This is a genomic window from Lentzea sp. NPDC003310 (assembly GCF_040610935.1).
Taxonomy (GTDB): domain Bacteria; phylum Actinomycetota; class Actinomycetes; order Mycobacteriales; family Pseudonocardiaceae; genus Lentzea.
In genome coordinates this window covers 173,015-284,464 of the sequence record NZ_JBEXNC010000002.1, presented here as the reverse complement: position 1 = coordinate 284,464, position 111,450 = coordinate 173,015, and the positions used below count along the sequence as shown (strand labels likewise).

The following is a 111,450-nucleotide window of genomic DNA, read 5'->3' as shown; positions in this document are numbered from 1 at the left end:
CCACCCCCCGCCCTTCTAGCGCCCGCACTTGTACGGGTGGCGCCGGGCGCGCTGGCGCGAGCAGGTCGGCATCTCGCTGCTCACCCGCGGCGCGCGGTCGGCCCACGCCGGCCGCGCGAGTCCCAGCACGCCTGGTGCCAGTGGCGGCGCTCCTCCACCGAGCCCGTCTCCTCCGCGGGCCACGCCACGACGTGCGCCACGCCGGGGCGGATCTCGTGGTCGCACCCGGGACAGCGGTAGGTCTTCTGCGCCTGCGCACCCGAGATGGCGCGCACCAGCCAGTCGCCGTCCGGACCCGACTCGGCACGCGCCCAGCCGACACCCCCGCCGAGCGGCCGGGGTTCTTCTGGCTTGGGGCTGTTACGACGAGGCACGGCCACACGGTAACCGCTCGTAGAATCAGGGCGTGCCGACCTACGAGTTCCGTTGCCGAACCTGCGACGACACCTTCGACGTGCAGCGCCCGATGAGCGAGTCGTCCGCTCCGGCGAGCTGTCCCGAGGGCCACCCCGACACGGTGAAGCTGCTGTCCATGGCCGGGATCGGCGGGACGCAGCAGGCCGCGCCCGGTGGCGGTGGCGGTGGCGGTGGGTGCTGCGGTGGCGGGTGCTGCGGTTAGGCAGCTTCGCGCTCGATCATCAGCTCGGCGATCTTGCGACCCTGGTCGCAGACGCCGCCGAACTTGCCCGTCGAGTCGATGACGATGATGCCGAGCCCGCCGCCGTTGTAAGGCAACGTGAGCACGCACGACGGCTCGACCTCCGGTTCGCCGGAGCGGTCGAGGTAGGACACCTTGTGCTCCTTGATGTCCCACTCGCCGGTGGTGCGCTCGATCTTGATCTGCTTGCCGTCGCGCACGCGCAGGGAGACGCCGACCTCGACGTCGTCGACCTTTGTCGTCCAGCGGCACGACTCCTCGAACGTGGAGTCGTAGTTGATCTGCGTGGGCGGCGTCTCGGCCTTGGCGCCGGGGTAGGGCAGGTCCGTCCACTTGAGCTTGGCGCAGGTGGGCGTGATCTCCCCGTCGACCGGCGCGGTCTCCGGGTCCTCGGACTCGGTGGGCTCGGTGCTCGGGTCCGACGACGAGCCGTCCTGGTCGAACGGCGAGGTCACGTCGAGCGGCGCCTGCGCGACGGGACTGCCCTCGACGATCGCACGCGCACAACCGGACGCGAGCACGAGGACAGCCAACAGGAGCACCAGTCGCCGCATGGCCACCACCATGCCAGACGCGACATGGTGCCCCTGTGAACGGCTCACGAGTAGTCGCGGAACCCCTTGCCCGTCTTGCGACCGAGACGACCGGCCGTGACCAGGTGTTCCAGCAGCGGCGCCGGCGCGAACCCGGGCTCGCGGAACTCGTTGTAGAGCGTGCGCTGGATCGCCAGCGAGACGTCCAGCCCCACGACGTCGAGCAGCGCGAACGGTCCCATCGGCAGGCCGCAGCCGACCTTCATGGCGTTGTCGATGTCGTCGGCCTCGGCGTAGTGCGCCTCCAGCATCTTCACCGCGTCGTTCAGGTACGGGAAGAGCAGCGCGTTGACGATGAAGCCGGCCACATCACCGCAGTGCACCGGGTGCTTGCCGAGGTCGAGGCAGATCTTGCGGGCCGTCGCGACCACGTCGGCGCCCGTGGAGATGGTCTCCACGACCTCGACCAGCTTCATGACCTGCGCGGGGTTGAAGAAGTGCAGCCCCACGACGTCCGCGGGCCTGCTCGTGGCCGCCGCGACCTCGATGACGGGCAGTGAGGACGTGGTCGTCGCGAGCACCGCACCGGGCTTGCACACCTCGTCGAGCGCCGCGAAGACCTCCTTCTTGATCCCGATCTCCTCGGCCACCGCCTCGACGACCAGGTCGCAGTCGGCCAGTTCCACGAACTCCACCGCGGGCGAGATCCGCTGCAGCGTCGCGTCGCGGTCCTGCTCGGACAGCTTGCCCTTGCTGACCGCCCGCTCCAGCGACTTGCGCACCGCGCCGATCGCCTTCTCCGCCTTGTCGAGGCTGCGCGCCCGGAGCACGACGTCGTACCCGCGCTTGGCGAACACCTCGACGATGCCGGTCGCCATCGTGCCCGTGCCGATGACCCCGACCCGCTGGACGTCGCGCGCCTGCGTGGCACTGTCCACTTCGGACGGCGTGAGCGCGTCCCGGACGACCGTCGGCGAGTCGGGCCCGTCGTAGGTGTAGAAACCGCGCCCGGTCTTCCGCCCGAGCAGCCCGGCCGTGATCATCTGCTTGAGCAGCGGAGCCGGCGAGTGCAGCCGGTTGCGCGACTGGTGGTACATCGTGTCGAGGATCTCGTAGGCGGTGTCGAGACCGATGAGGTCCAGCAACGCCAACGGTCCCATCGGATAACCGCACCCGTACCGCATGGCGGCGTCGAGGTCCTCGCGCGTGGCGTACTTGGACTCCAACATCTTCACGGCGTGGTTGAGGTACGGGAACAACAACGCGTTGGCGATGAAGCCGGCCCGGTCCCCGATGACGACCGGCGACTTGCCGAGCCGCTCCGTGAACGCGACCACGTCCGTGATCACGTCCGGCTCCGTGACCACCGTGCGCACGACCTCGACCAGCTTGAGGACCTGCGTGGGGTTGAAGAAGTGCAGCCCCACGACCTTGCCGGGCCGCTTGGTCGCGACGCCGATCTCGGTGATCGACAGCGACGACGTGTTGGACGCGATGATCGCCTCGGGCTCGAGGATCTCGTCGAGCGCCTTGAAGATCTCGGCCTTCAGCCCGATGCTCTCCGGCACCGCCTCGACGACGAGGTCGCAGTCGGCCAGCGTGTGCAGGTCGAGGCTCGTGCTGACCCTGTCGTGGAGCGCGGCCGCCTCGTCCGCGGTCAGCTTCTCCCGCGACACCGCGCGCTTCGTCGAGTGCTCGAGGTGCCCGAGGCCGCGCTCGACACCCGCCGCGTCGACCTCCACCACCTTGACGGTGAGCCCGGTGCGCGCGAGTACCTCCACGATGCCCGCGCCCATGGTTCCGAAGCCGACGACTCCGACGGTGTTGATTTCGCGCGCCACTGCAGACCTCCCTGCGGGGTAAAGCGTGGGCTACCAAGGAGTAACTTGCGGGCGACTATGCCACTGTCGGCGGTGGTGGGCGTCGTGAGCTTCGCCATCAGGATCGAAACAGTTATCGGTCTAGGGGTGGGGGTGGTGCGGTGTTTTAGCTGATGAACCCGTGTGGGGGAACGCTGGGTTGCGCCATCTGAGGTCGAGGCGGGGTGGGGGGTCGGCGGGGTGGGGTGGGTTTGAGAGGCGAGCGGCCGGGGGTCGAGCGACGGCCGGGCCGTAGCGGGTGGAGCAGCGGTGGGGCTGCGCCGGGTGGGGTGGGCTCGCGGCGGGTGGGCGTGGTGGAGGCGAGCGGCGGCGGAATTGCGCCGGGTGGGGTGGGCTCGCGGCGGGTGGGCCGCAGCGGCGGGCTGCGCCGGGGGGCGGTGGCAGCGGCGAGGCACGGCTGCGCGGCCGACGCGGGTGAAGCAGCGGCCGGACTGAGGTCGGCGGAGAGGCAGCGAGGCTGCGCGGCCGGGAACACGCAGCGCGAAACGCAAGGCACGTGGGTGGCGTTGGCGAGGCCAAAGCGAAGTGGCCTGTGCGGCGACAGCAGCATGGCGGCAGCGCGCCACCCTGCCCGCAAGCCGTCTGCCCGCAAGTCACCCACCCGCGTCAGTAGGCAGCGCACCGCCTGACCGCGCGCCGCCTCCGCCCAGGTCGTCTTGCGGCGGTCAGTCGTCGAAGCCCCTTTCTGCCAGTTCCTCGATGCGGCGCACCGCCTCGCCCGCGTCCCTGCCCGTGGCCACGACGGTGATCGACTTGCCGCCGGGCGCGCTCAGGCCCATCAGGGCCAGGACGCTGGCCGCGTTCGCCTCCTCGGTGCCGTAGCGGACCAGCACGTCGGCGTCGAGCTCGGCCACCGTGCGGGACAGCAGGGCTGCTGGTCGCGCGTGCAGGCCCACCTCGTTGGTCAGCAGGATCTCTGCTGTCACGGCGTCTGGCACCAGATGCAGTGACGGCCTGCTCGGTGCTGTTGCCGGGGTCTCGCCTGAGGCTCCCTCTGCTGCGGCTGCCACGTCGGCCAGCGGCGAGACTCCTTGTGCCGCAACGGCTGCGGCTACCGCGCCTTCCACCAGTGGTGCGTCCACCACCGCGTAGCGGGACGGGTCGTCTGCCGACTCCACGGCCATCTCCGCCGTCATCTTGGCGCTGCCCAGGTCGTAGAGGACCACTACACCCGCGCCCGAGTCGGCGTCTGCCAGGGCTTCGACCACGGCTCCGTAGTCGGTGCCCAGGCCGCCCTCCTCGGTGCCGCCCACCGGGATCACCGCGACGTCCGGGGCCATCTGGGCGGCCAGTTCCGCCACTCCGTTGGCCAGCATGTCGCTGTGCGAGACGACGACCAGGCCCACTCGGCTGGGCGTTGCGGCCGTCACGACTTGGCCGCCGCGTCGGCGAAGGCGCGCAGGAGCAGCGCCGTGGAGCGGGAGCCCGGGTCCATGTGGTTCGCGCTGCGCTCGCCCAGGTAGGAGGCCCTGCCCTTGCGGGCCACCATGGGCACCGTCGAGGAGGCGCCCTCCTCGGCCGCGTCGGCTGCCGCGGACAGGGTGGCGGCGACGGTGCCTTCGGCGCACTCCGCCGCGGCCACGGCCGGGGTGAGGGCGTCGACCATCGTCTTGTCGCCCACCGCGGCCTTGCCTCGGGCGATCACGCCGTCGAGCGCGGCCCGCAGGGCTCGGGCCACCACGGCCTGGTCCAACTCGGTCGCGTCGCCCACCGCGGCCGAGGCGCGCAGGAACGCCGTGCCGTACAACGGGCCCGCCGCGCCGCCCACCGTGGAGATCAGGGTGGTGGCCACCAGCTTCAGGACCTTGGCCGGCGTGTCCGGCGGCTCGGCGTCCAAACGGGACACCACGGCGGTGAAGCCGCGCTTCATGTTCTCGCCGTGGTCGGCGTCGCCGATCGCCTGGTCCAGGCGGACCAGCTCGTCGCGGTGGTCCGCTATGACGGCCGCGGCGGCTCGGACGGCCGCCACGACGTCCTCAGCCGTGCACCCCACCTCAGACTCCCCACCGCAGCGCGGGCGTGTGGACCGGCGCGTCCCACAGCTCGACCATCTCGTCGTCGAGGCGCAGCAGCGTGAGGCTCATGCCCTGCATCTCCAGGCTCGTGATGTACGGGCCCACCAACCTGCGTTCCACCGTGATCCCCCGATCCGCCAGCAGTTGTTCCGCGATGCCGTGCGCCAGGTACAGCTCGATGAGCGGCGTGCCGCCCATCCCGTTCGTGAACAGCAGGACCCTGTCCCCCGACGCGAACGGCAGGTCCTCCAGGATCGGCTCCAGCAACGCCGACACCATCTCGGACGCGGTGCCGACCGCGACCGTCTGCCGGCCCGGTTCGCCGTGGATGCCGACGCCGAGCTCCATCTCGCCGTCAGCCAGCTCGAACGACGGCGAGCCGACGTGCGGCACCGTGCACGCGGTGAGCGCGAGCCCCATCGACCGCACCGACGAGATCACCCGCTGCGCCAGCGCCTCGCACGCCGCCAGGTCGTCGCCCCGCTCGGCCGCCGCGCCCACGATCTTCTCCAGCAGCACCGTGCCGCCGACGCCGCGGCGCCCCGCCGTGTACAGCGAGTCCTTCACCGCCACGTCGTCGTCGATCACGACCGAACGGACCTCGGTCTCCGCCAGCTCGGCGGCCATCTCGAAGTTCAGCACGTCGCCCGTGTAGTTCTTCACGATCAGCAGCGCCCCCGCGCCGCCGTCCGTGCGCGCGACCGCGTCGACCACCTGGTCCGACGTGGGCGACGTGAACACCGGGCCGGGACAGGCCGCGTCGAGCATGCCGCGCCCCACGAACCCGCCGTGCAGCGGTTCGTGCCCCGACCCGCCACCCGAGATCAGCGCGACCTTGCCCTGCCGCGGCCCACCGGCCCGCACCACGACCGCCGGGTCCTGGTGCACCTCCAGCAGATCGGGATGGGCGGCCTGCATTCCGCGCAGCGCGTCCTGCACCACGGTTTCCGGATCATTGATGATCTTCTTCATCGAACAGCCCTCCCGATCGGCGGTGACCGTGTTCCTTCTTACTCCGGGGGTCTGACACTCGGAACGGGCAAAGGACCCCGCTACCGTTAGCCTGCCCTAAGAAATGCAGGTCAACATCACGTTCCGTAGTGGAGGAACAACGTCGTGTCCAAGAGAGCAGCGCTGCTCCTCGCAGCCGCCCTGACCCTGACCGCCTGCTCCAGCACGCCGGAACCGCCGTCTGTCGCCCAAGGTGGCGACGACTTCGGCAAGGCGACCGAGCTGAGCAACGGGTTCGGCACGACGCAGAAGCCCGGCGAGTTCCCCCGCACGATCAAGCACGCGATGGGTGAGACCAAGCTCGAGAAGAAACCCGAACGGGTGGTCGTGCTCGACACGGGCGAGCTCGACAACGTCGTGGCGCTCGGCATCAAGCCCGTGGGCATCGCCTACACCGACGGCTCCCCCACCATGCCGACCTACATCGGCGACAAGGGCGGAAAGCCGGAGAACGTCGGCACCACCAACAACCTCAACCTCGAGGCGATCACCAAGCTCGACCCGGACCTCATCCTGGGCTCGCAGCTGCGCGCCGAGGCCCTCTACCCGAAGCTCTCGGCGATCGCCCCCACGGTGTTCAGCGTGCGCCCCGGCTACGTGTGGAAGGAGAACTTCCTCCTCAACGCCGCCGCCCTCGACCGCCAGGCCGACGCCGCGAAGATGCTCGAGGACTACACGAACAAGGCCGTCGAGACCGGCAACGCCATCGAGAAGAAGTTGGGCGTCCGCCCCACGGTGACGGCGCTGCGCTTCATGCCCGGCCGCATCCGCCTGTACGCCAAGAAGTCGTTCATCGGCACGATCCTGATCGACGCCAAGATCGGCCAGCCGACCCCGTCCCAGGTGGACGACCTCGCCGCGGAGGTCAGCGCGGAGGAGATCGGCAAGGCCGACGGCGACTTCATCCTCTACTCGACCTACGGCGACCCGGCCAAGACCGCGCAGGCGTCCGTCCTCGGCGGTCCGCTGTGGACCGGCCTGAACGCCGTCAAGGGGGGCAAGGCCAAGCCGGTCCTCGACGAGACCTACTTCCTCGGCCTCGGCGTGCTCGCCGCGAACGTGGTCCTCGACGACATGAAGACCCAGCTCGGCGCCTAGAAACCCTCGGAGCGCGGATGCTCCTCAGCGACCGAAGAGCATCCGCGCGAGGCGCAGCATCTGCTTGCCCGCCATGGACGACCGGTCGAACGTCGCCATGTCGATCAGCGACTTGAACTTCAGCTTCGTCACGGCCTTGGCGTAGGCGAACTCGCGCAGCCCGTCCTCGCCGTGGATGCGCCCGAACCCGGAGTCGCCGACCCCGCCGAACGGCAGCCCGGGGATCGCCGCGTAGGTCAGCACCGAGTTGACCGACACCATGCCGACCCGCAGCTCCGCGGCCAGCTCCTCACCGCGCGACTTCGAGAACACCGCCGCGCCCAGCCCGTACTTCGACTGGTTCGCGAGGCGCACGCCCTCCAGCGCGTTCGGCACCCGGTTGATCACCACGGTCGGCCCGAAGGTCTCCTCGGTGACCGCGACGGAGTCCTCCGGCACGTCCGTGAGCACCACCGGCTCGACGTACGGCGGCCTGATCGAGTCGGGACCGCCCACCAGCGCCTTGCCGCCGCGGTCCAGCGCGTCCTGCACGTGCTCGCGGATGATCTCCACCTGCGACGGCATCGTGATCGGCCCGAGGTTCGCGTTCGGCTCACCGCCCGGCTTGAGCTTCTTCGCCCGCTTCACCACGATCTCGATGAACTGGTCGGCGACGTCCTCGGCCACGTAGATCCGCTCCACGCCCGCGCACGTCTGGCCGGCGTTCGACACCGCGCCCCAGATCGCGGCCTCGGCGGCGGCGGTCAGGTCGGCGTCCGAGTCGACGATCAGCGCGTCCTTGCCACCGCACTCGACCAGCACCGGCGTCAGCGACGCGGCGGCCGCGGCCATGACCTTCTTGCCGGTACGGGTGGAGCCGGTGAACGCGATCTTGTCGACGCCGGCGCCGACCAGTGCCGCGCCCGTCTCGCCGAAGCCCGTGACCACCTGGAACACCGGGTACTCCGGCACGGCCTCAGTGAACGTCGACGCGAGGAACGTGCCGACGCCCGGCGTGAACTCCGAGGGCTTGAACACCACGGCGTTGCCGGCCGACAGCGCGTACGAGATGGACCCCATCGGCGTGTGCGCGGGGTAGTTCCACGGCCCGATGACGCCGATGACGCCCAACGGCCGGTACTCCAGCGACGCACTGTGGTTGACCATCAACATGCCTGACGACACACGGCGCTTGCCCAGCACACGACCGGCATGGCGCGCGGCCCAGTGCAGGTGGTCCATCACCAGCGCGACCTCGACGCGGGAGTCGTCCGCAGGCTTGCCCGTCTCCGCGCTGATCAACGAGATGAACTCGTCCGACCGCTGCGAGAGGATCTTGCGCCACGCGTCGAGCTTGGTCTTGCGGCCCTCGAACCCGAGACCCGCCCACCACGCCGCAGCCTCGCGCGCGGACGACACCGCGTCCTGCACCTCGTCGGCCGTGTGGACGGGGTGGTGGGCGACGACCTCACCCGTGCGCGGGTCCAGTGATGCGAACCGCCGCTGCTCGCCATCGGCCGACAGCGCGCTGTCCGAAGCGGTCTGCGTCATGGGGGCCCTCCAGGTACTCGCCAGTAACCGCGACCCTAACGCGTACCAGGAGAACTTTCAGCCCCCGCCTGGCTCCGCCCGGGAGCGTCAGGCCTGGGGCAGCGCGGGCAGAACCGCCTTGGCGAACGCCTGAACGGCGGCGCAGCGGTCCAGCTGCTTCTCCTTCAGACCCGCGACCGTGAACTCCACGATCTCGCCCGCGTCGGACGCGTCCTTCGTCCGGACCAGCACGAGCTCGCACGACGGATAAGCGGTCTCCTTGAGCGCCTGGTAGCCCTTCACCCCGCCACCGAGGTCGACCTCGACGGATCTGGTGTCGAACTTGCCGTCCTTCGGGATGCGCGTGGTGCGGAACTCGATCTGCATCTGCGCGCTCTGCCCCGACCACGAGCACTGGTGCAGACCGAACGGCAGCGGCCGCGGCGAGGCGCCCAGCACCGGCGAGAGCGCCGACTTCTCCACGACCGCGCACGGGTCGACCTCGACCGGCGACCCCTTCGGCGGGGTGTACCGCTGCGGGTTGCCCTTGAGCTTGCGCACGGCGCCTTCGAGCACCTTGAGGCCCGGCTCGCACGCCTCGTTGCCCTCGGTGCCGGTGCTGACCTGCAACCGCACGGCCAGGGCGGGGTTCTCCTGCGTCACGGCCGAGAGGAAGCACGACGTGTTGTTCAGCTTCTGCTCGGCCAGTTTGAGGCCGGCGACCTGCTTGGTCGCCTTCTTCAGCTCGGACGACGTCAGCGAGTAGCCGATGTCCAGCGTGAGGTTGAGCGTCTTGCCGGACTTGTCCTTCATGTAGTTCGAGCAGCGCGTGTAGGAGCTGCTCGAGTACCTCGACGGCGTGCCGACCGTCTGCAGGAGGTCCTTCTCGATCAACGCGCACGGGTTGACCAGCCGCAGCCGTTCCGACGCGAACGCCGGGTCGACGGGCTTGCCCGGATCCGACGACGGCTTGGTCGACGGATCGGTGGTGGTCGTCGTGTCCACACCCGCCTGCACGGTGCGGCGCGGCGAGTTGGTCTTGGCAAGACCCGGGCCGGTGGCGCAACCGGCCATCAGCAACGCGGCGGCGGCGACCACGGCGGTTGCACGAAAACGAGGCACGACGTGCACGGTAGCGACCTTTGCGCGCGTTCGTGGGCGGTACCCCGAGTTGTCCCGTGGCACATGTCACCCTGCGCTACGGGAACGATTCAGAAGATCGACGCGATGTACCTGGTGAAGACCCCGACAGAAGGAGAGACGTGCGAAACCGAATTCGCCGCGCAATCAACTGGCTCGACGCGTGGACGATCGAGGCCTTCAACCCTGTTTACCCTGGTCGTCCCCAGTCATAGCTCCTTGAGCGGCTGCTTGTCCGTGTCCGCGAACTGAGGCCGCAGCAGCGCCCACGCGGCGAACGCCACCGCCAGCACCGCCATCGCGATGCCGGCCCACAGGTTGATGTTGACCCCTTCGGCCTTCTTCAGGTCGTCGTCGGATGTGAACCCGAGCCCGATGACGACGAGTACGACGCCGTACAGGCCGAAGAGGAAAGCGATGATCAGTCGCAGGTCGAACAACCTCATGGCGGCCTCCCTCAGCCGAAGATGAAGTAGAGAACGGTGGTCAGGGCCAGCACGCCGCCACCGAGCAGCGCGGGCGAGCGGTACCAGCCCGCGTCCTCACCGGTGGTGCCGTGCGCCCTGTCCTCCTTGGGCGTGAGGCTGTAGACCAGCCCGCCGAGCTCGCTGTCCGGCTTCGGCCTCGTGACGAGGCTGACCGCGACGCTCACCACGATGTCGACCGCGAACGCGAGACCCGCGCCGAGGAAGCTCGCGCCCTGACCGGGCAGCTCGAGCAGCTCGATGCCGAACGACGGCTCCGAGATCGCGTAGATGAAGATCGCGGTGAACGTGCCCGCGAGCAGACCGACCCAGCCCGCGGTCGGCGTCATCCGCTTCCAGAACATGCCGAGGATGAACGTCGCGAACAACGGCGCGTTGAAGAACGAGAACAGCGCCTGGATGTAGTCCATGATGTTGGACCCGCCGAGCGACGCCGCGATGAACGCCGTGCCGATCGCGAGCACGCACGCACCGACCGTGGCGAGACGTCCGACGCGCAGGTAGTACTCGTCCGGCCGGTCCTTCTTCACGTAGTCCTGCCACAGGTCGTACGTGAACACGGTGTTGAACGAGCTGACGTTCGCCGCCACACCGGCCATGAAGCTCGCCAGCAGACCGGTGATCGCGATGCCGAGGATGCCGTTGGGCAGCAGGTCGCGCATCAGCAGCGGCAGCACGTTGTTGTAGACCACGCCACTGCTGGTGTCACCGGCCTTGAGCTGCGCCATCTCCGGCACGATCACCGCGGCGATGATGCCGGGGATGATGATGATCGCCGGGATCAACGCCTTGGGGTACGCGCCGATGATCGGCGTGCGCTTGGCCGCCGACATCGACTTGGCGCTCATCGCGCGCTGCACCTCGGCGAAGTTCGTCGTCCAGTACCCGAACGACAGCACGAAGCCGAGACCGAACACCAGGCCGATGACACTCCACACCGGACTGTTGATGCCGGTGAGCTCCGTCGCGGGCCACGCCGAGAGCTGCTCCTGGTCCGTCACCTTCTCGACCAGGCCCTGCCAGCCGCCGACCTTGATCAGGCCGACGATCGTCAACGGCGCCAGCGCGGCCACGATGACGAAGAACTGCAGCACCTCGTTGTAGATGGCGGCGGACAGACCGCCCAGCGTCGTGTACGCGAGGACGACCAGCGCCGCGACGCAGATCGACACCGGCAGCGGCCACCCGAGCAGCGCGTCGATGATGACCGCGAGCGCGAACAGGTTGATGCCCGCGATCAGGATCTGCGCGACGGCGAAGCTGATAGCGTTGACCAGGTGGGCCGGCTTGCCGAACCGGCGGCGCATGAACTCGGGAACGCTGCGCACTTTCGAGCCGTAGTAGAACGGCATCATCACGAGACCGAGGAACACCATCGCGGGGATGGCGCCGATCCAGTAGTAGTGCACGGTCGCCATGCCGTACTGCGCGCCGTTGGCCGTCATGCCCATCAGCTCGAGCGCGCCGAGGTTCGCGGAGATGAACGCGAGACCGGTGACCCACGCGGGCAGCGACCGGCCCGACAGCAGGAAGTCGAGGCTGGAGGAGACGGATCGTCTCGCCATGACGCCGATGCCGAGAACCACCACGAAGTAGATCAACAGCAACGCGTAGTCGATCGGTCCCGCGTCGAGCCGCAGGTCCGCCTCGGCCAAGATCGACACCGTCCACCTCCCAAGAACTCAAACAAAGTCGAACACCATCGACCAGGAGAGGACAGTACTCCAGGTGAGCGGAGTCCTACCCCGTGTGGTTGATCACCAAACCACGAGGTTTGAGCCGTCGCTCGCTGAAGTCACGCAGCAGGTAATTCTGGTGCGCGGGAGTGCGTTCGGCGCCGAGACTCAGAGCATGACGGACGCCGCGATCACGTTCTTGGACACGCTGCCGGAAGCCCGGTACGCCGAAGCGTGGGCGTACGTCCTGCACGGCATGTCGGACGTGGCGATGTACAAGCTCCAGACCGACGCGTCGGACCACGACCGCCTCCTGTCCGTCGAGGCCGTGGCGGTGCTCGCCGAGCGCATCGGTGTCGACCTCCGCTGCACCAAGTGCCACAAGGCACCGGCGGGCAACCGCGACGACTACCCGTTCGGCGCGTTGTGCGACGACTGCTCGGCGGAGCTCACGACGTGGAACTGCCCCGAGTGCGGTGACGTCCAGTCAGGCAGCCGCGCACGAGCAGGCGAGACGTGCACGTGGTGTCACGGGGCGCGGCAGTGGGTGACGTGGCCCGGCCCCGCGCGCACGGAGATCCTCCAGTTGCTGGACGACGGCAAGACGATCCTGGCGATCAAGCGGATCAGGGAGGTGGCGGGCTGCGGGCTGAAGGAGGCGGTCGAGCTCATGAACGTCCGCCACTACCGCTCGGTCCGCTAGAACAGCCGGAACTCGTCCGGCTCGATCCCGCGCAACGCGTCGTAGTCCAGCACCACGCACCGGATCCCGCGGTCCTCCGCCAGCACCCGCGCCTGCGGCTTGATCTGCTGCGCCGCGAACACCCCGGCCACCGGCGCCAGCAACGGGTCGCGGTTCAGCAGCTCCAGGTACCGGGTCAGCTGCTCGACGCCGTCGATCTCCCCGCGCCGCTTGATCTCCACGGCGACCGAGGCGCCGGCGGCGTCGCGGCACATCAGGTCCACCGGGCCGATCGCCGTCGGGAACTCGCGGCGCACCAGCGTCCAGCCGTCGCCCAGGGTCGTGACGTGCTCGGCGAGCAGCTTCTGCAGGTCGGCCTCGACGCCGTCCTTCTGCAGGCCGGGCTCCGGGCCGAGCTCGTGCTTGGAGTCGTGCAGCACCTCGTCGAGGGTGATGATCAGCTTCTCCCCCGCCTTGTTCTGCACCGTCCAGATGTCCGGGTCCTCGATCAGCCAGCAGGGCGGGCTCATCCAGTTCAACGGCTTGTAGGCGCGGTCGTCGGAGTGGATCGACACCGAGCCGTCGGCCTTGACGAGCAGCAGGCGCTGCGCCATGGGCAGGTGGGCGGTGAGTCGGCCTACGTAGTCGACCTTGCAGCGAGCGATGACGAGACGCACCGCGACAGGCTACGGGGTGCGTCCAGCACCCGGTCGTTAGGTACGGTCCGTGGCGTGGAGAGCCTCGGCACCCGTCAGGTGTACGCAAACCCGTGGATGACCGTGCGCGAGGACGAGATCCAGCGCGCGGACGGTTCGAGCGGGATCTACGGCGTGGTCGACAAGCCGGACTTCGCGCTGATCATCCCCCTCGACGGCGAACGCGTGCGGCTCGTCGAGCAGTTCCGGTACCCGATCGGGCTGCGCCGCTGGGAGTTCCCGCAGGGCACCGCTCCCGACCGCGCCGACTCGGACCCGCTGGAGCTGGCCCGCCGCGAGCTCCGCGAGGAGACGGGGCTGCGCGCGGGGCGGTTGATCGAGCTCGGTCTGCTCGACGTCGCGCCCGGCATGTCGTCGCAGCGCGGCCGCGTGTTCCTCGCAACGGACCTGCACGAGGGCTTCCACGAGCGGGAGCACGAGGAGCAGGACATGCGGTCGCGGTGGTTCCCGCGCGCCGAGTTCGAGGCGATGATCTCCAAGGGCGAGATCACCGACGCCCAGTCGATCGCCGCGTACACGCTTCTGCTGCTGCACGAGCACTCTCAGCCCTGAAAAGCCGCGCGGTAGCTCTGCGGTGAGGTGCCGGCGATCCGCTTGAACCTGTCGCGGAACGCCGTGGCGGAACCGAACCCGACGCGGCTCGCGATCAGCTCGACCGGGTCCTTCGTCGTCTCCAGCAGGTGCTGCGCCTGGCGGACCCGCGCCCGGTGCAGCCACTGCAACGGCGTCGTGCCGGTCTGCTCGCGGAACCGCCTGTTCAACGTGCGCGTGCTCATGCCCGCCTGCCGTGCGAGGTCCTCCAGTGTCAGCTCGCGCGCCGCGTTGGCGTCCATCCACAGCAGCAACGGTTCGAGCTCGGCTCCCTGGGGCGCGACCGGCGGCGTCACGATGAACTGCGCCTGCCCGCCCTCGCGTTCGAGCGGCATGACGGCGAACCGGGCGGCGTCGGCCGCGACCGCGGAACCGTGGTCGCGGCGGATCATGTGCAGGCACAGGTCGAGGCCCGCCGCGGCACCCGCGGACGTGAGGAACTGGCCGTTGTCGACGTAGAGCACGTCCGGGTCGACCTCCAGCGCCGGGAACCGCGCCGCCAGCTCCTCGGCACCCAGCCAGTGGGTGGTGACCCGGAGCCCGTCCAGCAACCCGGTCTCCGCGAACACGAACGCACCCGTGCAGATCGACGCGATCCTCGCTCCCCGCGCCGCGGCCTTCCTCAACGCCTCGATCACCGACTTCGGCACGACGAGCCCGGGATCGTGGCCTGGCAGGACGATGGTGTCCACTTCGGACAACAACTCCAGGCCGTGCGGGACCTTGATCTGGAAGCTGCCCGCGTCGACCGTCCTCTTCGGACCGCAGACGCGCACCCGGTACCGCCCGACCCAGCTGAACGCGTCGACCCCCGTCGCGAAGTCGAACGGGACGACGCTGTCCATCGCTACCACTGCAACCTCGTGCACGTCCACCACCGTAGCTGGCGAGAATCCGTTGGAACATGGCATTCCAGCCAGTTCTCGACGGGTTCTCGCCCTCCTACGGTTCTGATCACCGAGAACGAGGAGACGCACGTGAAAGCTCAAGTGGTGTTGTTCGACGGCTTCGACCCGCTGGACGTGATCGGCCCGTACGAGACGCTGAACGCGGGTGGGATCCGGACCGAACTGGTGGCCGTGGAGGGCGCGCGCGAGGTGCCGGCGGGCCTGAACCTGCTGTCCCTGAAAGCCACCGCCCGGCTAGATCTGGGCACCGACCTGATCGTCGTCCCCGGCGCCGCGGCCCTCCAGGAGGAGGAGACGTTCGCACTGCTCAGCGCAGGTGCCGCGACTGTCGTCCCCGCCCTCAGGGACGCCACCGCGCTCATCGCGACCGTGTGCGGGGGCTCGTTGCTGCTGGCCATCGGCGGCCTGATCAAGGGCCGCAACGCGACCACGAACCACCTCGGCCTGCACGCGTTGGAGTCCATGGGCGTCAACGCGATCCGCGCCCGCATCGTCGACGACGGCGACCTGGTCACCGCCGCCGGTGTGACCTCCGGCGTCGACCTGGGCCTCTACCTGCTCGAACGCCTGGTGGGCGCCCAGAAGGCCCTGGAGGTCGAGGAGCTCTTCGCTCACGAGCGGCGCGGCACCGCGTGGAGGGCCGCGTGAGCAAGTTCTTCCTGTCCCTGCACGTCCTGGCGGCCATCGTCGCCATCGGCCCGGTCACGGTGGCCGCCAGCATGTTCCCGAAGGCCGTGACCACGACCGGCAACCCCGAGCTGCTGCACCGGATCTGCCGCGTCTACGCGCTCGTCGGCATCTCCGTGCCGGTCTTCGGGTTCGCGACGGCCGGCGTGATGGGCGTGACCGGCCACCCCTGGGTGATCGTGTCGATCGCGCTCACCACCGCCGCCGCGTTCGTGCTGGCCCTCAAGGTCATCCCCGGTCAGGAGAAGGCGTTGCAGACCAAGGACGTCAAGCACCTGGCCATGTACACGGGGATCTTCAACCTGCTGTGGGCCACCGTGACCGTGCTGATGATCCTCCGGCCGGGCTCGACGACCGGCGCCTAGCGGTCCGCCACCGGCCGCACGACGATCTCGTTCACGTCGACGGACGCGGGCTGCGAGATCGCGTACGCGATGGCGTCACCGATCGCCGACGCGGGCAGCGCGTTCTTGCGGTACTCCGCCATGAACGACGCCGCGTGCTCCTCGGTGATGGTGTCCGCCAGCTCGGACTGCGTGACACCGGGCGAGATCACGGTGACGCGCAGGTCGTCGCGTTCCTGGCGCAGCCCCTCGGACAGCGCCCACACCGCGTACTTGGTCGCGCAGTACACGGCGGCCGTCGGCGTCACGAGGTGCGCGCCGATCGAGGCGACGTTCACGACGTGCCCTCCGCCGGTGAAGAGGGGCAGCACGGCGGCGATGCCGTTCAGCACGCCCTTGATGTTCACGTCCACCATGCGGTCCCACTCGTCGACCTTCAACGAGTCCATGAGGGACAACGGCATCACGCCCGCGTTGTTCACCAGCACGTCGACACGGCCGTACTCGGCGACCGCGGCGTCCACGAAGGACTGGAAGGACTCGCGCGAGGTCACGTCCAACGGGGCGTAGGCGGCGCCGATCTCGGTCGCCAACGCCTTCAGCCGGTCCTCGCGCCGCGCACCGAGGAACACCTTGTGCCCCGCAGCGGCCAGGATCCGGGCCGTGGCCTCGCCGATACCGCTGGAAGCTCCACTGATCAGAACGACTTTGCTCATGGCCACAACACTCGGCGCACGAACCGAGGCCGGCCAGGACACCTTCAACCTAGGAGTGGCACACCCAGGCAGACGACGACCGCGGCGCATAGGCTCGAAAGCATGCTCGGCGAGTTCCTGAAAGCACACCGCGCCCGCGTCAACCCCCAGGACGCGGGACTGCCGAGTCACACCCAGCGCAAGGTCAAAGGCCTGCGGCGCGAGGAGGTCGCGGTACTCGCCGGAGTGAGCGCCGACTACTACGCCCGCCTCGAGCAGGGCCGCGAGACCAACCCGTCCGCGCAGGTCCTCGACGCCCTCAGCCGCGCGCTGCAGCTCGACACCGACGCCCGCGCGCACCTGCACCGCCTCGCAGGCGTCGTGGCGGACGAGGGTCACACGACCGACAAAGTCAGCCCCGAACTGCGGCAGCTCATCAGCGGCATGCACGACATGCCGGCGTTCGTGATGAGCTCCTACCTGGACCTGCTGGCCACCAACGCGCTGGCCGACGCCCTGTACGAGCCGTTCGCGCCCGCCGACAACCTGGCCAGGATGGCGTTCCTCGACCCCGCCGCCACGAGCTTCTACCCGCGCTGGAACTGGGTCGCGCAGAGCACGGTCGGGAACCTGCGGCTGACGGCCGACCCGAACTCGGTGCGGCTGGGGCGGATGGTCGCGGAGCTGAGGCAGAACCCGGTGTTCGCGGAGCTGTGGGAGAACCACGAGGTGCGTGGGAAGACCCAGGACGCCAAGGAGTTCGTGCACCCCGCGGTCGGTCCGCTGAAGCTGACCTACCACTCTTTCGACGTGCGCGAGGCGCCCGGCCAGTTCCTGGTGGTCTACCAGGCGGAACCGGGCCCGAACGCCGACGCGCTGAGGCTCCTCGCGACTAGTCGGGCCACACAGGAGGCCGCTTCTCCAGGAACGACGCCCGTCCCTCTTTGGCTGACGGGGACTGCGAGGTCCCGGCCATGACGTCCAGCGCGATCTCGTAGGCGTCCGCCTCGGGCCGGTCGAGCTGCGCGTAGATCGTCTGCTTGCCGACGGCCTTCGACGCCCTGCTCCCCCGCGTGGCCCGCGCCAGCAGGTCGTCCGTGGCGGCGTCCAGCTCGTCCGCGGGCACCGCCCGGTTGATCAGCCCCCACTCCACCGCGGTGGCCGCGTCGATCACGTCCCCGGTCAGCACGAGCTCCATCAACCGCTTGCGCCCGATCGACCGCGCCACCGGCACCGCGGGCGTGTGGCAGAACCACCCGGCCTTGCCGCCGGGCAACGAGAACCCGGCCGTGTCCGCCGCGACCGCCAGGTCGCACGACGCCACGAGCTGACACCCCGCCGCCGTGGCCAGCCCTTGCACCCGTGCGATGACCACCTGCGGTGCGGACTGGATGGTCTTCATCAGCACGGTGCACAGCTCCAGCAGTTGCCGCACGCCGTCCTCGTCGCGCGCGTGCACGTCCGCGAAGTCGTGCCCGGCCGAGAAGACCGGGCCCTCCGCGGCCAGCACGATGCCGGCCGCGTCCGACGTGCTCGCCTCGCGGAACGCGTCGAGCAGTTCGGAGAGGTGCTCCGCGGACAGCGCGTTGCGCTTGGCCGCGCGGTTCATCGTGATCCGGACGACGGACCCGTCCCGCGAAACGTCAACCATTCCGCGACACTAAGGCCCTAGCCGAGCTCACGCACCTCCCGGATCACGGTGACGATCTCGTCCATGATCTCGGTCAGCTCGTAGTCCTTGGGCGTGAACACCCGCGCCACCCCGCGCTCGCGCAGCTTGGCCGCGTCGTCCGGCGGGATGATGCCGCCGACGATCACCGGGATGTCCCCGGCACCGGCCTCGCGCAGGCCGTCGACCACCGCGGGCACCACTTCGAGGTGCGAGCCGGACAGGATCGACAGGCCGACGACGTGCACGTCCTCCTGCACGGCCGCCGCGACGATCTGCGACGGCGTGAGGCGGATGCCCTGGTAGACGACCTCGAAGCCGACGTCGCGGGCGCGCACGGCGACCTGCTCGGCGCCGTTGGAGTGGCCGTCGAGGCCCGGCTTGCCGACGAGCATGCGCAGGCGTTCGCCCAGTTCCTCGCCGGTCGCGCGGACGCGGTCGCGCACCCGTGCGATCTCCGAGCCCGCCTCGCCGGAGGCCGACGCGCCGGAAACGCCTGTGGGGGCACGGTATTCACCGAACGTCTCACGCAGCGCCTGCGACCATTCGCCCGTGGTCACGCCTGCGCGCGCACAGGCCAGCGTGACCTCCACGAGGTTCTGGTCGGTCTTGGCGGCCTCGCGCAGTGCGTCCAGAGATGCTTCCACCGCAGCGTTGTCACGAGAGGCGCGCCACTGCTGGATGGCCTCGACGGCGTGCAGCTCGACGATCGGGTCGATGGTCTCGATCGCCTTCGCGCCCTCGGCCTGCAGCGGCGACGGCTCGGTGGTGTCGAACTTGTTGACGCCGACGATGATGTCCTCGCCCGCCTCGACGCGGCGGCGGCGGTCTGCCAGCGAGGACACCAGGTTCGACTTCATGTAGCCGGACTCGACGGCCGCGACGGCACCGCCCATCGCCTGCACGCGGTCGATCTCCTCGCGGGCACCGGCGAGGATCTCGTTCACCTTCGCCTCGATGACCGGGGAGCCGTCGAAGATGTCGTCGTACTCCAGCAGGTCCGTCTCGTAGGCGAGGACCTGCTGCATGCGCAACGCCCACTGCTGGTCCCACGGCCGTGGGAGGCCGAGGGCCTCGTTCCACGCGGGGAGCTGGATGGCGCGCGCACGGGCGTTGCGGGACAACGAGACCGCGAGCATCTCCAGCACGATGCGCTGGACGTTGTTCTCGGGCTGCGCCTCGGTGAGGCCGAGCGAGTTGACCTGCACGCCGTAGCGGAACCGGCGGTGCTTCGGGTTCTCGACGCCGTAGCGCTCGCGCGTGATCTCGTCCCAGAGCTGGGCGAACGCGCGCATCTTGCACATCTCCTCGATGAACCGCACACCGGCGTTCACGAAGAAGGAGATGCGGGCCACGACCTCGCCGAACTTCTCCTGCGGCACCTGACCGGAGTCGCGCACCGAGTCGAGGACGGCGATCGCCGTGCACATCGCGTACGCGACCTCCTGCGCCGGCGTCGCGCCGACCTCCTGGAGGTGGTAGCTGCAGATGTTGATCGGGTTCCACTTCGGCACGTTCGACACGGTCCACGCGACCATGTCGGTGATCAGCCGCAGTGACGGTCCCGGCGGGAACACGTACGTGCCGCGGGACAGGTACTCCTTGATGATGTCGTTCTGCGTGGTGCCGGCCAGCGCCGACGGGTCGGCGCCCTGCTCCTCGGCCACGGTGACGTAGAGCGCGAGCAGCCACATGGCCGTCGCGTTGATCGTCATCGACGTGTTGGCGCCGCCGAGCGGGATCTCGTCGAAGAGCTGCCGCATGTCGCCGATGTGGCTGATGGGCACACCGACCTTGCCGACCTCGCCCTTCGCGAGCTCGTCGTCGGGGTCGTAGCCGGTCTGGGTCGGCAGGTCGAACGCGACCGAGAGCCCGGTCTGCCCCTTGGACAGGTTGCGGCGGTACAGCGCGTTGGAAGCGGCCGCCGAGGAGTGCCCCGCGTACGTCCGCATCACCCAGGGGCGGTCGCGTTCGCGGTCAGCTGGGTACGGCACAGCAACCTCCCACATCGTCGTTCTCCGGAGCGTACTGGCCGGTAACCACGGCTGCGCGTGCGATTGCTCACTGAATCGTGACCACTGGGAGCATGATGAAGAGGTGACGGGGCTCTATCAGGCTGGCGTGGTGTTCGCGGTGCTCGGACTGCTGGCGTTGACGCTGCGGTACTTCGCGGGCAACGACAAGCGGCCCGTGCCGGATCTCGACGGCACGGACTTCGGGTTGCTGAGCGAGGTCGCGGTCGTCCCCACCGAGGAGGCCGCGAACGTCCTGGTGCAGAAGCTCAAGCGCAACGGCGTGCGGGCCACTCGCTCGCGGAACGCCCCCTACCAGGTGATGGTCTGGCCGCAGGACGTTCCGAACGCACGGCTCGTGCTCAAGAGCTGACGCGCTCCACGTTCGCGCCCAGCTTGCGGAGGTTCTCCACGAAGCCCGGGTAGCCGCGCTCGATGTGGAAGATCTCGTAGACCTCGGTGGCCCCGTCCGCGCACAGACCTGCGAGCACGAGTCCGGCACCCGCACGGATGTCCGACGCCCACACGGGCGCGCTCGACAGCTGCTCGACACCGCGGATCACGGCGTGATGGCCGTCCGTGCGCGCGTCGGCACCGAGCCGGACCATCTCGTCGATGAACCGGAACCGCGACTCGAACAGGTTCTCGGTGATCATCGAGGTGCCCTCGGAGACCGTGGACAGCGCGATCGCGAACGGCTGGTTGTCCGTGGCGAAGCCGGGGTACGGCAGCGTCACGAAGTCGACGGCCTTGGGCCGCCCCTGCATGACGACGCGGAAGCCCTCGTCCTCACCCTCGTAGACGGTGACCTCGGCGCCCGCCATGCGGAGCTTCTCGAGGACCAGGTCGAGGTGGTGCGGGTTCACACCGCGCACCCGCACGTCGCCGCGCGTCATGGCGGCGGCGAAACCCCAGGTGGCGCCCACGATCCGGTCGCCGATGACGCGGTGCTCGGTCGGCTTGAGCTCGCTGACGCCGTGCACGGTCAGGGTGGACGTGCCGGCGCCCTCGACCTTGGCGCCCATCTGGTTCAGCATCAGGCACAGGTCGACGATCTCGGGCTCGCGCGCGGCGTTGTCGATGACCGTCGTGCCGGTGGCCAGCACGGCCGCCATCAGGATGTTCTCGGTGGCGCCCATGCTCGGGAAGTCGAGCCAGATCTGCGTGCCGTGCAGGCCCTCGGCCTCGGCGACGATGCAGCCGTGCTCGATCCACGTGGTCGCGCCGAGCTTCTCGAGACCGCTCTGGTGCATGTCGAGCGGCCGCGACCCGATCGCGTCACCGCCGGGCAGCGCCACGACGGCCCGCTTGCAGCGCCCGACCAGCGGCCCGAGCACGCAGATGCTGGCCCGCAGCTTGCCCATCGCCTCGGAGTCGGCGCGGTGGTTGAGCTCGGCGGGCGTGGTGATCCTCGCCACGTCGCCCTCGAGTTCGACCTCGCACCCGAGGCTGCGCAGCGCGTCGGCCATCAACGGCACGTCGAGGATGTCCGGGCAGTTGGTGATGGTCGTGGTGCCCTCCGCGAGGAGGGCCGCGGCCATCAGCTTGAGCACGCTGTTCTTGGCGCCGACGACATCGACTTCGCCGACCAGCCTTGCGCCACCGTGTACCCGGAAATGCTCGCTCACGCGGCAATCCTACGTACGGCCTTAAAGTGCCAGCCATGGCGGTGCATCTCACCAAGATCTACACACGCGTCGGCGACGACGGCACGACCGGACTCGGCGACTTCTCCCGCGTTCCCAAGACCTCACCCCGCATCGAGGCGTACGCGGACGTGGACGAGACGAACGCGTCCCTGGGCGTGGCCCTGGCCCTGGGTCAGCTCGCCCCGGACGTCTTCGACGTGGTCCGCAAGGTCCAGAACGACCTCTTCGACGTCGGAGCGGACCTCTGCACGCCGATCGTCCCCGACCCGAAGTACCCACCCCTGCGCGTCACCCAGGCCTACGTGGACCGCCTGGAGGGCTACTGCGACGAGTTCAACGAACGCCTGGGCAAGCTCGACTCGTTCATCCTGAACGGCGGCACCCCCGGGGCAGCCCTGCTGCACCAGGCCCGCACGATCGCCCGCCGCGCGGAACGCCGTGCGTGGTCGCTGATCGAGGACGACGCGGAGCACACGAACGTCCTGACGGCCAAGTACCTGAACCGGCTGTCGGACCTGCTGTTCATCCTGGCGCGGGTGGCGAACCCGGACGGTGACGTGCTCTGGCAGCCCGGCGGCAACGCCTGACGACGAAGGGCGCGTTCCGAGTGGAACGCGCCCTTCGCGGTGTTCAGGAGGCCCAGGGGATGGACCGGCCGGGAGGCGAGGCCTCGAGCCAGGACAGGAAGCCCGTCAACGCGTCGGGCCCCATCGCGATCTCGACCTCACCCGAGGTGGAGCGGCACCGCAGCACCGTCGCCCCCACCGGCATGGCGTACGCCTCCGGCCCCGTGGGCTCGCGCCGGGCGTCGATCTCCAGCCCGTCGCGCGAGATCAGCTGGTTGGGCCCGGAACCCAGGGACAGCACCCGGAACCACGCGAACGAGTCCCCGCGGTAGTGCCCCACACCCAGGTGCCAGCCCCGCCCGCGGTCGTCGAAGACGCTGCGCAGCGCGACGTGCACACCGCCCTCGCGCAGCAGCCGGATCCGGCGCCAGGCGAAGTAGGTGATGACGATCGCCACCCCAAGAAGGATCAGGCCGGCAATCTCGGTGATCCCCACGGCTGCGGCCTCGTGCCCGGTCTCAGGCCGACTGTTCCACGGCCCGCACGCGCGCTGCCGCCCGTGCGCGCTCTGCGTCGTCCGCGTCCTGCAGCGCCGTGCGCGCCGCGTCCACGTCGATCTCGCCCGCGAGCTCGGCGTCCTCGGCGAGAATCGAAACGCCGGTGCCGGTCACGGAGAGGAAGCCACCGTGCACGGCGGCGGTGACCAGGCCACCGTCCGTCGTGCGCACGCGCACCACGCCACCCTCGACCAGCTGGCCGAGAACGGGCTCGTGACCGGGCAGGATGCCGATCTCGCCCTCGGTCGTCTGTGCCGAAACAGAGGTGGCCGTACCGGACCACAGGCGGCGTTCAACGGCGACCAGTTCAACGGTCATCTCGGCCACGCGTATCTCCCTCGTCGTCTGGAGTCGAACTGAGTCTAAACGGTCGCCTGACAACCTTGCCGCCCCGCCCGGTGTCAGTACCTCCAGCGACCGCCGAAGGGGGGACATGCAGGACTTCGAGGACTTCGTGGCGTTGCGTTCACAGGCTCTGTTGCGCACCGCTTACCTGCTGTGCGGCGGCGACAAAGGCGCCGCCGAGGACATTCTGCAGGACGTGCTGATGAGCATGTACGGCAAGTGGCGTCGCATCAGGTCGTCACCGGAGGCGTACGCGCGTGCCGCACTCGCGAACTCGGCCGCGAACCGCTGGCGCCGGCGCTCCCGCAAGCCGGAGGCACCGCTGGAACTGGGGGCGGTGCCCACGACGCGAGGGCACGAGCAGCAGGTCGTGGACGCGGACAGCGTCGTGCGCGCGCTGGCGCAGTTGCCGACGAAGATGCGCGCCGTGCTGGTGCTGAGGTTCTTCGACGACCTCAGCGAGGCCGAGACCGCGCGTGCGCTCGGTTGCGGCGTGGGAACGGTGAAGAGCCAGACCTCGCGCGGCCTCGCCCGCCTGCGCGAACTGATGGGTGAGCAGGTGCTGACGTGGAACTGAAGCAGGCGATGGAGGCCGCGACGGCAGACCTGGACGTGCGGCCGGGGTTCCTGGGGGACGTGATGACCGGTGGACGGCGCAGGCACACGCGCAGGCTGGTGACCCTGACGGCGGTGGTGGCGCTGCTCGCGGGCGCGGTGGCCGGCGGCGTGCTGATGCGCCCCTCCTCCCCGGACGACCGCGCGTCGGGCATCGATCCCCGCCTGACGGCGGCGACGGCCGGAAACCTCTCGTCCAGCAAGGACGACGTGGACCGCGCCCTCGCCGTGTGGCGCACCGCACAGACCTCGGCGTTCGGCGAGGGCATCACGGACTTCTCGATGGCGTCCCACGTGTACTGGATCGGCACCACGGACGACGGTCCGGCCGCGGTGGTCGTCCAGCCGGTGCGGGTGACCGGCTCGCCCGACCCCAAACCGCTCGTCGGCGTGGTCGCCATGGGCAGGCTCGTGGACCGCGAGGTGGTGCTCGACCCGTCCGACGAGCGCGGCCGGTACGACTTCGGCACCGCCAAGGGCACCCAGGTGGTGCTGAGCCTCGGCAAGAGGCTCTTCCTGTCGCAGGACCCCGTGCGGGGTCAGGACGACCGGCTGACCCGCCAGTGGCGCGAGCTCGCGGCGGACGCCTCGGGGGTCGCGGTGGTGTCCGCGCTGCCGCAGAGCGCACCGGTCTTCGTGCGCGCCGACTCCGCACCCCGGCCGGACGACTTCACCGCGCGACCGGTCCGGTCGAAGGCCGAAACCGGGCAGGGCAGGGCCTTCATCCCGCGCACCGGGCTCGGCTGGACGCTGGTGAACTGCAAGTCGGAGTCGCCCCAGAGAACGCGCTCACCGGTGCAGGCGCAGGAGGACCTGCAGCGGCGCGCCCTGCTCGACTACCTCGTCAGCAACGACGCCGCCGGCACCTGGGAGGTCTGCGCCTGGACGCCGGACGGGCGGTTCGCCCTGGCCTTCGAGGCGTTCGGCAGGCTCTACGGTGCCCTCTACACCGCGGAGGGCACGTTCAGCGCCGGGGTCGTCGGCGGGCCGGCGGTGAAGGGCACCGTGGCGCCCGTGCGGCTCGTGCTGCCCGACGGGCAGGGGACGATCGTCGCCGAACAGGGCGCGCTCATCGGGCCCGAGCAGCGCGAGACCGTCTGGCTGGCGCCTGCCGGGACGACCGAGGTGACGGTGGTGCGGGACGGGACGCCGACGGTGGTGCCGCTCCCCTAGGTCCGGCGAACGCGAGTGCTCTCGGGCTGTGGTGGCGGGCCGTGGCTGGCGGGTGGCGGACTGCCGGTGGTGGGTCGCGGGCGGTGGGTCGCGGGCGGTGGGTCGCGGGCCGTGGGTGGCAGGCCGCGGGTGGCACGAGCCTGCCCGCTTGGACTCTGCCAGGCCGGGAACGCACCCGGTCCGGCCGAGCGCAGCGGTCTCGGCCGCCGGCCGTGGCCAGGTCGGACCGAGGCCCGTCGCCGACCAGGCCCGTCGCCGACCTGGCCCGCGGACGACCCCACCGCACAACCTCCACGAGGTCACGTCGGCCGGTCCCGCACCGCACGATCAGCTGTCCGGCGCACTCCCTCCGCCGTGCCACGAGCGCCAGAGCATCGCGTACGTGCCATCCCTCGCCACCAGCTCGTCGTGGGCTCCCAGCTCCACGACGCGCCCGGCGTCGACGACCGCGATCCGGTCGGCGTCCCGCGCGGTCTGCAGGCGGTGCGCGATCGCGATCACCGTGCGCTTCTCCCGCACGGCCGCGATCGCGCGCTCCGCGTGCCGGGCCGTGGCCGGGTCCAGCGAGGACGTCGCCTCGTCCAGCACCAGCGTGTGCGGGTCGGCGACCTCCACGCGGGCGAGCGCCAGCTGTTGCGCCTGCCCGGGGTCCAGCTCCACGCCACCCGCGCCGAGCCGCGTGTCCAGCCCCTCCGGTAACTCGTCGAACCAGCGCGCGCCGACGGTGCGCAACGCTTCGAGCAGCCTGTCGTCCGCCACGTCGGGGGCCGCCATCGCGAGGTTCTCCCTGACCGTGCCGATGAACACGTGGTGTTCCTGCGTGACGAGGACGATCCGCTGCTCGCCCGCCGCCGCCAGGTCCGCGACGGGCACTCCGCCGACGAGCACCGACCCCTGCGCGGGCCGGTCGACGCCGGCGATCAACCGGCCCAGGGTCGACTTGCCCGCGCCGGACACGCCGACGATCGCCAGCCGTTCTCCCGGCTGCACCACGAGATCGACGCCGTGCAACACCTCGTGTCCGTCCACATAGGAGTAGCGGACGCCGCTCACCTCGATGCGGTCGCTCTCCGGCGCGCGGGTGACGGGCGGCGGCTCGACGTGCGCCCCGATGCCCTCGATCCGCGCGAACGAGGCGGCGCCGCGTTGCAGGAACTCCACCCAGAACAGGATGCGGTCCATCGGCTCCACCAGCCGCCACACCCACAGCACCGCCGTGACGACCACCTCGATCCGCACGCCGTCCGACGTGTAGAAGAACCCGCCGACGAGCAGCACCAGCACGGCCGGCACGACGTTCACGAAGGTGGTCACCGGGAACAGCACGTTCCGCAGCCTCAGCGTGCCCATCCTCGTGCGGTACGACCGCGCGATCACGGCGTCCGCGGCCGCCAGCACCCGGTTCCGCAGCCCGTACGTCTCGATCGTGCGGCTGCCCTCGCCGACCGCCGCGGACATCTCCGCCACGTCCCCGGTGGCCTCGCTCTCCGCGAGGTACGCCGCCCGCGCGCGGCTCAGGTACCAGCGCACCACCCACACCACGAACGGCATGCCGCACAACGACACCAGCCCGAGCACCGGGTCCAGCCAGAACACCGCGACGAACACGACCAGCAGGTGCACCGCGCCCGCCAGCACCTCGGGCACGCCGTCGCGCAGCGTCTGGCCGACCGTGCCGACGTCGCTCGTCACGCGGGTGAGCAGGTCGCCGGTGCCCAGCCGGTCGACCACCCGCGCGGGCAGGGAGAGCGTGCGCGTCACCGCCTCCTCCCGCAACGACGCCAGGAAACGCTCGCCGAGCCGCGCCGTCCGCAGAGCGCTGTACCGCACCAGCAACAGCTGCGCCACGGCCGCGCCGAGCACGCCGAGCGCCAGCACGTCCACAGTGGACACCGTCAGCGTGCCGTCCTCGGCTCCGCCCACGATCTTGCCGAGCAAGTAAGGCCCGACGAGCCCCGACAACGCCGAGAGTCCCGTGAGCACGAGCACCACGGCCAGCTCGCGCCGTTCGCCCCGCAACAGCCGCGCGGCCGCCTGCCGCACCTCGCGCCGGTCCGCGACGGGCAACCTCGTCATCGGGTCTCCTCCAGGTGCACGACCTGGTCCGCCTGCCCCGCCCACAACGGCGACGACGACACCACGACGGTGGTCCGCCCCGTCCGCCTCTCCCGCACCCGCCGCGCCACCACCGCCTCCGTCACGGCGTCGAGCGCGGACGTCGGCTCCACCAGCACCAGCAGCTCCGGTTCGCTCAGCAACGCCCGCACGAGCCGCAGCCGTTGCCGCTGACCGCCGGACACGTTGCGCCCCTGCGCCTCCAGGTGCGAGTCGAGCCCGTCCGGCATCGCCTCCACGACGTCCACCGCGGCCGCCGCCCGCACCGCCTCGTCCAACTCGTGGTCGAGGTGCGGCCCCACCGACACCGCCTCGCGGACCGTGCCCGCGAAGAGGTAGTCGTCGTTGTCCGCCACCACTCCGGGCAGCCGGTCGACCGCCTCCCGCGCCACCGTCGCGTTCGCCGAGACGACCACCGTCAGCGCGCCCGTCTTCACGTCCAACGGCCCGGTGTCGCCGTCCTTCTCGTCCGGCCGCAACCGCAGCACGTCGATCACCCGCCGCGCGGACACCAGCGCCCGGGGGATCGCGTCCGCGCCCTCCATGAAGAACGTGACCGGCACGGTGAGCGTGGTGACGTAGAGGTAGACCGCCAGCATGTCCTCGACCGTGATGGCGCCGGCCACGACCATCCGCGCCACGATCCACGTGACCACGGCGAGGAACAGCGCGGGCAGCCCCCAGGTGAGCGCCTGCACCCAGCTGAGCCACGCCGACACGCGGTAGCCGTCCTCCAGCACCTCGCGCGAGGACGACCGGAACCGCGACTCGAACGCCTGCTTCCCGCCGATCCCCGACAGCACCCGCAGCCCACCCACGATGTCACCGGCCCGCGAGCTCAGCTCTCCCTGCCGCTGCCGGTACGAGGCCTCCACGGCGTGCAGTCGCTTCAGGACGGGCCCGGTCGCCACGGCGAGCACCGGCACGCCCAGCAGCACCACCACCGCGACCAGCGGCGAGATGCGCACCAGCAGCACCGCCGTGGCCGCATACGCGATCACGGCGCCGACCCCGGGCCCGGTGCTCGTCAACGCGTGCGCGAGCCGCGCCGTGTCGCCGTTCTGCAGGTACGTCAGCTCACCGGTGGAGAGCTTGCGCCGCACCACCCCGCCGAGCCCCGTGACGTGCCGGACGACGACCTGGGACGTGCGCAGCGCGGCGTCGACGCGCACCTTCGTCATGGTGCTGTGGCGGGCGATGAAGACCAGTGCCAGCCCCACGGCGACCGCCGCGAGCGCACCGCACCACCCCAGCAGCGCGACCCGGTCGCCACCCCGCAGACCGTCCTCGACCGCCCGCGAGATCAGGTACGGCGGCAGCATCAACGCGCACATCGACAGCGTGCCCCACCACGCCCCGGCGAGCACCCGCCACTTCTGGACGCGCACGAGCCACCACAGGTACCGCCAGGGTGATCGCACGTCCGGCGTACCGGGGTCGGCGTACGGGGCATGGTGAGCCATGCCTCGACCTTGCCATCACCGGACGGGCGCCACGACCGATTTCGCCTTCAGCCCAATCGCACCAACGGCCGTTGCGCCCAACGCGGCGATGAACGCGAACGCGTAGAAGCCCCACGGGTGCGCCAATCCAGCCGTGAGCAACGCACCGCCGAGCAACGGTCCACTAATGGCACCCAACCGCCCAACGCCGGCGGCCCACCCGATGCCCGTCGCACGGTTCTCCTCGTAAACCCTTCCCGCATAGGCATAAACGAGCACCTGAGCGCTGAACACGAAGCAGCCGGCCAACAACACGGCCACGTACACGCCGACGCCCGGCAGCTTGATGCTCAGCAACGCGAGGAACACCACGGCACCGGCGAACCACCCGATGGCCGCGGGCCGCACGCCGACCCGGTCGGCGACCGCACCGGCGATCAGAAGTCCAACGACAGCACCGATGTTGAGGGTGAGCAGCAACGCCAGCGCCGTCCCGAGCTCGTACCCGGCGCTGCGCATGATCTGCGGCAGCCACGTGTTCAGCCCGTACACGAGCAACAGCCCCATGAACGACGCCACCCAGAACGCGATCGTCGCCCGGCGCAGCCCCGGCCGGAACAACGAGCCGACGGCCTCCAGCGCAGGAGCCTTGCGCACGGCCGTCTCCGGCAAGTGCTTGACCATCAACGGAATCAGCACCAAAGCGGGCAAAGCGCCCACCACGAACAACGACCGCCACCCCAGCTGCGGGATGAGCACGATCCCGAGCAACGCCGTGATGACCGCACCGACGTGGTAGCCCGTCATGATGAGCGTCGTGGCACGCCCGCCCTGCTGCGGCCTGGCCTCGTTGACGAGCGCGATCGCCGTGGGCAGGCACCCGCCGAGCCCGAGTCCCGCGAGGAACCGGAGAACGCCGAACGTCGTCGCGTCCGGAGCGAACGCACAGGCCAGCGTGAACACGGAGAACCCGGCCACCGCGTAGATCATCACCTTGCGGCGCCCGATGACGTCGGTGATGGTCCCGATGACCAGCGCGCCGAGCATCATCCCGACCAGACCCGCCGTGGACACCGCGCTCGCGGAAGCCGTCGTGAGCAGCTTCTCCTGCAGCAGCACGGGAATCACCGTGCCCAGCACCACGAGGTCGAAGCCGTCGAGCAGAACGGCGGTCCAGCACAGGGGTAGCACCCACTTGTTCACGCGCACTCTCCTCGTCGAGGGCCAGGTGTTGCCGAGCATCGTGCGACCTGGGACCCCGTAGCCGGGAGGGCAGTTTCCGTTCAGCGGAAACGTCGTACCGCCGAAAAGGCGAAGGGCCGCCCCTCCACATGGGAGGAACGGCCCTTCGACGAACAGCTAGCTCAGTTGCCGGCCAGCTTCTTGGCGTTGGCCTCGACGTCGTCCAACCCGCCGCAGGAGAAGAACGCCTGCTCCGGGAAGTGGTCGAACTCGCCCTTGCAGACGCGGTCGAAGGCCTCGACCGTGTCCTTGATCGGCACGAACGAACCGGCCTGACCGGTGAACTTCTCCGCGACGAAGAAGTTCTGGCCCAGGAAGCGCTCGAGACGACGCGCGCGACCGACGAGGACCTTGTCCTCCTCGGAGAGCTCGTCCATACCGAGGATGGCGATGATGTCCTGCAGCTCCTTGTACTTCTGCAGGATCCGCTTCACTTCCTGGGCGACCCGGTAGTGCTCCTCGCCGACGATCGACGGCTCGAGGATTCGAGACGACGACGACAGCGGGTCGACGGCCGGGTAGATGCCCTTCTGGGAGATCGGACGGGAAAGCTCCGTCGTCGCGTCCAGGTGGGCGAAGGTGGTCGCCGGGGCGGGGTCGGTGTAGTCGTCCGCGGGCACGTAGATGGCCTGCAGCGAGGTGATCGACTTACCGCGCGTCGAGGTGATGCGCTCCTGGAGCTCACCCATCTCGTCGGCCAGCGTCGGCTGGTAACCCACGGCGGAAGGCATGCGGCCCAGCAGGGTCGACACCTCGGAACCGGCCTGGGTGAAGCGGAAGATGTTGTCGATGAAGAGCAGCACGTCCTGGTTCTGCACGTCGCGGAAGTACTCCGCCATCGTGAGAGCGGACAGGGCGACGCGCATACGCGTGCCCGGCGGCTCGTCCATCTGACCGAAGACGAGCGCGGTGTCCTGGATGACACCCATCTCGTCCATTTCCAGGAGGAGGTCGGTGCCCTCACGGGTGCGCTCGCCGACGCCGGCGAACACGGAGGTACCGGAGAACTCACGCGCGATACGCGTGATCATCTCCTGGATCAGCACGGTCTTGCCGACACCCGCGCCGCCGAACAGGCCGATCTTGCCGCCCTTGACGTACGGGGTGAGCAGGTCGATGACCTTGATGCCCGTTTCCAGGATCTCGGTCTTGCCCTCGAGCTGGTCGAACGACGGCGCCTTGCGGTGGATGCCCCACTGCTCGCCGTCGCGGCCGAGGCCGGGCTGGTCGAGGCAGTCGCCGAGGGCGTTGAAGACGTGGCCCTTGACGATGTCACCGACGGGCACCGAGATCGCGGCACCGGTGTCGGACACCGTGGCGCCGCGGACCAGACCGTCGGTCGGCTGCATCGAGATGGTGCGGACGAGGTTGTCGCCGAGGTGCTGCGCGACCTCGAGGGTCAGCGTCTTGGCGACGGCCTCGAAGGTGATCTCCACCTTCAGGGCGTTGAACAGCTCCGGCACGGCGTCGCGCGGGAACTCCACGTCGACGACCGCACCGATCACCCGGACCACACGGCCGGTGCGGGTGGTGGTGGCAGTAGCACTCATGTCACTCATCACTTCCTGCGCCACCGGTAAGCGCGGCAGCGCCACCGACGATCTCGCTGATCTCCTGGGTGATCTGGGCCTGACGGGCCGAGTTCGCCGCCCGGCTGAGGTTCCGGACCAGCTCCGTAGCGTTGTCCGTCGCGGCCTTCATGGCCGTACGACGAGCCGCCGACTCCGAAGCCGCCGCCTCCAGCATGGCGGAGAACAGGCGAGTCTTCACGTACTTGGGCAGCATCGCACCGAGCAGCGTCTCCGCGCTGGGCTCGAAGTCGTACACCGCGCGCGGACCCTTGGGGGTCTCGCCGGTGTACTCGACCTCCATCGGCGCGATCCGCCTGGCCGTGGGCGTCTGGCTCAGCATGGACTTGAACTCGGTGTACACGACGTGGATCTCGTCCACGCCCTGCGCGCCGTTGTCCGTGCCCTCCAGGAACGCCTCCACCAGCGCGTCACCGGCCTCGACGGCGTTGACGTAGTGCGGGGTCTGCGAGAACCCGCTCCACGCACCGGTGACCTCGCGGCGACGGAACTGGTAGTAGCCCTGGCCCTTGCGGCCGGTCACGTACAGCACCGGCTCCTTGCCCTCCGACCGGAGCAGCTGCAGCAGCTGCTCGGCCGCCTTGAGCACGTTGGCGTTGTAACCGCCGCACATGCCCTTGTCGCTCGTGATCACCAGCACCGCGGCGCGCTTCGGGTTCGTGCGCTCCGTCAGCAGCGGGTGGTCGAGGTTCGCCGAGGCCTCGGCCAACGCGGACAGGACGTTGGTGATCTCGTCCGCGTACGGCCGGGAGGCCGCGACCCTGGTCTGCGCCTTCGCGAGGCGAGACGTCGCGATGAGCTCGTAGGCCTTCGTGATCTTCTTGGTCGAGTTGACCGTTCGGATCCGTTGGCGGAGCTCCCGAATCTGTGCGCCCATGGCTCAGATCACTTCTTGGTGGGCTCGGGCTTGGCGACCTTCACCGATTCCTGGCCGACCTTGTCGGCGTCGAGCGCCTTCGCGGGGGCCTCGTTGACGATCGTCGTGCCGTCCGAAGCGGTGAACTGCTTCTTGAACTCCTTGACGGCGTCGACCACGCGCTGCTGCGCGTCGTCACCGAACTGCTTCGTCTCGACGATGCTGCCCAGCAGGTCAGCGTGGTTGCGACGGAGCGAGTCCTTGAAGTCCGCCACGAAGCGGCGGATGTCGGCGACGGGGACGTCGTCCAGGTGGCCCTTGGTCGCGGCGAAGATCTCGACGACCTGCTCCTCGACGGGGACCGGGGAGTACTGGCCCTGCTTGAGCAGCTCGACCAGACGGGCACCGCGGTCCAGCTGGGCGCGCGACGCGGCGTCGAGGTCGGACGCGAACGCGGAGAAGGCCTCCAGCTCGCGGAACTGCGACAGGTCGAGGCGCAGCGAACCCGCGACCGACTTCATCGCCTTGATCTGCGCGGCACCACCGACGCGGGAGACCGAGATACCCACGTTGACGGCCGGGCGGACACCGGCGTTGAACAGATCGGACTCGAGGAAGCACTGACCGTCGGTGATCGAGATGACGTTGGTCGGGATGTACGCCGACACGTCGTTCGCCTTGGTCTCGATGATCGGGAGACCCGTCATCGAGCCGCCGCCCATCTCGTCCGACAGCTTCGCGCAACGCTCGAGGAGACGCGAGTGCAAGTAGAAGACGTCGCCCGGGTAGGCCTCGCGGCCCGGCGGACGGCGCAGCAGCAGGGAGATGGCGCGGTACGCCTCGGCCTGCTTGGTCAGGTCGTCGAAGATGATGAGGACGTGCTTGCCCTCGTACATCCAGTGCTGGCCGATGGCGGAGCCGGTGTACGGCGCCAGCCACTTGAAGCCGGCGGAGTCCGAAGCCGGGGCGGCGACGATCGTCGTGTACTCGAGAGCGCCCGCCTCCTCCAGCGCGGACTTGACGCCCGCGATGGTGGAGCCCTTCTGGCCGATGGCGACGTAGACGCAGCGGACCTGCTGCTTGGGGTCGCCCGACTCCCAGGCCTTCTTCTGGTTGATGATCGTGTCGATGCAGACCGCGGTCTTGCCGGTCTTGCGGTCGCCGATGATCAGCTGGCGCTGGCCGCGGCCGATCGGCGTCATCGCGTCGATGGCCTTGATGCCGGTCTGCATCGGCTCGGACACCGGCTGACGCTCCAGCACGGTCGCGGCCTGCAGCTCCAGGGCGCGGTCGGCGTCGGCGACGATGTCACCGAGACCGTCGATCGGCTGGCCCAGCGGGTTGACGACGCGGCCGAGGAAGCCGTCGCCGACCGGCACCGAGAGAACGCGGCCCGTGCGGCGGACCTCCTGGCCTTCTTCGATCTTGTCGAAGTCACCGAGGATGACCGCACCGATCTCGCGGACCTCGAGGTTCAGGGCGACGCCGAGGACGCCACCGGGGAACTCGAGCAGCTCGTTGGTCATCGTGCCCGGAAGGCCCTCGACGATGGCGATGCCGTCGTAGGTCTCGGAGACGGTACCGACCTCTTCCCGGCTGACCTCCGGGGAGTAGCTCGAGACGTACTTCTCGATCGCACTGCGGATCTCGTCCGACGAGATCGTCAGCTCCGCCATGTCGTTCCTGCTCTCACTTCTTCGTTCTTGGGAAAGGGCTCGGGGGCTAGCTGGCGAGATTGCGGCGCAGTGCCGCCAACCGGCCGGCGATGCTTCCGTCGATGATCTCGTCGCCGATCTTGATCGAGAGGCCACCGCCCAGTGCGGGGTCGACCTCCACGTGCAGCGCGATCGGGCGCGAGTAGATCGTGGTCAGCGTCGCGGTCAAGCGGTCGACCTGCTCGGCGGTCAGCTCCACCGCGGACTTCACGTGCGCGACGGAACGCTGACGACGCTTGGCCGCCAGGTCTGCGAGCTCGGAGAGCCCGTCCGCCACGCGCACGCCGCGCGGGTTGCGAACCAGCTGGTCCACCAGGGTCTTGGTGACCGGGCTGACCTTCCCCTCGATCAGGGAGTCGACCAGTGCGACCTTGCCCGCGGCGTCGCCGGCGGGGTCCGCCAGCAGCAGCTCGAGCTCGTTCGAACCGGCCACGATGCGGCCGAGCCGGAACAGCTCGTCCTCGGTCGAGTCGAGCTGGCCGTCGCGCTCGGCGCGCACCAGCAGCGTGGTGCGGGCGAGCGACTCGACACCGTCCACGAGCTCGCGCGGGCTGGACCAGCGCGCGGTCACGACGGCGACCAGGATCTGCAGGGTCGCGTCGCTGACCTTGCCCGCGAACAGGCCGCGAGCGAGCTGCTCACGACCGGCGGCCTCGGACGAGGCGTCGGCGAGCGCGCCGCGCAGCGTCCGCTGCTCGATGAGCAGGCCGAGCACGGCGAAGAGCTCCTCGCCGAGCTTGGCGAGGTCGTCCGTCGACGTGGTGGCGTCGGCCAGCTCCAGCAGCCGCAGTTCCGCGGCTGCCAGAGCTTCACGACTAGCGGCATGCAACGTCATCGGCAGCCTCTACTTGCTCGCCGGCGCCGCGACGGCGTCCAGCTCGTTGAGGAAGCGGTCGACGGTGCCGCGGCGGCGGGTGTCGTCCTCGAGGGACTCGCCCACGACCTTGCTCGCCAGCTCGACGGCGGTGCGGCCGAGGTCGGCGCGCAGCTCCGCGACGATCTGGGCGCGCTGGGCGTCCAGCTGGTGCTGGCCTTGCGCGACGATGCGCGCGGACTCGGCCTGCGCCTGCTCACGCAGCTCCTCGACGATCTGCAGGCCCTCGGCCCGGGCGTCGTCGCGGATGCGCGCGGCCTCGGCGCGAGCCTCGGCCAGCTGCTCCTTGTACTGCTCGAGAGCGCGCTGAGCCTCGGCCTGAGCCTGCTCCGCCTTCTCGATGCCACCCTCGATCTTGGCCGTCCGCTCCGCGTACAGCGCCTCGAAGCGCGGCGACACGAACTTCTTGATGACGAAGAGGAGGAGCAGGAACGCGACGAGACCGAGGATGATCTCTGCCGGGTGCGGGATGACGGGGTTGACCTCGTCACCCGCAGCCAGGATCAGGGTGTCGTACACGACGTCTCCTAACGCGTTGAAGGGTTAGGTCAGGCGCCGGTCTGCGCGGTCGCGATGAAGTAAACGACGAAGCCGATCAGGGCGAGGACCTCGACGATGGCGAAGGTGGTCCACGCGAGGCCGAGCAGCACGCCGCGGGCCTCGGGCTGGCGGGCGGTGCCGCTGATGACCGAGGAGAAGATCAGACCGACACCGATGCCGGGGCCAATCGCGGCCAGGCCGTAGCCGATAGCAGCGAGACCCGGGTTGATGTCACCGGCCTGGGCAAGAACGACGGAAGCGCTCACTGTTGCTGTTCCCTTTCACTTCGGTCCACCGGGAGTTGGTGGATCGGAGGCTTTGTGTTTCTCAGTGCTCTTCTGCCAGCGCCATGCCGATGTAGCTGGCAGACAGCAGCGCGAAGATGTAGGCCTGCAGGCACATGATCAGTGCCTCCAGGAAGGTCAGCGCGATGGCGAAGGCGAAGGACACCGGCGCCACGATGACGGTCAGCCCGCCATTGAGCAGCAGGAACTCACCGGCCAGGGTGAACACCAGCAGCAGGAGGTGACCCGCGAACATGGCGGCGAAAACTCGGATCGCCAGCGTGAGCGGGTTCAGGATGAACTTCTGGAAGAACTCGATCGGAATCAGCAGCGGGAGCACGAACCACGGCGCGCCCGGCGGAACCGTCTGGTGCTTCAAGTAGCCCACGAAGCCGTGCCGCTTGAACCCGACGAAGTGGTACACCGGGTAAACGACGAGCAGCGAAACGGCGAGGGGGAAGCCGATGTGCGACATCGTCGGGAACTGGATGACCGGGATGAGCCCGAACAGGTTGTTCACCAGGATGAAGCAGAAGATCGTGAGGATCAGCGGGACGAAGGGCTTGAAGTCCTTCGCGCCGATCTGCTCGCGGGCGATGTTGTTGCGCCCGAAGTCGTAAACCGACTCGGCGGCGAACTGGAACTTGCCGGGAACGACCTTCAGCTTGCGGGTCGCCGCAATGAAGAAGACGCCGATGATCACGATCGACAGCACCAGCAGGACCATCGGCTTCGTGACCGAGCCGAAGATCGGCGGGAGGAAGAAGTCCTTCACACCGGGAGCGACGAACTCGCCCCCCGAAGCCAGCAACTTGGTCACTGTGTTCCTTCCGGTTCTCCCGGCCGGCGTTCACTCCGCCGGGGGAATCGTCACGATCTGGACTTAACGTACCTTACGGTTCGCAAGCGACTACCAGAGGCACCCCTGCTATCGGGTGTCCCTGGTCACGCGGACCATATCAGCAGGTCTAGGCGCCGTCGGAGGCGGGGACGACCATCTGGCTGCGGCTCCGCTTCGAGGCTCTGGCCTCCAGGAACGACGTCACGAGCACCGTCGCCACCAGGGTGATTCCGAGTGCCTTGGGTTCGAGCCACGACTGGTTGCGCAGCAGGATCACCGCGAGCAGCAGGATGATCAGCTTGCCCATGAATCCGCCGAGTGCGGCGACCATCACGAACATCGGATCCAGTGCCGCGGTCTTGCGCATCAACAACAGCGTGAGAAGGCTCGAACCGATGGCGATCGCACCACCGATCAATGACCCGAAGAGACCAGCGGTCCCCCAGATCACAGTTGACACGACGACACCGAGGACAAACGTGCCGAGCGCGGCCCACGCGGCCTCGCGGAACATTTCCCCGGCGAGTCGCTGGACGGTCAGCTCGTGCGTGACGGCCTTGTCCGCGTCGCTCATGTCCCGAAGTGTAGGAACTCCCACGACGGCACTCGCGGGCAGCCCCTGATTAACGCTGGTTAAGCGGCCCCAAACAAGATGGCGTACCAATTTCCCGGCCGCACAGGATCCGGTCGTGGAGCTCCGCCAGCCGCCTTCCCGGCCGAACCCCCAGTTCGCGGGCGAACATCCGGTGAACATCGCGGTAGATCTCCAACGCGTCCGCCGAACGACCTCCCCGGTGCAACGCGAGCATGAGGAACTCCGCAAACCGTTCCCGCATCGGGTGCCTCCGGGTCAACGCACGCAGCTCGGGGACGAGTTCGCGGTGTGCGCCCAACTCGATCTCCAGCTCGATCCTGCGTTCGACCGCGGCGAGCCGTTCCTCGTCCAGCCGGTCGGCCTCGAACCTCATGGCCTCGGAGGTCACGTCCGCGAGAGCGGGGCCGCGCCAGAGCGACAGCGCCTCGCGGAGATCACCGAGCTCCGTACGGGCGTCAGGATCTCGTCGTGAGGTCAGGCCGCGAAACCGGTGCAGGTCGACCTGGTCGGTGTCCACGTCGAACCAGTAGCCCGTGCTGCTGCGCACCACGGCGGAACCGAGAGCGCCCAGCGCCTGCCTCAGGCGCACGACGTAGACCTGGAGCGTGGAGCTCGCCCGCGAGGGCGGCTCGTCCCAGATCCGCTCGACCAGTTCGTGCTGGGACACCGGTTTCCCCGCGTGCAGCAGGAGTGCGGCGAGCAGGCCGCGCAGCTTGCCCGCGTTCAGCGTCACCGCACCGTCGTCGATCGACAGTTCTCCGAGCAGACCGAACCTGCAGCTCTCCATGGTTGTCGTTCCCCCCAGGCAGTCAACCAGGACGGACGCTACTCCATTCGCCTACATCTCGCGTAGGTGAATTGGAGCAACGGACAGTTAGCGTCGACGACGTTCGCAACCACGATTCGGGGGATTCGATGAACAAGTTCCGAACGGCTTCCATCGCTCTGACCGCGGCGACCGCGGCTTCGCTGCTGCTGGCGCCGGCCGCGCATGCGGACGAGAGCGGCATCAACGGCAGCATCTCGGTGAAGGCCGTGGGCAGCGGCGGCCACGTGCACCAGGTGCAGGGAAAGGTCACGTCGGTCGGCACGTACCTCGCGTTCGACGGCTTCTTCCGCCTGTTCGGCCCGGACTACAGCGTGACGTCGGAGACGCGCCGGTGGGGGCAGGGCAGCCTCTACTACCACAACGTCGACCGCGACTACGCCGACGGGCAGAAGCACTGCGCCGAGGGCTGGATGAAGAAGGACGACGGCACGTTTGAGCTGATCGGCCGGCCGTGCGTGGAGAACCCGATCTGACGTTGATGCGTCAGGACTTGCTGCGGGCGTCCCGGAGCCTGGGGATCACCGAGACCACGAACGTCACGATCAAGCCGATGACGAAGCACGTGGCGACGATGATCGGGTCGAACAGCGTCAGCGCGACGGCGCCGAACGCCAGGACGCCCGCCCACAGGTAGATGAGCAGCACGGCACGTCGTTGCGAGTGCCCGATCTCCAGCAACCGGTGGTGCAGGTGCATCTTGTCCGGGGAGAACGGGCTCTCGCCGCGGCGCGTGCGGCGGATGATGGCCATCAGCAGATCGAGCAACGGCACGAACAGCACCGCCGCGACCACGATCAGCGGCGAGAGCAGACCGAGCAGGTCGGCGGCGCTGCCGGTGGCCTGGTTGATCTTGCCGGACGCGCTGGTGGTGGCGGCCGCGAGCATGAGTCCGATGAGCATGGAGCCCGAGTCGCCCATGAAGATGCGCGCGGGGTTGAAGTTGTGCGGCAGGAAGCCGAGGCAGGCGCCCGCGAGCACGGCGGCGATCAGCGCGGGCGGGTAGGCCTCGACCGCGCCCTGGCGTTCGACGAGCAGGCCGATCGAGAACGCGCACGTCGCCGCGGCGGCGATGAGGCCGATGCCGGCGGCGAGCCCGTCCAGGCCGTCGACGAAGTTCATCGCGTTGATCATCGTGACCGCGAGCAGCACGGTCAGGAGCGCGCCCTGGTTCTGGTCGAGCGAGATGGTCGCGCCGCCGTCCCACGGCACCCACGCGATCATCCACTGCAGACCGAACAGCACGAGGATGCCCGCCGCCGTGACCTGGCCCGCGAGCTTCGTGAGCGAGTCGAGTTCGAACCTGTCGTCGATCGCGCCCACGAGCACGATGACGCCGCCCGCGACGATGACGCCCCACGGGTCGTTGGAGAAGTCGAACCCGGCCCGCAGCACCGGCAGTTGGTGCGCCACGAACATGCCTGCCAGCACGCCGCCGTAGATGGCCACGCCACCCATGCGCGGCATCGGCTGCACGTGCACGTCCCGCTGCCGCGGGTACGCCACCGCCCCGAGCCGGAACGCCATCGCGCGCACCAGCCCCACGAGCAGGAACGTCACGACGGCAGCGATCAACGCGACGAGCAGGTACTCGCGCACGGGAAGGATGAACGAGGATGCGGGCCCCACGGGCCTACCAATCAATCGGGGGTGTTCGGGGTGCTCGCCACGGTACCCGCGGCAACCATGATCAATTCTGGCAGCCGCCCGCTACCGCGCGACCTCGACCTCGATGCCGAGCACCTCGTCGACCTCCGCCTTGCTGACCGCGCCCTCGCGCAGGATGAGCGCGTCGGGCCCGGTGAGGTCGACGATGGTCGAGGCGATGTTCTCCCCGCTCAACCCGCCGTCGAGGTACACGGGCACGGCGTCCCCGAGCTGGTCCCGAGCCTCCTGCGCACTGGAAGCGGGCGCGTGCCCGGTCTTGTTGGCGCTGGACACGGCCATCGGGCCGACGTCGCGGAGCAGTTCGAGCGCCACCGGGTGCAACGGCATGCGCAACATGACCGTCCCGCGCGTCTGCCCCAGGTCCCACGCCAGGCTCGGCGCGTGCGGCAGCACGATGCTGAGCCCACCGGGCCAGAAGGCCTCGATGAGCGCCCGCGCCTGCCGGGGCACGCTGAGGACGAGCCCGTCGATGGTGGTCCAGGACCCCACCAGCACGGGCACGGGCATGTCGGGCCCGCGCCCCTTGGCGTCGAGAAGACTCCGGACGGCTTCGGCGTCGAACGCGTCGCAGCCGATCCCGTAGACGGTGTCGGTGGGCAGGACGACGAGGCGTCCGCTCCGCACCGCGCCGGCGGCAGCGGCAAGTCCCGCCGCGCGATTGCCTGGTTCGCTGCAGTCGTAGACCGTGCTCACCTCGGTGAGCCTAGCCAGCCTTCCTGACCGGGTGACGCAAGGCCTGCCTAATCACCGTGCGTCTTCACTTCACGCTCCGCACGCCGTTGTCGTTGTCGTGCGCCGGGTGGTGCGAGGGAACGGCCGGGAACGCACTCCTCCGTCCGGAGCTGCACCTCGATTCTCACTTTGCGCAGCTACGGCGTCCGTGAGCAGGTGAAGTTCCGTCCCAAACAGGGTTAAGTAGTTCAACGCATCCCCCAAACGGCCGCACAACTGTATGGTCATGAGTCGACCACGGAGTGCAATGGGGGGAAGGTCGAGCTTCGGTGTCTGAAGAAGCAACAGCGTGGGGGAAGCGCGGCAGGAGTTTCCTGACCGAGGCCAAGGTGCAGACCGCGCTCGGCACAGGTGTCTCGGACATCGCCGCAGCCAGCAAGGCGGTCGCCGCCGGCGTCGGGTCGGGACAGTTCTCCGTCGACCCGGAGACCGTGGACCGCATGGTGAAGAAGCTGATGGAGATGAAAGACGCCCTGATGGACGTCATGCGGAGCAGGCGCCAGCTCACGATCGACACGAAACTCGGCAGCGGGTACGCCGAGGTGATCAGCGAGAACAACAAGAGGGTCGGCGAGACCGCGACCCAGCACGTCACAGATCTTTCCAAGGCGCTCGACTCGCTCATCGAGCAGCTCAAGAAGAGCCAAGCCACGTACCAGAACGCGGACCAAGCGCAAGCCGACTCGCTCAATAAGCTGAACGGGAAGTAATGAAGCGCATTCTCATCACAGCAGCAGTCGCACTCGTGGCCCTGTCCAGCGCGTGCGGCACCACCGGCGGGCAAGCCAAGCCAGGCCCGACCAGCGCTGCCCCCACCTCCGACACCACTGCCGTTCTGGACACCGTCAAGCCCTGCGACCTCCTCACGGAGGACGAGGTGAAGAGCTTCGGACTCGATTACCCGGGCACGGCCCAGAAGACGGGTGCCGCGGACGAGTGCGTGTGGAAGGCCCTTGCCAGCAGCCACATCTCCGCCGGCATCCGCCCGAAGGACGGGCTGAAGGACCTGAATGTCGGGGGTGACAAGAACTCCGACATCAAGGTCGGCAAGTTCGACGCGGTCAGGTCCGAAGGTTTCGAAGGCGCGAAGAACATCTGCGCGGTTTTGATCTCCGTGACGCCGACCTCGTCGATCACTGTCATCTCGATCCTCGACCTCTCGTCCACTGACATGGCCACGGCCTGTGACCGCGCCGAGAAAGCCGCGGACAAGGTCGCCGCGAAACTGCCGTAACGCCATCCAAGGGGGGATCCAATGGCGCCCGTCAAGCCCACCGTCCAGCCGTCGACGGAGAACTACCCGGCCCAAGAGCACGACCACATGAAGACCCTGGTCGACACGAAGTACGACCCGAACGCCGCAACCGGCGTGATCGACGTGTGGGCTCGGCTCAGCACCACGTTCGTGCAGCTGGCCAACGACTTCCACAAGATCGTCAACGACTCGCAGGCCGGCTACCAGGGTCAGGCGGCCGACGGGGTGCGGGCCGCGCTGTCGAAGGTCAGCAAGTTCTCCGGGGACACGGGGGCTGCGTTCCACGCGACGGCCAGCGCCATCGCCTCACAGCAGGAAGCGGCCGTACAGGCTCACCACAGCATGCCCAAGCCCGTCGACTTCAACCCGTTGTCGATCGCCGGCAAGTGGGGCGCGGCCTCGGTCATCGTGCCCGGCGCGATGATCGGTGGCGCCATCGAGATGTACAACACGCACAACGAGAAGACCGAGGCCAAGCAGGAAGCCGTGCGCGTCATGCAGCAGCGGGACAGCACGATGCTGTCCGCGGCGCAGTCGATGCCCGCGATGGACACGATTCCCGAGGTCACCAAGGACCAGGGCGTCACGCAGACCAGCAGCACGACGCACTCGCAGAGCCTCAGCAACGCCAACACGTTCCAGCCGCGGTCGACGAGCACGGGCATGCCGGGCATCCCGAACTCGAACACCGGCAACGGCACGACGAACCCCGCGTGGGTCGCACCGGGTCTCAACCCGGGAGGCAACAACCCCGGCAACAACCCTCCTGGCGGCCAGAACAGGCCCCCGGTCGGCCCGCCCGGATCGCTGCCGCCCGGAATGCTGCCTCCCGGCATGCGTCCGCCCGGTGGCGGACCGAACGGCTTGCCTGGCCGCGGCGGTCCCGGTGGCGGACCGGGTGGTGGTCCCGGTGCCGGACGCGGTGGGCCCGGTGGCGGCGGCGCCGGTGGCGGTCGTGGCATGGGGCCCGGTGGCATGGCCGGTGTGGCCGGCTCCGGGCGTGGCATGGGCAGCTTCGGGCCCGCCACTCCCGGCGGTAGCGCTGGTGTGGCCGGTGGTCCCGGTGGCGTGGGCGGCGGTGCCGCTGGTGCGGCAGGTCGTGGTGGTGCCGGCGCGGCCGGTGGCATGGGCGGCGGGGCCGGCGCTGGTGCCGGCAAGGGTGGCGAGGAGGACAAGGAGCACAAGTCCAACTACCTCGTGCCCACCGACGAGTTCTTCGACGACGATCGCATGGTCGCGCCGCCGGTGATCGGCGGATGAGGCAGCTCGCGCAGCTCTCCCTGCCCGCGTTCGAGGTCCTCTGGGAGGACCTGCGGGTGGGGAGCATCCCTTACCCGTTCGAGATCGGTCAGCACGGCGAGACGCTCGACGAACGTGCGCGCATCAAGGCCGCGGTGCACGCCGATCTCGAACGACGCGGCCTCGCTCGGCGCGGACGGCCGGAACCCGACCTCGAGGACGCACTGAACCTGGTGGCACGTCCCGAACTCCGCGTCGTCGCACTGTGCATTCCGGACATGAGCCAGCAGAAGCTCGTGCGGGCGAGTGTGGTGGCGCGTGGCGGCTACGCGGTGCTGGTGGTGCAGGGGGACAACAACGTCACCCTGAGCCAGGTGCAGCCCAACGAGATCGCGACGAGCCTCGCCAACGCCATGCCGCCCGGCCGGCCCGGTCCGGGCAAGGCGGTCACGGTTCCCGGTGAGGCGTTCGAGAACAAGCCGCAGCAACAGGAAGGCTTCCGCCAGGCGGTGCGCACGGCGGAGAGCGACGAGGTCCGCATCGCCAAGCAGATGCTGACCGGACCCGCTCTCGGCAACGGGCACTTCCTCGTGAAGCTCGGGCAGGGACGTGCCACGCGGGACTTCCCGCCGATCACCTGGATCGACACGAGCCGGGGCCGCTACTCGAACGTGGAGACGCGCAAGGGCTGGTTCACGATCGCGCCCGCGGACAACACGGGGCTGGCGCGACACCTCGGGCAGGTCCTGGCGATGACGAGCGAACGATGAATCCAGAACAGATGATCGCGGACCTCGAGTCCAAGGCACAGCAGCTCCAGCAACGCTCCCAGCAGATGCAGGAGCAGATCCAGCACGCCGGCAGCACCGTCACCGCGCCCAACGAGGTGGTGACGGTCCGGGTGGCACCGAACGGCGCGTTGCAGCACATCGAGTTCTCGCCGACCGCGATGCGCCTCACGCACGTGCAGCTGGGCCAGCTCGTCATGCAGACGGTGCAGAAGGCACAGGTGCAGGCCGCCGAGCAGGTGGCGTCCATTGTGGAGCCTGAGTTCGGCGGCACCGAGGCGATGGACTTCCTGCGCAGCTTCATCCCGCAGGTCGAGGAGGAGGAAGCACCGCCTCCGCCCGAGGACGGCCAGGTCATGCGCGAGGTGTCGTGGAACACCTCGGCGCAGAGGCCGGCGCCACCGCGGCCGCAACGTCCGGTGGATGACGACGAGGACGGGTTCGGGAGCGTGCTCCGATGACGGGACCGGGCTTCAGTGTCGACCCAGCCGAACTGCACAAGTTCGCGGCGGGCCAGCGGTCCCGCCAGGACGCCCTCGACGCGGCCGCGAACAAGGCGGCAGGCGTCGACCTCGGTGGGGACACCTTCGGACAGCTGCTGACCTTCTTCGCTCACAGCGCCCAGGAGTGGGCCCAGGGCACGACCAACGCGATCAATGAGTTGGCGGCTGCCGCAGGCAACGCCTCGGAGGACACGAAAGCCACCGCGCTCACCTACGAGTCGCACGAGGACGCCAATCGCACCAGGTTCGGAGGGCCCTGATGAGCTGGACCGGCTTCCACAGCGACCTGTCGAACCCGGACAACTTCGCAGGCGGCGGAGTCGCCGAGTCGGTGATGCAGGCCGTCGACTCGGCGAGCCGACTCGGCGAAGGCGATGTCGCCGAATTCGGTATGAACGTCGCGGCGTCCGGACTGGACGCGCTGGGCATGATGATGGACCCGGTCGGCGCCCTGGCGACGGCAGGCATCGGCTGGTTGATCGAACACGTCAGCTTCCTCCGAGAGCCGCTCGACTGGCTCGCCGGGAGCGGCGACAAGATCAAGGCCGCGGTCGCGACCTGGAACGAGGTCGCCGCCTCGCTGCACGGCATCGGTGAACAACAGGACAAGGCCGTCAAGAGCGAACTGACGTGCTGGGAGCAGGGTTCGGCGGGCGAGAAGTTCCGCCAGAGCCAGGGCGAACTCGCGACCGAGATCGCGATGGTGTCGAGGATGAGCGCTCACGTGGCTTCCGAGGTTGCCACCGCAGGCACCATCACGGCTGCGATCCGCGGCATGATCCGCGATCTCGTCGCGTTGTTCGTCTGGGAGGTCATCCGCAACGCCGTCATCGCACTCGCGTCCTCCGTGGTGTCGTTCGGCAGCTCGGTCGCGGCCTTCACAGCCTGGGCAGTCGGACGTGGCGCCGTCGTGCTCGGCAAGATCACGCAGCAGCTCGCCAAGCTGGTCAAGATCGTCATGCGCATCATGACCCGTGTGAAGGGCCTCTTCGGCAGGCTGGGCGAGGCGCTCAAGCGCCTCGGCAGGTTCGGCAGGAGCGGCGGCCCGAGCGCACCTCGCGCTCCGCAGACCCCGTCGACCCGCGGAGACGGTCTGTCGGACGCGGGCAGGCGGCTGGAGGACTGGGGCAACACGCGCCCGTCGCTCAGCGACGCGGGTGACAAGCTCAAGCAGGCGGGCCGCGAGTTCAAGGACGGGTACGGAGACGCGGGTACCACCTGGAAGAACAGGTACGAGGAGCCGTACCAGCAGAAAGTTCCGCGGTTCCTGGAGTCGACCCGTGAAGCGGTCGACGCCTACACGCCCTACAAACCGCAGACCCGGCCCGACGGGACAGTGGCCCCTCACTCCTCACCCAACGTCGTCGACGGCGGATGGATCGCGAAGGCCACGGCGGATCATTTGCGCGAGTGGGCCAAGCACGACGAGCTGGAGAACCAGAACAGGACTTTCCCGTCACAGCGAGGATCGCTCGACGAATGACCGAGGCGCGCCCGACGTCCAGGGTGAAACAACTGCTGCTGGCCAGCGCCGCGATCGCGGTTCCCACGGTCACGGGTTTCCTCAGCAGCACACGCCAGGTGGGCCTCGTCGTAGGCCTGGGCTTCCTGTCCATGGTGGCGTTGGCGGCCTGGGTCATCGCATTGGGCAGGCTTCGTCCCAGCACCGAGCGGTGGATGATCGTCCCCGAACTGCTGGTGTTCGTCGGCAGCCTGTTCCCAGCGGCGATCGGCGGCCATTCGGTGTGGCTCTCCGTGTTCGGTGAGACCGCGCATTGCCGCGTGGACACCGTGGAAAGGCACCCCAGCACTCGCGGCTCCGACTCGTTCACCGCCGGTCTTCGGTGCGGTGATCGGATGTTGGAGCTCGCTCCCACCAAAGCGCAGGGGGTGAAGCCGGTTGGTACCGAGCTCGACGTCGTGGTCGACAGGACCGGCTTCTTCACGAACCTCGAACGGGACGAGGTCTCCGGGTGGCGCAACGTGCTGTTCCTGGTCGGCTTGCTGATCAGCGCCGGCTTCCTCGCGCTCGTCGCCCTGCTCCCAGTTCGACGGCCTGAGTCGACGGAGCGGCAAGCCGCGCAGGGGAAGCCGAGGCGCGGCGGGTCGTCGACCTGACCACAGCGATCGACTCGCTCAACAAGCTGATCGGAAACACGATGAACCGCATCCGTCAAGGGCTGCTGATCTGATAGCACCCAAGCTGCCGTGACACGCGCGCCGAGAGCCGACGACCGCAAGCGGGACGAGCTGCAGCCGGAAGGCGTCGAGAAGGACCAGAAGCCGGCCTTCGAGCGACCGCAGGGATACCCGGATCTGTGAGCACGATCGAAACGACGCGCAGGCGCCGGCACACAGTGCTGCTCAGCTTCGCGCTGCTCGTCGGGTTCGCCGCCGGCTTCTTGACGGCCATGCCCGGACTGACGCCACTCGTCGTCGTGCCCGTGGGAATCGCATGCGCTTTCCTGGCGGGCTTCGCGATGCTGAAGCTACGGCCGAATTCGACGGCCCTCCTGGCCGCGCCGCTCGCGGTGCCGGCCGTGATCGGACTGTGCGTGGCGGGCAGCCACTCCCTGTGGCTCACCACGTTCGGCGAGCGCGTCCGGGACTGCGAGGTGGTCTCGGTCAACAAGCACACCGGCAGCAAGTCGGCGACCAAGTACAGCAACGATCTGCTGTGCGGCGCGAGGACGGTCGCGGCACACTTCCCCGCCGGTGGACAGGACGCGGTGCGCAAGCCGGGTGATCGCGTCGACCTCGTGGTCGACCGGGTCGGCATCGTCAGAGTGTTGGAGCCCGGCGACGTCACGTGGTGGCGGAACGTTCTCGTGCCTCTCGCCGTGGTCATCGGCGTGGCGTTCGTCTTCGCCGTCCTGAAACGACCGCGGTGGAAACCCAGCGCGCCGGTGGGGCGGCGGGAACTCGGCAAGGACTTCCTCTAGAAGGCGCACACGCGGTCACGCGCGAGGCGGCGGTTCCTCCAGCGCGTGACCGCGTGCCCTCCCCGCGGAGAACATACGACCGTTTGGCCCCAACGTGACCGAACGTCGCGTTATTGGCCAGGATTTGGCCACTCCGCGCCGGTGCGGACGACGCGCAGGCCGCTGTGCAGGGCGGTGAGGCCCTCGCGGAACACCACCATCGTGCGGCGGATCGGGACGGTGGACGCCTCCAGGCGGTGGGTCGAGGCCAGCAGGGTCTCGGTGCCGGACAGGAGGTCGTCCAGGTCCGCGAATCCCTTGCCGGTGAAGGACGCGCCGGCGGCTCGCAGGGTTCGGTCGGCTTCGAAGGCCTGGCGTTCGAACGTGCGGGCGGCGTTGCGGAAGCGGGTGGCGGCCGGGGTCAGGGCCGTCTGGTCGGTGCCCAGGTTCTCGCGGAAGTCCGCGATCACGTTGCCGGTGGCGGTGATCACCGCCTCGGCGTCCGAGGCGAAGCGGATCAGCACGGCGGCCACGTCCACGGCAGGGGCAGGTGGTGGGGACAGCAGGGCTTGTTCGGCTGCTTCTACGTTGTCCACGATCTCCGAGGCCAGGGCCAGCATCGTGCGGCGCCAGGCGGGTGAGGCCGGGCCGTCGAGCCACGCTTCGCGGACGCTGCGGTGCTGGCGTGCCACCACGATCTGCACGGCGAGGTCTTCGTTGTCCTCGGTCAGGTGGTCGGCGCCGAGCAGGACGACCGGGAGGAGCAGGCCGCGGACGTTGTCCACGAAGGCCTGGTTGTAGAAGAGGAACAGCTCCTCGCGGCAGTACGGGCGGTCGAAGTAGCGGCGGGTCAGGACCGGGATCAGGACCGTGGTGGACCGCACGGCGGCGCGCAGGGTCGGTTGGACCAGGTCGCCCCAGCCGATGGCCTCGCGGTCGAGGAAGATCTCCAGCTCGCGGCCGCGGTCCGCGTAGGCGTAGTGGCGCAGTGCCGTGGCGAACGGGGTCACGAAGTCCATCACCACGTCGTCCTGGCGGGCGTAGCTCAGGAAGCAACGGATCGGGGGCGCGTCCGAGAAGGCCTTCATCTGCCCTCGATCGGCGCATTGACAATGTGCAATTCCGTCGTCTCCGTCCCATTCCGATCTGGAGCGACTATTGTGCCATCGACAGACCAGAATTGAGTGTTGTTCGTTGTCTCACCATGTCCCTGACCAGCACAAACACGAAGTGCTCGATTCAATGACAGAAAGTGGACAGGACAATGTCAACCCCGGCGTCGGCGACGGGAAACGATTCCCCGAAGTTACGCGACGACACGACCCGCTTCCTCTGCGGAGCCGCTCACCGCGACGAGGAGTTCGCGGATTCCGCCATTCGCGAGTACCTGGTGGAGGCCACTCGGTCGATTCCCCGGTCGCCCGGGGTGAACACCGGGGCGGTGTTGCGGGAGGCGGTGGCGGCGCGCTCGCGGCGCAAGCTGCGCGACGGCGTGCTGCTCCTGCCGGCGGTGGTGGCGCTGTTCGCCGCGAGCGGGACGCTGCTCGTGGCGTGGCTGGTGGTCGGGGCGCTGGCGGCGGCCGCGACGGGGGCGCGGATGGCGTTCGCGCGGCCGCGGCGGGTCGTCACGCAGCGCGGGCCGGCCGTGCTCGGCTCGATCGTCGGCGCGATCGCGCTCTCCTTCTTGCTGTACAGGTTCATCGAAGAGCTCGACGACTCCACCTCGTACTGCAGGCCCAGGTACGAGGAGTGCGGGCCGGAGAGCAGCGGCGGCGCGCTCGCGGTGTTCCTCGTCTCGGTGCTGCTGATCTTCGCGGTGCTGTTCGCGGATCGGGTCGTGACGTGGCTGCTGGTCACGAAGAGCTTCCGGCGCACGGGGTTCCGCACCGCCAGGGGCGAGCAGGAGCTGTGGCGGGGCGAGTGGGCGGTCCGGCGGCTTGGGCACACGAACTACGCCGAAGCGCTCTCGCTCTACCCGGTCGAGGACGACGACGCGCCTGACGACGCGGACGGCGCGCAGGTGATCGTCTACCGCGGTTACCGGCCGTTCGTGGGCTCCGGCACGATGTTCGAGCCCTGGTCCATGGCGCTGCCCCTCAAGCCCGCCGAGGAGAAGACCGGCACGCCTCTGCCCGGGTTCGCCCTCCCGGAGCTCTACGACCGCATCACGAGCGAACTGGTCAAGACCGGCCGTTCTCCCTCGCTGTCGCCCGGCCACCGGTTGCGCGAGCTGAAGACCGGCGACCGCGTCGTCATCTCCTCGGTCGAGCTGGTCGACCACATCGACGACGTCGAGGCGCGCATCGTGTTGCCCGACAAGAACCACTCACCCGCCGACGAGGTCCCGCAGTCCGTTGTGGACGATCTGATCGCCCGGCCGATGGAGTGGATGCGCTACTTCCGCTCGTTCCAGGTCGAGACCTGGGACCGCGACGTCGTCGTCTCCGCGTACCTGACCTTCGGGCTCGACGAGGAGATGCTCTACGTCGAGTGGACGCCCTGCATCCTGCACCCGATCGCCTCCGGGCACCGCAAGATCGACGTGCTGCCCGAGCAGTCGCTGCGCCCGTTCGCCGAGGCGGTCGTCGACCTGCTGAAGTTCCCGGCGTCGATCCCGAAGCGGTTCGCCACGGCGGTCGCCTGGATGAGCCCCATCCACCAGGCCGAAGGCACGTACGTCGCGGAACGCTACGGCGCCGGCCACAGCCTGCGCGAGCTCGCGAGCAGGAGCGAGGTCGACAACTACTTCCAGCTCACCGACGTCGAGCGCTACGTCAAGGTGCTGGAGTCGCGGCTGCTGCGCACGCTCGGCGAGTTCCTGGAGGACAAGGGCATCTCCGTCACCGAGTTCATGGAGCAGGCCATGCAGGTGACGAGCAACAACGTGCACATCACCGGCCCGGTGATCTCCAGCAACATCGGCACCTCCGGCAAGGCACGCACCGGCAAGACGAGCGTCAAGGGAAGCTCATGAACGAACGGAACTTCGAGATCAGCGGACCGGTGATCGGCAGCAACGTCGGCACCAGCGGACGGGCCAGGACGGGTGACGTCCACATCGGACACATCAAGGACGTCAGCGCCGTGCTGCGGCTGCTCGACGAGCTGCGCGAAGACCTGCGCGACTCGCAGGCGCCCACGACGACGATCGAGGTGGTGGACGACCTCCGCGCCGAGGCCCGCAAACCCAAGCCCAGCAGGGACGTCGCGGACCACCTGATGGACAAGCTCGCGGACCGCGGTCTGGGCGAGCAGATGAAGGACCTGTCGAAGGCCTTCGACGCGCTCTTCTGACAGACGGCCTAACCGACTCGGCGGGCGGTCGCGAACCGGGGCCGGCCCGCCAGGTCGGTGTGGTCGGTCACGTCCGTGAGCGCCCGGCGCGCGGCCAGCAGCGCCGGCACGGACTCGCCCTGCGTGTCGTCGTGCTCGATCCCGACGGACCCGCCGGGCTTCAGCCACCGCGCGGCCGCCCACACGACGTGCCGGATCACGTCCAGCCCGTCGTCGCCGGAGAACACCGCGTGATGCGGGTCGTGCTCGCCCACCTCGGGCTGCACCGGCGTGCCCTCCGGCACGTACGGCGGGTTGCACACCAGCAGGTCGACCTGACCGTCCAGATCGGACAGCAGCGCCGGGTCGGTGGCGTCACCGAAGTGCAGCCGGATCGGCGTGTCCCCCGCGGCCGCGCGCGCGTCGGCGTTGCGGCGCGTCCACGACAGCGCCTGCCGGTCGATCTCCACCGCGTGCACCACCGCGTCCGGGCGGGCGGCCGCGATCGACAACGCCAGCGCGCCCGTGCCCGTGCAGAGGTCCACGACGACCGGCGACGACACGCCCACCAGCGCCTTCAGGCCCCACTCCATCAGCAGCTCGGTCTCGGGCCGCGGCACGAACACACCCGGTCCGACCTCGACCGAGATGGCGCCCATCGGGGCCCAGCCGAGGATGTGCTGCAACGGGATGCGCGAGGCGCGCACCCGCACCAGCTTGTGCAGCTGGTCGATCACCGTCGGATCGACCAGCGGGATGAGCGGCAACCGCCCGCGCTCGACCCCGAGCACGTGCGCGGCCAGGTACTCCGCGTCGACGCGCGGACTGTCCACCCCCGCCTCGGCGAGGATCTTGGCCGCCTCGGAGATCGCGAGGCGGAGCGGCTGCCGGTTCATCATCGTCGGAGAAGCTATCTCAGAAGTTGATCATGTGCCCGGCCAGGCCGTGCACCGCTTCCTTGACGGCCTCGGACAGCGTCGGGTGCGCGTGGACGTTGCGCGCGACCTCGTGCACCGTCAGGTCCCACTGCTGCGCCAGCGTGAGCTCGGGCAGCAGCTCGGTCGCCTCGGGGCCGATGATGTGGCCGCCGAGCAGCTCGCCGTGCGTCTTGTCGCTGATCAGCTTCACGAACCCGCCGGGCTCGGCCAGGCCGTGCGCCTTGCCGTTCGCGGTGAACGGGAACTTGGCGACCTGGACGTCGTAGCCCTTCTCGCGCGCCTGCTTCTCGGTGTACCCGAACGAGGCGATCTGCGGCTGGCAGAACGTCGCGCGCGGGATCATCACGTAGTCGAGCTCCATCGTCTCGGCGCCCGCGATGGTCTCCGCGGCGATGATGCCCATGGACTCGGCGGTGTGCGCCAGCATCAGCTTCGCGGTGACGTCGCCGATCGCGAAGATGTGCGGCACGTTGGTGCGGCCGCGGCCGTCGATGTCGATGGCACCGCGCTCGGTCAGCTTCACACCGGTCTTCTCCAGGCCGTAGCCCTCGACGCGCGGCACGAAACCGATGGCCTGCATGACCTTGTCGGCCTCGAGGACCTCCTCGGCGCCGTTCTTCGACACGGTGACGCGGACCTTCGGGCCCGACTCGTCGATCGACTCGACGCGGGTGCCGACGCGCACGTCGACGCCCAGCTTCTTGTAGCGCTTGAGCAGCTCGGCGGAGACCTCTTCGTCCTCGAGCGGCACCATCCGGTCGAGGAACTCGACGATGGTCACCTTCACGCCGTAGTTGTGCATGACGTAGGCGAACTCGACGCCGATCGCGCCCGCACCGGCGATGATGATCGACTCGGGCAGGTCCTCGGTCATGATCTGCTCTTCGTAGGTCACGACGCGGTCGGACTTCTGCGTGTTCGGCAGCATCCGGGTCGTGGCGCCCACGGCGATGATCGCGTGGCCGAAGGTGATGGTCTCGTCCCCGACGGTCAGGGTGTGGTCGTCGGTGAAGTTGGCCCACCCGTTGTACTCGGTGATGCCGTTCTTCTTCATCAGGAAGTGCACGCCCTTGACGCGCCCGTCCGCGACCTTGCGGCTGCGCTGCCAGGCAGCGCTGTAATCGAAGCTGACGGTGCCGTCGACCTTGATGCCGAACGTCTTCTGCTCGTGCGTGAAGATGTGCGCCAGCTCGGCGTTGCGCAGCAGCGCCTTCGACGGGATGCAGCCGACGTTCAGGCAAACGCCGCCCCAGTACTTCTCCTCGACGATGGCGGTCTTCAGCCCGAGCTGAGCCGCACGGATCGCGGCGACGTACCCGCCGGGACCCGCACCCACGACCACGACATCAAAGTGTGCGCTCATAAGCACACAACCTAGCTCCCGAGCTGCTCCCGCAAGAACTCAACCGTCCGTTTCCAGGCGTCCGTGCGCGCGTGTGCGGTGGCCTGCGGAGCACCACCACCCGAGAAGGTGACACCGGGCCCCGGATAGGTCGTCTCGGTGGCCGGGCGGTGCGGCGGGCCCGCGATCAGGTGTCCTGCCTCGGGATACACGACGTGCTCGTACGGGAACGGGTGCTCGTGGTCCTTCAGGCGCCGCACCGCGACGTCGCTCAGCTCGGTGCTGGGCCACCCGTCGTCCTGTCCTGACGAGATGAGCAACACACCCCCGGCGATGCGTTCGACGGGGATCTCGGTGTCCTCGGGGATGCCGTCCTCGGTGCTGAACGCGAGCCTCAGCGGCACCGGCTCGTCGTTGACGATCCGGGCGCGCAGCTCCTCGCCGATCTCGTACGGCAGGTACGGCAGCGGCTCACCCTTGAGCGTCCACGACGCCGTCTCGTACGAGAGCTTCTGCAGCAGGTTGCCGCCGGGGCCGATGCCCTGGGTGACCACGCCGCTGCCGACGACGCTCACGACCGCCTTGACCTGCGGGAACGTCGCGCCGACGAGGAGCGCCAGCTCTCCCCCGCGCGATCCGCCGAGCACACCGATGGCGCCGGCGCGGTCGGAGAGGTAGTCGATGGCCTTGCCGAAGTACTCCAGCGGGATGTCGACCAGGTGCTCCGGGAGACCCCGCAGGCCGAAGTAGCCGAGCGCGAACGTGACGAACCCGTGCGCGGCCAGGAGCGCCGCGTCGGTCTCGTGCAGACCGCCTTCGGACCCGCTCAGCACGATCACGCCCGGCAGCTCGCCACCGTCGTCCTCAGGGGCGAACAGGGTGCCCACGAGACCGTCCTCGCGGACCTCCAGCCGTTCGACGCCATCGGGGACGGTCTGGCGGTCGAGCTCGCGGTCGCCCACGCCCTCGACCGAGAGCACCGTGGGACCCTTCTTGCCGCCCGTGCGTTCAAGCGTCCAGAAGAGGCCCATCGGGTCCACGCCGCGATAGCTGCCATCGAGCGGTGCGTGCCTCGTGAGGTCGACCACACCACGGTCGTCAGCCTCGAACACGGCGTGAGAAGCGCGCTCGCCCGTGGAGAGCTGCACGGTGATCTGCTGACCGGGTTCGAGGTCGACCACCTGCACGTCGACCGGTTGGTCGAGAGGCGCTGTCCGCGGATTCACCAGGATCTCGGCCACAACGCGCCCCTCTCACGTCGGATTACCCGCCTGCGAGCCGTTCTGCCCGGTCAGCGGCGGCGAGTGCGTCGACCACCGCGTCCAGGTCACCGTCGAGGACCTGGTCCAGGTTATGCGCTTTGTACCCAACCCGGTGGTCGGAGATGCGTGATTCGGGGAAGTTGTAGGTCCTCACCCGTTCACTGCGGTCGACCGTGCGGATCTGGGTGCGCCGCGCGTCGGACTGCTCCTGCGCCTTCTGCTCCTCGGCGAGGGCGGCGAGGCGGGACTGCAGCACCTGCATCGCGCGGGCCTTATTCTGGAGCTGGCTGCGCTCGTTCTGGCAGGAGACGACGATGCCGGTCGGCAGGTGCGTGATGCGCACCGCGGAGTCGGTGGTGTTGACCGACTGGCCGCCCTTGCCGCTCGAGCGGTAGACGTCGACGCGGAGGTCCTTCTCGTCGATCTCGACCTCGGTGGTCTCCTCGGTCTCCGGGAAGACGAGGACACCGGCGGCGGACGTGTGGATGCGGCCCTGCGACTCGGTGACGGGCACGCGCTGCACCCGGTGCACGCCGCCCTCCCACTTGAGCCGGCTCCACACACCGTCGGGCGTGGCGCTCTTGGTCTTGATGGCGACGGTGACGTCCTTGAAGCCGCCGAGGTCGGAGTCGGTGCCGTCGAGCATCTCGACCTTCCAGCCCTGGCGCTCCGCGTACCGCGTGTACATGCGCAGCAGGTCGCCGGCGAACAGCGCGGACTCCTCGCCGCCCTCGCCGGACTTGATCTCCAGCAGCACGTCGTCGCCGTCGTGCGGGTCGCGCGGCAGCAGGAGCTCCGTGAGGCGTTCCTCCAGCTTGGGAAGCTGCTGCTCGATCTCCTCGACCTCGCTTTGGAACGACCGGTCCTCGGCCGCGAGCTCCTTGGCCGCCTCGAGGTCGCTCTTGGCCTGCTCGATCTCGCGCGCCGTCTTCACGATCGGCCCGAGCTGGGCGTACCGCTTGCCCAGCTTGCGCGCACCCGCCTGGTCAGCGTGCACGGAAGGGTCCGCGAGCTTCTTCTCCAGCTCGTCGTACTCGGCGAGCAAGCTGTCCAGCGACTGCGACACGTCTCCTGCTTTCGGTTCTGGGTTCCCTGGAAACGGCGACGGCGCCCGCCCCGGCTCGAAAGCCGAGGTCAGGCGCCGTGAAAGCAGCTACTTGTTGCGCTTGCCGTAACGCGCCTCGAAGCGCGCGACGCGACCGCCGGTGTCCAGGATGCGCTGCTTGCCCGTGTAGAACGGGTGGCAGTTGGAGCACATTTCGACGCGAACCTCGGACGCCGAGGTGGTGCTGCGCGTGGTGAACGCGTTGCCGCAGCTGCAGGTCACTTCGGTGACCGTGTACTCGGGGTGGATGCCACTCTTCAAGATCTTGTCCCTTTCAAGGATGGCCGCCGGGTCCCTGTTGGTGAACGGGTGAACCGGAGCCGGACTCGACCGTTTAGTTTGCCAGACCGTTCAACACGTGCAAAAACGCGGTTGTTCCCGCGACGTCGCGGCGAGGCTCGTCGTGGTCGAAGTCACAGCCGCTCACCGGCCTGGGTGGGCCGTTCGGCGCAAGGTGTGGCCGCTGGGCGAGATGCGGGTGCGTGTTGTTGGAGGTTGTCCATCAGACTGTGTCGCGTGTTCTGCACCTCTGAGCGGCCGATGGACCAGCGCCTGTGGCTGGCCGTGCCGTTCCTGTTCGCCGCCGCGGTGTTCGGCCTGATGGGGGCCGCCGGGCTGGTCACGGGTGCGTGGACGACGGTGCCGTTGTCGCCCGTGGTGTCCGGGGCCGGAGTGGCCGTGGCGGCCGCCGTGTCCGGCGGGGTCCGGTGGCGGAGGACCTGGGCCCGGTCCTGGGTGCGGTGGCCCTACCTCGGCGCGGTGCTGGTGCTCGGAGTCGTCGTGGGGGCCGTGGAGGTGCCGGCTCTGGCCGCGACCCTGGTGGGGATGCCGGTGCTGCTGGGGCTGGTGTTCCAGCTGCTGGCGCAGAACGACGAGAGCCGCCAGACCGCCGGCTGCCGCTGAGCCGCCGACCTCGGCATTCGAGTGAACTGCACGAAAAAGCCCCCGCTGACCTGCAGCGGGGGCGATTTCACGTGAAACTCACGCGCCTCAGTCCTGCTCGGCGCCCGGCGTCGTCTTCGCGACCTGCATCAGGAACTCGATGTTGGTGCGGGACTTGCGCAGGCGGTCGAGCAGCAGGTCGATGGCCTGCTGGCCGTCGAGCGCGTGCAGGACGCGACGCAGCTTGTGCGTCACGGCCATCTCGTCCGGCGAGAGCAGGAGCTCTTCCTTGCGGGTGCCGGAGCTGTCGACGTCGACCGCCGGGAACGTGCGCTTGTCGGCGATCTTGCGGTCGAGCTTGAGCTCGGCGTTGCCGGTGCCCTTGAACTCTTCGAAGATCACCGAGTCACCGGCGGAGCCGGTCTCGACCAGCGCCGTCGCGATGACGGTCAGCGAGCCGCCGCCCTCGATGTTGCGGGCCGCGCCGAGGAACCGCTTCGGCGGGTACAGCGCCGTCGAGTCGACACCACCGGACAGGATCCGGCCGGAGGCCGGGGCTGCCAGGTTGTACGCACGGCCGAGACGCGTGATCGAGTCGAGCAGCACGACGACGTCGTGGCCCATCTCGACCAGGCGCTTCGCCCTCTCGATGGCGAGCTCGGAGATGGTCGTGTGGTCCGACGGCGGCCGGTCGAAGGTCGAGGCGATGACCTCGCCCTTCACCGAGCGCTGCATGTCGGTGACCTCTTCCGGACGCTCGTCGACGAGGACGACCATCAGGTGGCACTCGGGGTTGTTCGTCGTGATCGCGTTCGCGATCGACTGCAGCACCGAGGTCTTGCCGGCCTTCGGCGGCGACACGATCAGGGCGCGCTGGCCCTTGCCGATCGGCATCACCAGGTCGATGACACGGGTGGTGAGGATGTGCGGCTCGGTCTCGAGGCGCAGTCGCTCGTTCGGGTAGAGCGGCGTCAGCTTCGTGAAGTCCGGGCGGTTGCGCGCCTCGTCCGGGTCCAGGCCGTTGATCTTGTCGACGCGGACCAGCGGGTTGAACTTCTGGCGCTGCTGCTCGCCGTCGCGCGGCTGGCGGACGGCGCCCGTGATGGCGTCACCGCGGCGCAGGCCGTACTTGCGGACCAGCGAGAGCGAGACGTAGACGTCGTTCGAGCCCGCGAGGTAGCCGGAGGTGCGGACGAACGCGTAGTTCTCCAGCACGTCCAGGATGCCCGCGACCGGGAGCAGGACGTCGTCCTCGCGCACCTCGGTCTCGCGGTCGCCACGACCTCCGCCGTCCTGGCCCTCACCACGGCCGCCACGCCGGCGACGGTCGCGGAAGCGACCGCGACGGCCGCCCTCGTCGTCGTCGGACTGGTTGCCGCCCTGGCGGTCGCCACCGCGGTCACCGCGGTCGGAGCGCTCGCCCCGGTCGCGGTTGCGGTCACGGCCGCCGCGCTCGCCCCGCTCACCGCGGTCGGAACGCTCGCCGCGCTCGCCCCGGTCGGAGCGCTCGCCCCGGTCGGAACGGTCGCCGCGGTCAGAGCGCTCGCCGCGGTCGGAACGCTCCGAGCGCTCGGAACGCTCGCCGCGCTGCTCGGACTGCTGCGGCTGGCCCTCGCCCTCGCCGCCCCCGCCACGGCCGGAACGGCGGCGGCGGTTGCCCCGGCGGCCGCCGTCCTCGGACGAACGCGCGTCGTCGGACGCGGCAACCTCGGCAGCGGGCTTGTCCGCTACCTCGAGCTGCTGCTGAACAGGCTTTTCAACGGCCTTCTCGACCACAGGGGCGGCAGCCGGCTTCTCGGCGGGCGCAGAGGCTTTCGCGGCAGCCTTCTCGGCTTTCGCGGGCTTCTCGGCCTTCGCCGGGGCTCCGGAGCCCTGCTTCTCCTTGATGGCCGCGATCAGGTCGCCCTTGCGCAGCCCCGCGGTTCCGGTGATACCCATTTGGCCCGCGAGCTCACGCAGCTCAGCGAGCACCATGCCGGACAGACCCGCGCGGCGGCGCGGCGTCGTGCCGTTCGAAGGGGTGGACAGAGCGTTCTCCTCGGCTCCAGAACCAGACGCAGCTGCAACGTCGCTGCTCAGCAAATCGGTGTTGCTCACACATGTCCTTCCTGACCAGGCCGCGCCTCCTACGCGGCCCAGCGGACCCGCCTTCCCGCGTCAACTGGGGAACGGCGGTCAGTCCGATGCAGACGGAAGCACACACCGCTTCCGGCAAGCACGGGACTTTTCTCAGGTCACACGGCGATCGGGTGCCTCTTTTGCGTCCGCCCCGCCCGCACGGCACAGAGCCGGAACACAAAAGGATTGCGACCCGGAACGAGTGTCCGGGCGCGACACCGGCGCCCGTGCGCGCGGTGACTGATCGCCCCCGAGGGTAGACGCCGGTCCCCCGGCATGCAACAACCGGGGTCGGGCGTGTCAGTCCAATGGACGAACGCGGACGCCGGAGCGGTCCACGTCGAGTCTGCGCACGTCGAAGCCGTGCGTGTCGACCTCGGCGGGAAGATCGCCGAAGGCGATCACGGTGGGTCCCGCTCCGCTCACGCAGGCGGGAACCCCGAGCTTGCGAAGATCGTTGATCACACGAACGGTCTCCGGCCAGGCGGGCTCGCGGTAGTTCTGGTGGAGTCGATCCTCAGTCGCCGCAAGGAGAACGGAAGGATCCTGCGTCAGCGCGTGCACCGCCAGGGCGGCCCGTCCGGCGGCGTGCGCGGCGTCGCCGTGCGGCACCTCGGCCGGCAGCAGGCCGCGCGTCGTCTTGGTGGACGACTCCTGCGACGGGATCAGGACGACCGGGCGCACGCGTGCGTCCGCGTCCATCCGGACCGCGCGGTACCGCTCTCCTTCGGACCACGCAACGACAACACCGCCGTAGAGCGAGGCCGCCGCGTTGTCCGCGTGGCCCTCGAACTCGGCGGCGATTTGCAACGCGTCCGTGTCCAACTCGCGACCCGACAGGGTGAACCCGGCTACGACACCCGCCACGATCGCGGCGGCCGACGAGCCCAGCCCGCGCGCGTGCGGAATGGTGTTGCGGCACTTCAGGGCCAGGCCGCCGGTGTAGCCGGTGGCGCGGACGGCCCGCACGACGAGGTGGGTCTCGTCGAGCGGGACGTCGCCCGATCCGGCACCGTCGACGGAGATCGAGAGGTGGCCGTCCGGTGCGGAGGCCACCTCCACGTCGTCGTACATGCCGAGCGCCATGCCGAGCGCGTCGAACCCCGAACCGAGGTTCGCGGTCGACGCGGGGACGGAGACGAGGAACTTCACGCGAGCTCCAGCGCGTGCGCCACGGCGCCGGGGTCGACCGGGACCGGCTCGACCTCGGTGGTGCCGAGCAACGCGGTGTCGGGGTCCTTCAGACCGTGGCCCGTGACGGTGCACACAACGGTGGAGCCCTTCGGCAGCCTGCCGTCCTCGGCGGTCTTCAGCAGACCGGCGATGGACGCGGCCGACGCCGGCTCCACGAAGATGCCCTCGGACGAGGCGAGCAGGCGGTACGCGGCGAGGATCTGCTCGTCGGTGACGGCGTCGATCAGGCCGCCGGACTCGTCCCGGGCCTTGACCGCACCGGTCCACGACGCGGGCGACCCGATCCGGATCGCGGTCGCGATGGTCTCCGGGTTCGGCACCGGCTGACCGCTGACGAGCGGCGCGGCACCCGCGGCCTGGAACCCGAACATCTTCGGCAGGCCCTGGTCGTACGAGGTGTAGCCCTTCCAGTACGCGGTGATGTTGCCCGCGTTGCCGACCGGCAGGCAGTGCACGTCCGGCGCCTGGCCGAGCACGTCGCAGACCTCCCACGCGGCGGTCTGCTGGCCGACGAGGCGCACCGGGTTGACCGAGTTCACGAGCGTGACCGGGTACTCGGCGGCGGTCTTGGACGCGAGCTCGAGGCAGTCGTCGAAGTTGCCGTCGATCTGCAGGATCTTCGCGCCGTGCATGACGGCCTGGGCGAGCTTGCCCATCGCGATCTTGCCGCTCGGCACCAGCACGGCCGCCGTCAGACCGGCCTTGGCCGCGTAGGCCGCCGCGGACGCCGACGTGTTGCCGGTGGAGGCGCAGATGACCGCCTTCAGGCCGGAGGCGAGCGCGTACGTCATGGCCACGGTCATGCCGCGGTCCTTGAAGGAGCCGGTCGGGTTCGCACCCTCGACCTTCACCCACACGTCGCACCCGGTGGCCTCGGACAGCCTCTTCGCGTGCACCAGCGGCGTGCCGCCCTCGTGCAGCGTCACGACCTCGGCGCCCTCGGGGATCTCGATGCGGTCCCGGTAGGCGTTGATGAGTCCGGGCCAGCCCGCTCTGACAGCACTCATTCTTCGCCCTCCACCCTCATGACGCTGACGACGTCCCGCACCACGGGGAGGCCACCGATTTTGTCCACAGTGGACCGCAGCGCGGCGTCGGTCGCCGCGTGCGTGACGATCACCAGACTGGCGTCCTCGACGCGGCCTTCCTGGCGCACCGCGGCGATGCTCACGTCGTGCTCGGCGAACACCGCAGCGACCTGCGAGAGGACACCCGCCTTGTCCGCGACGTCGAGGCTGATGTGGTAGCGGGTGGGCGTGTTCCCCATGGGCTGCACGGGAAGCGCGGCGTAGGCCGACTCGCGCGGGCCGTGCCCGCTCGCGACCATGTTGCGCGCCACGGCGACCAGGTCGCCGACGACCGCGCTCGCCGTCGGGGCGCCACCGGCACCCTGCCCGTAGAACATCATCTCCCCCGCCGCGTCGGCTTCGACGAACACCGCGTTGAACGCGCCGTTGACCGAGGCCAGCGGGTGCGTCCTGGGGATCATCGCCGGGTGCACTCGAACGGCGACTGACTCCTGGCCGGACGGGCTGACGACGCGCTCGCAGATCGCGAGCAGCTTCACCGTGCGCCCGAGGCCCTTGGCCGCCGCGATGTCGGCGGCCGACACCGCGCGGATGCCCTCGCGGTACACGTCCGAGGCCGTGACGCGGGTGTGGAACGCGAGGGACGCGAGGATCGCGGCCTTCGACGCGGCGTCGAACCCGTCGACGTCCGCGGTCGGGTCGGCCTCGGCGTACCCGAGGCGCGAGGCCTCCTCGAGCGTCTCGCCGTAGCCCGCGCCCGTGGCGTCCATCGCGGACAGGATGAAGTTCGTCGTGCCGTTGACGATGCCCATCACGCGCGTGATGCGGTCGCCCGCGAGGGACTCCCGCAACGGGCGCAGCAGCGGGATCGCGCCGGCGACGGCGGCCTCGAAGTACAGGTCCGCCCCGGAGGCGTCGGCCGCCTCGAAGAGGTCGGAACCGTGCTCGGCGAGCAGCGCCTTGTTCGCCGTGACGACGGACTTGCCGTTCCGGAGAGCCTCGAGCAACAGGCCCCGCGTGGGCTCGATGCCGCCGATGACCTCGACGACTACGTCCACGTCGTCCGACTTCACGAGCGCCTCGGCGTCCGTGGTGAGCAGGTGCTCGGGGACGTCGCGGTGCTTGTTCGGCCTGCGCACGGCGATGCCCGCGAGCTGCACCTGGGCGCCGATGCGCTGGGCGAGGTCGTCGGCCTGGTCCGTCAGCAGCCGGACTACCTCCGTGCCCACCGTGCCACAGCCGAGCAAGGCGACCCGAATCGGTTTCACGGCTTTCATACCTCCAGACGGAACAGGTCGTCCTCGGTCTCACGGCGCAGCAGCAACCGTGCCTCTCCACCGGTCACCGCGGCGAGCGCGGGCCGTGGCAGTCGGTTGTACCCGCTCGCCATCGAATAGCAGTAGGCCCCTGTGGCCGCGATCGCAACCAGGTCACCCGGCGCGAGGTCGTCGGGCAGCCAGCAGTCCCGCACCACGATGTCACCGGACTCGCAGTGCTTGCCCACCACACGACACAGCACGGCCCTCGATTCGGGCTCGGACGCGCGTGAGACCAGCTTGCAGTCGTAGACCGCGTCGTACAGGGCGGTGCGGATGTTGTCGCTCATGCCGCCGTCGACGCTGACGTACCGGCGCCGCGCGCCACCGTCGAGCTCGATGTCCTTGATGGTGCCGACCTCGTACACGGTGACCGTGCCGGGGCCGACGATCGCGCGACCGGGCTCGACCGCGATGCGAGGCATCTCCAGGCCGTTGTGCTCGCACTCCTTCTGCACGATGTTGTGCAGCTGGCGGGCGAGCTCGGCGGGCGGGGGCGGGTCGTCGTCCGGGGTGTAGGCGATGCCGAGACCGCCGCCGAGGTCGACGACCGTCAGCGACGGGATGTCGCCGTGCTCGGCGCGGACGTCGGCGAGCAGGCCGATCACCCGGCGCGCGGCGACCTCGAAGCCGGAGGCGTCGAAGATCTGCGAACCGATGTGGCTGTGCAGGCCGACGAGCTCGAGGCCACCGGCCTTGAGCACGCGGCGCACGGCCTCGGCCGCGTCGCCGGAGGACAGCGAGAAGCCGAACTTCTGGTCCTCGTGGGCGGTCGCGATGAACTCGTGGGTGTGCGCCTCGACGCCGACGGTCACGCGGATCAGGACCTTCTGCACCACACCGCGGTCGCGGGCGATCTGGTCCAGGCGCGCGATCTCGTGGTACGAGTCGACGACGATGCCGCCGACGCCCGCCTCGACGGCCGCGATCAGCTCGGGAACGCTCTTGTTGTTGCCGTGCAACGCGATCCGCTCGGCCGGGAAGTCGGCGCGCAACGCGATCGCCAGCTCTCCGCCGCTGCAGACGTCGATCGAGAGGCCCTCTTCGGCCACCCACTTCGCGACCTGCACGCTCAGGAACGCCTTGGACGCGTAGTGCACGAGCGTCGGGTCGCCGAACGCCTCGGCGTGCTCGCGGCAGCGCGCGCGGAAGTCCTGCTCGTCCATGACGAACAGCGGGGTGCCGTACTGCTCGGCCAGCGCGCGCACGTCCACGCCCGCGAGCTCGACGACACCGGCGTCGTTGCGCTTCGCGTTGCGGGGCCAGACGGTCGGGTGCAGGTAGTCGAGCTGGTCTGCGGTGGAAGGGCGGTCGCCGGCGGTGTTGCCGGGTGCCAGGACGTCAGCGTGCCGAGGTCCAGCGGGATGTGCTCGCATTTACATTCGCTCCGGTGCGGTGACGCCGAGCAGGCCGAGGCCCGCTCCGAAAACATGCCTGGTGGCGGCGCAGAGCGTGAGCCTTGCCTGGTGCAACGGGGAGATGTCCTCGTCGCCCTGGGGAAGGACGCGCACGCCGTGCCTGCGGTCGTAGAAGCGGTGGAAGGTCCCGGCGAGTTCTTCGAGGTACCTCGCCACCCGGTGGGGTTCGCGCAGCTCGGCCGCGGTGGCCACCACCCTGGGGAACTCGCCGATCGTGCGGATCAGCTCGCCTTCGCGCTCGTGCACCAGCAGCGAGAGGTCGTCTCCCTGGGTGACGCCGAGGTCGGCGGCGTTGCGCAGGACGCCGGAGATGCGGGCGTGCGCGTACTGGACGTAGTAGACCGGGTTGTCGTTGCTGTGCTTGCGCAGCAGGTCGAGGTCGATGTCGAGGCTCGAGTCGACGCTCGACCGGATCATGGCGTAGCGGGCGGCGTCCACCCCGACCGCGTCGACCAGGTCCTCCATCGTGATGACCGTGCCGGCCCGTTTGCTCATCCGGACGGGCTGGCCCTCGCTGACGAGGTTCACGAGCTGCCCGATCAGCACCTCGACGCTGTCCGGGTCGTCGCCGAGCGCGGCCGCCGCGGCCTTGAGGCGCGCGATGTAGCCGTGGTGGTCCGCGCCGAGCATGTAGATGCACAGGTCGAAGCCGCGGCCGCGCTTGTCGACGAGGTAGGCGATGTCGCCCGCGATGTACGCCGGGTCGCCGTCGCTCTTGATGACGACGCGGTCCTTGTCGTCACCGAAGTCCGTGGACCGCAGCCACCAGGCGCCGTCCTTCTCGTACAGCGAGCCGTTGGCCTTGAGCTTCGCGACGGCCTCGGCCACCCGGCCGCTGCGGTGCAGCGAGTCCTCGTGGAAGTAGACGTCGAAGTCGGTGCCGAACTCGTGCAGGCTGCGCTTGATCTCCTCGAACATCAGCCCGACGCCGACCCGGCGCACGGTCTCGGGGTCGCCCAGCGCACCCGGTTCGCGGCGCAGCACCTCGGCGGCGATGTCGCTGACGTACGTGCCCGCGTAGCCGTCCTCGGGCGCGGGCTCGCCCTTCGCGGCGGCGATCAGGGACCGGACGAACCGGTCGATCTGCGCGCCCGCGTCGTTGAAGTAGTACTCGCGGGTGACCTCGGCGCCGCGGGCAGCCAGGACCTCGCCCAGCGCGTCGCCGACGGCGGCCCAGCGCGCGCCGCCCAGGTGGATCGGGCCGGTCGGGTTCGCGGAGACGAACTCCAGGTTGATCTTCTTGCCGGCCAGCTCGGTGCCCGTGCCGTAGCCGGGCTCGAGGGCGGCACGAACGATCGCTCCCTGGGCCTCGGTGGCGATCGTGAGGTTGAGGAAGCCGGGCCCGGCCACGTCGGCCTTCGCGATGGCGGGCTGGGCGAGCAGGGCCTCGGAGAGCCACGTGGCGAGGTCGCGCGGCGGGACGCCGGCCTTCTTGGCGAGCTGGAGCGCGACGTTCGTGGCGTAGTCCCCGTGCTCGGGGTTCCTGGGTCGCTCGACCGTCACCTGCTCGGGGAGAGAGGTGGTGTCCAGGCCCCGGTCGGTCAGCAACTGGGCAACCGTGGTCCGGACGAGATCGGCGAGCACTTCAGGGGTCACGCCCCGAGAGTCTAGAGAAGCGTTGTCGCAGGTCTCGACCGGGTTACCGGGTCTCGGAGGGTGAGACGGCAAGTGTTAACGCGCACGTGGTAATGCCCTGCGCTGACAGTGATCAGACACGATGTCCCTACACTGGCGCCGGTTGACCAGGACGACATCTGAGGCGGACATGACCAGCGGCAAGAAGACGAAGGCCACGCGCAACAGCGTGGCCGCGGCCCGTTCCTCGGTGGTGGCGAGCAAGCCCAAGCCGTGGGGCACGATCATCGCGGTGATCGCCGTGCTGGGCCTCGCGGGCGGTGTTTTCGGGTATGCGTACTCGCAGATCCACGCGAACAACGTCAAAGAGGCCGCCCTGGCCAAGTGGAAGCCCTCCGACACGAACAAGGACCCGTCGACCGCGCTCGCGGGCATCGTGATCAAGGAGTACAAGGGCTCCCGCCACGTCGAGCCGACCCAGCGCGTCGCGTACGACCAGACCCCCGCCTTCGGCGGCCCGCACGACGCCCAGTGGGCCGACTGCACCGGTGTCGTCTACGACAAGGCCATCCGCACCGAGAACGCGGTCCACGGCCTCGAGCACGGCGCCGTCTGGATCACGTACAACCCGGACCAGGTCAAGGACGACGCGCTGAACAAGCTCAAGACCAAGGTCGAGGGCATCCCGTACATGATGCTGTCGCCGTTCCCCGGCCTCGACAAGCCGGTCTCCCTGCAGTCCTGGGGCCACCAGCTGAAGGTCGACAGCGCCGACGACGAGCGCATCGACCAGTTCGTCTCCTCGCTGCTGCGCAACCCGAACCAGTACCCCGAGGTCGGCGCGTCCTGCGAGAACTCGCAGTTCCTCGCCAACCCGGCCCCGTTCGTGGCCGAGAAGCCGGGCGCCGACGCCGTGCCGATGGACGGCGGCAAGGACGACTCCGTGACCGAGGGCCAGCCGCAGCAGAACCCCAGCACGCCTCCGTCGGGCTCCGCCTCGACGCCGCCGTCGAGCTGATGACCGTTCCCGAAACCGACGAGGTGTCCGGCCGCCCCTCCTCCGGGGTGGTCCGGGCGCTCGTCATCGGCGCAGCCGTCCTCGCCGTGCTCCTGCTGGGCGCGGCGGTGGGCCTGCTCGTGAAGCTCCCCGGCTCGTCCACCTCGTCCGCGGCACCGGCCTCCGGCTCCGTGGACGTGGGCTTCTGCCAGGACATGTCCATGCACCACCTGCAGGGCATCCAGATGGCGAACATCGCGCGGGACCGCTCGACCGAACCGGACATCCGCCAGCTCGCGTTCGACATCGCCTCCACCCAGCTCGAACAGGTGGGGCGCATGAAGGGCTGGCTGATGATGTGGAACGAGCACGAGCAGAACGTCTCCGGCGTCTACATGAAGTGGATGGACGCCGCCGGGGTGCACGGTCACGGCGCCACCACGCCGGAAGCGGGCAAGCCGATGATGCCGGGCATGGCCGTGACCGACGAGCTGACGAAGCTGCGCACGATGCCCGCCGGCAAGGAGTTCGACGTGTACTGGCTGCAGCTGATGCTGCGCCACCACGTGGGCGGGGCGCCGATGGCCGAGTACGCCTCGACCGCCGCCGGCCAGCCGTTCGTGCGCACGCTGGCCGACAACATGCTGAAGTCGCAGTCGGCCGAGACCGAGCTGATGAAGGACTACCTGGCGAAGCGCGGAGCCGCCCCGCTGCCGTAGCCACGCAGTCGCAGGTGAAGGGCCGTTCCTCCGGGGACGGCCCTTTCGCTTGTCCAGAGCATGGACAAGCGCCTACCTCTGAGTAACGTGGGTCACACCTACTGGGAGGTAACCCATGACCGTCGACGAGCGCGCGGCCAGGCAGGTCGCCGAACAAGCACGGGAAACCCGCTGGCAGCGACCGAGCTTCGGCAAGGAGCTCTTCCTCGGTCACTTCCGCGTCGACCTGATCCACCCGCACCCGAGCGGCACGGCCGAGGACCGCGCCCGCGGCGAGGCCTTCCTGGAGAAGCTTCGCGAGTTCACCGAGTCGCACATCGACAACACCGTCATCGAGCGCGACGCCCGGATCCCCGACGAGGTGCTGAAGGGCCTGAAGGACCTCGGCGCGTTCGGCATGAAGATCAAGCCGGAGTACGGCGGCATCGGCCTGACGCAGGTCTACTACAACAAGGCGCTGATGCTGGTCGGCTCGGCGAGCCCCGCGATCGGCGCCATGCTGTCGGCGCACCAGTCCATCGGCGTCCCGCAGCCGGTCGCGATGTTCGGCAGCGCCGAGCAGAAGCAGGAGTTCCTGCCCCGGTGCGCCAAGGGCGAGATCACCGCGTTCCTGCTGACCGAACCGGACGTGGGCAGCGACCCGGCGCGGCTCGGCACGACGGCCGTCGCGGACGGCGACGACTACGTCCTGAACGGCGTGAAGCTGTGGACCACCAACGGTGTGGTGGCCGACCTCCTGGTCGTGATGGCACAGGTACCGGACAGGGGCATCACGGCGTTCGTGGTCGAGGCGGACGCCGAGGGCATCACCGTCGAGAACCGCAACGCGTTCATGGGCCTGAGGGGCCTGGAGAACGGCGTGACGCGGTTCCACGACGTCCGGGTGCCGAAGAAGAACGTCATCGGCAAGGAGGGCGCCGGACTCAAGATCGCGCTGGCCACCCTCAACACCGGCCGGCTGAGCCTCCCCGCGCTCTGCGCCGGGTCCGCGAAGTGGTGTCTCAAGATCGCGCGCGAGTGGTCGGCCGAACGCGTCCAGTGGGGACTGCCGGTCGGCAAGCACGAGGCCATCGCGGGCAAGATCGCGTACATCGCCGCGACCGCGTACGCGCTGGAAGCCGTGCTGGACCTCAGTTCCGAACTGGCCGACGCGGGCAGCCACGACATCCGGATCGAGGCCGCGCTCGCCAAGCTGTACGCGTCGGAGAAGGCCTGGCTGGTCGCCGACGAGCTGGTGCAGATCCGCGGCGGGCGCGGGTACGAGACGGCCGAGAGCCAGGCGGCGCGCGGCGAACGCGGCATCGCGGCCGAGCAGGTGCTGCGGGACCTGCGGATCAACCGCATCTTCGAGGGCTCGACGGAGATCATGCACCTGCTGATCGCCCGCGAGGCGGTGGACGCGCACCTCAGCGTGGCCGGCGACATCATCGACCCGGACGCCGACCGCAACGCGAAGGTGAAGGCGGCGGCCAAGGCCGGTGGCTTCTACGCGAAGTGGCTGCCCACGCTGATGGTCGGCAAGGGGCAGACGCCGACCGCGTTCACGGAGTTCGGGCCGCTCGCCCGGCACCTGCGGTTCGTCGAGCGGTCGGCGCGCAAGCTGGCGCGGCAGACGTTCTACGCCATGTCGCGGTGGCAGGGGAAGATGGAGCGCAAGCAGCGGTTCCTCAGCCGGATCGTGGACATCGGGGCTGAGCTGTTCGCGATCTCCGCGGCTTGCGTGCGCGCCCAGCGGGACGACAACCCCCACGCTCGGCTGCTCGCGGACGCGTTCGCCAAGCAGGCGCGGGTCCGGGTGGACGAGTTGTTCGAGAAGCTGTGGAAGAACACCGACGACAGCGACGTCGTGCTGGCCAAGCAGGTCCTCGACGGCAACTACGCGTGGCTGGAGGACGGCGTGGTCGACGCGTCCATCCCGGGTCGGTGGATCGCGGACTCGACGCACCGCGCGTCGACGGCGGAGAACGTCCACCGGCCGACGCCGCGATAGCTCTTCCGTTGCTGCACTGGGCAGGCTGATGGTGGTGCGGGCGCGGCACCTGCCCAGTGCACGGCCGGTAGGGGGCTACGTCCCCCGCATCCCCTACCGACTCCCCTTGCAACGGAAGGACACAACCCTCCAGGTGGAGGTGCCGGTAACGCTAAGCCACAAAACACCGTTAACAGTTACGACAATTGAGTGAACTACCAGGTGAGGGGTGCTCAACTACTCTCAGAGAGTAACTTCGAAGACCAATTGACGAGCGGCTTCGAGGCCCATCGCGATGGCCCCGGAGAGCACCGCGCCGTCGCCGAGCGAGCCCGCCACGATCCGCGGCGCCAACGGTGTCATCGTGCGCAACGCCGTCTCCAGCGGCTCCCGCAGCAGGTCGACGTTCGACCCGACCCCGCCGCCCAGCACGACCAGGTCCGGGTCGATCACCGCGGTGACGGCGGCGACGAGGAACGCGAGCCGGTGCGCCTCCAGCCGCACGACCTCCAGCGCCCGCGCGTCCCCGGAACGCGCCTGCGAGAACACCTCACGAGCCGTGCGCGCCGTCATCCCGCGCTCTCGCGCCAGCGCCACAACGGATCCCGCCGACGAGGCGTCCTCGAACTGTCCACGACGGACGTCCGAACCGGACTGCCCGTACGGCAGGAACCCCACCTCGCCGGCTGCCCCGTGCGCGCCGCGGAACAGCGCGCCGTCCACGACGATCCCCATGCCCACACCCGTGCCGACCGTCGCGCACACGAACACGCGCGCGTCCTGGGCCGCGCCGTGCACGTGCTCGCCCAGCGCGGCCAGGTTCGCGTCGTTCTCCACGAGCACGGCGGACCCAAGTGCCGCCTCCAGTCCGTCCAGCACGCCGTTCGCCTCCCAGCCGGGCAGCTGCGGCGCGTGCCGCACGACGCGTGACCGCTGGTCGATCACCCCGGGGCTGCCGACCACCTTGACGACGACGTCCGTGAGAGCGATCCCAGCGTCCGCCACCGTGCGGGCCGCGAGGGCGGTCACCGTGCGCACGAGGGCGGCGGCCGACCGGCTGCGGTTGCGTTCGTCCACGCGGGCCACGACGGCCCCGCCCAGGTCGGCGAGCGCCGCGCGGATCCGTTCCCGTCCGATGTCGACGCCCAGCACGTAGCCGGCGGTCGGGTCGGGCTCGTAGACCACCGCCGACCTGCCGGGACCCGCCGTCCGGCGGCCGATGGGGCGCACCAGGCCGTGGCGTTCGAGGTCGGCCAGCGCCTGTCCGACCGTCGGCTTGGAGAGACCCGTCTCGCGGGCGATCTGGGGCCGGGTGGCCGCGCCCGAACGGCGCAGCAGGTCGAGCACAGCGCGTTGGTTGAGCACGCGCATGCCCGCTGGTGTACCCACCTCTGGCGGCTTGCGGTCGCGCACCGGGCGATTCTAGATCTTGATCGCCGCACCTCGGGGGCAACTGTTGACGAGACAGGTTGGTCGACAATTCCCGTCCTGTCCCTTGACAACGATGTCACGTGCAGAAACGCTCCCTGGCACATGGGGCAGGCGGGCGGAAGGGTTGCAATGAGGCACCTGCGCAAGAGACGAACCACAACCCTGTTGAGCGTTGCGATTACTGCGACACTGGTGAGCGGCGTCACCAACGGCTACGCGGCCGCCGCACCAGAGGAGCCAGGAGTGGGTTTTTCGTCGTCCTTTGAGGACGGTCAGCCACAACCGACGTGGTCCAACACGGTCGAGACCGACGCGGCGGGCAACCCGAAGTCGGCGGGCGTGATCGGCTCGGACGGTTCGGGCATCCCCGGCAACGTCTCCGACAAGGTCGTCGAGGTCAAGGCCAACGGTGAGTACGCGGACTCGGGCGAGGTGAAGGAGAACCTCGTCGACGGCAGCGTCAACACGAAGTGGCTCGTCTTCGCCACCACCGGCTGGGCGACCTTCAAGTTCGACCAGGCCCGCGAGATCAAGAAGTACGCGCTCTCGTCGGCCAACGACTCCCCCGAGCGCGACCCGAAGAACTGGACGCTGCAGGGGTCGGCGAACGGCACCGACTGGACCGTGCTCGACACGCGCACCGGTGAGACGTTCCCGGAGCGCTTCCAGACCAAGACCTACGAGATCGCGGCGCCGCAGTCGTTCCAGCACTACAAGCTGGACGTGACGCTGAACAACGGTTCCACGAACATCGTGCAGCTCGCCGAGGTGCAGCTCTCCGACGGTTCCACGAACCCGCCCGCGCCGAACATGCGCAGCGTCGTCGGCAACGGCCCGACGGGCGGCTACACGGCCAAGTCGCGGGCCGGCTGGACGGGCGTGAAGGCGTTCCGCACCCAGGGCAGGCACACGACCGAGGGCCGTGCGTACAGCTACAACAAGGTCTTCGACGTGGACGTGCCCGTCACGGCCAAGACCGAGCTGTCGTACATGATCTTCCCGGAGTTCGTCACCGACAACCTGGACTACCCGAGCACGTACTCGTCGGTGGACCTCGCGTTCTCCGACGGCACGTACCTGAGCGACCTGAAGGCCGTCGACCAGCACGGCGCCGGACTGTCGCCGCAGGGCCAGGGCGCGGGCAAGTTCCTGTACGCCAACCAGTGGAACAAGGTGGCGTCCACGATCGGCGCCGTCGCGGCCGGCAAGACGATCAAGCGCATCCTCGTGGCCTACGACGGCCCGAAGGGTCCGACCGACCTCGGTGCCTGGTACGACGACATCCGCATCGGCGACGTCGTGACCAAGCAGTACGCGAAGCCGTCGGACTACGTGCTGACCACGCGCGGCACGAACTCGAACGGCTCGTTCTCGCGGGGCAACAACTTCCCGGCGACGGCGGTGCCGCACGGCTTCAACTTCTGGACCCCGATGACCAACGCGGGTTCGCAGAGCTGGCTGTACGAGTACGCGCAGCGCAACAACGCGCAGAACCTGCCGACGCTGCAGGCGTTCACGACGTCCCACGAGCCCAGCCCGTGGATGGGTGACCGCCAGACGTTCCAGGTCATGCCGTCGAACATCGCGCCGACCCAGGACCGCGCGCTGCGCGCCCTGCCGTTCCGGCACGAGAACGAGGTCGCCAAGGCGCACTACTACGGCGTCACGTTCGAGAACGGCATGAAGACCGAGATCGCGCCGACGGACCACGCGGCGGTCTTCCGGTTCACGTTCGACGACGGGGCCCAGAAGAACCTCGTGTTCGACAACGTGAACAACTCCGGTGGTCTCACCCTCGACGCGGCCAACGGTGTCGTGACGGGCTACTCGGACGTGAAGAGCGGTCTGTCCACCGGCGCGACCCGCCTGTTCGTCTACGGCAAGGTCGACAAGGCGGTGACGGCGAGCGGCAAGCTCACCGGGGCGGGCCGCGACAACGTGGGCGGCTACTTCTCGTTCGGCGACAAGACCGTCGAGCTGCGGATCGCCACCTCGCTGATCTCCGTCGACCAGGCGAAGTCGAACCTGGAGCAGGAGGTCACCGGCTCGGACACGTTCGAGTCGGTGCGCGACAAGGCGCAGGCGGCGTGGGACAAGATCCTCGGCATCATCACGGTCGAGGGCGCGTCCGAGGACCAGCTGATCACGCTGTACTCCAACCTCTACCGCCTGTACCTCTACCCGAACTCGGGCTTCGAGAACGTGGGCGGTGTCAGCAAGTACGCGTCCCCGGTGTCGCCCGCGACCGGCCAGAACACGCCGACGCAGACCGGCGCGAAGATCGTCGACGGCAAGGTCTACGTCAACAACGGGTTCTGGGACACCTACCGCACGACGTGGCCCGCGTACTCGCTGTTCACGCCGACCAAGGCCGGCGAGATGGCGGAGGGCTTCGTCCAGCAGTACAAGGACGGCGGCTGGATCTCGCGCTGGTCCTCCCCCGGTTACGCGGACCTGATGACCGGCACGAGCTCCGACGTGGCGTTCGCCGACGCTTATCTGAAGGGCGTCTCGAACTTCGACATCAAGGCGGCCTACGACGCCGCGGTGAAGAACGCGTCCGTCGTGCCGCCGAGCAACAACGTCGGCCGCAAGGGCATGGACCGGTCGATCTTCCTCGGCTGGACCGGCAACGACCAGCTGCACGAGGCGTGGTCGTGGGCGATCGAGGGCTACCTCAACGACTTCGGCATCGCGTCGATGGCGAAGGCCCTGCACGAGAAGACGGGCGAGAAGCGGTACGCGGAGGAGTACGAGTACTTCCTCAACCGCGCCCAGAACTACGTGCTGACGTTCGACAAGCGGATCGACTTCTTCCAGGGCCGCAACGTCGACGGGTCGTGGCGCGTCGAGGACCCGGCGAAGTACAACCCGCAGGACTGGCGCTACGACTACACCGAGACGAACGGCTGGAACATGGCGTTCACGGTGCCGCACGACGGGCAGGGTCTCGCGAACCTGTACGGCGGGCGGGAGAAGCTCGCGCAGAAGCTCGACTCGTTCTTCACCCTGCCCGAGACCGCGAAGTTCCCCGGCGGCTACGGCGGCGTGATCCACGAGATGATCGAGGCGCGGGACGTGCGGATGGGCCAGTACGGCCACTCCAACCAGCCGTCGCACCACATCGCCTACATGTACAACTACGCCGGCAAGCCCGCGAAGACGGCGGAGAAGACGCGGGAGATCCTGTCGCGCCTCTACGTCGGCTCGCAGGAGGGCCAGGGCTACGCGGGCGACGAGGACAACGGCGAGATGTCGGCCTGGTACCTCTTCTCGTCGCTGGGCTTCTACCCGCTGCAGATGGGCAAGCCGGCCTACGCGATCGGATCGCCGCTGTTCACCAAGGCGACGGTTCGGTTGGAGAACGGCAAGAAGCTCGTCATCAACGCGCCGAAGAACAACGCGAAGAACATCTACGTGCAGGGCGTGAAGGTCAACGGCAAGGCGTGGAACAAGACGTCGCTGCCGCACGACGTGCTCGCGGCCGGTGCCACGATCGACTTCGACATGGGCTCGAAGCCCTCCGCCTGGGGCACGGGCGCCAACGACGTGCCGGACTCGATCACCAAGGGTGACGCGGTCCCGACGCCGTTGCGCGACGTCGCCTCCGGTGTGTCCACCGCTGCTCTGGTGGACAACAACTCCTCGACCAGCGCGGTGGTGAAGTCGTTCGACTTCAAGGCCGCCGACGTCAAGGAGAAGGCGGAGTTCTACACGCTGACCAACGGCAAGACGGGCACGTCGCCGTCGGCGTGGGAGCTGAAGGGCTCCTACGACGGCAAGACGTGGTCGACGGTCGACAAGCGTTCCGGCGAGAACTTCCAGTGGCAGCAGTACACCCGCTCGTTCAAGATCGCTTCGCCGGGCCGGTACGCCTTCTACCGGCTGGAGTTCACCGGCGACGTGACGCTGTCCGAGTTCGAGCTGCTCTCGAAGCCGCTGCCCGCCGCCACCACCACGGTGACCGGCACGGTCAACGGCCCGCTGCAGGTCAAGGGCGTGACCTATGTGGACGGTGCGACCGTGAGCGGCCCGGTGACGGTCGCCCAGGGCGCCACGCTCTACGTCTTCGGCGGCGAGATCAAGGGCCCGCTGTCGGCGGCGAACGCGGACTCGGTCGTGCTCGTGGGCACCCGTGTGGGTGGTCCGGTGTCGGTGACCGGCTCCACGACCGAGGTGGCGATCGAGAACACCACCGTCGGTGGCCCTGTGTCACTGACGTCGAACAAGACCAGGTCAGTCGTGGCGGCGTCGTCCGTCGGCGGTCCGTTGTCCTGCACGGGCAACACCCCGGAACCGTCGAACAACGGCTTCGCGAACGACGTGAAGGGTCCGAAGGCAGGACAGTGCACTGGGCTGTAACGCCCAACCGGTAGTGACGCTCAACAGGAAGGCCGCGTTCCGTCACGGAGCGCGGCCTTTCCCGTTCACCTGAAAGGAGCTATCCCTTTCCGACATACTTCGATGAGATCTTGGCAGTTTTGTGCGCGGTGACTGGGGAGGCTGTTGTGGTGCCGTTCGAACGAGGCCGCGTCTGGGCGACCGTGCCCGAACCGAGACTCCCGGCCGTTCCGTCACGAACGGGCGCGAAGTCCACTAAGGACGCGCTCCGCGACCTGCCGGCGTCACCAGGAAAGCTCCCGGCACCGCTGCGCTGACGAGCCGCCCTCGACCTGCAACGTGGCGTGCTCGATGTGGTACTCGTCCGCCAGCAACGACTGCGCCGCCTTCAACACGCTCTCGTGATCGGCGTCCTCAGCGGTCGCGAGGTGCGCCGAACACACCTCCATGCCACTGGTGAGCGTCCACACGTGCAGGTCGTGCGCCTCGGTGACACCGGGGATACCGGTCAGCGCCTTCTGCATCTCGGTCACGTCGAGCCACTCGGGCGCGTGCTGGAACAGGATGTGCAGCGCGTTCTTGGCGAGGCTGTACGTCCGCGGCAGCACCCACACGCCGATCAGCACACCCATGATCGGGTCCGCGTACTTCCACCCGGTCGTGATGGTGACCAGCGCCGAGATCAGCACACCGACCGACCCGATCAGGTCAGCCAGCACCTCCAGGTAAGCACCCTTGACGTTGATGCTCTCCTTGGCGCCCTCCTTGAGAACGCTGAAGCTCACGAGGTTCGCCCCGAGCCCGAGCGCCGCGGCGATGAGCACCGGCCACCCCGGCACACTCGGCGGGTCCTGGAACCGCCCGACCGCCTCGTAGATCACGTACCCGGCCACCCCGAAGAGCAGCACGGCGTTGGCCAGCGCAGCCAGCACCTCGGCCCGGTAGAAGCCGAACGTGCGGTTCTTCCCGGCCTTGGCCCGGCGCGCCACCATGATCGCCGCCAGGGCCATGCCCACACCGAGCACGTCGGTGAGCATGTGCGCGGCATCCGAGATCAGGGCCAACGAGGACGTCGCGAACCCCACGACGAACTCGACGACCATGAAGACCGCGCCGATCCCGAACGCGATCCACAACTTGCCGGCGTGCTGCCCGCTCGCGCTCGCCGATCCGTGCCCGTGGCCATGACCCATGCTCCGGAACATATAGCGACATGCGCATGAGTGCAATCCGACGTATTCCCTGAGCTGCATTGAGGTGACGGAGACCACTGCTCGGGCGCCACAGGGGGTAGGTGTGAAACGGGGTGGCGGGAGTGCGCTAGGATCTTCCACGTAGCTACGGCCCCCGTAGCTCAGGGGATAGAGCACCGCCCTCCGGAGGCGGGAGCGCAGGTTCGAATCCTGCCGGGGGCACTACGAAGATCAGTACTAGAAGGCCCTTGACCAGCGTGAACTTGGTCAAGGGCCTTTTCGTGCGTAGGGCCGCTCATAGTCGTCTCCAGTTGATCACAACCTTTCACGCCGAATCCGCGCCAAAGTTCTGCGGGGCTACGAACTGCCCGGACCTTCACGTAGATGCCGAGCGGCACCTCGCGACCAGCAATGAGCGCGACTCGAACCGCGCGGAAATCAGTCCAGAGCATCGTCGAGATGCCGGAGGTCGGGGGCAGGCCGCCAGTAGAGAGGCGAGCAGATCGGGAGAGAACAAGTCCTCACGTACCCCAACGCCAATACAGCGGGGTCGTGTACTTGCGACTGCCGTCGTGCACAGGTCAGACCTCGAGCACCCGAAAGTTCGCGAGAACACCCGTGTGCTCATCGGTGCCCTGAGTTCTCCTTCGCACTGGCGCTGAACGCTGGCGTGGATGGCAGGTCGACGCGGCACTCTCCACCTGGCTCCCACAGCCGGGCACGCGGTTGAGCGAGATCGGCTGTCCAGAGGCCGACAAGTTGCTGCGGAACGCCCTCTACAACCCCGAGCGGGAAGCCCGCCAGGACAAGTCCGCGCTGCGGCACGTCGAGGACGTGAACCTCGACAGCAACTCCAAGCAGCGGGGCGCAGGTCGTGGGACGCGTGGCACAGGTGCGATGCGGTGATGAAGACAGCGGGCGAACACATGCTCATCGAAGATCATCAACGCCCGCCAGGAATGGTCCCGGTGCGGCGAGCCGCGAGCCGACTGCGCCCGACCGCGGGCCGGGTGGACGGTGACCGAGTGCCTCTTGCCAGTGACCCCCGGCTCGACGTTGTGGTTCGGGATTCAACTGGGGAGCGCCCGCACCACCAGACCTCCGCGCCGACGATCCGGCCGGTGGTGGTGCCTGCGCCAGAGGCAGGGAAGCTGGTCGCCACACCGACCTCGAACCGTGCCGTCTACGGGGTCGCGCAGGCCGGAGACTCCTACTAACCCAGAGGAGCAGTGCGCGGCTGTCGACCAGTCCAGCCTCGACTGGCCGACACTTGTCGCGGTGGTCGGCCCCTTGGCCCTGCAGCAGTACTTCGACCAGGTGGCGCTGAGGTTCGAGGCCGCCAAACGGGCAGCCTGCTGGACGAGGCAGCGGTGGGCCTGGTCAGGCGACCGGCGCATGAGCGGCTGGGACAGGGCAGCCGCCTGCGCAACACCTAGAAACTCGTTCGGGAACGAATAAGTCTGCTTTCAAAAGTACAAGCGAGTTCTTTTGCTATGGCGCAATGAGCGCAGACGGAGCCTCAGGCGTGAAGCGCCTGCGAGGCGACAGCAGGCGAACCGTAAATGATACCGCCCCAGTCAGGGAGCAACGATGCAAACGCCAGAGCGACGCCCAACGTGGCCACCACCGCAAGTTTCCTCATAGCGGGGGACGGTACACACCATGGGGAATGAACAAGCCATTGGGGTCAGTCCAAGCACACGACCCGTGACAGCGCAGGACTACCCGAACCGTCAATCACTCTGCAGATGGAACCCCATCGTGTCGGCTACGCAGAGATAGATCGGGCTCGCGCGGCGTAGCTGCTCCCTCGATGCGGGGATCCGGAATGGACCAACGGGCCTCGCGGTGCGCCTGAACGTGCACCAACAGGAGGTCGTCGTCCTGACCCGGAGCGCCTCGAAGCAGGTCAGCGGCTTGCCTCCAGCACTCCGCCGCCGCAGAGAGATCATCGGCGATCGCGCGGACGTGGCCGAGCACGTGCCAGGCACGAGCTTGCGAGTGTGCACGCCGGCAAAGTCCGGTCGCCTTTTCCGCCGCGTCGGCCGACTGCTCGAAAGAGCCGAGATCGTAAAGAGCTTCGGACATCACCAGAAGCGCTTCGCCCATACCCGACCGGTCACCGCTGCGAGTGTGGGCTTCGAGTGCACTTTCACTGCAGGACATCGCCTTGTTGTTCTCACCGTGCTCGTGGTATATCTTGGCCAATTCAGTCAAGGTCGCTCCCTGGCCGCGCACATCACCCACTTCTTCTCGAATAACCAGCGCCTTTTCGTGATAGTCGAGTGCGACCTCGTCCAATTCCATCCGGTGATGCGCATTGGCCAGCTGATCCAAAGCGCACGCCTCAATGATCCGCTCACCCATTCCCCGAAGGAGGTCTAGCACCTTCTCGTAGATCGCGATGGCGATGCGGGTCTGACCTGCCTTGAGGTGCACGCTGCCCAGGTTCTGCCTGCTCAGCGCACTCAGCTCTCGATGTCCGAGTTCGTCCGCCAACGCTGCGGCCGCAGACAGCATCTGCCGCGCTTCGTCATACCGACCGAGCCAATGCAGCACGACACCAAGGTTGTTGAGCGTGCCACACTCTCCCTCCTGGTGACCCAGTTCACGAGCCGAGGACAACGCGATTTCATGACTGAGCCTCAAGTCCTCGTAAAACCCGAAACGATCGTAGGATTCGTTCATGTTCGCCGCCAGTCGCCAGGCGTGATCATGAAAACCATGTCGTGCGGCGTGCGACACAACAGCAGCTAGATTGGTCTGTTCTTGAGCGAACCAATCCAGGGCGGAACCAACGGTGTCGAACTTCACGGCGCCGCGCCAGGAAATTCCATCCAGCACGGGAACCCTGGTCCGCTCGGGAGTCACTCGCTGCGCCGCATTCCAGGTCGATGCGAGATACCAATCAAGAAGGCGAGTGAGTACCAACTCCCGCTGGTCAGAAGTTTCTTCCAGGCGCACCAGATCGACGGCGTACCCGAAGAGGAGATCGTGGAGCCTGAAGCGGCGGGCTGAGATCTGCCTGACCAGGTTCGCCTTCCCCAGCAGCCGAAGGTGCTCGACGACGACGGACTCGTGCTCACCGAGGACCGCGCCCACTGCCGAGATGTCGAACTCGGGGCCGGGGTGCAGGCCCAGGCGGCGGAAGCTCAGCGCGACCTCTGCGGGCAAGGCGCGGTACGACCAGCTGAACGCACAGGACAACGTCGTGTACTCGTCGTCGCTGTCCGCGGAGTCCAGCAGGCCGAGACCTTCCTGCCGGCGCAACTCGTCCGCCAGCTCCAGCAGCGTGAGGTACGGCCTGTCGATGGCGAGCTGAGCGATGATCCGCAGGCAGAGAGGAACGCCCTGGGCAAGCCGCACCAGTTCGGCCAAACCGTCGTCCTCGCCGGAACGGCCTCTTCCGTCGAGTTCGGAGAGCAGCAGGGCGGCGGACTCCCCTTGCGTCAGCGGCGGCACCTCCACTGTCCGCACGCCCTCGCGGATCGTGAGTCCCTTGAGCTCGATCCGGCTGGTCACGAGACAGCAGCAGTCGGCCGCCGCGGCGAGGATCGGGCGGACCTGGGCGGCGTCGCGGGCGTTGTCGAGGATCAGCACGATCTTCTTGCCGCTCAACGACCTCCTGAGCCGGACACGTCGCTCGTCCACGGTCAGCCGGTCGAGCGACACCCCCAGCGACGCCAGCAGGATGGCTATGGCGTCGTCCGGCGCCATAGGTGCGGTGGGGCCGTGTCCACTCAGGTTGACGAACAGCTGGCCGTCCGGGAACCGGGACTTCCGCTGGTGCGCCCATCGGGTCGCGAGACTCGTCTTTCCCGCGGCAGGCATGCCGTGCAGTGCAACGACCTGCCCTTGACCCGCGGCGAAGAGGGCGTCCAGCCGAACGAGGAGGTTCTTGCGACCGACGAAGTTGGGGATGTCCCTCTCGAGCTGCTGCGGCGGTTCCGAGTCGATCTTGCTCACGATCGCCGTGCCGGCCTGCTTCCTCAGCACGGCCTGGTAGAGCTCGCGCATTTCCGGGCCAGGCTCGGCGCCGACCGCATATTCCAGCCGGGAGCAGAACTCGCTGTAGAACTCAAGTGCTTTCGAGTACTTGCCCATCCCGTCGAGCGAACGCATATAGTGGCGGGCGAACATCTCCTCGGTGTCGTGCTCGTCGACCAAACGGCCGACTGCGCTCATCACTTCGCTGTATTCACCCAACTGCAGCTGACTGTCGAACAACACGTAGTAGGCAGGCAGCCGATCGAATTGCTCCATCTGGGCACGGCAGTGATCCGACCAGGTTCCACTCAGATCCGCGAGCGGGTTGCCGTTCCACAATTCGAGCGCTTCCTGCACCAGAGTTTTAGCCAAAAAGTGGTCATCGCTCGTGGACGCTTGTCTAGCTTTTGTCACCAGATTTCGGAAGCGGTGCAGGTCGACCAGCATCGGGTCGAGATCAAGGCGGTAAGCAGCACCTTCCTTGAGCAGCTGACCGCCGGAGCCGGACTCGGTGAGAACCTTGCGCAGTCTGCTCACGATGGGATGCAGCCGTCCTTTTGAGACCCGCAGGGTCTCGCCGCGCCACAGTTCATCGATGATCAGATCTATCGGCACGGGACGTCCGACATCATGGAGCAGCAATGCCAAAACACCGCGCTGTTGCGCCTTGCCGAGGTGAATACTCCCGTCACCTGTCAGCAAGGACGTCGTCCCCAAGATCTTGAATTCCACCAGCGTCTCACCCCTCGCTGGCCCCACTTGCACGCCAGGATGACCAGTGTGCACTCCGCACTTGAATTCCAGCAGGCCGAATGTTCCCAATTGCTCCAAATCAGTGAGGCCAGGGCAGGCATCCGGAGGGGCAAGTTCACGGCAAGTGGAAGGGCAAGTGTCATCCGCATCCTTGGTGCCAACGGGGGCTCATTGCTGGACCGAGGGGGAGATTCATGACGCGTGCCGAGTGGTTGCAGGTGCCAGTCGGGCTGGACGCTGCCCGGTGGGTGACGCGGCCTGGTCTGTTGAACGTGCTGGTCGTCGTGCACACGGTCACCAGCGGTCAGCGGCTGCTGGAGGTGATCGAACTGGTCGAACGGGACGCCCGGATCCAAGTCACCTTCGCCCAAGCACCGGACGTTTTCAGCAACGGTGTCGACGACTTCCTCCGCGCCACCGGAGGTCTGGTCCTGTCGTGGGAACAGGTGATCCGGGAACGGTTCGACCTCGCGGTCGCCGCCGGGTACGGCGGGCTGCAGCACGTGCACGCGCCGCTGCTCGTCCTGCCGCACGGAGCCGCTTACGGCAAGACCCACGCGGACACCGTCTACGGCCTGGACGCGCAGCGGCTGATCCACAACGGCCGGGTGCTGCCCGACGCCATCGTGCTGTCACATCAGGATCAGCTGGCGGTGCTCCACGACCAGTGTCCCGCTGCCGTCGACGCCGCCGTCGTCGCCGGCGATCCCAGCTACGACCGGATGGTCGCGAGCCTGCCGCACCGCGACCGCTACCGTGCCGACCTGGGCGTCCGGGCGGAACAGCACCTAGTCGTGATCGCGTCGACCTGGGGAGGGCAGTCCCTGTTCGGGGCGTGTCCGGACCTGTTCGGGCGTCTGCTCGACGAACTGCCGTCGCGGTACCGCGTTGCCGCGCTGATGCATCCGGCAGTGTGGTTCGGCCACGCACCACGCCAGATCAGGTCGTGGCTCGCCGACTGCGTGGACGCCGGACTCGTCGTGATCGGTCCCCACGTCGACTGGCGGGCCGCCGCAGTGGCCGCCGATGTCGTCATCGGTGACCACGGCTCGGTCCCCGTGTACGCCTCGGCGATCGGCACACCGGTTGTGCTGGTGGATCCCGAGCTGCAGGCTGTCACGACCAGCGGATCACCGCAGGACCTCTTGCGGCACAACGCCGTCATCTACGACCACGGCTCCTCCCTGTCCGCCATGTTCGAAGAAGCGCGCGCACGATCCGACCTGTTGCAGGACGCGATCGTGGATAGCCTGACCTCGTGCCCCGGCCGTTCGACGACCCTGATCAGGGAAGCCATGTACCGGCTCCTGAGCGTCCCGGTGCGGGGAAAGCACCGTGCGCCGGCACCGGTGACGACCACGCCCGAGGAGTACCGGTGCTGACGGCGACGGCCGAAGACGGCAGGACACTGGACCTCTCCGTCGACGGACCGCTGGTGGACTGCCTTTCGCCGGACGAGCTCGCCGCGTCTGTGACGATCTCGCTGCACACCTGGTTCACCACCGGCCTCGACCTGACCCTGCTCGTCCGCAACGGCCTGCCGGTGTGGTGCGCCGAGCACCGCGCCGCCAGAGCGGACCACCCGTGCGGGCGGCTACTCGTCGTCGCCTGCCCATGAACGAAGTCGATCGGACACGGTGCTCGCCCTGGAGGACCCCAACGAGGTGAGGAGGTGGACCGCCTGCCGCAGGTGCTCCACCGCCGTGGCGTCGTCACCACGATGGTGCGCGACTTCCGCGATCACCTCGTGGGAATGGGCGAGCCCTTCGTGCGATCCGACCTCCCGCATCATGGCCAGCGCCTCTTCAGCCACCTCGCCCGCACGCACGAAGTCCTGCGCGCGACAGTGCGCCCACGCCTGCGCCACGAACACCCGTGCCTTGTTGTACGCGTCCGGCTCGGGCAACCGGTCGAAGACGACCTTCGCCTCAGCCAGGTGCGCCAGTCCCTCGGCGTCGCGACCGAGTCGGCTCAGCGCCGTACCGAGATGGATCAAGCTCAGCGCGAGACCCCGGTCCGCGTCCAACGCGCGGTTCAGCTCCACGAGTTCCGCGAACTCCGCGGCTGCGTCCGACACGCGATCGGTCTCCGCATAGAGCAACGCCAATCCCTCGCGCGCATCGGCGACACCGCGCTGATCACCGCCGGCCGCCGCGATCGCCGCCGAAGCGCGCAGGTGCCGCTCTGCCTCGCCGTGCCTGCCGAGCGTCGTGCAGACACGACCGAGCCGCTTCAGCATGTCGGCCTCGGCGAACGCGTTGCCCCACCGGCGGGCGGCCTCGACACCTCGCAGGTCGATCTCGATCCGGTCGTGGTAGTGCTTGCGGTGCAACAACAACGGCCACAACACGTCGGAGAGGTGCCAGGCGAGGTCCGGCCACCCGGCCAGACTCGCCTGCCCGGCGGTGATGAGATTCTGGCGCTCCAGTTCGAGCCAGCACAGGGCTTCGTCACGATCGGCGAACTGCGGTACCTCGGTCGGTTCGACGCTGAACACGTAGTCCAGCCGGCGCCGGTGCGGCGTCACGACCCGGTCGGCCACCATCGCACCGGCCAGGTACCACTCCAGCACCTGCCTCAGCGCGGCGTCGCCGTCCTCTCGGCTGTCCTGTTCGGCGGACTGTTGTCTGGCATGGAGTTTCACCAGGTCGTGGAACCGGTAGCGATCCTCCGCGACCTCTTCGAGGAGGCTGCTGTCGACCAGTTCCTCGATGAGGCGCGAGACCGCGGAAAGCCGCTCACCGAGCACCGACGCCGCCACGGCCGGGCCGAACGTCTGACCCGGATGCAGCGCGAGCCTCCGGTACGCGACGGCAGTGCGCTCGTCCAACGCTCGGTAGGACAGGTCGAACGTCGTCTGGACGGACAACTCCTGCGACGGTGACAGCATCGCCAGGCGCAGCTGCTCGTCCGCGAGCTCGGAGACGACGCGTCCCACGGACCACTTCGGCCTCGCGACGAGGCGTGCCGCGACGACCCGAACCGCGATGGGCAGCCCGCCGCACAGGTCGACCAGAGCCTCGGCGCGATCCTGCTCCTCCGCGATCCGATTGCCGCCCAACGTCTTCGCCAGCAGCGTCACCGCCGATGCCGCCGCCAGCGGGCGGATGTCCAGCAGCCGTCCGCCGTCGACGACCAGATCGGTCAGGCGGGTCCGGCTCGTCACCACTACAGCGCTGGACGACGAGTTCGGCAGCAACGGCCGCACCTGCCCAGCCGCGAGTGCGTTGTCCAGTACCACCAGGAGCGACTTGCCCGCTGTCAGCGAGCGGTACAGCGCGGCCTGCTCGGCCAGGTCGGCCGGCACGCGCTGCGGTGCGACTCCGAGACTGCGGAGGAAGAGGCCGAGTGCCTCCTCCGAGCTCACCGGGGTCTCGCCGCCGAATCCGCCCAGGTCCACGTAGATCTGGCCGTCCGGGAAGCGGTCGTGCACCCGGTGAGCCCACTGGAGCGCGAGGGCGGTCTTGCCGATACCGCCCGGTCCGGCGAGCACGGCGAGCATCCGCTCTCCCGCTGCGAACATTCCATCGAGCTCGGCCAGGTCGGACGCGCGATCTGTGAAGTGGGCCGGCGCCGGGAGCAGCTGCTGCGGGATGGGAACCGCGGAGTCCCCGTCCGAGTGGATGTGGACGTCTCCGTGCACGACCCCCGCCTGCACGACGCCGCCCTGAACCGAGCCTGAAATCTCGTTCTGCACGTCCGCGTCCATGGCACCCCCGCTGTGCACTCGCATCTGCGCAACATGACGACCGTACGGCGTTTTGCACTCGAAGCTGCTCAAAACCACCCGTGACGACCAACACGACCATCTGAGGACGGGCGATCTCGAGTCGGTTGGAGTTGTGAGCCGGATACAAGGACGTGCCGATGAGCAACACGTCGCTTCCGGATCTGTCGACCAGTGAGGTCAAGGCCCCGCCGCAGCGGTGGCGCACCCGGCGGGGCCGCGTTCACAACGGCAGGTCTCGCTGGGTGAGAGGTCACCCGCGATGAGCAGGAGCTTCTGGTTCAGACTCGCGCGTCCGGGCGGTCAGCGCGATCGCCACCACCGGGGTTGCGGCTGACAGGAGCACCAGCGCGGGTAGCCCGGTGCCGTCCTTCACGAGCAGGCGCGCCACGCTGCTCGCCACCATGGTGCTGAGGTTGTAGGCGGCCACGTTGACGCTGGTGGCGAGCGTTGGGGCCAGGTCGGCAGTGCCGACCACGATGCGGGCGTTCAGCGGGCACGATCAGGAAGAACGCAGCTCCCAGGGCGAAGAGGAGCACGCCGGTGAGCAGCTCGTTGGACAGCGACAGCCTGAACAGCAGAGTCGTTGCCGCCAGGACCACCAGACCGATGCGCAGGTCGTGGTCGGCGAGCCGGCTTCCCGCGAGGCTGCCCGCGCCGAAGAGCAGCAAAAGCAGCCTCAGGTGCTGCTCGGCGAAGCCCGACTCGTCGATGAGGATCGGCGCGATGAACGTGTAGGTGGCGTAGCCGCCCAGGGTCGCAAGGAACGTCGCGGCGACCATCGACCTGCCCGACCGCCGCAACGCGAACCGCGACCTGCTGCAGGCGCGCATCGCGGACGCGATCGACTCCGGAGAACTGCCGCCGGAGGCGGACGCGCGAGGCCTCGCGACCTACGTGGTGGCGGTGATCCAGGGATGTCGCAGCAGGCGCGCGACGGGGTCAACACCGAGACGCTCAAGATCGTCGGCGAGATGTCGCTGCGGATGTGGCCGGTGCGGCACGTTCCCGTCTGACCGGCCTCAGGTCCACAGGCGACTGTCAGGTCGTGCTCGCCGCGATGTCCTGCACGGCCTGGCAGGCGCTGGGCACCGGGTCCAGTTCGTTGACGTGCCCGGCCAACCGGCACAGCAGTCCCTTGAACGTCTCACGGTCCGAATCGGACAGTCCCGACAGCACGTGCGCCTCGGCGTGGGCGAGGCGGAGATCCAGCTCCTCCAGCCGTGCGCGGCCGGCGGAGGTCGCGACCACGAGGCGGGTGCGGCGGTCGGTGGGGGCCGGGCGGCGTTCCACCAGGGAGGCGCGTTCCAGGTCGTCCAGCAGGTAGGTCATGACGGTGCGGTCGATGCCCAGTTGCTGGCAGAGCGCCGACTGGCTCTCCGGCTGGTCGCGGGTGGCGGCGGTGAGGATCTGGTAGCCGCGGTGGCCGCCGGGCAGGTCTCCCACGGCGGCGTTCGTGGCCTTGACGAAGGCGCGGAACACCACACCGAGGGTCCAGCCGAAGTCGTCCTCCAGAGCGGTCACCCGGCCAATGATAGCCAGCACAGAACGTCTGTCGAGCAGAACATCTGCGTGGCATACTTTCGGCATGACAGATTATGGCCACCCGGTGGAGTTCGGGGTGTTCCTGCCGCCCGGTGCGGCGGAGTTCGCCACGACGTTGCGGCTCGCGCAGGCTGCTGACGGGCTGGGCCTGGAGCTGGTGAGCATCCAGGACCACCCGTACAACGCGGCCAACCTCGACACGTGGACGTCGTTGTCGGTCATCGGTGCGTTGACCACCAACGTTCGTGTGTTCCCCAACGTCGCGAACTTGCCTCTCAGGCCGCCGGCGATGCTTGCGCGCGCTGCCGCGAGTCTTGACGTTGTCACCGGTGGGCGCGTGGAGCTCGGGCTTGGTGCTGGGGCGTTCTGGGACGCGATCGGTGCCATGGGTGGCCCGCGGCGCACTCCGCCTGAGTCGGTCGAGGCGCTCGAGGAGGCCATCACGGTCATCCGGTCGTTGTGGACGCCTGGGCGCGGGGTTCGGTTCGAGGGCAGGCACTACTCGGTGGACGGAGCGCGGCCCGGGCCGTTTCCCGCGCACGACATAGGCATCTGGGTGGGGGCCTACAAGAAGCGGATGCTCCAACTCACGGGGCGTAAGGCGGACGGGTGGCTGCCTTCGAGTCCTTATGCGCCAACACAGCAGCTCAAGGCGATGAACGCCATCATCGACGAGGCCGCTGTGGAAGCCGGGCGCTCTCCCAAGGACATCCGCCGGATCTACAACATCGGCACCGAGTTCACTGCAGACCAACTCGCCGAACTGGCGCTGCACGACGGTATGAGCGGGTTCGTGCTGATGGTCAACACCGACGACGAACTGCGCCACTTCGCGGAGGAGGTCGCACCGGCCGTGCGTGAGATGGTGCAGAAGGAACGGGATTCGCGACCTCTGTGGGACGAGTCGACGCGCCCAAAAGGTCCGGCGCCTGAAGCGGGGGCCGTCTACACCGCTTCGGGCCGGGCGCTGGGACGTCAGCTCATCGGCGTGCACGACCACCTGCGCGAGGAGTTGACCAAGGTCCGGGCGATCGTGGGGCAGGTCGCGGACGGGGTGCTCGACGTCGGGGCGGCGCGGTCCGAGATCAACACGATGACCATGCGCCAGAACAACTGGACGATGGGCGCGTACTGCGAGAGCTACTGCCGGCTCGTCACGATCCACCACACGCTCGAGGACACGAGCCTGTACCCGCAGCTCAGGGAGGGTGATCCGCGCCTCGGGCCGGTGCTCGACCGGCTGACCGAGGAGCACCAGGTCATCCACGAGGTGCTCGAACGGCTCGACGCCGCGCTGGTCGCCGCGGTCGCGCAGCCGGAGAGGATCACCGAAGTGCAGAAGGCGGTCGACCAGCTCGCGGACACGTTGCTGTCGCACCTGTCCTACGAGGAAGGGGAACTGGTCGAGCCGATGGCGCGCATCGCGTACCACCACTGAGTGCACTTGGGCGTGTGCGGCGGCGCGGTGCCGTCCGCTGCCAACAGACTGGGCTCGTGGACACCAGGAAGCGAGTCGATCCCGTCCGGCGCGGTCGCACCATCCTGGGGGCGTCGTTGCTGCTCACAGCCGCCGCCGCGGGGACGAGAGCCGCCGTCGGGTTCAGCTACGCGCCCGAACTGGAGGCCGCGATCCGCGCGAAGGACGGTCTCGACCTCACGATCGCGCTGCACACCGGGCTGACGTACGGCTGGCTGGTGTTCGCCGTCTGCGCCGCGATCGCCGCGCTTCCGTTGCTGCTCAACGGGTCGGGCCGGACGTTCGCGGCCGGGGTCTGCTACGCGCTCGGCATGCCGTTGCTGCTGTTCAGCATCGGCGTGATCGCCCCGATCTCCCCCGTGCAGACGCTGACGTGGCTCGCGTGCGGCACCATCCTGCTGCTCGCGTGCTTCGTGATGCTGACGTCGGGACCGGTGCCCCAGCGGGCTCCGGACCGGCGCGGGCCGGTCCGGAGCCGTCGCCGCTAGCGGCCGGTCACCGTGCAGGTCGCGGTTGCGGACCTGCCCGGGTTGCTCTCCGACACCGCGGTCAGGGTCACCTTCGACATGATCGGGCCGCTGCCGCGCATCGCGTGCACCGGCACGTCGACCCGGCCGCCGAACTTGGCCGTGGCCAGCGCGTTCGGCACCGAGACGGTCCAGCCGTTCTCCGCCTTGGCGCTCACGCGGTAGACGTCGCCGTCGACGAACTGGTCGACGGGCTCCGGGTGCTGGCCACCGGGGGTCGCCGCGCGGCCGGTGTTGGTCAGCGGGAACCGGCACGTCGCCACGCCGTCGGTGCCGGCGCGGGCCGCCGTCGGGGTGACGCGCACGCCGCGCTGCTGCGGGCCGGCGCCGTCGAGCGACCGGATCGCCACCGTGTAGGACAGCACGCCGCGCGAGTCGCGTTGCAGGTCCAGCACGTAGAAGTGCAGGCGGTTGGCCGTGTCGACGAACTCGAACTCGCTGCCGGAGTTCGTGCCCGCGTGGAACAGCGCGTCGGACAGCTGGCGGTAGTCGCCGATCGTGATCGGGACCTTGGTGCCGTCCGGCAGGACGTAGTCGGTCATGCCGATGTCCTGCGGGTTCGCGTCGACCACCCACGTGAACGGTGCCGCGTCGACGTTCTTGGTCTTGGCGAGCAGCACGCCGGAGTCCGGGGTGAAGGAGTCGGCGCCCATCCGGTCCACGACCTCGAGCGTGTAGTTGTTGTAGCCGCCGCCGTCGCAGAACGGGTTGGTGGAGACGTTGCAGGACGGCGTCTTGTCACCGGTGCCCAGCGCGAGGTTGATGCCCGTCAGGCCGGTGGCACCGGGGTCGACCTCGCGGGCGGTGATCTTCGCGATCACCGTGCCGGAGCTGGCCAGCGCCTCGCGGGACAGCCGCAGGACGTTCTTCTCGTCGACGATGCCGAGCTTGATCTTGTTGCGCAGGGTCTGTTGCGCGCCAAGGGATCCGCCGCCGGTCGCCGGGATCGTCCAGCGGGAGTGCGGGCCGCCGGGGCCGTTGAACGAGCCGCGCGACAGCATGTCCCACGGGCCGCTGTAGTCACGGCGCGGCGGGTTGCCGTACGGGTTGTTGTAGTTGTCGCCGATGCCGAGGATGTGGCTCAGTTCGTGCGCGTAGACGCCCTGGCCGGAGCTCTCGGCCTGCGTCGACGAGCCGCCGCCCGCGTTGGGCCAGATCGACGAGCCAGCGGCCCACGACGTCCAGTCGACGTACCGGGTGCTCGACCAGTTCGGCAGGGCCGGGTCCGGCGGGCCGAACGCGTCGGTCACGTCCTCCTTGGTCCGGAACTTCATCATCCCGAACTCCTGCCAGGTGCCGGACTCGTCCTGGCCCGCCGACAGGTAGTAGATGAAGTCGTAGCCCGCCGGCACCTCCGCGCCGACGTCCGCGACCCACGCCGCACGGCCGTCGGTGCGGATGTTGCGGTTGCAGGTGTCGCCGGCGGGACAACCGGTGCCGCCCTGGAACTCCATGGCGTACTCGTGGTCCTTGCCCGGCATCTGGTACGGGCCGAACGCCTTCAGGTCGACGCCGTAGCGCCCGCCGGAGGTCTCCATCCAGTACTCGTGCACGGTGTGGCCGCGGTTGAGGCCGTTCGGCTTGTTCAGGAAGTCCTGGTAGAACTGCCCGACCTCGGCGCGCGGCACGTTCGCGGCCTCCGCGCTCGGGTTGCCGAACACCGTGGAGTTCTTGGCCTGCGTCACGACGAACGGCTGGTTCGGGTAGTCCAGCAGGACCAGCGCGCCCTTGAAGGTGCGCACCGAGCCCTTGACCGCCGGATCGGCCCAGTTGGTGCCGGGGATCTTCTTGTAGTCCCGCTCCCACGTCATGTGGTCGGGGTTGACCCAGTTCTGCGGGTCGATCGGGCCCGGGAAACCGGCCTGCGCGAGGACGCGCACGGAGTCTCTGGTCTGCTGCCACGGCTGCTGCTGCGGCCAGTGGTCGTACTGCCAGTGGTTCGACGGGTGGTCGGGAGCAGCCGCTGAGTTGCCGACGGTGACCATCGCGAGGGAGAGGAGCGCGGTGATCAGCAGGGCAGGGCGCCGGTGTGTGCGCTTCATGTCCTCACCGTGGTGCAGGGCGACCCGTCCCAACCACCCGTCGATCGTCTGCCGCTCAAGGAATTTCGGTCGGTTCGACTCCCACGGGGTCGTCGATCTCGGTGTCCTCGCGGGCGCGCCGGACCTCTTCGAGCACGCGGCGCACCTGCTCCTCGCTCGCACCGAACATGAAGCACATGCCCGCAACAGTAGGCACGCGGCCGTTCCGGGTGCTTCTCGATTCCTGCTCGCTCTTCCGGTTTGGCGGGGTTTCGCGGTGGATTCGGGCCGAACCGCAGGCGAAATTTGCAGTCGCAGAGCGCCGCGCGGCCGGTGACGTGCTGGGATGCAGCATGACCGATCGCGGTGACCACATTGTGCACGTGCTCGAGGAGGCCTTCGCCGGCCTCTGGTCCGCCGACCCCGCCGCGTTCCGGCACAAGTTCCGCAAGATGGCGGCCGAGCCGTTCGCGTTCTACCGGGGCAGCGCGTGCCTGTTCTACGCGGACATGGCCGAGCTGCCCGACGAGTGGGCGGACGAGCGCACCGGGCGCATCTGGATCCAGGGCGACCTGCACGCGCAGAACTTCGGCACGTACATGGACTCCGAGGGCACGCTGGTGTTCGACGTGAACGACTTCGACGAGGCCTACCTCGGTTCGTTCACGTGGGACCTCCGCCGCTTCGCCGCCTCGATGGCCCTGCTCGGCTGGCGCAAGGCGCTGCCCGACAGCTCGATCACCGAGCTGATCCGCACCTACGTCCTGTCGTACGTCGCGCAGGTCCGTTCCTTCGCCGAGCACCCGAACGACGAGCTCTTCAGCCTCGGCCTGGACAGCACCGAGGGCGCGCTGCACCGCGTCCTGCAACGGGCCCGCCTCGCCACCCGCATCGGCCTGCTGGAGGAGAAGACCGCGATCGTCGACTACGAACGCCGCTTCCGCCGCGACCGCGAAGGCACCCACGAACTCTCCCCCGAGGTCTACGAGACGGTCCTGGGCGCGTACGAGTCCTACCTCGACACCATCCCGACCGGAAAGCGCGCGTCGAGCCGCACCTACGCGGTGAAGGACGTGGTGGGCCGCAGCGGTTTCGGCATCGGCTCGGCCGGCCTGCACGCGTACAACATCCTGGTCGAGGGCCGCTCCCAGGCGCTGGAGAACGACGTGGTCCTGTCGATGAAGCAGGCCAACGTCGCCGCCCCGAGCCGCGTCGTCGCCGACGAGCGGATCCGGTCGTACTTCACCGACCACGGCCACCGCACCGCCGTCTCGCAGCGGGCCCTGCAGGCGCACGCCGACCCGTGGCTCGGCCACACGCAGATCGACGGGGTCGGGTACGTGGTGTCGGAGCTGTCGCCGTACGAGGCGGACCTCGACTGGTCGGACCTGACCGAGCCGGCGGACATGCTGCCGGTGCTCGACTACCTGGGCCGGGCCACCGCGAAGATGCACTGCGTCGCCGACTCGGACTCGTCGCAGACGCTCGTGGACTTCCAGTGCGAGGAGGCGATCGCGGCCGTCATCGGGGAACGGGAGGCGGAGTTCACCGAGTCGATCGTGGAGTTCGCGCTGGGGTACGCGCGGCGGACGCGGGAGGACCACCGGTTGTTCGTGGACGCGTTCCGGGACGGGCGGATCGACGGGGTGGGCGCGACCGCGTGATCCAGGCGACACCGCCTGTATTCGTTAGATGCGTACTCTGATCAATATGCGCATCCTCTTCTCGAGCGTTCCCCAGCACGGCCACCTGCTGCCCCTGTTCCCCCTCGCCCGCGCCTTTCGGGAGCGCGGTCACGAGGTCGCTGTGCTCACGGCGGGCGGCATGGCTCCGGTGATCGAGGCCCAGGGGCTCGGGCACCTGCCGGCCGGCCCGCTGCCGGACGTGCTGTTCGCCGAGGTCGCGCGGCGCACCGGTGCCGACCCCGCCGGCGCGCCCACGCCCGACTCGGTGGCCGAGTTCTTCGCGGGCACGCGCCTCGACCTCACTGCCGACGAGGCACTGGCCGTGACGAAGGACTTCGCGCCAGACCTCGTCGTGGCCGAGCTGTGCGACTTCGTGGGGCCGCTGGTGGCGGCTACCGCGGGGGTTCCGGTGGCGACGCTGGCGTTCGGGCCGCCGTTGCCGCCGGTGTTCACGAACGCGATGGAGGCCATGGCTCGCGTTCGGCACGAAGCCCGGGGGTTGTCCTGGGAGCCGCGGAAGTGGTTGCTCGACACGTGGCCCTCGTCGATGCGCGCGGACGAGTGGCAGCAGCCCTCTGGTTGGCTCCCGCTGCGGCCCGAGGCGTTCCGCGAGCCGGGGGCCGCCGCGGTGGCGTTGCCGGTGTCGGGGCGGCCTCGGGTGCTCGTGACGTTCGGGACGTTCTTCGGCGACCCCGCGAAGTTGAGCCCGCTGCTGCGGGCGATGTCCACTGTGGACGTGGACGTCGTGGTGACGCTGGGGCTGGCCACGAAGCCCGAGGAGTTCGACGTGGACCACGAGCGCATCACGTTCGTCGGGTTCACGCCGATGGAGGACCTGCTCGACGGCGTTGACGTGGTGGTGACGCACGGGGGTGCGGGGACCACCTCGGCGGCGTTGCTGAAGGGGGTGCCGCTGGTCGTGCTGCCGCAGGGCGCGGACCAGTTCTTCCAGGCCGAACGGGTGGCGGCGGCCCAGGCCGGGGTGGCGCTCGACCCGTCCTCGCAGACGCCGGAGGCGGTGGTCGGCGCGTTGCGGACGGTGCTCGGGAGTGTCAGCATCCGGGAGAACGTCACGGCGGTCGCCAAGGAGATCGGCGCCATGCCTGACGCGCACGAGGTCGCCGCCACACTGGAAGCTGGTCTATGACAAGGCCTTACCACTCTCCGCGCCGTGCGCAGGACGCCGCCGACACCCGGCGGGACATCCTGCGGGCGGCGACGGAGTTGTTCTCCGCCAACGGCTACGCCCGCGTCACGGTGGCGGAGATCGCCAAGCTGGCCAAGGTCGCGCCGCAGACCGTCTACTCGAGCGCCGGCAGCAAGTCCGAGATCCTGCACAGGATCGTCAGCGAGTCGATCGACCGCACGGACGCGGCTTCGGTCACGGAGGCGATCCGGCAGACTGATGACCTCGCCGGAGCGGTCGCCGTGCTGGCCAAGGGGACGCGGCTGGGCAACGAGAGCGAGCAGCAGGTCGTCGAGGTGCTGTTCGCGGCGTTCCCGGTGCACGAGGACGGCGCCGCGCTCTGGGAGCACAGCACCAGGGCGTACAAGCAGGCTCTCCGCGAGGTCGCGCTCCACTTGCGGGACAAGGGGTTGCTCGCGCTGGACGCCGAGCGGGCGGCGGACGTGCTGTGGTTCTGCTTCGGGTTCGGCGCGTGGCGGACGCTCGTCAAGGACAGCGGCTGGTCGTGGGACGACGCCGAGGAGTGGCTGGCGCGGCAGGCGGTCGCCGCGCTCGGCCGCTGACGGTTCCTACTGGACCTGGCCGTGGTGGCGGGTGGTCCACGCGGCGACGGCCGGCAGCACGTCCGTGATCCACTCGCGGGCGGCGGCGGTGAGCTCGTAGCGCGCGGCCCGGCGGAGCACGAAACCGTTGTCCTGCAGCCGCTCCAGCGTGAGGATCACCCTCGGGCCGAGGAGGGAGAGCAGCTCCTCCGCAGTCTTCGCGCCGTCGGACAGCGCCACGAGGACCTGGGGCAGCTGGTCACTGCTCATCAGGTCCTGCAACGCCATCAGGTGGTGCAGTGCCGTGGCGTCGGCCTTGCGGTCGGCGGCGAACGTGCTCGGGTCGTGCACCTGGACGCGGGCTCGGCCGGACCTCTTGGCGCGCTGCAAAGCCGCGTCCGTGTCGCGGACCAGGTCGATCAGCGTGTCCTGGGCGGCCGGCACGTGCGCCGCGACGCCGATGGACGCGGTCTGGTGCCGCAGCGTGAGGTGGTAGCCGTCGTTGGTGGTGATCTCGGTCTGCAGGGCCCGGATGCTGCGCAGGATGCCGTCGGCGACGACCGCCGCCTCGGTGCCTGTGGTGCGGGGCAGCAGCACGAGGAACTCGTCGCCCCCGTGGCGGCACACCAGGTCCGTCGGGCGCGTGTGCGCGGTGAGGACGGTGGCCACGTCGGTCAGCACGACGTCGCCGGCCGGGTGGCCGTACTCGTCGTTGATCTTCTTGAAGCGGTCGAGGTCGATCATCAGCAGCGCGACCTGCTCCCACCGGCGCTGCGCCCGCTGGTACACCTCGGGAGCCTGGTCGTCCCAGCCCCACCGTCCGAGAAGGCCCGTCAGGCGGTCAGTGGCCCACGCCCCAACGGGTTGCGCGCACGAGTTGCAGCGCGAGGGAGCGTTTTCGTCGTGCAGGCGCAGAGAACCCTGGTTCACCGGCAGTCCCGTTCGCACAGTCGTCATGAGTCCCCCCAGACATCAGCTCTGACTGGCCCGATCTGCCCCTTTCAACTGAGGTGACGTCGTTCGGATCAAACGCGACACAACAGTGCAAGCGGCGGAGTGTGATCATAGGACTACCGACTGGTGGATTCAACCCCTGTGATGCCATATGCTCGCTTGGTTCCACAGCAGTGGAACGATTTCCTGGCCGTGGGTCGCTCCAGCGGAGGTGTGGCGTGAGGCCGTTCGCCGAGGTCCTCAACGAGCTGTGCACGACCCCACCCGACGGCCGGGGCAAGGTCACCAACGTCGCCCTCGCCGCGGCCGTGAAGGCACGCGGCGGGGACATCGGGCACGGCTACATCTCGCAGCTGCGGCTCGGCGTCAAGGACAACCCGACCTGCCAAGCCATCGTGGACCTCGCCGGCGCGCTCGGCGTGCATCCCGCGGTGTTCCTCGGTGGGCGCCGTGAGCTGCGCACGGCGGAACAGGCCGGTTGGCGCTCCACGGCGTTGAGCACGCTCTTCGAGGCCGTGCACCCGCCGGACCGCGGCCCCTGGTCGCCGGAGGAGGTCGCGACCGCGATCAGCTCGTCCGGCCAGTTCGGCAGCATCTCCGCCAGCTACATCCGCGAGCTGCTGAGCAACACCAGCGGCAACCCGCGCCTCAAGCACATCCTCGGCCTGGCCGACCACTTCGGCGCCGACCCCGCGTACTTCTTCGACGACGACCTGGCGGCGAAGGTCGACTCGGAGCTGACGGACTTCCTGGCGCTGCGCGAGCTCGGCGTCGTCGAGTTCGTCACCCGTCTGGCCGAACGCACCGGCGATCTGTCCCCGCAGGCCAGGGCTGCTGCGGTAGAAGGGTTCCGGCAGGCTCTCGAAGGCGGCGAGGGCTGGTCCTTCCCGCTGGGCGGCCGCCGCACGTCCGCGGACCACACTTGATGTTGACGACGACGGCGTGAAGATCTCGGTTTGGACCGCTGCAGACGACATCGAGAGGAGGCGACGGGTGAACCGCAGGAAACTGCGCAAGCTGGTCGACGAGGTCGCCCGCGACCTCGACCTGCCGCCCGACGCCACGCACCAGGAGGCGAGCCGCCGGGTCTGCGAGCTGATGAGCGAGAGGCTCGGGCGCCCCGTCGACGTCCGGTTCGCCGCCATCACCAACGCGGTCTGCCTGAGCGGTGCGACCGCGTTGCTGGAGAACGGCACGTACCTGGTCATCTGCGCCGACTCGCCGTCCTGGTACCACCGTCTGCACGTGCTGCTGCACGAGTTCGCGCACGTGTTGCTCGAGCATCAGCCCGTGGCGCTCTCACGCGACGAGGGCCTGCGCCGGCTCGCACCGCACCTGCTGCCGCGGATGGCGAAGATCATCGCCGGGCGGACGTCGCTCACCGAGGACGAGGAGCGCGAGGCCGAGAACCTCGCCGACCACCTGCTGGAGAGGCTGACCGAGCACCGGGTGTGGGCCGACACGGCCGCCACCGAGGAGCCCGCGCACGTGCGCCGGGTCGCCGAGTCCCTCGAAGGAAGATCTCGCTGGGTGCGTCGTGGCGATCTTTAACCTGATCTACCTCTCGTGCGGTGTCGTCGGCCTGTTCCTCCTCGCGTACAAGATCCGCTCGCTGCGGTCGAGCTGGGGCAGTCCCCGCGTCGTCGCCCTGATCGCGACCGTGTTCTTCTCCGCCTTCGCCCTGCTCCTCGCGGCTCCCGCGAACATCGCCTGGATCAACTCGACCAGCGGCGTGCCGAACTTCGCCGCACTGCTCGTGTACAGCCTCGTGGTCTGCTTCGCGGGGTCGGCGTTCGCGCTGGTGCTGTACTGGCGGTACCCGGCCGCCCAGGCGTGGCGACGGGTCCGGCTGATCGTCGTCGGCTACGCCACGATCGTCGCGGCGATGGTCGTGCTGTTCTCCAGGTCGGACGTCGGCGAGGAGCGGCAGGTCGACTTCGACACGTTCTACGCGACGCAGCCGACGATCGCGGTGTTCCTGTTCATCTACTTCGTCGCGACGATGGTCGGCTGCGGCGGCCAGGCCTACCACTGCTGGCAGGGGTCGCGGGACCCGGCGATCTCCGCGCGGCCGTGGCTGCGCCTCGGGCTGCGCTGGTACTGCGCGGCGGCGTTGTTCCCCATGGCGTTCGCGGTCATCAAGCTGTTCGTGCTGCTGATGGACTGGGCCGGTGAGCGCAGCTTCGACGTGCTGAGCACGACCGCTCCGCTGATGGCGTCGCTGTCGATGATCCCGCTGGTGATCGCGATGGCGCTGCCGGTCTTCGGGCCGCGCCGCCCGTCGCCCTCGCTGTGGGTGCGGCGCTGGCGGACGTACTTCGCGCTGCGGCCGTTGCACCGCGCGCTCGTGCACGTGAACCCGGGCATCGTGCTGGTGGCGCCGGGGAAGTTCCTGAACCCGCACCACCGCGTGCGGCGGCAGATCATCGAGCTGAACGACTGGCGCTGGGCGTTGACGCCGTACTTCGACCTGACCGTCGGCGAGGCCGCGAGCTCGTTGGCCAGCAAGGCTTCCCTGACCCATGACGACGCCGCCGCGGTCGTGGAGGCCGCGCAGCTGCGTGCCGCGGGGACGTCCGGGCGGTCGAAGCCCGCGCAGCGCCGGCCCGCGGCGGTGATCGTCGACGGCACCGACCTCACCGCCGAGCACGACCGGTGGGTTCGGATCTCCCGCGCCTACCAGCACTCGCCGATCGTTGACGCCGCCGTGGCCGATGCGGCGCGAGCAGGGGGAATGGATTAGATGGCACCCACACACGCCGTGGTCCTGGGCGGTGGGCTCGCGGGCATGCTCGCGGCGTCCGTGCTCGTCCGGCACGTGGACGAGGTCACCGTGGTGGAGCGGGACAAGCTCCCCGACGGGCCCGGTCCCCGGTCCGGCGTACCGCAGGCCCGGCACGCGCACCTGCTGATGTCCGGGGGCGCGCGGGCGATCGAGTCGGTGCTGCCGGGCACGCTGGACGCGTTGTTCGCGGCCGGGGCGCACCGGATCGGGGTGCCGAACGACCTGGTGTCGCTGAGCGCCCAGGGGTGGGTGCCGCGGTTCCCGGAGATGCAGTTCATCGTGTCGTGCAGCCGCGGGTTGCTGGACTGGGTGGTGCGCGGCCAGGCGCTGCGAGACGACCGGATCTCGGTGCTGACCGGAACGGAACCCGTGTCGCTGCTGGGTGATCGGCACGCGGTGACGGGGGTGCTGGTCGAGGACCGGATCTCGCGCTCGCAGGTGTCGCTGGAGGCGGACCTGGTCGTGGACGCCACCGGGCGCGGCTCGAAGCTGCCCGCGTGGCTCGTCGGCTTCGGCCTGCCCGAGGTGCACTCGGAGAGCGTCGACTCCGGCCTCGCCTACGCCACGAGGATCTTCCAGGCGCCCGACCCGGCCGCCTCCGGCTTCCCGATCGTCAACGTGCAGGCGAACCCGCGCGACCCGTTCCCCGGTTGCACGGCGACGTTGCTGCCGATCGAGGACGGCAAGTGGCTCGTGACGCTGTCCGGCACGCGCGGCGGCGAGCCGACGACCGACGAGGCGGAGTTCGTCTCGTTCGCGCGGTCGGTGCGCAACCCGGTGGTGGGCGAGCTGATCGCGTCGGCCGAGCCGCTGTCGCCGGTGTACGGGTCGCACAGCACGGCGAACCGGCGGATGTTCTTCGAGCGCTTGAAGTCGTGGCCGTCCGGGCTGCTGGCGCTGGGCGACTCGGTGGCGACCTACAACCCCGTGTACGGGCACGGGATGTCGATCGCGGCGCAGAGCGCGCTGGCGCTGGACGCGGGGCTGTCCGCCGGGCACGGGGCCCAGCGGATCCAGCGCGAGATCGGCAAGGTGGTCGACGGGGCGTGGGCGATGGCGACCAACCAGGACATCCTCTACCCGGGCGCGGTCGGGAAGCCGTTGCCGCTGGCCGGGCGGGTGTTGCAGCGGTACGTCGACCGGTTGGTGCGCACGGCCACCACCGAGGCCGCGGTGACCCGCGCGTTCCTCGACGCGTTCACGTTGTCGGCGCCGATGGCGAACCTGGTGAGCCCCAAGATGATCTGGGCGACGTTGCGCGGGCCTCGTTCGGCGGCGCCGGAACCGACGCTGACGGCGGACGAGCGGGACCGGGTGACCGGCTGACGCACTCGGTCACGTCCGCGGCGTGAAGTCCGCGCTCTGAACGTAGTTCATGGCCTCGACGAACGCGGGGTCGGCCATCCTGGCTTCGAGTTCGTCCGCGGTGGGTTCGGCGACGCGCTGGTGCAGCCACCAGAGGTTGCCGAAGGGGTCGGCGAAGCGGCTGACCCGGTCGCCCCAGAAGAGTTCGGTGGGTTCGGTGACGACCCGGCTGTCCCGTGCCGTGGCGCGGTGCAGGGTGGCCGCGTCGTCGGCGACGTAGAGGCGCAGGAACGCGGGCGTGAGCGGCCAGCCCGGCCGGTCGAACAGCATGACGACCGAGTCGCCGATGCGGACCTCGGCGTGGCCGATCTCCGGCGCCTCGCCGACGCGGCCGAGCTCGGTGGCGTCGAAGACGTCGACGATGAAGTCGATCAGCTCGGCGGTGCGGCCTCGGGTGATCAGCCACGGCGTCACGGTGTGGTAGCCCTCGGGCACTGTCGTTGTGGTCATGGCACGACCGTAGGACGCATGTAGGACGCGTTCGGTCCTAGTTCCGGGCTAGGTTTTTCGACATGAGTGATGCGGCTCGGTTGTTGCGCTTGCTGTCGTTGCTGCAGACGCCCCGCGAGTGGCCCGGCAGCGAACTCGCGGCACGGCTGGAGGTCACGCCGCGGACGGTGCGGCGCGACATCGAGCGTTTGCGCGACCTCGGCTACCCGGTCGAGGCCTCCCTCGGCGTGCTCGGCGGGTACCGGCTCGTCGCGGGCGCGGCGATGCCACCGCTCCTGCTGGACGACGAGGAGGCCGTCGCCATCGCGGTGGGCCTGCGCACAGCCGCGCGGCAACCGGTGGCGGGCATAGCGGAGGCGTCGCTGCGGGCGCTGGCAAAGCTGCAGCAGGTGCTGCCACCCCGGCTGGCGCGGCGGGTGTCGTCGCTGACGGCCGCCACCACGTCGGCCGCGAACTCGTTCGCCTCGCTGGTCGACCCGGGCCAGCTGACGGTGCTGTCCGGGGCGGTGGCGGGACGCGAGCGGGTGCGGTTCGCCTACGTGGCGCAGGAGAACGTGGTGTCGAAGCGGCACGTCGAGCCTGTTCAGTTGGTAGCGCTGGGGCGGCGCTGGTACCTCCTCGGGTTCGATCTCGAGCGGGACGACTGGCGGGTGTTCCGGCTGGACCGGGTCTCCGGCGCGGTGGCGACCGGGGCGCGGTTTGCGGCGCGGGTGCCGCCGGGTGGGGACGCGGCGGAGTTCGTGACGCAGAAGATGTACGACTCGGCGCCCACCTTCCGGGCGCGGGCCACCCTGCGGTTGCCGGTGGACCTGGCGCGGGCCCGGCTGGCGGACTTCGCCGGGGAGCTGACAGCGGTGGACGACGGGTCGTGTTCGTGGCACAGCGTCGAGGACACCGTGGAGTACCTGGGGATTCGGTTGACCTTGCTGGGGTGTGAGTTCGTGGTGCACGGGCCGGACGAGTTGGTGGAGCACATGCGGGGGGTGGGTGAGCGGATCGGCCGGGCGGTGGGGTGAGGCTGGTGGGGGCTGGGGGCTGGGGGCGGCGGAGGGTCGGGGCGGTGAGGTGAGGACGGCGGGGGGCCGGGGGCGGTCCAGGGCTGGGGCGGTGAGGTCAGCGCGGTCGAGGGTCGGGGTGGTGAGGTGGGCGCGGTCGAGGCCGGGGCGGTGCGGTCAGACGGCGGAGGCCTGGGCGGTGAGGTGAGGACAGCAGAGCGCGCGGCGGTCGGAGCTGAGGCGAGGTGAGCGCGGTCGGAGCTGGCTGAGGTGAGCGCGGTCGAGGCTGGGAGCGGTGAGGCTCCGCAGGCGTGTGAACAGCGCCGAGGCAAAAGAAAGCAGCGCGGCGCCCCGTCACTGGAAACCCGGCGTGGTGGCGGCTCGCGGGCTACCTCCCGCCCACGAGCCGCCACCGGCACCGCTCACCCTCCCGGCGGACTCGACCGAACCCCCAGCACCGGCTGACCACCGAGCACACCCTCGTAGGCGCTGTCCCAAGGCCAGCGTCCCGCCTCGTCGGCGTGGACCAGTTGCAGCGCCTCGATGCCCTCGCCGTACAGCCGCGCGGACACCAGCAGGTGCGCCCACGGGCGGGCCACCCTCACCACCTCCAGCAGTGGGCCGCCCGGCACGGTGAAGCGGTGGCCCGGGGTGGGGAGTGCGGTGTGGACCGCGTGTTCGGCCATGTCGTCGAGCAGGCGGCCCGCCTCCAGGACGGCCATGCCCGTGACGACCAGCTCCGGCAGGTCTCGCGGGGCCAGGCCCACCGTGTACGCCCAGGGCGGGTGGGCTCGGTCCCGTTCCACCGCCTGCACGGCCCAGCCGCGCACGTCGATGCAGCGGCGCAGGGTGGCCAGGTGTTCTTCCATGCGGCCGGCGGGGTGGTCGCAGTTCCAGCACATGACGGTCTCCTCGGATCGGTGGTGGATTCCAGTGTGCCGAGGAGCACCGACAAGATCGTTTGAGTGATTCGTTGACAGAAAGTTGACAAACGATCTGTGGGCCGTCTGGATCGTTAATCTGCGACGCACGGAGGATCGTGCATGCGCCAACGAACGCCTTTCACCGCGTTGGGCGCGGCCGTGTTCGTTGCGGCCGCGGGCAGCGTGATGTCATTCGCGGCCGGCTCGACAAGGCTGCCGTCCCCATCGGACCCGGTGATGGGCAGGATCGGCACAGGCTATCGCGGACTGTCCACAATGGATAGTCGGGTCTGACATGCTCTTCGAACCCGGTACCCCGCTCGGGGACGCGGTCAAGGCCGCCAGGTCCGCCGCCTTGCGCGGCAACGTCCTCGGGGTCGACCTCGCCTACGCGCGGGCCGCCCGGATCAGCCCGGCCGTGGCGCACGACCACTGCGCGACGCTGCTGAACCTCGGCGCGATCGCCAAGGCCGCGCGCCGGTGCGACGAGTACCTGAGCGCGGGCAACGACACCGGTCTGCGGATCCTCCGGGCGCAGATCCGCAGTGCCGCCACGGATCACGACGCGGCCGAGCAGGACGTGCGCGAGCTGCGCAAGCTCAAGCTCACCGAGCTGGAACAGGCGCGGCTCGCCAGGGTCGCCGCGCTGGCCGCCGCGGACCGGTACGACTACCCCACCGCCGAGAGCGAGCTCGACGCCGCCGAACGGCACTTCCGCCGCGCCGGGCGGCCCGAGCACCTCGAGCACATCGGCCGGGACCGGCTGCTGCTGGACGTGCGCCGGGGCACGCGCGTCGCCCGGATCAGCGGGCGCACCCCGCACACGCCGGTCGAGTTCCTGCAACGGGCCGCGGCGCTGCGCCGCGACGTCCGGTACGAGGAGGCGCTGGCGCTGATGACGAGGTGCGTCACCAGCTACCAGATCGAACCCGCGCTGCGGTTCGCCGTCCTGTACGAACTGACCGTGCTGCTCGTCATGACCCGGCAGGCGGGCACGGCGCGCCGGCTCTTCCCGCTGCTGGCCGCCGCGGCCGGTCCCGAGGTGATCTCGCAGCTCCCGGACGCCACCCAGACGCTGCGGCCGGAACGCCGGCTCACCCACGTGCGCCGGTTGATCGCCAATGACGAGCTGGTCGAGGCGGAAGGCATGCTGGGCGAGGGGAACTCGCCGCTGTGGCACCTGACCGCGGCCGAGCTCGCGTACGCGCGGGGGGATCTCGAGCAGGCCGCGCACCACTTCGAGATCGCGAGCCGGTCGGGCCACGCCGAACTCACCGCGCTCGCCCTGCGCAAGCTCGGCGACACGTACGCCGACGCGGGCCGCGAGGACCTGGCCGCGCGGCACTGGGCCGAGTCGCACGAGGTCGAGGAGACGATCGCCGACCACCGCGACAGCCCCAGCGTCCGGCTCCGGATGCTGCGCGCGGCTCCCGACGCGCGGGACGGTCGCGTGCGCGCCGCCGCGCGGAAAGTCCGGCGCCACGGTGCCAAAGCGGTGGCGGGACTGGTGGTCGCGGTCGAGGCGGCCAGGGCCGGACCGCGGGACCTGCCCGGCTTCACCGACCTGCCCGCCGCCCGGCGCTGGCTCGCCGGAGCGACGAGGCACCTGCCGGGCAACCAGGTCGTGTGGATGACGCACGCGACCCCGGACCAGCTCCACCACGTCCTCGTCGGCCGCCGCACCACGCACGTGACGACACCGGTCCACATCGGCGACCTCACCGACGTGGTCCGCCGCATCAGAGCCTGGAAACCCAAGTACGACAAGGCGATCCTCAGCGCGCTGCTCACCGAGCTGGCCGGCCTGATCGGACTGGCGGACGTCGTGGCCGCCCTGCCGCCCGGCACCACCAGGATCGTCCTCGTTGCGGACGACGTGCTCGCGGACGTCCCGTCGGCGGGCCTGCCCCTGCCCGGCACGCCGGCCTTCCTCGGCACCGCCTACGCGCTGTCCAGCCTGCCCGGCCTGTCCGCGCTGCGGCCCCTGCGCCGCACCGCCCGCGGGCAGCGCGGCGACCGGACGGCGGTGTGCGCCGAAGCCCCTGAGCTGCACCGCGTTCTCGACAGCGGCGGCTACCAGTGCCTCCGCCTCGACGCCCAGGGCGCCCACGACCGCATGAACCCCGAGCTGTCGTGGCTCGAACTGGGCGACGAGCGGATTCCCGTGGAAGCGTTGGAGAAGCTGGACTTCAGCGCGTTCGGCACGGTCGTGCTCGGCGCCTGCGAGCCCGGCATCGTCCGCGCCGCCCTGACGGCCGGCGCGGGGGCGGTCCTGCACGCCCGCTGGCAGCCGGAGGAGCGGGCAGCGCGGAAGGTGCGCGACGCGTTCGACCGCCACCTGGCGAGGCTCCCCCGGGATCGAGCTCTGCAGCACGCGCTGAACGAGGTCGCCGAGCGGCACCCGGCGGACTGGGCGTGCTGGTCCCTGCACGGTGACGCGGGCTTCCAGACCTCGGCGGGCCCGCTGCGCAGAAGACTCAGGAAGAACGGAGACCCCGTGCCGCTCGAAACCCGCCCCAAGGTGTTCCTGTCGTTCGCCGGGAAGGACCGCGCGCACGCCGAGCAGCTCCGCGCGGAACTGGAATCCCGCAACGTCAACGCCTACCTGGACGAGCACGAGACGGACCCCGGCGACAACGCGGCCGCCGCCATCGACGAGGCGCTGGCCACCTCCGACTACTACGTCCTGCTCTGGTCGGCGAACACCCCGCACCGCGGCCACGAGGAGTGGACCGCGGCGTTCAACCTGGAGATGACGCGCCGCCGCGCCTTCCTGTTCATCGTGCGGCTGGACGAGGAACCGCTGCCGCCGCTCCTCGCGCCCCGCAAGCACATCGACCTCGTGGACGCCGCCGACCGCCTCGTCGCGACCTGGCGCTCCGACCGCAAGTCCGAGCTGCCCGTGTTCCCGCAACCGGTCCCGCCCACGCCGGACGGCCCCACCGTCGCGATCTCCGTGCGCAGCCACGACCTCGGCACCACGCACGTCGTGATGACACCGCTTCACCTCACCGGCGTCACGTTGTACCAGGCTGTGTTCGACGCGATGCAGCTACCGACCGAGCAGGTCACGTTCGACGGCACGGTCGGGATGCGCTTCTCCTACGAGCTCTACCAGCAGAACGAGCCGATCGCGAACAACGAGTCCACTGTGGAGCTCGCGTCGGACGTGGTGGACATCGCCGTGCGCGTCGAGTCGTTCGGCCCCCGGCCCGGCTACCACAACAAGGAGCTCCGCCCCGAGCCCGAGGAAGGGCTGGACGTCGACCAGCAACGGATGCTGCTGGTGGCCGCCTTCCGGCACCTGCTCCCCTAGTCCCACCGAACGGGTGAATTCGGAGTTCCCACTCAGCCTTTCCTGGTTTCAGCGCCTGTAACCGTTGAAGGTCGCCTCGAGGCGGTTAACGACGCGAGCGGACGCTGAAGGGAAGGCCGTTGAACGCACCGGAGCCGGACCTGGGCTTCGCCGAGTTCTTCCGCGGCTGCCTGCCCGTGGTCACCAAGACCCTCACGGCCCTGAGCGACGACAACCGCGTGGTCGACGACATAGCGCAAGACGCGTTGCTGATCGCACGACACCGATGGAGCGACATCCACGCGTACGACAAGCCCCAGGCGTGGGTGCTCAAGGTCGCGATACGGCTCCTGCGCCGGTGGCAGCAGCGCGATCGGGAAACGCTGCTGGCCGAAGTCCCCGAAGGCGTCCAGCCTGCGGTTGAGGTGGAGGCGCTCCACGCCGCGTTGCGCGAACTCTCCCCCAGGCACCGCGAGGCCGTGGCGCTGCACCACCTGCTCGGCTACTCGGTCGGCGAGATCGCCGCGGTGCTCGTGATCGGCGAGTCGACCGTGCGCACGCACCTCACCCGCGGCCGCGCCGAGCTGCGGCGGATCCTCGGAGGCAGTGATGAGTGAGCTGCTGGAACGGTTCGAGCTCGACGAGGCCGTCGAACGGCAGTACCGGCTGGCCGAGACCGCGGAACGGGCCGGTCGGCTGCGCGAGGCGGCCGCTCACTTCCGGGTCGCCGCCCACCAGCGCCTCGGCGACGCCGCCCTCCGGCTCGCCCACGTCCTGTTCGCACTCGGTGAGGACGCCGAGGCGGCACGGTGGTGCGCCGCCGCGTCGGCGGACGGGTTCCCCGAGGCCACGACGCTGGCCGAGGCGCATTCGGTGGCACGGCAACGGTTCCTGGAGCACGCCGCGCGGATCGCGGTCGGCGCGCCCACGACCGACGGCCTGCCGTCCGCGATGCCGTCCCACCACGTGCCGGCGGAGGTGATCGCGATGCGCACACGCGCGTTGCGGACGCTGGACCAGCGCTACGGCGGAATCGCCTGCCACACCGCGGTTCTGGAGCTGCTGGCCGAGGTCGAGCCGATGATCGTCGACGAGTCCGCCGTGACCGCCGTCGCCGAGCTCAGCGAACTGGCGGGGTGGACGGCGTTCGACAGCGGCCAGCCGGGCACCGCGCTCGCCCACTTCGCGAAAGCGCTCACCCTGGCGGGCCAGGCCGGCGACGAGCCTCTCATCGCGTCCGTGCTGACCCGAGCGGGCCGGATGTTCCTGCACCACAACGCACCGGACGACGCGTTGAGAGCGTTCCAGCTCGGCTTCGTCGCGCCACACCCCGCGTGGGCCGACCGGCACGCGCTCGACGATCCCGCGCAGGCCATCGCCGCCCTCACCACAGTGGTCGACGCACTGGGTGAAGGCCGCGCGCGCACCCTCGCGTTGACTGCCCTCGCCCGCAACCACCTGGCGCTGGGCGCGGTGGACGTCGCGACCGACCTCGCGGGGCAGGCCGTGATCGCGGGCCGCGACGTGCGGTCGGCGCGCGCGGACGACCACCTGCGCCTGCTCGGCCGGGAAGCACTGGCCGCACACGCGTTCGCGCTGGCAGAACAGGTTTCGGCGCGGCTCGCCCGCTCGGCCTGACGCTGTCACCCGATCCGGGCCGATACACCCGTGCACGCATGCGAGTAGGTTCTCCGGCATGGCCGAGCCTTTCTCGTGGGTGCCCGCAGGGATCAACACGGACGTGCCGAGCGCGGCGCGCGTCTACGACTTCCTGCTGGGAGGTGGCCACAACTTCGCGTCGGACCGCATGGTCGGCGACAAGGTGCTGCAGGTCCTGCGCGACGGCCGTGCGATCGCCGCGTCGAACCGCTCGTTCATGCGCCGTGCGGTGTTGCTGATGATGGAGCAGGGCATCACGCAGTTCCTCGACCTCGGTTCGGGCATCCCCACGGTCGGCAACGTGCACGAGATCGTGCAACAGGCGAACCCGGACGCACGGGTCGTGTACGTCGACTACGACGAGGTGGCCGTCTCGCACAGCCAGCTCATCCTGGAGGGCAACGACAACGCGGGCGTCGTGCAGGCGGACATGTGCCGTCCCGACGACGTGCTGTCCGACCCGGTGGTGAAGGGCCTGATCGACTTCTCGCAGCCCGTCGGCCTGCTCATGGTCGCCGTGCTGCACTTCGTCTCGGACGAGAAGGGCCCGGCCGACGTCGTCGCGCGCTACCGCGACGCCATGCCGCCCGGCAGCCTCATCGCGTTGTCCCACCTCACCGCGGACTTCAAGCCGCAGGAGATGGGCGCCGTCGTCGAGGCCATGAAGCACAGCCGCGACCCGATGTACTTCCGTTCGCTCGGTGAGTTCGAGCCGATGTTCGCCGGCATGGAGGTCCTCCAGCCGGGCGTCGTCTCGGCGCCGCAGTGGCACCCGGAACTCGGCCCGGCCGGAGAGGGCGGCCCGGCGGACGTCTACGTCGGGATCGCCCGCAAGGACTAGCGGAACTTCCAGGCCTGCGCCCCGGTTCCGTTGCAGGTCCAGAGGTTCAGGCGGGTGCCGGGCGTGGTCGAGGAACCGGGGTTGTCCAGGCACAGCCCCGACTGCGGGTTCTGCACGGACCCGTCGGACCGCACGCGCCACTGCTGCGCACCCGTGCCGTTGCACTGCCACAGCTGGACGACGGTGCCGTTGGTGGTGCCGCCGTTGTCGACGTCGAGGCACCTGCCGGCGATGGCGATGGTGCCGTCGGCGACGACGCGCCACTTCTGCGCGTAGGTGTTGTTGCAGCCCCAGATCTGGACCGGGTTGCCGTTGGCGGTGCCGCCGGCGTTGTTGTCCAGGCAGAGCGCGGGGTTCGACCTCAGCTCGACGGAGCCGCTGCCGGACGGGTGGCGCAGCGCCGGGAGCGACGGCGTGTTCAGGTGGTAGAAGTCGACGGCCAGGTAGTTCGGGGTCTTGCGGGCGGCCGGTTCGCAGAAGCGCTGGGCGCGGTTGACGAACTTCGAGTTGTCGGTGGACACCGTGCCCTGCATCGGGACGTCGCGGAAGTGGTTCATCACGAACAGCGGGCGGAAGTTCGTCTCGGTCGCGGTGAGCGGCTTGTCGCCCCAGCGGGAGTAGCAGGACCAGTCCGAGGCGCCCAGGCCGCCGCCCATCGACCAGTAGTTCTCGACGGTCCAGTCGCGCTGGTACAGGACACCCGAGTCCTCGCGGCCGTCGCGGCCGTGGTCGGTGAAGATGAGCAAGCGCTTGCCGGAGGCCCTCATCTGCGACAACGTCGGCCAGCCGTGCTCGCGCACGCCCTCGGCGCGGAACAGGACGTCGGTCAGGCCGTTCACGCGCGCCAGCTCGGAGCGCAGGACGTCGGCGGAGACGTAGTCCTCCAGGAACACCGTGACGATCTCGGTGGGACGGGACTTCAGGAAGTCGACCATGCGCTGGAGGTCGACGTTCAGGGCGACCGGGCGGCTGACGGCGGTGCAGCTGTTGTGGCAGAGGATGGCGCCGTCGGGGGTCTGGTGGATGTCGAGCATGAAGCCGCGCACGCCGTCGTTGAGCTGCTGCACGATGCCACGCGACTGGTTCGGGGCGATGTTGGCGAACATGAAGCCGCCGTCGACGCCGTTGGCGTAGGCGTTGTGGGCGGTCAGGAACGTGATCTCGTCCAGGCGCGGGTCGGCCGGGGTCTGCACGCGGACGGGGTTGACCGGCGTGAGGAACCACGTGTCGGCGCCGGTGCCGACGCGGACCTGGTCGGTGCCCGCGGCGATCAGGTAGCGGTCGGCGCCGGGGTCCTTGAAGCGGTACCGGTCCTGGTCGTCGAGCAGGCCGACCCACTGGGCGTCCGGACTCGAGCAACTGACCATCTGGGCAACGTCGCCGGCTCTGCCGAGGCACTGGCCGCCTTCGGAGAGGGTGCTGCCGTTCCAGGAGAACTGCTGGCGGTCCTCGTTGCCCTTGGGGCGGTGCTGGAGGACGGAGGAGCCGGAGACGGCCGCGTTCTGGCCGGTCACGGCGCTTTGCAGGTAGTACTCGCCGTTGGGGGCGGCGGCCGCGTCCACCGGGACGAGCAGCAGCGACAACAGCGCGAGTGCAGGGATGATGCGCATGGGGTGAAGGCTGGCCCACGGACGTGAACATGAAAAGGATTCACACCGAAATCCACCCAAACCGAGACCTCTGTGGTCCGGGCCACACAATCCGGTGCAGCGGACCGGGGTGCGCGCGGGGTTTCCCTCCCCGCAAGCGACCACGGAGAAGAAGGGGGCGGCGTGGGGTTCGACCAGTTCGTCGCTGATCGGCTGGACCGGCTGCTGGGGTACGCCACCGCGATCACCTGCGACAAACACCTGGCGCAGGACATCGTGCAGAACGTGCTGATACGCGCGCAGAGCAGGTGGGAACGCATCGACAAGATGGATGCGCCCTACCTCTACGTGAAGCGCATGGTGACCAACGACTACCTGTCGTGGAGGCGTCGCAAGGCCGCGAGAGAGATCGCCGTGGAACGCGCTGAGCTCGCGCGGCACGCGCCGTCGATGGCCGACCCGGCCGACGCGCACGCCGAACGCGACGCCATGCGCGCACGGATCGCCGTGTTGCCGCGCAAGCAACGTGCGGCGTTGGTGCTGCGGTTCTACGAGGACTGCAACGACGCGGAGATCGCACAGGTGCTCGGGTGCACGGAATCGACCGTGCGCAGCCAACTCTCTCGCGCGCTGCAGACGCTGCGCACTCACGAACTCGCCCGATCCGCGACCCTGGGGGCGCACTCATGAACGACCTGATCCGCCGGGCCATCGCCGCCGAAGCCGAGGAGCGCGTCGACTCCCGCACGGTGCTGGCGAACCTGCACAAGGCCAAGAAGCGCAAGCCGCTGGGCATGATCGTCGGCGTCGCCACGCTGACCGTCGCCGCCGCGGCCGCCGCCGTGATCGTTCCGACCACGATCAAGAAGACCGACGCGGCACCCGCCGGCGCACCCGCGTCCAAAGCGGAGAACGTGCTGCTCATCGGCACGGACGACGTCGGCAACACCGACGCGCTCATGCTCGCGCGCTTCCCGGCGGACGGGCAGGCGGCACTGGTCGTGTCGTTGCCGCGCGACATCCTCGTGGACGAGATCAGGATCAACGGACTCTTCGCCCAGGACCCGAAGAAGCTGACGGACGCCGTCACCAAGACCACCGGCGCGCAGGTCGACCACTGGGCCGCCGTGGAGATGGCGGAGTTCGGCGCGATCTCGCAGGCCCTCGGCGGGGTCGAGGTGTGCCTGAAGGCGGCGTCGTACGACCCGATCACCAGGGCGAGCTTCCCGGCCGGCCGGCAGACCCTGCTGGGCGACCGCGCCCTGGCCTTCCTGCGCCAGCGGCACGGCCTGCCCAACGGCGACCTGGACCGGGCCAAGCGCCAGCAGGCGTTCCTCGTCGGGCTGGCCTCGCAGGTCACCAAGGACAAGGCGGCCGCGCTCGCCCGCGAGGCCAACCGCGCCATCAGGGTGGACGACGGCTGGGACGTGCTGGAGTTCGCGCAGCGCTTCTCCGGTGCGATGGGGATCAGCGTGTCCACCCTCCCGGTGGGCGAGCCCGTCCAGCGCACGACCGGGTACGGGTACGAGGTCGACCCCGCCCAGGCCCAGGAGTTCGTCCACAACGCGCTCGGCGGCCAGGACAAGTCCGGCGGCGTGGACTGCGTGGACTGACGCTCACTCCAATGGAGCATCAAGTCGCCCTTCTGCGCAGCCGATGACCTGCATGTAGCGCGCGAGACGGCCGCTACGATCAATTCGTGCGCGAACCACTTGAACGTGACTCCGAGATCGCGCACATTCGTGAAGCTCTGGACGCAGCCACCCGTGGTGAGGGTCGCGTCGTCGTCATCGAGGGCCGTGCGGGCATCGGCAAGACCAGGCTCGTGCACGAGTGCCGCGAGCTGGCCAAGGAGCGCGGGTTCGGGCGGCTGCAGGCGGTGGGCGACGCGCTGGAGAGCGCCATGGCGTGGGGCGTCGTCCGGCAGATGGTCGAACGGTCGGTGTCGCGGTACTCCGGCGAGATCCGCGAGAAGATCCTCGCCGGGCCGTCCGGGGCCGCGCTGAAGGCCCTGGACGACGCCGCGCTCGACCCCAGCCAGGCCGAACTGGCCCGCACGCTGCACTCGCTGTGGTGGGTCGCGGTGGACCTCTCGTCCACCCGCCCGCTGCTGATCACGGTCGACGACGCGCACTGGGCGGACCACTCGTCGCTGCAGTTCCTCGTCTACCTGTCCCGCCGCATCGCGGACCTGCCGATCGCGCTGGTCGTCGCGACGAGGCCGCCGAGGGACAACTCCGGACCGCTCGCGCAGCTCAGCGTGTCCGCCGACCGGTTGCTGCCGCGCCCGCTCACGACGGACGCGCTCAGCGCGCTGGTCGGCGGGCACCCCGAGGTGATCGCCGCCCTGCACGCGGCCAGCGGCGGGAACCCGTTCCTGTCCGGCGTCCTGGTCGACGAGCTCGCGGCCCTCGGGCTGCCGCTCGACGACGCGGCGACGGCGCAGGAGGTCGGCACGCTCGGTCCCAGCACCGTCTTCCGCGCCACGCTCGGGCGTCTGCCGGCCGAGGCCGTGTCGCTCGCGGGCGCGGTCGCCGTCCTCGGCACGCACGCCGATCCCTGGCAGGCGGCGGAACTGGCGGAGGTCGGCGACCTCCCGGCCGCGGTCGAGGCGTTGACGGCGGCCAACGTGCTGGTGACCGGTGAGCACCTGGAGTTCGTGCACCCCGTTGTGCGCGAAGCGGTCCTGACCGGACTCGGGCCGATCGCCCGCGCCTCGCTGCACGCGCGCGCCGCGAAGTCGTTGCACGAGCAGCACGCACCGGCCGACCGGGTGGCCGCGCACCTCGTCCACGCTCCCAAAGGGACACTCCCGAACGCCGCGGAGGTGTTGCGCAAGGCGGCTGCCACGCTGCTCTCGGCGGGAGACGCGCGCACGGCCGCAGGTCATCTGACGCGCGCGGTGGACGAGAAGCCCGGCGACGCCGCACTGCGCGCCGAACTGGGACGCGCGTTGCTGCGGGTCGGCGACGCGGTGAACGCGCACCGGCACCTGAAGGCTGCGGCACAAGGACTTCCGGACGCGGAACTGGTGGCCGCGGCGGCGTCCGCGACGGCCGCGCTGGAGGGTCCGGCGGCGGCGATCGCGGAGCTCACCGAGGCCATCGAGGCGCGCCCGGACGGCGAGTCGCGCCTGCACCTGGAGGCACGGCTGGCGGTGTTCCGCTCGTTCCTGCCCGACCAGCGGCAGACCGCGTCGGCCCACCTGAGCGCGTACGCGGGCCTCGCGGGCAGCACTCCGGACGAACGCACGTTGCTCGGCCTGCTCGCCCAGATGGGACGTTACGAGGTGTGGCCGCACGACGAGGTGGCCACGACCGCGACGCGCGCGCTCGCGAACGGCGCGTACCTCGACGACGCGACGGGCAGCACGGACGCGATGGTCGCGTGGCTCGTGGCGCTGCTCGCGCTGATGGCCGCGGACGGCGTGGACACCGCACGGCACGAGATCGAGCGTGCCCGGTTGAAGGTCCGCCGGCACGGCTCGCCGATCGAGTTCGCGATGGTGGCCAACGCGTCGCTGTTCCTGAACTGGCGCTGCGGCAACATGCAGGCCGTCGAGGCGGAGGCCGAGGGCGCGCTGGCCGCCGTGGCGCACGAGGACCCGGTGTCCGAGGTGATCAGCCTGCGCGCCACCTCCACGCATTTCGCGGTCTACGCGGCTCTCGAACGTGGTGACGTCGAAGCGGCGAGAGCGTTCATCAGTGCGTTCGACGGCACTCACGCCGATGCACGGCTCACGATGCCGATGATCTGGTTGCACGAGGTGCGCGCGTTGATCGCACTGGCTGAGGGCGACGCACG

104 protein-coding genes and 1 tRNA gene (1 of these 105 running past the window's edge) are annotated in these 111,450 nt (G+C 69.3%); 49 read left to right on the top strand and 56 right to left on the bottom strand.

Annotated features, from left to right (window positions below; genetic code table 11):
- Positions 1-80: 80 nt before the first annotated feature.
- Positions 81-374, bottom strand: coding sequence for a hypothetical protein (locus ABZX02_RS03885; RefSeq protein WP_355294591.1), 294 nt, complete (start codon positions 372-374; stop codon positions 81-83).
- 32 nt (positions 375-406) lie between these two features.
- Between ABZX02_RS03885 and ABZX02_RS03880 the strand changes: the two genes are divergently transcribed.
- Positions 407-619 (top strand): zinc ribbon domain-containing protein, encoded by a 213-nt coding sequence (locus tag ABZX02_RS03880; RefSeq protein ID WP_355294590.1) that lies wholly within the window; start codon positions 407-409, stop codon positions 617-619.
- Here ABZX02_RS03880 and ABZX02_RS03875 read toward each other — a convergent pair.
- The 5 genes from ABZX02_RS03875 to dhaK all read right to left on the bottom strand — a co-directional run bounded on the left by ABZX02_RS03875 (position 616) and on the right by dhaK (position 6,058).
- On the bottom strand, positions 616-1,212 hold the full coding sequence (locus ABZX02_RS03875) for a DUF3558 domain-containing protein (RefSeq protein WP_355294589.1): 597 nt from the start codon (positions 1,210-1,212) through the stop codon (positions 616-618). The genes ABZX02_RS03880 and ABZX02_RS03875 overlap by 4 nt on opposite strands.
- A gap of 44 nt (positions 1,213-1,256) precedes the next feature.
- On the bottom strand, positions 1,257-3,032 hold the full coding sequence (locus ABZX02_RS03870) for a 3-hydroxybutyryl-CoA dehydrogenase (RefSeq protein WP_355294588.1): 1,776 nt from the start codon (positions 3,030-3,032) through the stop codon (positions 1,257-1,259).
- A gap of 704 nt (positions 3,033-3,736) precedes the next feature.
- Positions 3,737-4,441, bottom strand: a complete 705-nt coding sequence (gene dhaM, locus ABZX02_RS03865) for a dihydroxyacetone kinase phosphoryl donor subunit DhaM (protein ID WP_355294587.1) — start codon at positions 4,439-4,441, stop codon at positions 3,737-3,739.
- A complete protein-coding gene (dhaL, locus tag ABZX02_RS03860) occupies positions 4,438-5,064 on the bottom strand; it encodes a dihydroxyacetone kinase subunit DhaL (RefSeq protein ID WP_355294586.1) in 627 nt (208 codons plus the stop codon). The genes dhaM and dhaL overlap by 4 nt, the downstream gene beginning before the upstream one ends.
- A gap of 1 nt (position 5,065) precedes the next feature.
- On the bottom strand, positions 5,066-6,058 hold the full coding sequence (dhaK, locus tag ABZX02_RS03855) for a dihydroxyacetone kinase subunit DhaK (RefSeq protein WP_355294585.1): 993 nt from the start codon (positions 6,056-6,058) through the stop codon (positions 5,066-5,068).
- A gap of 144 nt (positions 6,059-6,202) precedes the next feature.
- On the opposite strand from dhaK, the gene ABZX02_RS03850 reads away from it, so the two are divergent.
- The gene (locus ABZX02_RS03850; protein ID WP_355294584.1) at positions 6,203-7,195 is read left to right on the top strand and encodes an iron-siderophore ABC transporter substrate-binding protein; all 993 of its coding nucleotides are present in this window, start codon (positions 6,203-6,205) and stop codon (positions 7,193-7,195) included.
- 24 nt (positions 7,196-7,219) lie between these two features.
- Here ABZX02_RS03850 and ABZX02_RS03845 read toward each other — a convergent pair whose 3' ends face one another.
- The 4 genes from ABZX02_RS03845 to ABZX02_RS03830 all read right to left on the bottom strand — a co-directional run bounded on the left by ABZX02_RS03845 (position 7,220) and on the right by ABZX02_RS03830 (position 11,993).
- Positions 7,220-8,725, bottom strand: coding sequence for an aldehyde dehydrogenase family protein (locus ABZX02_RS03845; RefSeq protein WP_355294583.1), 1,506 nt, complete (start codon positions 8,723-8,725; stop codon positions 7,220-7,222).
- A gap of 87 nt (positions 8,726-8,812) precedes the next feature.
- A complete protein-coding gene (locus ABZX02_RS03840; protein WP_355294582.1) occupies positions 8,813-9,826 on the bottom strand; it encodes a hypothetical protein in 1,014 nt (337 codons plus the stop codon).
- A gap of 227 nt (positions 9,827-10,053) precedes the next feature.
- Entirely contained in the window at positions 10,054-10,290 is a 237-nt protein-coding gene (locus ABZX02_RS03835; protein WP_355294581.1) for a hypothetical protein, read from the bottom strand.
- An 11-nt stretch (positions 10,291-10,301) separates the two neighbouring features.
- Positions 10,302-11,993 (bottom strand): sodium:solute symporter family protein, encoded by a 1,692-nt coding sequence (locus ABZX02_RS03830; protein WP_355294580.1) that lies wholly within the window; start codon positions 11,991-11,993, stop codon positions 10,302-10,304.
- 187 nt (positions 11,994-12,180) lie between these two features.
- Here ABZX02_RS03830 and ABZX02_RS03825 point away from each other — a divergent pair, with 187 nt between their 5' ends.
- The gene (locus tag ABZX02_RS03825; RefSeq protein ID WP_355294579.1) at positions 12,181-12,708 is read left to right on the top strand and encodes a hypothetical protein; all 528 of its coding nucleotides are present in this window, start codon (positions 12,181-12,183) and stop codon (positions 12,706-12,708) included.
- Here ABZX02_RS03825 and nucS read toward each other — a convergent pair.
- The gene (gene nucS / locus ABZX02_RS03820; RefSeq protein WP_355294578.1) at positions 12,705-13,364 is read right to left on the bottom strand and encodes an endonuclease NucS; all 660 of its coding nucleotides are present in this window, start codon (positions 13,362-13,364) and stop codon (positions 12,705-12,707) included. The genes ABZX02_RS03825 and nucS overlap by 4 nt on opposite strands.
- 54 nt (positions 13,365-13,418) lie before the next feature.
- On the opposite strand from nucS, the gene ABZX02_RS03815 reads away from it, so the two are divergent.
- A complete protein-coding gene (locus ABZX02_RS03815) occupies positions 13,419-13,955 on the top strand; it encodes an NUDIX hydrolase (protein ID WP_355294577.1) in 537 nt (178 codons plus the stop codon).
- Here ABZX02_RS03815 and ABZX02_RS03810 read toward each other — a convergent pair.
- Entirely contained in the window at positions 13,946-14,863 is a 918-nt protein-coding gene (locus ABZX02_RS03810; RefSeq protein WP_355294576.1) for a helix-turn-helix domain-containing protein, read from the bottom strand. The genes ABZX02_RS03815 and ABZX02_RS03810 overlap by 10 nt on opposite strands.
- Positions 14,864-14,971: 108 nt before the next feature.
- Between ABZX02_RS03810 and ABZX02_RS03805 the strand changes: the two genes are divergently transcribed.
- A complete protein-coding gene (locus tag ABZX02_RS03805; protein ID WP_355294575.1) occupies positions 14,972-15,550 on the top strand; it encodes a DJ-1/PfpI family protein in 579 nt (192 codons plus the stop codon).
- Positions 15,547-15,954 carry a hypothetical protein gene (locus ABZX02_RS03800; protein ID WP_355294574.1) on the top strand — a complete coding sequence of 136 codons (408 nt, stop codon included), beginning with the start codon at positions 15,547-15,549 and terminating at the stop codon, positions 15,952-15,954. The genes ABZX02_RS03805 and ABZX02_RS03800 overlap by 4 nt, the downstream gene beginning before the upstream one ends.
- Here the strand turns inward: ABZX02_RS03800 and ABZX02_RS03795 are convergent.
- Positions 15,951-16,649 carry an SDR family oxidoreductase gene (locus tag ABZX02_RS03795; RefSeq protein ID WP_355294573.1) on the bottom strand — a complete coding sequence of 233 codons (699 nt, stop codon included), beginning with the start codon at positions 16,647-16,649 and terminating at the stop codon, positions 15,951-15,953. The genes ABZX02_RS03800 and ABZX02_RS03795 overlap by 4 nt on opposite strands.
- 102 nt (positions 16,650-16,751) lie before the next feature.
- Here ABZX02_RS03795 and ABZX02_RS03790 point away from each other — a divergent pair, with 102 nt between their 5' ends.
- Entirely contained in the window at positions 16,752-17,606 is an 855-nt protein-coding gene (locus ABZX02_RS03790) for a helix-turn-helix transcriptional regulator (protein WP_355294572.1), read from the top strand.
- Here the strand turns inward: ABZX02_RS03790 and ABZX02_RS03785 are convergent.
- Both ABZX02_RS03785 and ABZX02_RS03780 read right to left on the bottom strand, forming a co-directional pair.
- Positions 17,521-18,279 (bottom strand): enoyl-CoA hydratase-related protein, encoded by a 759-nt coding sequence (locus ABZX02_RS03785; RefSeq protein ID WP_355294571.1) that lies wholly within the window; start codon positions 18,277-18,279, stop codon positions 17,521-17,523. The two genes, ABZX02_RS03790 and ABZX02_RS03785, sit on opposite strands and share 86 nt — an antisense overlap.
- 17 nt (positions 18,280-18,296) lie before the next feature.
- A complete protein-coding gene (locus tag ABZX02_RS03780) occupies positions 18,297-20,291 on the bottom strand; it encodes a protein meaA (RefSeq protein WP_355294570.1) in 1,995 nt (664 codons plus the stop codon).
- Between the two features lie 103 nt (positions 20,292-20,394).
- On the opposite strand from ABZX02_RS03780, the gene ABZX02_RS03775 reads away from it, so the two are divergent.
- The gene (locus tag ABZX02_RS03775; protein ID WP_355294569.1) at positions 20,395-20,682 is read left to right on the top strand and encodes a hypothetical protein; all 288 of its coding nucleotides are present in this window, start codon (positions 20,395-20,397) and stop codon (positions 20,680-20,682) included.
- Here the strand turns inward: ABZX02_RS03775 and murA are convergent.
- Entirely contained in the window at positions 20,672-21,937 is a 1,266-nt protein-coding gene (gene murA, locus ABZX02_RS03770) for a UDP-N-acetylglucosamine 1-carboxyvinyltransferase (RefSeq protein ID WP_355294568.1), read from the bottom strand. The two genes, ABZX02_RS03775 and murA, sit on opposite strands and share 11 nt — an antisense overlap.
- Before the next feature lie 35 nt (positions 21,938-21,972).
- Between murA and ABZX02_RS03765 the strand changes: the two genes are divergently transcribed.
- Positions 21,973-22,545: a cob(I)yrinic acid a,c-diamide adenosyltransferase gene (locus ABZX02_RS03765; RefSeq protein ID WP_355294567.1), complete on the top strand. Its 573-nt coding sequence runs from the start codon at positions 21,973-21,975 to the stop codon at positions 22,543-22,545.
- Between the two features lie 43 nt (positions 22,546-22,588).
- On the opposite strand, the gene ABZX02_RS03760 is transcribed toward ABZX02_RS03765, so the two are convergent.
- Both ABZX02_RS03760 and ABZX02_RS03755 read right to left on the bottom strand, forming a co-directional pair.
- Entirely contained in the window at positions 22,589-23,020 is a 432-nt protein-coding gene (locus ABZX02_RS03760; protein WP_355294566.1) for a DUF2550 domain-containing protein, read from the bottom strand.
- Positions 23,021-23,042: 22 nt separating this feature from the next.
- Positions 23,043-23,408 carry a F0F1 ATP synthase subunit epsilon gene (locus tag ABZX02_RS03755; protein ID WP_093592737.1) on the bottom strand — a complete coding sequence of 122 codons (366 nt, stop codon included), beginning with the start codon at positions 23,406-23,408 and terminating at the stop codon, positions 23,043-23,045.
- A 106-nt stretch (positions 23,409-23,514) separates the two neighbouring features.
- Between ABZX02_RS03755 and ABZX02_RS03750 the strand changes: the two genes are divergently transcribed.
- A complete protein-coding gene (locus ABZX02_RS03750; protein ID WP_355294565.1) occupies positions 23,515-24,003 on the top strand; it encodes a SigE family RNA polymerase sigma factor in 489 nt (162 codons plus the stop codon).
- Positions 23,994-25,214 carry a hypothetical protein gene (locus ABZX02_RS03745; protein WP_355294564.1) on the top strand — a complete coding sequence of 407 codons (1,221 nt, stop codon included), beginning with the start codon at positions 23,994-23,996 and terminating at the stop codon, positions 25,212-25,214. Before ABZX02_RS03750 ends, ABZX02_RS03745 begins: the two co-directional genes overlap by 10 nt.
- Before the next feature lie 327 nt (positions 25,215-25,541).
- Here ABZX02_RS03745 and ABZX02_RS03740 read toward each other — a convergent pair whose 3' ends face one another.
- The 12 genes from ABZX02_RS03740 to ABZX02_RS03685 form a co-directional block, all read right to left on the bottom strand.
- Positions 25,542-27,290, bottom strand: a complete 1,749-nt coding sequence (locus tag ABZX02_RS03740) for an ABC transporter ATP-binding protein (protein ID WP_355294563.1) — start codon at positions 27,288-27,290, stop codon at positions 25,542-25,544.
- The gene (locus ABZX02_RS03735) at positions 27,287-28,792 is read right to left on the bottom strand and encodes an ABC transporter ATP-binding protein (RefSeq protein ID WP_355294562.1); all 1,506 of its coding nucleotides are present in this window, start codon (positions 28,790-28,792) and stop codon (positions 27,287-27,289) included. The genes ABZX02_RS03740 and ABZX02_RS03735 overlap by 4 nt, the downstream gene beginning before the upstream one ends.
- 15 nt (positions 28,793-28,807) lie before the next feature.
- Positions 28,808-30,013: an aromatic acid/H+ symport family MFS transporter gene (locus ABZX02_RS03730; RefSeq protein ID WP_355294561.1), complete on the bottom strand. Its 1,206-nt coding sequence runs from the start codon at positions 30,011-30,013 to the stop codon at positions 28,808-28,810.
- Positions 30,014-30,135: 122 nt separating this feature from the next.
- Positions 30,136-31,572 (bottom strand): F0F1 ATP synthase subunit beta, encoded by a 1,437-nt coding sequence (atpD, locus tag ABZX02_RS03725; RefSeq protein WP_355294560.1) that lies wholly within the window; start codon positions 31,570-31,572, stop codon positions 30,136-30,138.
- Positions 31,565-32,479 carry a F0F1 ATP synthase subunit gamma gene (locus ABZX02_RS03720; protein WP_355294559.1) on the bottom strand — a complete coding sequence of 305 codons (915 nt, stop codon included), beginning with the start codon at positions 32,477-32,479 and terminating at the stop codon, positions 31,565-31,567. The genes atpD and ABZX02_RS03720 overlap by 8 nt, the downstream gene beginning before the upstream one ends.
- 8 nt (positions 32,480-32,487) lie before the next feature.
- Positions 32,488-34,134, bottom strand: a complete 1,647-nt coding sequence (gene atpA / locus ABZX02_RS03715) for a F0F1 ATP synthase subunit alpha (protein WP_355294558.1) — start codon at positions 34,132-34,134, stop codon at positions 32,488-32,490.
- 46 nt (positions 34,135-34,180) lie between these two features.
- On the bottom strand, positions 34,181-35,014 hold the full coding sequence (locus ABZX02_RS03710; RefSeq protein WP_355295001.1) for a F0F1 ATP synthase subunit delta: 834 nt from the start codon (positions 35,012-35,014) through the stop codon (positions 34,181-34,183).
- A 3-nt stretch (positions 35,015-35,017) separates the two neighbouring features.
- Positions 35,018-35,551, bottom strand: coding sequence for a F0F1 ATP synthase subunit B (locus tag ABZX02_RS03705; protein WP_355294999.1), 534 nt, complete (start codon positions 35,549-35,551; stop codon positions 35,018-35,020).
- 44 nt (positions 35,552-35,595) lie between these two features.
- The gene (locus ABZX02_RS03700) at positions 35,596-35,853 is read right to left on the bottom strand and encodes an ATP F0F1 synthase subunit C (protein WP_355294557.1); all 258 of its coding nucleotides are present in this window, start codon (positions 35,851-35,853) and stop codon (positions 35,596-35,598) included.
- A 61-nt stretch (positions 35,854-35,914) separates the two neighbouring features.
- Positions 35,915-36,691: a F0F1 ATP synthase subunit A gene (atpB, locus tag ABZX02_RS03695; protein WP_355294556.1), complete on the bottom strand. Its 777-nt coding sequence runs from the start codon at positions 36,689-36,691 to the stop codon at positions 35,915-35,917.
- Positions 36,692-36,839: 148 nt separating this feature from the next.
- Complete coding sequence (locus tag ABZX02_RS03690; protein ID WP_355294555.1) at positions 36,840-37,286, bottom strand: hypothetical protein; 447 nt, start codon at positions 37,284-37,286, stop codon at positions 36,840-36,842.
- A 49-nt stretch (positions 37,287-37,335) separates the two neighbouring features.
- Positions 37,336-38,094, bottom strand: a complete 759-nt coding sequence (locus ABZX02_RS03685) for an AfsR/SARP family transcriptional regulator (protein ID WP_355294554.1) — start codon at positions 38,092-38,094, stop codon at positions 37,336-37,338.
- A gap of 128 nt (positions 38,095-38,222) precedes the next feature.
- Here ABZX02_RS03685 and ABZX02_RS03680 point away from each other — a divergent pair, with 128 nt between their 5' ends.
- Positions 38,223-38,609 carry a hypothetical protein gene (locus tag ABZX02_RS03680; protein WP_355294553.1) on the top strand — a complete coding sequence of 129 codons (387 nt, stop codon included), beginning with the start codon at positions 38,223-38,225 and terminating at the stop codon, positions 38,607-38,609.
- Positions 38,610-38,619: 10 nt separating this feature from the next.
- Here the strand turns inward: ABZX02_RS03680 and ABZX02_RS03675 are convergent, their stop codons facing one another.
- Both ABZX02_RS03675 and ABZX02_RS03670 read right to left on the bottom strand, forming a co-directional pair.
- Positions 38,620-39,762, bottom strand: a complete 1,143-nt coding sequence (locus ABZX02_RS03675; RefSeq protein WP_355294552.1) for an MraY family glycosyltransferase — start codon at positions 39,760-39,762, stop codon at positions 38,620-38,622.
- Positions 39,763-39,843: 81 nt separating this feature from the next.
- Positions 39,844-40,494 carry an L-threonylcarbamoyladenylate synthase gene (locus ABZX02_RS03670; protein ID WP_355294551.1) on the bottom strand — a complete coding sequence of 217 codons (651 nt, stop codon included), beginning with the start codon at positions 40,492-40,494 and terminating at the stop codon, positions 39,844-39,846.
- A 308-nt stretch (positions 40,495-40,802) separates the two neighbouring features.
- Here ABZX02_RS03670 and ABZX02_RS03665 point away from each other — a divergent pair, with 308 nt between their 5' ends.
- From ABZX02_RS03665 to ABZX02_RS03625, 9 genes are all read left to right on the top strand, one after another.
- On the top strand, positions 40,803-41,243 hold the full coding sequence (locus tag ABZX02_RS03665; RefSeq protein ID WP_355294550.1) for a hypothetical protein: 441 nt from the start codon (positions 40,803-40,805) through the stop codon (positions 41,241-41,243).
- Positions 41,243-41,767 (top strand): DUF3558 family protein, encoded by a 525-nt coding sequence (locus ABZX02_RS03660; protein ID WP_355294549.1) that lies wholly within the window; start codon positions 41,243-41,245, stop codon positions 41,765-41,767. Before ABZX02_RS03665 ends, ABZX02_RS03660 begins: the two co-directional genes overlap by 1 nt.
- Before the next feature lie 21 nt (positions 41,768-41,788).
- Positions 41,789-43,048 carry a hypothetical protein gene (locus tag ABZX02_RS03655; RefSeq protein WP_355294548.1) on the top strand — a complete coding sequence of 420 codons (1,260 nt, stop codon included), beginning with the start codon at positions 41,789-41,791 and terminating at the stop codon, positions 43,046-43,048.
- Positions 43,045-43,797 (top strand): ESX secretion-associated protein EspG, encoded by a 753-nt coding sequence (locus ABZX02_RS03650; RefSeq protein ID WP_355294547.1) that lies wholly within the window; start codon positions 43,045-43,047, stop codon positions 43,795-43,797. The genes ABZX02_RS03655 and ABZX02_RS03650 overlap by 4 nt, the downstream gene beginning before the upstream one ends.
- On the top strand, positions 43,794-44,276 hold the full coding sequence (locus ABZX02_RS03645; RefSeq protein ID WP_355294546.1) for a YbaB/EbfC family nucleoid-associated protein: 483 nt from the start codon (positions 43,794-43,796) through the stop codon (positions 44,274-44,276). Before ABZX02_RS03650 ends, ABZX02_RS03645 begins: the two co-directional genes overlap by 4 nt.
- Complete coding sequence (locus ABZX02_RS03640) at positions 44,273-44,578, top strand: type VII secretion target (protein WP_355294545.1); 306 nt, start codon at positions 44,273-44,275, stop codon at positions 44,576-44,578. The genes ABZX02_RS03645 and ABZX02_RS03640 overlap by 4 nt, the downstream gene beginning before the upstream one ends.
- Positions 44,578-45,801, top strand: a complete 1,224-nt coding sequence (locus ABZX02_RS03635) for a hypothetical protein (protein WP_355294544.1) — start codon at positions 44,578-44,580, stop codon at positions 45,799-45,801. Before ABZX02_RS03640 ends, ABZX02_RS03635 begins: the two co-directional genes overlap by 1 nt.
- Entirely contained in the window at positions 45,798-46,436 is a 639-nt protein-coding gene (locus ABZX02_RS03630; RefSeq protein WP_355294543.1) for a hypothetical protein, read from the top strand. The genes ABZX02_RS03635 and ABZX02_RS03630 overlap by 4 nt, the downstream gene beginning before the upstream one ends.
- 200 nt (positions 46,437-46,636) lie before the next feature.
- The gene (locus tag ABZX02_RS03625) at positions 46,637-47,260 is read left to right on the top strand and encodes a hypothetical protein (protein ID WP_355294542.1); all 624 of its coding nucleotides are present in this window, start codon (positions 46,637-46,639) and stop codon (positions 47,258-47,260) included.
- A 110-nt stretch (positions 47,261-47,370) separates the two neighbouring features.
- Here ABZX02_RS03625 and ABZX02_RS03620 read toward each other — a convergent pair whose 3' ends face one another.
- Positions 47,371-48,327, bottom strand: a complete 957-nt coding sequence (locus ABZX02_RS03620) for a toll/interleukin-1 receptor domain-containing protein (RefSeq protein ID WP_355294541.1) — start codon at positions 48,325-48,327, stop codon at positions 47,371-47,373.
- Between the two features lie 338 nt (positions 48,328-48,665).
- Here ABZX02_RS03620 and ABZX02_RS03615 point away from each other — a divergent pair, with 338 nt between their 5' ends.
- Together ABZX02_RS03615 and ABZX02_RS03610 are read left to right on the top strand one after the other, a co-directional pair.
- Entirely contained in the window at positions 48,666-50,213 is a 1,548-nt protein-coding gene (locus ABZX02_RS03615; RefSeq protein ID WP_355294540.1) for a hypothetical protein, read from the top strand.
- On the top strand, positions 50,210-50,533 hold the full coding sequence (locus ABZX02_RS03610; RefSeq protein ID WP_355294539.1) for a hypothetical protein: 324 nt from the start codon (positions 50,210-50,212) through the stop codon (positions 50,531-50,533). The genes ABZX02_RS03615 and ABZX02_RS03610 overlap by 4 nt, the downstream gene beginning before the upstream one ends.
- Before the next feature lie 8 nt (positions 50,534-50,541).
- Here the strand turns inward: ABZX02_RS03610 and prmC are convergent, their stop codons facing one another.
- The 5 genes from prmC to rpmE form a co-directional block, all read right to left on the bottom strand.
- Positions 50,542-51,408: a peptide chain release factor N(5)-glutamine methyltransferase gene (gene prmC, locus ABZX02_RS03605; RefSeq protein WP_355294997.1), complete on the bottom strand. Its 867-nt coding sequence runs from the start codon at positions 51,406-51,408 to the stop codon at positions 50,542-50,544.
- Positions 51,409-51,427: 19 nt separating this feature from the next.
- Positions 51,428-52,813 (bottom strand): dihydrolipoyl dehydrogenase, encoded by a 1,386-nt coding sequence (gene lpdA, locus ABZX02_RS03600; RefSeq protein ID WP_355294538.1) that lies wholly within the window; start codon positions 52,811-52,813, stop codon positions 51,428-51,430.
- Positions 52,814-52,824: 11 nt separating this feature from the next.
- Complete coding sequence (locus tag ABZX02_RS03595; protein WP_355294537.1) at positions 52,825-54,033, bottom strand: acyl-CoA thioester hydrolase/BAAT C-terminal domain-containing protein; 1,209 nt, start codon at positions 54,031-54,033, stop codon at positions 52,825-52,827.
- 22 nt (positions 54,034-54,055) lie between these two features.
- A complete protein-coding gene (gene prfA / locus ABZX02_RS03590) occupies positions 54,056-55,120 on the bottom strand; it encodes a peptide chain release factor 1 (RefSeq protein WP_355294536.1) in 1,065 nt (354 codons plus the stop codon).
- A gap of 87 nt (positions 55,121-55,207) precedes the next feature.
- Positions 55,208-55,420, bottom strand: coding sequence for a 50S ribosomal protein L31 (gene rpmE / locus ABZX02_RS03585; protein WP_089921602.1), 213 nt, complete (start codon positions 55,418-55,420; stop codon positions 55,208-55,210).
- A gap of 255 nt (positions 55,421-55,675) precedes the next feature.
- Here rpmE and ABZX02_RS03580 point away from each other — a divergent pair, with 255 nt between their 5' ends.
- Positions 55,676-56,062: a hypothetical protein gene (locus ABZX02_RS03580; RefSeq protein WP_355294535.1), complete on the top strand. Its 387-nt coding sequence runs from the start codon at positions 55,676-55,678 to the stop codon at positions 56,060-56,062.
- A gap of 87 nt (positions 56,063-56,149) precedes the next feature.
- On the opposite strand, the gene rho is transcribed toward ABZX02_RS03580, so the two are convergent.
- From rho to argS, 6 genes are all read right to left on the bottom strand, one after another.
- Complete coding sequence (gene rho / locus ABZX02_RS03575; protein ID WP_355294534.1) at positions 56,150-58,138, bottom strand: transcription termination factor Rho; 1,989 nt, start codon at positions 58,136-58,138, stop codon at positions 56,150-56,152.
- 321 nt (positions 58,139-58,459) lie between these two features.
- Positions 58,460-59,311 (bottom strand): homoserine kinase, encoded by an 852-nt coding sequence (gene thrB / locus ABZX02_RS03570; RefSeq protein ID WP_355294533.1) that lies wholly within the window; start codon positions 59,309-59,311, stop codon positions 58,460-58,462.
- Positions 59,308-60,360, bottom strand: a complete 1,053-nt coding sequence (thrC, locus tag ABZX02_RS03565) for a threonine synthase (protein ID WP_355294532.1) — start codon at positions 60,358-60,360, stop codon at positions 59,308-59,310. Before thrC ends, thrB begins: the two co-directional genes overlap by 4 nt.
- Positions 60,357-61,658 carry a homoserine dehydrogenase gene (locus ABZX02_RS03560; protein WP_355294531.1) on the bottom strand — a complete coding sequence of 434 codons (1,302 nt, stop codon included), beginning with the start codon at positions 61,656-61,658 and terminating at the stop codon, positions 60,357-60,359. The genes thrC and ABZX02_RS03560 overlap by 4 nt, the downstream gene beginning before the upstream one ends.
- Positions 61,655-63,073: a diaminopimelate decarboxylase gene (gene lysA / locus ABZX02_RS03555; protein ID WP_355294530.1), complete on the bottom strand. Its 1,419-nt coding sequence runs from the start codon at positions 63,071-63,073 to the stop codon at positions 61,655-61,657. Before lysA ends, ABZX02_RS03560 begins: the two co-directional genes overlap by 4 nt.
- Positions 63,074-64,711, bottom strand: coding sequence for an arginine--tRNA ligase (argS, locus tag ABZX02_RS03550; protein ID WP_355294529.1), 1,638 nt, complete (start codon positions 64,709-64,711; stop codon positions 63,074-63,076).
- A gap of 169 nt (positions 64,712-64,880) precedes the next feature.
- On the opposite strand from argS, the gene ABZX02_RS03545 reads away from it, so the two are divergent.
- The 3 genes from ABZX02_RS03545 (at position 64,881) to ABZX02_RS03535 (ending at position 68,396) form a co-directional block, all read left to right on the top strand.
- Positions 64,881-65,708 carry a DUF3105 domain-containing protein gene (locus ABZX02_RS03545; RefSeq protein ID WP_355294995.1) on the top strand — a complete coding sequence of 276 codons (828 nt, stop codon included), beginning with the start codon at positions 64,881-64,883 and terminating at the stop codon, positions 65,706-65,708.
- Positions 65,708-66,406, top strand: a complete 699-nt coding sequence (locus ABZX02_RS03540) for a DUF305 domain-containing protein (protein ID WP_355294528.1) — start codon at positions 65,708-65,710, stop codon at positions 66,404-66,406. Before ABZX02_RS03545 ends, ABZX02_RS03540 begins: the two co-directional genes overlap by 1 nt.
- Before the next feature lie 115 nt (positions 66,407-66,521).
- Positions 66,522-68,396, top strand: a complete 1,875-nt coding sequence (locus ABZX02_RS03535; RefSeq protein ID WP_355294527.1) for an acyl-CoA dehydrogenase family protein — start codon at positions 66,522-66,524, stop codon at positions 68,394-68,396.
- Between the two features lie 222 nt (positions 68,397-68,618).
- Here the strand turns inward: ABZX02_RS03535 and ABZX02_RS03530 are convergent, their stop codons facing one another.
- Positions 68,619-69,788, bottom strand: a complete 1,170-nt coding sequence (locus ABZX02_RS03530) for an ROK family protein (protein WP_355294526.1) — start codon at positions 69,786-69,788, stop codon at positions 68,619-68,621.
- A gap of 147 nt (positions 69,789-69,935) precedes the next feature.
- Here ABZX02_RS03530 and ABZX02_RS03525 point away from each other — a divergent pair, with 147 nt between their 5' ends.
- The gene (locus tag ABZX02_RS03525; RefSeq protein ID WP_355294525.1) at positions 69,936-74,168 is read left to right on the top strand and encodes a GH92 family glycosyl hydrolase; all 4,233 of its coding nucleotides are present in this window, start codon (positions 69,936-69,938) and stop codon (positions 74,166-74,168) included.
- A gap of 263 nt (positions 74,169-74,431) precedes the next feature.
- Here the strand turns inward: ABZX02_RS03525 and ABZX02_RS03520 are convergent, their stop codons facing one another.
- Positions 74,432-75,340: a cation diffusion facilitator family transporter gene (locus ABZX02_RS03520; protein ID WP_355294524.1), complete on the bottom strand. Its 909-nt coding sequence runs from the start codon at positions 75,338-75,340 to the stop codon at positions 74,432-74,434.
- A gap of 150 nt (positions 75,341-75,490) precedes the next feature.
- Here ABZX02_RS03520 and ABZX02_RS03515 point away from each other — a divergent pair.
- Both ABZX02_RS03515 and ABZX02_RS03510 read left to right on the top strand, forming a co-directional pair.
- Positions 75,491-75,562, top strand: a tRNA-Arg gene (locus ABZX02_RS03515).
- 504 nt (positions 75,563-76,066) lie between these two features.
- On the top strand, positions 76,067-76,246 hold the full coding sequence (locus tag ABZX02_RS03510) for a hypothetical protein (protein WP_355294523.1): 180 nt from the start codon (positions 76,067-76,069) through the stop codon (positions 76,244-76,246).
- 831 nt (positions 76,247-77,077) lie between these two features.
- On the opposite strand, the gene ABZX02_RS03505 is transcribed toward ABZX02_RS03510, so the two are convergent.
- Positions 77,078-80,059, bottom strand: a complete 2,982-nt coding sequence (locus tag ABZX02_RS03505) for a BTAD domain-containing putative transcriptional regulator (RefSeq protein WP_355294522.1) — start codon at positions 80,057-80,059, stop codon at positions 77,078-77,080.
- A 215-nt stretch (positions 80,060-80,274) separates the two neighbouring features.
- On the opposite strand from ABZX02_RS03505, the gene ABZX02_RS03500 reads away from it, so the two are divergent.
- Together ABZX02_RS03500 and ABZX02_RS03495 are read left to right on the top strand one after the other, a co-directional pair.
- The gene (locus tag ABZX02_RS03500) at positions 80,275-81,462 is read left to right on the top strand and encodes a hypothetical protein (protein ID WP_355294521.1); all 1,188 of its coding nucleotides are present in this window, start codon (positions 80,275-80,277) and stop codon (positions 81,460-81,462) included.
- Positions 81,456-81,698 carry a hypothetical protein gene (locus tag ABZX02_RS03495; protein ID WP_355294520.1) on the top strand — a complete coding sequence of 81 codons (243 nt, stop codon included), beginning with the start codon at positions 81,456-81,458 and terminating at the stop codon, positions 81,696-81,698. The genes ABZX02_RS03500 and ABZX02_RS03495 overlap by 7 nt, the downstream gene beginning before the upstream one ends.
- On the opposite strand, the gene ABZX02_RS03490 is transcribed toward ABZX02_RS03495, so the two are convergent.
- From ABZX02_RS03490 to ABZX02_RS03480, 3 genes are all read right to left on the bottom strand, one after another.
- Entirely contained in the window at positions 81,675-83,813 is a 2,139-nt protein-coding gene (locus ABZX02_RS03490; protein ID WP_355294519.1) for a tetratricopeptide repeat protein, read from the bottom strand. The genes ABZX02_RS03495 and ABZX02_RS03490 overlap by 24 nt on opposite strands.
- Positions 83,814-84,088: 275 nt before the next feature.
- Entirely contained in the window at positions 84,089-84,589 is a 501-nt protein-coding gene (locus ABZX02_RS03485) for a hypothetical protein (protein WP_355294518.1), read from the bottom strand.
- Positions 84,590-84,848: 259 nt separating this feature from the next.
- Positions 84,849-85,331 carry a MarR family transcriptional regulator gene (locus ABZX02_RS03480; RefSeq protein ID WP_355294517.1) on the bottom strand — a complete coding sequence of 161 codons (483 nt, stop codon included), beginning with the start codon at positions 85,329-85,331 and terminating at the stop codon, positions 84,849-84,851.
- 64 nt (positions 85,332-85,395) lie between these two features.
- Between ABZX02_RS03480 and ABZX02_RS03475 the strand changes: the two genes are divergently transcribed.
- Positions 85,396-86,790: an LLM class flavin-dependent oxidoreductase gene (locus ABZX02_RS03475; protein WP_355294516.1), complete on the top strand. Its 1,395-nt coding sequence runs from the start codon at positions 85,396-85,398 to the stop codon at positions 86,788-86,790.
- Between the two features lie 56 nt (positions 86,791-86,846).
- Complete coding sequence (locus ABZX02_RS03470; protein ID WP_355294515.1) at positions 86,847-87,317, top strand: hypothetical protein; 471 nt, start codon at positions 86,847-86,849, stop codon at positions 87,315-87,317.
- Here the strand turns inward: ABZX02_RS03470 and ABZX02_RS03465 are convergent.
- Positions 87,314-89,398, bottom strand: a complete 2,085-nt coding sequence (locus ABZX02_RS03465; RefSeq protein ID WP_355294514.1) for a M6 family metalloprotease domain-containing protein — start codon at positions 89,396-89,398, stop codon at positions 87,314-87,316. The genes ABZX02_RS03470 and ABZX02_RS03465 overlap by 4 nt on opposite strands.
- 55 nt (positions 89,399-89,453) lie before the next feature.
- Positions 89,454-89,576 carry a hypothetical protein gene (locus ABZX02_RS03460; RefSeq protein ID WP_355294513.1) on the bottom strand — a complete coding sequence of 41 codons (123 nt, stop codon included), beginning with the start codon at positions 89,574-89,576 and terminating at the stop codon, positions 89,454-89,456.
- Between the two features lie 154 nt (positions 89,577-89,730).
- On the opposite strand from ABZX02_RS03460, the gene ABZX02_RS03455 reads away from it, so the two are divergent.
- The 3 genes from ABZX02_RS03455 to ABZX02_RS03445 are packed head-to-tail and all read left to right on the top strand — an operon-like array spanning position 89,731 to position 92,811.
- A complete protein-coding gene (locus ABZX02_RS03455) occupies positions 89,731-91,041 on the top strand; it encodes a DUF2252 domain-containing protein (RefSeq protein ID WP_355294512.1) in 1,311 nt (436 codons plus the stop codon).
- A 46-nt stretch (positions 91,042-91,087) separates the two neighbouring features.
- A complete protein-coding gene (locus ABZX02_RS03450) occupies positions 91,088-92,209 on the top strand; it encodes a glycosyltransferase (protein WP_355294511.1) in 1,122 nt (373 codons plus the stop codon).
- Complete coding sequence (locus ABZX02_RS03445; RefSeq protein WP_355294510.1) at positions 92,206-92,811, top strand: TetR/AcrR family transcriptional regulator; 606 nt, start codon at positions 92,206-92,208, stop codon at positions 92,809-92,811. Before ABZX02_RS03450 ends, ABZX02_RS03445 begins: the two co-directional genes overlap by 4 nt.
- Before the next feature lie 6 nt (positions 92,812-92,817).
- Here ABZX02_RS03445 and ABZX02_RS03440 read toward each other — a convergent pair whose 3' ends face one another.
- A complete protein-coding gene (locus ABZX02_RS03440; protein WP_355294509.1) occupies positions 92,818-93,747 on the bottom strand; it encodes a GGDEF domain-containing protein in 930 nt (309 codons plus the stop codon).
- A gap of 215 nt (positions 93,748-93,962) precedes the next feature.
- Between ABZX02_RS03440 and ABZX02_RS03435 the strand changes: the two genes are divergently transcribed.
- The 4 genes from ABZX02_RS03435 (at position 93,963) to ABZX02_RS03420 (ending at position 97,855) form a co-directional block, all read left to right on the top strand.
- Positions 93,963-94,670 carry a hypothetical protein gene (locus ABZX02_RS03435; RefSeq protein WP_355294508.1) on the top strand — a complete coding sequence of 236 codons (708 nt, stop codon included), beginning with the start codon at positions 93,963-93,965 and terminating at the stop codon, positions 94,668-94,670.
- 67 nt (positions 94,671-94,737) lie between these two features.
- Positions 94,738-95,295, top strand: coding sequence for a hypothetical protein (locus tag ABZX02_RS03430; RefSeq protein WP_355294507.1), 558 nt, complete (start codon positions 94,738-94,740; stop codon positions 95,293-95,295).
- Positions 95,282-96,487 (top strand): MAB_1171c family putative transporter, encoded by a 1,206-nt coding sequence (locus ABZX02_RS03425; protein ID WP_355294506.1) that lies wholly within the window; start codon positions 95,282-95,284, stop codon positions 96,485-96,487. The genes ABZX02_RS03430 and ABZX02_RS03425 overlap by 14 nt, the downstream gene beginning before the upstream one ends.
- The gene (locus ABZX02_RS03420; protein WP_355294505.1) at positions 96,488-97,855 is read left to right on the top strand and encodes an FAD-dependent oxidoreductase; all 1,368 of its coding nucleotides are present in this window, start codon (positions 96,488-96,490) and stop codon (positions 97,853-97,855) included.
- Between the two features lie 9 nt (positions 97,856-97,864).
- Here ABZX02_RS03420 and ABZX02_RS03415 read toward each other — a convergent pair whose 3' ends face one another.
- Entirely contained in the window at positions 97,865-98,344 is a 480-nt protein-coding gene (locus ABZX02_RS03415) for a VOC family protein (RefSeq protein WP_355294504.1), read from the bottom strand.
- Positions 98,345-98,406: 62 nt separating this feature from the next.
- Between ABZX02_RS03415 and ABZX02_RS03410 the strand changes: the two genes are divergently transcribed.
- On the top strand, positions 98,407-99,360 hold the full coding sequence (locus ABZX02_RS03410) for a YafY family protein (protein ID WP_355294503.1): 954 nt from the start codon (positions 98,407-98,409) through the stop codon (positions 99,358-99,360).
- Positions 99,361-99,761: 401 nt separating this feature from the next.
- Here the strand turns inward: ABZX02_RS03410 and ABZX02_RS03405 are convergent, their stop codons facing one another.
- Positions 99,762-100,241 carry a DUF4262 domain-containing protein gene (locus ABZX02_RS03405; protein ID WP_355294502.1) on the bottom strand — a complete coding sequence of 160 codons (480 nt, stop codon included), beginning with the start codon at positions 100,239-100,241 and terminating at the stop codon, positions 99,762-99,764.
- 316 nt (positions 100,242-100,557) lie between these two features.
- Between ABZX02_RS03405 and ABZX02_RS03400 the strand changes: the two genes are divergently transcribed.
- From ABZX02_RS03400 to ABZX02_RS03385, 4 genes are all read left to right on the top strand, one after another.
- Positions 100,558-103,578, top strand: a complete 3,021-nt coding sequence (locus tag ABZX02_RS03400) for a TIR domain-containing protein (protein ID WP_355294501.1) — start codon at positions 100,558-100,560, stop codon at positions 103,576-103,578.
- A 119-nt stretch (positions 103,579-103,697) separates the two neighbouring features.
- Positions 103,698-104,174 carry a sigma-70 family RNA polymerase sigma factor gene (locus ABZX02_RS03395; RefSeq protein ID WP_355294500.1) on the top strand — a complete coding sequence of 159 codons (477 nt, stop codon included), beginning with the start codon at positions 103,698-103,700 and terminating at the stop codon, positions 104,172-104,174.
- Entirely contained in the window at positions 104,167-105,195 is a 1,029-nt protein-coding gene (locus ABZX02_RS03390) for a hypothetical protein (protein ID WP_355294499.1), read from the top strand. Before ABZX02_RS03395 ends, ABZX02_RS03390 begins: the two co-directional genes overlap by 8 nt.
- Positions 105,196-105,253: 58 nt before the next feature.
- Positions 105,254-106,057 (top strand): SAM-dependent methyltransferase, encoded by an 804-nt coding sequence (locus ABZX02_RS03385; RefSeq protein ID WP_355294498.1) that lies wholly within the window; start codon positions 105,254-105,256, stop codon positions 106,055-106,057.
- On the opposite strand, the gene ABZX02_RS03380 is transcribed toward ABZX02_RS03385, so the two are convergent.
- Positions 106,054-107,667: a ricin-type beta-trefoil lectin domain protein gene (locus ABZX02_RS03380; RefSeq protein WP_355294497.1), complete on the bottom strand. Its 1,614-nt coding sequence runs from the start codon at positions 107,665-107,667 to the stop codon at positions 106,054-106,056. The genes ABZX02_RS03385 and ABZX02_RS03380 overlap by 4 nt on opposite strands.
- Positions 107,668-107,829: 162 nt before the next feature.
- Between ABZX02_RS03380 and ABZX02_RS03375 the strand changes: the two genes are divergently transcribed.
- The 3 genes from ABZX02_RS03375 to ABZX02_RS03365 all read left to right on the top strand — a co-directional run.
- A complete protein-coding gene (locus tag ABZX02_RS03375) occupies positions 107,830-108,336 on the top strand; it encodes a SigE family RNA polymerase sigma factor (RefSeq protein WP_355294496.1) in 507 nt (168 codons plus the stop codon).
- On the top strand, positions 108,333-109,259 hold the full coding sequence (locus tag ABZX02_RS03370) for an LCP family protein (protein WP_355294495.1): 927 nt from the start codon (positions 108,333-108,335) through the stop codon (positions 109,257-109,259). The genes ABZX02_RS03375 and ABZX02_RS03370 overlap by 4 nt, the downstream gene beginning before the upstream one ends.
- 86 nt (positions 109,260-109,345) lie before the next feature.
- On the top strand, positions 109,346-111,450 hold the 5' portion of the coding sequence (locus ABZX02_RS03365; protein ID WP_355294494.1) for an AAA family ATPase. It continues 655 nt past the right edge of the window; the window shows 2,105 of its 2,760 coding nt (coding positions 1-2,105); the start codon lies at positions 109,346-109,348; its stop codon lies beyond the right edge, outside the window.

Excerpts from the sequence above, each read along its gene's own strand:
- ABZX02_RS03630 (WP_355294543.1), top strand. The coding sequence starts at position 45,798 with ATGACCGAGGCGCGCCCGACGTCCAGGGTGAAACAACTGCTGCTGGCC.
- ABZX02_RS03720 (WP_355294559.1), bottom strand. The coding sequence starts at position 32,479 with ATGGGCGCACAGATTCGGGAGCTCCGCCAACGGATCCGAACGGTCAAC.
- ABZX02_RS03450 (WP_355294511.1), top strand. The coding sequence starts at position 91,088 with ATGCGCATCCTCTTCTCGAGCGTTCCCCAGCACGGCCACCTGCTGCCC.
- ABZX02_RS03460 (WP_355294513.1), bottom strand. The coding sequence starts at position 89,576 with ATGTGCTTCATGTTCGGTGCGAGCGAGGAGCAGGTGCGCCGCGTGCTC.
- ABZX02_RS03730 (WP_355294561.1), bottom strand. The coding sequence starts at position 30,013 with ATGCTCGGCAACACCTGGCCCTCGACGAGGAGAGTGCGCGTGAACAAG.
- ABZX02_RS03610 (WP_355294539.1), top strand. The coding sequence starts at position 50,210 with ATGAACGAACGGAACTTCGAGATCAGCGGACCGGTGATCGGCAGCAAC.
- ABZX02_RS03620 (WP_355294541.1), bottom strand. The coding sequence starts at position 48,327 with ATGAAGGCCTTCTCGGACGCGCCCCCGATCCGTTGCTTCCTGAGCTAC.
- ABZX02_RS03400 (WP_355294501.1), top strand. The coding sequence starts at position 100,558 with ATGCTCTTCGAACCCGGTACCCCGCTCGGGGACGCGGTCAAGGCCGCC.
- ABZX02_RS03455 (WP_355294512.1), top strand. The coding sequence starts at position 89,731 with ATGACCGATCGCGGTGACCACATTGTGCACGTGCTCGAGGAGGCCTTC.
- atpA (WP_355294558.1), bottom strand. The coding sequence starts at position 34,134 with ATGGCGGAGCTGACGATCTCGTCGGACGAGATCCGCAGTGCGATCGAG.
- ABZX02_RS03560 (WP_355294531.1), bottom strand. The coding sequence starts at position 61,658 with ATGAAAGCCGTGAAACCGATTCGGGTCGCCTTGCTCGGCTGTGGCACG.
- ABZX02_RS03825 (WP_355294579.1), top strand. The coding sequence starts at position 12,181 with ATGACGGACGCCGCGATCACGTTCTTGGACACGCTGCCGGAAGCCCGG.
- ABZX02_RS03475 (WP_355294516.1), top strand. The coding sequence starts at position 85,396 with ATGACAGATTATGGCCACCCGGTGGAGTTCGGGGTGTTCCTGCCGCCC.
- thrC (WP_355294532.1), bottom strand. The coding sequence starts at position 60,360 with ATGAGTGCTGTCAGAGCGGGCTGGCCCGGACTCATCAACGCCTACCGG.
- ABZX02_RS03795 (WP_355294573.1), bottom strand. The coding sequence starts at position 16,649 with ATGAGCAAAGTCGTTCTGATCAGTGGAGCTTCCAGCGGTATCGGCGAG.
- ABZX02_RS03740 (WP_355294563.1), bottom strand. The coding sequence starts at position 27,290 with ATGACGAGGTTGCCCGTCGCGGACCGGCGCGAGGTGCGGCAGGCGGCC.
- ABZX02_RS03485 (WP_355294518.1), bottom strand. The coding sequence starts at position 84,589 with ATGGTCGCCGCGACGTTCCTTGCGACCCTGGGCGGCTACGCCACCTAC.
- lpdA (WP_355294538.1), bottom strand. The coding sequence starts at position 52,813 with ATGAGCGCACACTTTGATGTCGTGGTCGTGGGTGCGGGTCCCGGCGGG.
- prmC (WP_355294997.1), bottom strand. The coding sequence starts at position 51,408 with ATGAACCGGCAGCCGCTCCGCCTCGCGATCTCCGAGGCGGCCAAGATC.
- ABZX02_RS03690 (WP_355294555.1), bottom strand. The coding sequence starts at position 37,286 with ATGAGCGACGCGGACAAGGCCGTCACGCACGAGCTGACCGTCCAGCGA.
- ABZX02_RS03405 (WP_355294502.1), bottom strand. The coding sequence starts at position 100,241 with ATGTGCTGGAACTGCGACCACCCCGCCGGCCGCATGGAAGAACACCTG.
- ABZX02_RS03645 (WP_355294546.1), top strand. The coding sequence starts at position 43,794 with ATGAATCCAGAACAGATGATCGCGGACCTCGAGTCCAAGGCACAGCAG.
- ABZX02_RS03380 (WP_355294497.1), bottom strand. The coding sequence starts at position 107,667 with ATGCGCATCATCCCTGCACTCGCGCTGTTGTCGCTGCTGCTCGTCCCG.
- ABZX02_RS03415 (WP_355294504.1), bottom strand. The coding sequence starts at position 98,344 with ATGACCACAACGACAGTGCCCGAGGGCTACCACACCGTGACGCCGTGG.
- ABZX02_RS03845 (WP_355294583.1), bottom strand. The coding sequence starts at position 8,725 with ATGACGCAGACCGCTTCGGACAGCGCGCTGTCGGCCGATGGCGAGCAG.
- atpD (WP_355294560.1), bottom strand. The coding sequence starts at position 31,572 with ATGAGTGACATGAGTGCTACTGCCACCACCACCCGCACCGGCCGTGTG.
- ABZX02_RS03765 (WP_355294567.1), top strand. The coding sequence starts at position 21,973 with ATGGCGGTGCATCTCACCAAGATCTACACACGCGTCGGCGACGACGGC.
- lysA (WP_355294530.1), bottom strand. The coding sequence starts at position 63,073 with ATGCGAGCACATCCCGCTGGACCTCGGCACGCTGACGTCCTGGCACCC.
- ABZX02_RS03490 (WP_355294519.1), bottom strand. The coding sequence starts at position 83,813 with ATGCGAGTGCACAGCGGGGGTGCCATGGACGCGGACGTGCAGAACGAG.
- ABZX02_RS03835 (WP_355294581.1), bottom strand. The coding sequence starts at position 10,290 with ATGAGGTTGTTCGACCTGCGACTGATCATCGCTTTCCTCTTCGGCCTG.
- ABZX02_RS03685 (WP_355294554.1), bottom strand. The coding sequence starts at position 38,094 with ATGGAGAGCTGCAGGTTCGGTCTGCTCGGAGAACTGTCGATCGACGAC.
- ABZX02_RS03655 (WP_355294548.1), top strand. The coding sequence starts at position 41,789 with ATGGCGCCCGTCAAGCCCACCGTCCAGCCGTCGACGGAGAACTACCCG.
- ABZX02_RS03680 (WP_355294553.1), top strand. The coding sequence starts at position 38,223 with ATGAACAAGTTCCGAACGGCTTCCATCGCTCTGACCGCGGCGACCGCG.
- ABZX02_RS03500 (WP_355294521.1), top strand. The coding sequence starts at position 80,275 with ATGACGCGTGCCGAGTGGTTGCAGGTGCCAGTCGGGCTGGACGCTGCC.
- ABZX02_RS03785 (WP_355294571.1), bottom strand. The coding sequence starts at position 18,279 with ATGGTTGACGTTTCGCGGGACGGGTCCGTCGTCCGGATCACGATGAAC.
- ABZX02_RS03875 (WP_355294589.1), bottom strand. The coding sequence starts at position 1,212 with ATGCGGCGACTGGTGCTCCTGTTGGCTGTCCTCGTGCTCGCGTCCGGT.
- ABZX02_RS03440 (WP_355294509.1), bottom strand. The coding sequence starts at position 93,747 with ATGACGACTGTGCGAACGGGACTGCCGGTGAACCAGGGTTCTCTGCGC.
- ABZX02_RS03390 (WP_355294499.1), top strand. The coding sequence starts at position 104,167 with ATGAGTGAGCTGCTGGAACGGTTCGAGCTCGACGAGGCCGTCGAACGG.
- ABZX02_RS03735 (WP_355294562.1), bottom strand. The coding sequence starts at position 28,792 with ATGGCTCACCATGCCCCGTACGCCGACCCCGGTACGCCGGACGTGCGA.
- ABZX02_RS03650 (WP_355294547.1), top strand. The coding sequence starts at position 43,045 with ATGAGGCAGCTCGCGCAGCTCTCCCTGCCCGCGTTCGAGGTCCTCTGG.
- ABZX02_RS03420 (WP_355294505.1), top strand. The coding sequence starts at position 96,488 with ATGGCACCCACACACGCCGTGGTCCTGGGCGGTGGGCTCGCGGGCATG.
- ABZX02_RS03445 (WP_355294510.1), top strand. The coding sequence starts at position 92,206 with ATGACAAGGCCTTACCACTCTCCGCGCCGTGCGCAGGACGCCGCCGAC.
- dhaK (WP_355294585.1), bottom strand. The coding sequence starts at position 6,058 with ATGAAGAAGATCATCAATGATCCGGAAACCGTGGTGCAGGACGCGCTG.
- ABZX02_RS03540 (WP_355294528.1), top strand. The coding sequence starts at position 65,708 with ATGACCGTTCCCGAAACCGACGAGGTGTCCGGCCGCCCCTCCTCCGGG.
- ABZX02_RS03545 (WP_355294995.1), top strand. The coding sequence starts at position 64,881 with ATGACCAGCGGCAAGAAGACGAAGGCCACGCGCAACAGCGTGGCCGCG.
- ABZX02_RS03635 (WP_355294544.1), top strand. The coding sequence starts at position 44,578 with ATGAGCTGGACCGGCTTCCACAGCGACCTGTCGAACCCGGACAACTTC.
- ABZX02_RS03410 (WP_355294503.1), top strand. The coding sequence starts at position 98,407 with ATGAGTGATGCGGCTCGGTTGTTGCGCTTGCTGTCGTTGCTGCAGACG.
- ABZX02_RS03525 (WP_355294525.1), top strand. The coding sequence starts at position 69,936 with ATGAGGCACCTGCGCAAGAGACGAACCACAACCCTGTTGAGCGTTGCG.
- ABZX02_RS03520 (WP_355294524.1), bottom strand. The coding sequence starts at position 75,340 with ATGGGTCATGGCCACGGGCACGGATCGGCGAGCGCGAGCGGGCAGCAC.
- ABZX02_RS03790 (WP_355294572.1), top strand. The coding sequence starts at position 16,752 with ATGCTCGGCGAGTTCCTGAAAGCACACCGCGCCCGCGTCAACCCCCAG.
- ABZX02_RS03640 (WP_355294545.1), top strand. The coding sequence starts at position 44,273 with ATGACGGGACCGGGCTTCAGTGTCGACCCAGCCGAACTGCACAAGTTC.
- ABZX02_RS03465 (WP_355294514.1), bottom strand. The coding sequence starts at position 89,398 with ATGAAGCGCACACACCGGCGCCCTGCCCTGCTGATCACCGCGCTCCTC.
- ABZX02_RS03535 (WP_355294527.1), top strand. The coding sequence starts at position 66,522 with ATGACCGTCGACGAGCGCGCGGCCAGGCAGGTCGCCGAACAAGCACGG.
- ABZX02_RS03370 (WP_355294495.1), top strand. The coding sequence starts at position 108,333 with ATGAACGACCTGATCCGCCGGGCCATCGCCGCCGAAGCCGAGGAGCGC.
- ABZX02_RS03385 (WP_355294498.1), top strand. The coding sequence starts at position 105,254 with ATGGCCGAGCCTTTCTCGTGGGTGCCCGCAGGGATCAACACGGACGTG.
- ABZX02_RS03750 (WP_355294565.1), top strand. The coding sequence starts at position 23,515 with ATGCAGGACTTCGAGGACTTCGTGGCGTTGCGTTCACAGGCTCTGTTG.
- ABZX02_RS03660 (WP_355294549.1), top strand. The coding sequence starts at position 41,243 with ATGAAGCGCATTCTCATCACAGCAGCAGTCGCACTCGTGGCCCTGTCC.